Here is a 111,220-nt window from a genome sequence, read left to right as displayed (position 1 = left end):
ACGCCAGAAGGCCGGGAACGCCCAGCCGGAGAGATGGAAGGACGCCGCACGTCAGAAGGCCGGGAAGGCCCAGCCCGTCGGGTGGAAGGGCGCGCGCGGTCCTGGTCGCTGGCGCCCTGGTGCAGCGGGCGCGGCTGGCCGGCGGCGCGCCCCGCGAGCGGGCCGCGGCCCGGCAGGCCGAGCTCGCCGCGGTCGATGCGAGGCTCGGCGTGGACGGGCCGTTCGACCGGGCCTGGCAGGTCATGCTGCGCGCGCTGGTCGAGGACGACGGCCGGGACGACGTGGCGGCTGCCTGGCGGGACCTCGGGCAGCCGTACGAGCTGGCGCTGAGCCTGTTCCACGGCGCGCGGGCCGCGCTGGCGGCGGGCGACCGGCCCGGCGGAGCGGCCCGCCTCAGGGAGGCCGCGCGGCTGGCCGAAGAGCTGGGTGCGGCGCCGCTCGCCCGGCTCGGACGGCCCCGGCCGGCCCAGGACGGGCTCACGGAGCGCGAACGCGACGTGCTCGTCCTGATCGCCGAGGGGTTGAGCAACCGGCAGATCGCCGCCCGGCTGCACATCTCGCCCAGGACGGCGGGCGTGCACGTCTCCCACATCCTGGCGAAACTGGGCGCGGCCACCCGTACCGAGGCGGCGGCCATCGCCTTCCGCGAGGGACTGACGGGGTCCGCCACGGCCCGGCCGTGACGGCGACGGCGGACCGGCCGCCGGGCCCGCGAACGGCGTGGGTGACGCCGTCGCGGAACGGGGGCCGGTCAGCCTGGGGGTCAGGTGAGGGTGTCCTCGACCTTGATCTGGCCGCCTTGGACGACCCACTTCTGGTTGGGGTGGTTCAGGCACGTCCACAGGCGCACCACGGTGTTGTTGGCCCGGCTGTTGGTGGCGTCGAGACAGACCTCGCGCCCGGTGCCGATGGTGTCCTCGACCTTGATGTGACCGTTCTGGATGACCCACTTCTGGTTGGGATGGTTCAGGCACGTCCACAGGCGCACGTTGGTGTTGTTGGCGCGGCTGTTGGTGGCGTCCAGGCAGACCTCGCGCCCGGTGCCGATGGTGTCCTCGACCTTGATGTGACCGTTCTGGATGACCCACTTCTGGTTGGGATGGTTCAGGCACGTCCACAGGCGCACCTCGGTGTTGTTGGCGCGGCTGTTGGTGGCGTCCAGGCACACCGGCGGGCCGGCCTGGGCGGCGTGGGCCGTCGAGGCGGGGACGACGGCCGCGGCCACCAGGGCGACGGCGGATGCGGCCATCAGGCGGGTGAGGGGGCTGACGGGCATGGGATACCTCCACTGATGCGGCGGGCGGGCCGGCACCGGCCTTGTTCAGCGGGCGATCCCGCAGGAGACGATCGGCCGGCCCGGAGACAATGCATACAGAAAGTAATCGTCAGCTTGCAGAAAGTGACCTGCCATAAAGGTGACGCATCCCTAGCCCGTGCGTAAAGCCCCCCGGGAGGTCAGAGGCGCACCGCCGAGGCGGTCGCCTTCAGCTCCTCCGCGTCCATGTCGGCGACCCGGCTGGTGAAGAACCAGGAGTGGCCGAAGGGGTCCTCCAGTTCGACCTGCAGATCGCCGTGGAACTGCAGCTCCACCGGGCGGATGACGCGCGCTCCCGCCGCGATGGCCCGCTCGGCGAACGTCTCGACGTCCGGTACGAAGACCATGAGGTTGACCGGCGTACCGCCGATCGTCCTCGGGCTGCGGAAGTGGTATTCGGGGTGTTCGTCGCGCAACATGAAGACGGCGGCGCCGATCCGGAACTCGGCGTGCGCGATCTTGCCGCCCTGGCGCGGGATCTCGATGCTCACGTCGGCGCCGAAGGCCGTCCGGTAGAAGTCGAGGGCCGCCTTGGCGTCGTGCACGTTGAGGTAGGGGACGCCGCCTTTGTACTCGTCGGGGATGGGGTTCGTCCTGGTGTTCCGCGTCGTTTCCATGTGTTCCATCCTTCGCGGCCCGCCTGCCTGCGACAACGACGAGTTCCGAAACGATCGCTAACACCTGGGTTAGCGATCGAGCTCCGCGCGCAGGAGCGTGACGAACGACCGCACCCTGCCGGTCTGGCCACCGGCCGGCCAGACCGGACCGTACTCGATCGGCGGCAGGCCGGTGATCGGCACGTAGGCGATGTCCGGCCGGGCGTGGAACCGCGTGGCCTGGCTGCCCACTACGGCCATCCCCGCGCCGCCGCTGACCAGGGTCAGAAGTTCCTGCCGCGAGGTCAGCACCCGCTCGCGCCGGACGGCACGTCCGCTCGGCGTCCGCGCCGGGATGATCGCGTCGAGCAGGTATTCGGGCGCGTCGGCCGGTACGAGCACGGTGTCCCTGGCCAGATCCTCCACGGTGACGCCGTCGCGCCGGGCGAAGGGATGCCGGGAGGAGACGGCCAGCACGCGGGGGTCCCGCAGCAGGGCGGGCCCGCTCGACAGGTCGGCCTCGCGTACGGGCAGCTCGGTGATCTGCAGGTCGAGTTCGCCGGCGCGCAGCGCGCCGAACGCGTCCGACAGGTGCACCTCGCGGATGCGCACCTCGCAGTCGGGATGGCGGGCGCGGAACACCTCGGCGGCGGCCATGATGGCCTCTCCGGCCGGCGGGCTGGAGAAGCCCACCCGCAGGGTCCCGGTATGGCCGCGTCCGGCGGCGACGGCCTTGGCGATGCCCTCCTGAATGCGCTGGTATCCGGCCTGCACGTCCTCGCGCAGCGCGCTGCCGACCGGGGTGAGCGCCACCTGCCGGCTGGTCCGCCGGAACAGCGCGACGCCGAACCGGCGCTCCAACTGCTTGATCGTCTGACTGACCCGGGCGCCGCTGACGCCCAGCCGCTCGGCGGTACGGCCGAAGTGCAGCTCCTCGGCCAGGGTCAGGAAGATCTCGATGTCACGCCGTTCCATGACCTGCAGGTTAGCGATGCCTCCGACGACCTCTGCGGCTGCTGTCGACTCCTTATCGTGGACTCCATAAAAATTGCTGTCAAGATCTTGCGGCTTCGCATTCGTGCGGAGATGATCCCGAAAGGAGCGGTTCTGCGAGGCAGAACTTCCCCCGGAGCCTGCGATTAGTGTCAACGACCATGTGGCGGCCACCGCCTCGGCCGCCGGGGCCGCCTCCCGCGCCTCTGAGAACCCCGCCCCCTACCGCAAAGGGATTGCTTCATGCGCTTCTCAACCTCGTCCCTGGCCGTCGCCGTGGCCCTGACCGGGCTGCTCGCCGCCACGAACACGACCGCGGCGGCAGCCGACCGCGGGAACAAGCCGGGCTACCGTCTCGACTGCGACGGCAAGGGGCCCGGCAGCACCTGCACCGTGGTGGCCACCGGCAAGGCGCGGCCCAACCGGGTCGAGGAGTTCGTCACCACCGTCAGAAGCGGTGACCAGGTGTGGGCGCGGGACACCATGTACAGCCGCGACGGGTCGGCGCGCAGCCGTCCCTTCACGCTGCCCGGCAAGGAGGTCACGGTCGACGTCTCCGTCACCTCCATGCCGGCCGGGCACGTGGGCGTGCCGCTGCGGCTGATGGCGTGGAACCTGTTCGTGGGCGGCACGTTCAACCGCCAGGAGAACACCGGCGAGAACCTCGCCCAGATGATCGACTACATGAACGAGGTCGATCCCGACATCCTCTTCGTGGTCGAGGGCTACGGGTCCGGGCAGAAGATCCTCGACGGGCTGAACGCCGGACGGTCCGAGGGCGACCGGTTCACCGGCACGCAGCTCACCACGCCGGAGGACTACAGCGTCAACGGCGACAACCTGTGGCTCTACACCAAGCTCGAGGTCGAGAAGGTGTACCCGCGCTACGCCGACGCCGACATCGACTCCTTCAACCTCGGCGGCGCCCGCCTCGGTCTGCCCGACGGCCAGCACGTCAACGCCTTCAGCCTGTGGACCTGGCACGACGGCTGGGCGTACGGCGACACCCACGACGCGGCCGTGCAGAACACCCACGGCCTGCCCCGCACCAAGACCGACGAGCAGATCCTGGAGGGCGACAACCTGCGCAGGGTCGCCATGGGCAAGGCCATCCTGGACAAGGCGATCCCGTCGTTCATCGGCGACGACGACGCCCCCGTGCTCATGGGCGGCGACCTCAACGCGCAGTCGCACCTGGACTGGAGCGAGCAGTTCGCCGACGCCCCCGGCCACGGCGGCGTGGTGCTCCCCTGGCCCTACACCAAGCTGTACACCGACGCCGGCTTCATGGACACCTTCCGGTACGCCAACCCCGACGCCGGGCGTTACCCGGGCCGGACGTGGAGCCCGTATCACGGCATGGGCGCCATTCCCGGCCGTATCGACTACGTCTTCGCGCGCGGCAAGGACGTGCGCGTCCTGGGGTCACGCGCCGACACCCGGCGCCTTCCCCGGCACCGGCAGACTCCGCTCGACCGGCCGTACCCCTTCTACTCCGACCACGGGTCCGTCATCACCGACGTCCTGATCCGCGGCAAGGGCGCCGGGCCCGTCCGGGAGCCCGTCGGCGAGGAGCCGGGCAAGGGACGCGACATCTGGCCCACGGAGCCCGCCGGCCGCCGCATCCCGCCCGCCGAGCTCAAGGCCGCCGCCAGCACCTTCAAGCCCGGCGTCGGCGACCCGCGCAACGCCGTCGACGGCAAGCTGACCACCGACTTCCACTCCAACTACCCCGAGGTGCCCGCGCAGCCGCACACCATCACCGTCGACCTGGGCCGGGTCAGGCAGTTGTCGGCCGTGCGGTTCCAGCCCAAGCTGCGCACCAACATGAACGGCACCATCCTCGAAGGCATGGTGCAGGTCAGTGACGACGGCGTCGCCTTCCGGGACGTCACGGCCGTGAACTGGCCCCGCATGACCGCGCCCAACGACGTCAGCCTCCAGGGGGTCTCGGCACGCTACATCAGGCTCCGCTCCGACTACAGCATCGGCGGCGCCTCCGCCCTCGCCGAGATCATCCCCTACGAGAAGTCCTGACGCCGTACGCCGGAGACGGGAGAGGTGAGGCCGGGTGTCAGGAGAGTCGCTGCGGAGCGGCGGGGCTGGAGATGGAACCCTCCGGGGAGAAGAAACGATCGTCCACGTGGTCCAGCGCCAGACAGGCCCCGCCCAGGGCGACGCATTCCTCGCCCAGCGTCGAGGGCCGGATGTCGGGAACGCGTACACAGTGAGGTTCGAGCGCCCGGCGCAGCGCGGGCAGCAGGACGTCGGCCGAGCGGGAGAACCCGCCGCCGAGCACGACCAGCTCGGGGTCCAGCGTCAGCACCATCGCGGCGGTGCCGAGCGCGAGATGGCGGGCGTACGCGTCGACCGCGGCCTGGGCCTCCTGGTCGCCGGCCCGAGCCGCGCCGAAGACCAGCCGGGCGGCCTCCTCGGCCGAGGCCCCCTTGGCCGCCGGGCCGCTCTCCAGCCGCCCGGCCATGGTGCCCCAGCCGGTGATCTCCATGAGCCCGACCTCGCCGGTGGCCCCGCTGAACCCGTGGTACAGGCGCCCATCGATGATCAGCGCGGCGCCGGGCCGGCGGCCGACGTGCAGGTAGACGAGGTGCTGGACGCCCGCGGCCACCCCGAGCCGCTGCTCGGCGAGGGCGGCGAGCTTGCTGTCGTTCTCGATGGAGATCGGGCAGGCGAGCCGCCGCCCGAGGTGACCGACGAGGTCGACGCCGGGCCAGTCGGGCAGGTCGTTGACCAGGGTGACGAGCCCTTCGCGGTTGACGACGCCGGTGCTGCCCGCCGTGACGCCCCACATGTCGGACGCGGTCAGCCCGGCGGCGACGAGCGCCGCGTCGACGGCCCGCCACACGGCCTCCAGCCGCTCCCGCTGGGCGGTGTGCCGGTCGACGGCGACCCGCCCGCTGGCCACGATCCGCCCGGCGAGGTCGGTGATCACGGCCAGCACCTTGTGCACGCCCACGTCGATGCCGAGCACGTGACCGGCGTCGGTACGGAACCGGTAGCGCTTGGCGGGCCGCCCCATGGCGCCCGGCGCGGGCGGCACCTCGGCGATCCAGCCGCGCTGCTCCAGATCCGTGACGACGTCTCCGACGGAGGCCCGCGACAACCCGGTGCGGGCGGACAGCTCGGTGAGCGTCAGTGGCTCGCGTGCCTCACGCAGGGCTCGGATGCTGCTCAGAGAGTTCAGCTGGCGTAGCCGCTGAAGGTCGCCACCACTGACCTGCACGGTCACACTCCTCACTATCACTGGTCTCTGAACTATATCCCTTTGGCCCATCCCCGCTTCCAGCTGCGCATGCCCGATGAGAAGAGGCTTGACGGCAAGGTCATTCTCGTGACTATCTATGGAGACCTTCATAAAGGAGTTTGCGAAATGACAGTGACCATCGCCATCGTCGGCGCCGGATCGCGCGGCCAGATCTACGCCAGGGCCGCCGCCGCGGACGGCCGGGCACGAATCGTGGCAGTGGCCGACCCGGACCCGGCCCGCCGGGCCAAGGTGGCCGCCGACCACGACCTGCCGGACAGCGCCTGCTTCACCGGATGGGACGAGCTGGCCGCCGTGCCGAAGCTCGCGGACGCCGTGGTCATCGCGACCCAGGACCAGTTGCACGTCGAGCCGGCCGTGGCCTTCGCCGACCTCGGTTACGCCATCCTGCTGGAGAAGCCGATGGCGCCGACGGAGCCGGAGGCCCGCCGCATCGTCGAGGCGGTCGAGCGCAACGGCGTGGTGTTCGCGGTCTGTCACGTGCTTCGCTACACGGCCTACACCAGGGCGTTCAAGCAGCTTCTGGACAGCGGCCGGCTGGGCACGATCTCCAGCGTGCAGCACCTGGAGCCGGTGGGCTGGTGGCACATGGCCCACTCCTTCGTGCGGGGCGCGTGGCGGAACGCGGCCGAGTCGGGGCCGATGCTGCTGACCAAGTCCTGTCATGACATCGACTGGTTGCTCCACATCCTCGGCGAGCAGCCGGTCGCGGTGTCGTCCTTCGGCTCGCTGACCCACTTCCGGCCGGAGAACCGGCCCGAGGGCGCGAGCACGCGTTGCGTGAGCTGCGCCGTCGAGCCGGACTGCGCCTACTCCGCCAAGCGTCTCTACCTGAGCTGCCTCGGCGATCCGCGCCGCGAGTTCTGGCCGCTCGGCGCCGTCACGTCCGACGCCACCGTGGCGGGTGTCACGCACGCACTGGAGACCGGCCCGTACGGCCGCTGCGTCTACGACTGCGACAACGACGTGGTCGACCAGCAGGTCGTCACGCTGGAGTTCGCGAAGGGCGCGACCGTGTCGTTCACCATGACGGCGTTCACGCCGCTGGAGCACCGCAAGACCCGGATCTTCGGCACCCGCGGGTACGCCGAGGGCGACGGGCGCGACATCAGGGTCGTCGACTTCGTGACCGGCGCCGAGGAGCGGATCGACACCGAGACGTCGGCGGGCGCGTCGCTCGCCGACGGCCACGGCGGGGGCGACGGGGGCCTCACCAAGGCGTTCATCGACGCCGTCGCCGCCGGGGACCAGGCGCCGCTGGGCGCCGGCCCGGCCGAGGCCCTGGCCGGGCACCTGGTCGTCTGGGCCGCCGAGCGCGCCCGCGAGACCCGCACCGTGCAGGCCCTGTGAACGCGACGATCCCGGCGCCCGCCCGCCGCACGCCCGGCGAAGGCCGGTTCACCTTCACCGCCTCGACCCCGCTGTCTGCCGACCCGGCGCTGGCCAGGGCCGCGGAATGGCTCCGCGGGGCCCTCACCCCGGCCACCGGCCTGCCGCTCCCGGAGGGGCCCGGCGGGGTGGAGATCCGGCTCGTCGCGGGCCTCGGGCCCGAGGAGTACCGCCTCACCGCCACGACCGAGTCGGTGCTGATCGAGGCGACGGGCCCGGCCGGCGCCTTCTACGGGGCGCAGACGCTGCGCCAGCTGCTCGACCCCGCCGCCTTCCGGGCCGGACGCGCCGGGGACAGGGCGTGGAGCATCCCCGCGACGGAGATCGCCGACGCTCCTGAGTACGGCTGGCGCGGCTGCCTCATCGACGTGGCCAGGCACTTCCTGCCGAAGAACGACCTGCTGCGGTACATCGACCTGCTGGCCGCGCACAAGCTCAACGTCCTCCACCTGCACCTGACCGACGACCAGGGCTGGCGGCTGGAGATCAGGAAGTACCCCAGGCTCACGGAGGTCGGCGCCTGGCGGCGCGAGTCTCCGGTGGGCGCCGCGCGGCACCAGCGCTTCGACGGGCGCCCGCACGGCGGCTTCTACAGCCAGGACGACATCCGCGAGATCGTCTCCTACGCCGCCGACCGGTTCATCACGGTCGTGCCGGAGATCGACCTGCCCGGCCACACGCAGGCCGCCATCGCCGCCTACCCCGAGCTCGGCAACCTCGACGACCGCCTGCCGGTCCGCACCGAGTGGGGGGTCGGCGAGAACGTGCTCAACGTCGCCGACGGCACGATCGCCTTCTTCACCGACGTCCTGGACGAGGTCCTGGAGCTCTTCCCGGGCCCGTACGTCTGCGTCGGCGGCGACGAGGTGCCGAAGACCCAGTGGAACGGGAGCGTCCCGGCCAAGGAGCGCATCCGGGAGCTCGGCCTGCACGACGCCGACGAGCTGCAGACCTGGCTCATGCGCCACTTCACCGACTACCTGCTGGCCCGCGGGCGCAAACCGCTCGGCTGGGACGAGCTGCTGGAAGGCGGGCTGCCGCCCGGCGTCACCGTCGCGGCCTGGCGCGGCGACAAGTGCGCGGTGCTGGCCGTGCGGGCCGGTCACGACGTGGTCGTCTCGCCGTTCAGCGAGACGTACCTGGACTTCCGCCAGGCCGACGGCGACCAGGAGCCGGTGCCGATCGGCAGCGTGACCTCCCTGCGCGCCGTCCATGCCTTCGACCCCGTCCCGGGCGGCCTCGGCGAGGATGAGCGCGCCCGGATCCTCGGCGCGCAGGCCGCGCTGTGGACCGAGCACATCGACTCCCCCCGGCTGCTCGACTACATGGCCTTCCCGCGCCTGGCCGCCTTCGCCGAGGCGATGTGGAGCGGCCGGCGCGACTTCGAGGACTTCCTGGTGCGGCTCGCCGTGCACGAGAGACGCCTCGACGCGCTGGGCGTGGAGTACCGGCCGGCGGGCGGGCCGCATCCCTGGCAGCAACGTCCCGACGCCCCCGGCAACCCCCGGAGCAGGGCGGAGATCGACGCCGAACTCGCCCGCTGGACCTCGACCCTGCGTCTCTGAACCCCGCCTCCCCGCACCCCCCACACCCCCCAGGGAGACAACCGTGCGATCTCGAATGCCTCTCGCCTGCCTGGCCGGCCTCGCCGTGCTGGCCGCCGGCTGCGGCACGTCCGGCGAACCGGCCGCCGACGGCAAGGCCACCATCAGCTACGCCATCTGGGACAAGAACGACCAGCCCGCCGCAATGGAGATCATCGACGCGTTCCAGCGGGCCAACCCGAAGGTCACGGTCAAGCTGGAGATCACCCCCTGGGACCAGTACTGGACCAAGCTCCAGACGGCCGCCTCCGGCGGCACCGCCCCCGACGTGTTCTGGATGAACAGTCTCAACGTCCGCATGTACGCCAAGGGCGGTGTCATCGCCCCGCTGGACGACACCAAGGCCGGCGGCCTGCCCGCGGCGGTCGTGGACGGCTACCGCTACGACGGCAAGCTGTACGCCCTGCCGCACAACGTGAGCATCCCGGCCCTCTGGTACGACAAGAAGATCTTCGACGCGGCCGGGCTGGCCCACCCCACCGCCGACTGGACCTGGGACGACGTCAAGGCCGCCGCCAGGAAGCTGACCGACCCGGCCAAGAAGCAGTTCGGCATCCTCGCCCCGATGTGGGACCAGGGCGGCTTCTACAACACCATGATCCAGGCCGGCGGGCACGTCCTGTCGCCCGACGGCAGGAAGAGCGGCTTCGACGACCCCGCTTCCGTGCAGGGCCTGGAGTTCTGGACCGGGCTGATCAAGGACCAGGTCGCGCCGCCCGCGGAGACCTACACCGACACCGACCCCCTCCAGCTGTTCCAGACCGGCAAGTACGGCATGTACTACGGCGGCGTCTGGTTCGCCTCCACCTTCTGGGCGAACTCCGAGATGCGCGACCGGATCGACGTGGCGCCGCTGCCCAAGGGCCCGGCCAAGGAGGCCGTCATCCTGCTCGGCCTGGCCAACGCCGTCTCGGCCAAGAGCGAGCATCCGAAGGAGTCGGCGGCGTTCGCCGAGTTCGTCTCCTCCGAACAGGCTCAGAAGATCCTCAGTGACAGCGGCGGCGGCGCGCTGTCGCTGCGTCCCGGCACCCAGGACGGCTGGTTCAAGGCCTTCCCCTCCTTCCATCTGAAGGAGACCTATGACGCCTCGATGCCGCACGGCGTGCCGTACCCGGCGACGCTGAACACGGCGCAGTGGCAGGACGTGCAGAACACGCTGCTCGCCGACGCCTGGGCGGGCGAACGCCCGGTGGCCGAGGCCGCGCGGGAGGTCGCCGCGAAGATGAACGAGATCCTGGCCAAGGAGTAGCGGATGCTCTCCAGGCGCGAGTGGGCATGGGGTTACCTCCTCGTCGCCCCCATGGCGCTGGGCCTGGCCGTCTTCCACCTGTGGCCCATCGCCCAGACCGGATACCTCAGCTTCACCGAGTCGGGCGCCTTCGGCGGCTACACCTGGGTGGGGACGGCCAACTTCACCGACCTGCTCGGCGACGAGGAGATGCTCGGCGCGCTCGGCAACACGCTGCTCTACGCCGTGCTGGTGCTGGCGGGCGTGCCGCTGTCCATCGCCATCGCCACCCTGCTGAACGTGCCGGGCCTGCGCGGGCTGGGCGTCTACCGCACGCTGTACTTCCTCCCGGTCGTCACCATGCCCGCCGCGGTGGGCCTGACCTGGCGCTACCTGTTCAACGGCGACTTCGGCGCGATCAACCACCTGCTGGGCGCGGCGGGGATCGACAGGCCGCACTGGGTGAGCGATCCGGACTTCGCCATCTACGCGATCGCGGTCGTCGGGATCTGGAGCACGATCGGCTACAACGCCGTGTTGTTCCTGGCCGGGCTGCAGGGCATTCCCCACCACTTCTACGAGGCGGCCTCGATCGACGGCGCCGGGCGGTTGCGGCAGTTCTTCCGCATCACGCTGCCGCTGCTCGCGCCGACCACGTTCTTCGTCATGGTGATCACGATGATCAGCGCGTTGCAGGTCTTCGACCTGGTCTACCTCATGGTCGACCCGAAGAGCCCGGCGCTGGACGGCAGCCGGACGATCGTCCACCTCTTCTTCGAGACGGGCTTCGTGCAGAACCGGCGCGGGATGGCCGCGGCGATCGCGGTGCTGCTGCTCGGGCTCATCCTCATGCTGACCGCGATCCAGTTCCGCCTGCAGAAGAGGTGGGTGCACTATGAGTAGGCCCAGAACGTGGCCGGCCCACGTGGTGCTGGCCGCGGGCGCGCTGGTGATGCTCGCGCCGTTCGCCTGGCAGGTCGTCGTCTCGCTGCAGACCCTGCCGGACTCGCTGCGGGTGCCGCCGAAGTTCACGCCCTCCTGGCAGTGGTCGAACTTCGCCGACGCCTTCCGATCGGTGCCCCTGGCCAGGCAGTTCCTCAACACGGTCGTGGTCACCGCGGCCGTCACGGCCGGCCAGCTGCTGCTGTGCTCGCTGGCCGCCTTCGCCTTCGCCCGGCTGCGCTTCCCCGGCAGGGGCGCCCTGTTCATGCTCTTCCTGGCCGTGCTCATGGTCCCCGGCGAGCTGTTCATCATCCCGCGCTACGAGATCATGCAAGGGCTCGGCTGGCTCGACACGTTGCAGGCGCTGATCGCGCCCGGCGTCTTCGGAGCCTTCGGCACGTTCCTGCTCCGGCAGTTCTTCCTCTCCCTCCCCAGGGAACTGGACGAGGCCGCGCGCCTCGACGGCGCCAATCCGCTGCAGGTCTACTGGCACATCATGTTGCCGCTGGTCAAGCCAGGTCTGCTGGCGCTGGGCCTGCTGACCGCCATGTCGTCGTGGAGCAGCCTGCTGTGGCCCCTGGTGGTCAACACCGACCCGGAGATGATGACCCTCTCGGCGGGCCTGGCCTCGTTGCGCGGCCAGTTCCTGACGAACTTCCCGATCCTGTTCGCCGGATCGATCGTGGCCTCGCTGCCGATGATCGTGCTGTTCGTGGTCATGCAACGCCAGCTCGTCGCCGGCATCGCCTTCACCGGCTCCAAGGGCTGACCCCGCGGAGCCGGACGGGGCGCGTGGGACGTCTCAGAGCAGGGCCAGGAGTTGCGCGGTGTGGGCGGGCAGCTCCACGTCCGCGAGGCCGGTGATGAGGTCCCTCAGGGGCACGAGCTGATCGACCAGGACCGTGCCGTTGGACAGGAGCAGGGTGGGCACCGGCGTGTCGAGTTCGGCCTCGCTCAGCGCCGGCCCGCCCAGCGCGCAGAGCGCGTCCCCCTGGCGGCGGACGCGTTCCCGGAGGCCCGCGTTGCCGCCGGCGCGGGCGATGACGCGCTCGATGGTCCAGGTGTCCTGGGCCGTGCGGTTGTCGTAGGTGGTGTTCGCCGCCGAGGCGACCGAGGAGGCGGCGGCGATGGTGGTCGCGGTGACGATGGCGACGTGCGCCAGGATCTGGTCGGCGGTCCACTCGCCGGCCGGCGGGACGGTGCCGCCGTCGCCGGAGTCGGCCACCGTGGCGGCGGCGTCCAGCAGGGCGCGGTAGGCGTCCCGCAGCGGGATGGTGTCCAGCACGTCTTTCCTCTTTCTGTGGTCGTGTCGCCCAGGGCCGGGTGGTCAGGCGTGCGCCCGGTACATCTCCCACGGCGCCTGCGGGAGGACCTCGCCGGTCTCCAGCAGCGACTTGAGGTTCGCCAGCACGGCCGGCCATCCTTGCGCGATCCCGTCGAGCATCGCCTGGTTGGGCAGGTCCTCGTGGGTCACGGTGAGACGGACGATGTCCTGGTGCGGCTCGATGAGGAAGGTGACCACCGACGACTTCCTCGATGACGCGGCGCCGGGGGCGTCGTCGAAGGTGACGACGAGGCGGGCCGGGGGCTCGGCCTCGATCACCTCGCCGGTGACGTCGACGGCATCTGATCCGTCGGCGCGCCGGTGCTCCCAGGGCGATCCCTGCCGCCAGTCCGAGATGTTGCGGTGTCCCCAGTAGCGCGCGGTCAGGTCCGCGTCGGTCAGGGCCCGCCAGACCTGCTCGGCGCTCGCGCGGATGTAGGTGACGTAGACGTAGGTCGGCACGGACGTGGGTTCGTCGCTCATGGCGTACTCCTCTGCCTGGTGCTTGATGGCGTTGATCGCTCGCAGCCGGGGCCGGTCGAACTCCGAGATCCAGCGCTCCTGGATCTCGTGGATGGGCGCCGGGTTGAGGTAGTGGAGCCGTTCCCGTCCGCGCCGGACGACGGTGACGAGGGCGGCCTGCTCGAGGACGTTCAGATGCTGGGTCGCCGACTGGCGGGCCATGTCAAGACGTTCGCACAGCTCGCGCAGCGTCTGACCGTTGTGCTCGCGCAGTCGGTCGAGCAGGAGGCGCCGGGTGGGGTCGGCCAGCGCCTTGAAGACGAGATCCACGGCTGTCGCTTCGAGGCTCACGCCGTCCATTATGCAGGTATTTACCTGCCTATTGTCAAAGGTCTGATTTGACAGTCGTCTAATCAGGCGCGCATGATGTCGCTGGTTAGATGAACTTCTATTCAAGGGCAATCGCCCGAAGTCTGGAGAAACGGTCATGAGCGACGGTTGTCGCGGTCCTGCCGCGATCGAGCAGTTCACCTCAGAGCGGCGGGACGACCTGCCCGTGGTCGTGATCGGCGCCGGGCCTGTCGGGTTGGCCGCCGCCGCCCACCTGGCCGAACGTGGCCTCGACTTCCTGGTCCTGGAGGCCGGTGAGCGGATCGCCGCGTCGATCGCACAGTGGGGGCACGTGCGGGTGTTCAGCCCCTGGAAGTACGACATCGACGCCGCCGCCCGCCGCCTGCTGGAGGCCGACGGCTGGACCGCGCCCGACCCCGAATGGCTGCCGACCGGCGCCGAGATCATCGCCGACTACCTCGCCCCGCTGGCCGAGCTGTTCGGCGACCGGGTACGCACCGACGCACGGGTGACCGCGATCAGCCGCCTGGGCCATGACCGCGTGCGCACGGCAGGCCGCGAGCAGGCGCCCTTCCTGATCCGCCTGGCCGACGGCGGCGAGCTGCAGGCGAGCGCGATCATCGACGCCTCCGGCACCTGGACCAGCCCGAACGTGCTGGGCGCGAGCGGCCTGCCCGCACACGGCGAGGACGAGGTGTCCATCGACCACGCCCTGCCCGACGTCCTCGGCGCCGACCGCCACCGCTACGAAGGCCGGCACGTCCTGGTCGTCGGCGCCGGCCACTCGGCCGCCACCACGCTGCTCGCCCTGGCCCAGCTGGACGACACCCCCGTCACCTGGGCCATCCGCGCGGGCAACGCCGGCCGCGCCTACGGCGGCGGCGACGCCGACGCCCTCCCCGCCCGCGGCGCGCTCGGCACCCGCCTGCACGCCCTCGTCACCTCCGGCCGCGTCCAGCTCCTGACCGGCTTCTTCACCCACCGGGTACGCGCCACCGGCGACGGCGTCGAAGTGACCAGCCGCACCCCCTCCGGCGCCGAGCAGTCGATCACCGTGGACCTGATCGTCAGCGCGACCGGCTACCGCCCCGACCACTCCATCGCCGCCGAACTCCGCCTGGACCTGGACCCCGTCCTCGGCTCCACCCGCCGCCTCGCCCCGCTGATCGACCCTAACCAGCACTCCTGCGGCACCGTCCCGCCACACGGCGTGGACGAGCTGGCCCATCCCGAGCCCGGCTACTACGCCATCGGCGTCAAGAGCTACGGCCGCGCCCCGACCTTCCTGCTCGCCACCGGGTACGAGCAGGCCCGCTCGGTCGTCGCCGCGCTGGCCGGGGACTGGCAGGCGGCCCGCGACGTGCGGCTCGACCTGCCGGCGACCGGGGTGTGTTCCTCCGGCCTGGCCGAGGCCCAGGAGCGGCGGGCCGGCGGCGGGCCACTGCTCCTGGCCACCGTCCCGGCCACGGGCGGAGCGGGCGGCTCCTGCTGCGGGTGACGCGCCCGGACCCGGAGCGGGCGCGCGTGAGGGCCGGCGGCGGGCGCCTATGATTTTGATCGGGATCGAAGTAAGGAGTCTCGTCATGGCCGCCCCCGCCGGCACCTCATGCTGCGCGCCGATCGCCCGCGAGCCGCTCGGCGAGGCCGACGCCGTCGAGCTGGCCACGTTGCTCAAGGCCGTCGCCGATCCGGTGCGGCTGCGGCTGCTGTCGATGATCGGCTCGCACGCCGGCGGCGAGGCGTGCGTGTGCGACCTGACCGGCGTGTTCGACCTGACCGCGCCGACCATCTCGCACCATCTGAAGGTGCTGCGCACCGCCGGGCTCATCGACGGCGAGCGTCGCGGCACCTGGGTCTACTACCGGATCGTCCCCGAGACGGTGAAAAGGCTGGGCGCGCTGTTCGCCTCCGCGGAGCCTGCCGACCGCCCCTGCGCCGAAGGGGCGGGGCCGGACCGGGCGTGCTGACACCGAAACCCGGAATACCCGTAAAGAGGGACGGTGTCATTCGTGGTTGATCATTTGCTATGTCGATCGAGCTGTTCACAAGTGCGCATGGTTACCTTCAGTATTCGTGAAGATACGATCTGGCCCTGCGGGGCCGGGAAACAGCTCATCTGGCCCTAAACGTGCGGCCATTTCCACCATGCTCCTTCTGAGCGCGGTGTCTGTCGCGCTCCAACCCGCCCGTCCGGCAGCCGCGCAACCGGTTCCGCTGGTCGAGGAGGACTTCACCGGGGCCACCGCGATCCCGCAGTTCATCGGCGTGGGATCGGCCTGCCTGACCGGTGCGCCGGCGGCTCCGCCCGCCGGGCCTGGCGACCATCCGCTCGGGGGCTGCCCCGCCAACGCGGCGGGTCCCGTCCCGCCGACCGGAGCAGCGCCTTACGGCTATCTCCAGCTCACCAGCGCCGATCTGGACCAGACGGCGGCCGCCCTCTACAACGAGCCGATCCCGGCCGAAGAGGGCCTGGACGTGACGTTCGAGCAGTGGCAGTACGGCAACACCACGGCGGTGCCCGCGGACGGCATCTCCTTCTTCCTGATCGACGGTGAGGCCTCGCTGGACCGTCCGGGCGCGTTCGGCGGCAGCCTCGGCTACGCCCAGAAGCTGCCCGACGACGACCCGGCGAACCCGTTCGAGCCCGGGGTCAACCAGGGTTACGTCGGCATCGGCCTGGACGTCCTCGGCAACTACTTCGGGGACTGGGAGCAGCGGGGCCGCACCTGCGCCGAGCGCTCGCCGGCCGGCACGGGCTTCCGCGTCCCGGCTCCCGGGCCGAACATGGTGACGGTGCGCGGGCCCGGCAACGGCACCGCGGGCTACTGCTTCCTGACCGCCACCACCAGCAACTTCACCACGACCGGGCCGTGGCCCTCGACTCTGCCGGGCGACCTGCAGGGGCCCACGCGGACCGTGCCCAGCGACCCGCGGGCGGCGCAGGCCGTGCTTGAGGAGTCGAAGCGCACGGTCAACGTCCGGATCACGCCGGCGCCGAACCCCGAGATCACGATCTCGATCGACTTCAACGACGGCAACGGGATGCAGGAGGTGCTGTCCCTGCCCGCGCCGCAGCCGGTGCCGGAGAGCTACAAGTTCGGTTTCGGTGCTTCAACGGGTCTGTTCAGCGATGTGCACCTGATCCGGAACGTGGTCGTCCGTCCGGTGGCCGAGCGGCCTGAGCTGTCGCTCAGGAAGCGCGTCGCCCGGGACGCCGACCTGCCCGACCCGGTGCCGGTGGGCACGGAGGTGCCCTACGAGTACGTGGTCACCAACACCGGCAACATGAACATCACCGACCTGATGGTGGACGACGACGTCGTCGAAGAGGTCACCTGCCCGCAGACCACCTTGAACGTGGGCGAGCGGGTCATCTGCCGCGGCTCGTACACGGTCACGGAGGAGGACGCCGAGCGCGGCTCGGTCACCAACACCGCCACCGCGATGGGCAGGGCGGACGGGACCGAGGTCAGCTCGCCGCCGTCCGAGGTCACCGTCGGCGTCACGGACGAGCGCGGCATGCTGGAGCTCGACAAGCGCGTCGACGACTCCCGCGCGTACCGCCCCGGCGACCGGGTCACCTACCGCTACGTCGTGCGGAACACGTTCGACGAGACCGTGACCGACCTGCGGATCGACGACAACCGGGTGTCGGACATCGTCTGCGAGGCCACCACCCTGGAGCCCGGCGAGTACACGGTCTGCACGGGCACCTACACGGTCACCGAAGAGGACGCCGCCCACGGCTCGGTCACCAACACCGCCACCGCGGTGGGCATGATCGACGACACGGAGGTGAGCTCGCCGCCGTCGGAGGCCACCATCGACGTCATGGGCGAGCGCGGGACGCTGCTGCTGGAAAAGAGCGTGGACGACACCCGCACGTACCGGCCCGGTGAGAGGGTCACCTACCGCTACGAGGTCAGGAACAACTCCGGCGAGACGCTGGAGAACCTCCGGATCGAGGACAACCGGGTGACGAACATCGCCTGCCGGACCACCACCCTGGAGCCGGGCGAGTCCACCACGTGCACGGGCGTCTTCGTCGTGCCGAGCCGTCCCGGCGGCAAGAAGGACTGCCGCAAGGGCTGCAGCTTCACCGTCACCAACACCGCCGTGGCCAGGGCGGACGGTCTGACCTCCGCGCCGGCGACGGCGACGATCCGGGTCGCGCAGAAGTCGCAGCACCCGCGCCCGCCGTGCCGGCCGGGCAAGAAGAAGGACCACTGCCGGCCCGGCAAGAAGCCGCACCACCACGGCCGTCACCACGGTCACGACCACGGGTACGACCACAGGTACGACCACGGCTACGACCGCCAGTGCCCGCCGGGCAGGAGGCCGTACGACGGCAGGACCGCCGCATCGGGATGTGTCTCCGAGGTGGCGAACAGGAACGAGCGGGAGATGGGCCGCCCCATGGACGAGTCCTACGAGCCTCAGCCTGAGGACATGATGGACGACCCGTACATGGAACGTTCCTACCAGGAAATGGGCGACATGCCGATGCCCTGGGAGACCTCCGAGTAGGTCGCCTCTCTTCCCATCCGCGTCAACCTGATGGTCCCTCCCCGCGGGGAGGGACCATCGTGCTGTCCGCCCCCCGGACGGTCACCCCCAGGCGCCGACCTCCTTGACGAAGACGACGCCGTCGATCGCGCCGAGGTGGGACGGGTCCAGCGGGAAGTAGGCGAAATCCTGGGAGACGCGCCGCGCCGGATCGGCGACCGCCTCGGCCAGGCGGCGGGCGTCGACCACCGAGTGGTCCCACGGGAGCGTGGACAACACGCCCTCGACGGTGTCCGGCGACGGGGTGTCGTCGCCGGTCGTGCCGAAGGCGGAGGCCAGGTAGGCGTACCGGTCGCCCAGGTGGGCGGCGGCGATCGCCCCCGCGCTCCACCACTCCAGCCGCTGGTCGCCGAACGACATGAACGTCTTGTCGCGCTGGAGGTGCAGGTTGGCGGAGAAGACCAGGGCCGGGCCGTGCTCGGCGACGGCACGCAGGTTGGCCGCCATCATCGCGTCCCGCAGGGCCGACAGCCGGGTCCAGCGCGCCGGGGAGGCGTCGGCCATCCAGTGGTGGTAGCGCAGCAGGGCGGTGGCGGTACGCGCGTACAGCTCCGCCCGTTCCCTGTCCCGCGCGCCGAGTTGCGGCGACTGCGTGTCGAGCAGCGCCGCCAGGTCGTCGGCGATCACCCGGAGCCGCTGGGCGTCGGCGGACTGGCCGATCGACTTCGACGGGTCCATGGCCGTGGCCTCGTCGGACCATCGGTCGTCCTGGCCCAGCAGCGCGTCGAGGGTCTCCCTGGTCACCACCGCGGCGGGGAGCGGGCCGTCGAGCAGGTCGTACAGGCCGGTGAGCGCCTCGCGCGGGCTCGCCGCCCAGTACTCCAGAGGGCCGTCGACCCCGAAGAACCGCAGCTTCTCGTCGTGCTCCTCGTTGTGGGCGCGCATCCAGCGGACGAGCTCGCGGTTGGCCGGCAGGGCGCCGAAACCGTGGCTGAAGCCGCGTTCCATGACGTCGTCGAGGGTGCCGGCACCGGTCGTGACGTAGTCGTCCACCAGGAGGCCCTTGAGACAGTCGCTCTCGATGGCGAACGACCGGTAGCCCTCGTTCTCGACGAGGTGCCGGAAGATCTCGTTGCGCAGCTCGCCCAGTTCCCCCACGAAGTGCCTGGCCTCACCGAGGCCGAGCAGCAGCGGCCTGGCGGGCAGCGTCCCCAGGAACGCCGAGACACCCGCGCCATCGACCGGCCAGGCGATGTCCTTGATATCCATGCCTTCAACGCTATCGTTGAACTTTCGGTGTAACCCTTCCAGCTGAAACACCCATATACAGCCCTGAAACCTTCAACCCGCGCTCCACGTGTTGAACAGTCCGTTCAAAACAGGCTGTTGACATCAGTGAGTTTCAGCGCCATCGTTGCCTCCATGTCGATCGAGCACCCCTTCTCCCCGCCGGACCCCGAGCAGGCGCGCGCCCAGCGGGTGCACGCGTCCCTGTTCCGGATCGCCGAGCGGCACGCGGCCACCGACGAGCAGCGGCTCAGGCAGGCGCACCCGTCGGTCATCGGGCCGCACGAGGCCGTCAGGCTGGTGACGTTCCTGCTCAGCGGGGCCGCGAAGCCGGACGACGGCGAGCCGGAGGTGGACCAGGCCGACATCACCGCGGCGTTGAGCCTCGTCCCGCTGGTTCGCGGAGAGCTGGACGCGCTGGAGGCCGGGCTGCTGGCGATGGCCCGTGGGCGCGGCATGACCTGGCAGGAGATCGCCTTCGGGCTCGGTCTCGGCACCGCGCAGGCCGCCCGGCAGCGCCACGAACGCCTCGCCGAGCGGTCGGGGACGGCCCTCGACTAGGCCGCCCGCCGCGGGCGGTTCCACCAGAGGGAGAGCGACAGCGCCGCGGCCACGAGCAGGGCCCCGGCCCCGGCGAAGGCGGCGGCCGTGTCCACCCGCTCGCGCACGACCGTGAAGGTGCCGGGAAGGGCGTCCAGGGCGGTGGCGAGCTGGGCGGCGTTCTCGGCGCGGTGGTAGGAGCCGCCGGTCGTCCTGGCGATCTGCCGGAGTGCCGGCTCGTCGATGATCCGGGGGTTGCGGCCCCGGTCGAAGCCCCCGCCGAACCCGCCGCCCCAGCTGCCGAACCCGCGGCCGTCGAACTGCGAGTTGTCGCACACCATCGGAACCGGGTTCGTGGTGCCGAAGCCGATGGTGAACACGCGTACACGGCGCAGCGCCGCCTCCTGGGCGGCCCGCTGCGGGTCGACGCCCTGGGTGTTGGCGCCGTCGGTGAGCACGACGATCGCGGCGCCGGCGTACCCGGAGGCCGCGGCGGGCGGCGTCGCGGCGGTGGCGGCGACCGACGGGTCCACCTCGGCGATCGCGTCGATCGAGGTGAGCATGGCCTGGCCGATCGCGGTGCCGCGGGCGACGGTGAGCCCGTCCAGGGCCTCGATCAGGGCGTCGGTGTCGTCGGTGGGCGGGACGAGCAGGCCCGCCGTGCCGGCGAAGGTGACCAGGCCGATGCGCGGCCCGCCGCGCTGCGACTCGATGAAATCGGCGGCGGCCTTCCTGGCGGCGGTGAGGCGGTTGGGGTCGACGTCGGTGGAGCACATGGAGCCGGAGGTGTCGAGCGCCAGCAGGATCGTCGCCGACCGCATCGGCACCGGCACCGACGCCTGCGGTCGCGCCGCCCCGGCCGCGAGCAGCGCCAGCCCGGCGACGAAGAGCGCCACGGGGATGCGCCGCGTCCAGCGCGTACGCCCGGGAAGGGCGGCCCGTACGAGCGCGATCGAGGTGACGCGCACGGCGGCCCGCCGCCGCCGGCGACCCGCCCACCAGCGGATCACGAAGATCAACGGGATGACCAGCGCGCACAGCAGCGCCCACGGCCAGGACAACGACATTCAGATCACCCGCCCGGACCGGAACACGGTGACCGCCGCGCCCGCGGCGAGCAGCACGAGCGCGAGCCCGATCAGCCCGCCGGCGAGCGGCAGCGGCTTGTCTGAGACGGTGAGCCGCAGGTCGATCGTGTCGGCGATGCCGTCGAGCCGCGCGGCGTCGGCGGCCGGGTGGTAGGCGCCGCCGGTGGTCCGCGCGATCGTGGTGAGGGTGTCCGCGTCGAGCGAGGTCTGCAGGTGGTAGCCGTCGACCCGCACCGCCGCCCCGGCCGCGGTGCCGACCCCCACGGTGTGGACGCGCACGCCCGCCTTCTGGGCCACGGCGGCGGCCCGCTCGACGTCGCCGCCCTGGTTCTGGCCGTCGGAGAACATCACGATCGTGGCCGACGGCCAGTAGCCGAGGTCGGGCGGCGTCCCGTCGCGGCCGATCACCACCTGCCTGCCGGTGATGGCCGTGAGCGAGGCCGTGATGGCCGCCCCGAGCGAGGTGCCGCCGGTGATCCTCAGACGGTCGATGGCCCTGAGCGCGACGGAATGGTCCGCGTCGGGCCGCGCGGTGGTGAGCGCGCCGCGTTCGAACGCGACGACCCCGATGTCCACGCTGTCCGGCTGCGCCGCCACGAACGCGCGGGCCGCCCGCTGCGCGGCGGCCAGCCTGGTCGGCGCGACGTCACCGGCGCCCATGCTGTTGGAGACGTCGACGGCGAGGATGACGGTGCCCGCGGTCCGCGGCACCGGCACCATCGCCGCCGGCCCCGCGGTGGCGACCGCGAGCACGCCGACCGCCGCGATCGTCAGGCCGGTCCCGAGGTACGCGCCGCGCCCGCCCGGCCCGGCGACCCCGGCCGCGGCCAGCGCCGACCTCCGGCGGCGGGCCGAGACGACGGCCGCCCAGGCCAGCGCCGCCGTGACGAGCAGCCCGGCGGCCAGCAACAGCGGGGACGACAGCGTCAGCCGGTCCCCGGCGAATCCGCTCATGGCGACCACTTCCCGCCCCGGGCCGATCCCGCTCATGGCCGCCGCTCCCCCGTGCGGGCGGCGATCTCGACGAGCGTGTCGGTCAGGTCGCGGTCGGTACCGACGCGGTGGACCGGCACCCCCGCCCGGCGCATGCCCGCCGCGAGCCGGGCGTCGCGGGCGTCCACGGCCTCGCGGAAGCGGACCCGCAGCAGCGGGTCGGCGGAGTCGACGACGAGCTGCTCCCCGGTCTCGGCGTCCTCGACCACGATCAGCCCGGCCTCGGGCAGCACGTCGTCGGCCGCGTCCACGATGCGCAGGGCGACGACCTCGTGCCGCCGGGCCAGGCGCTGGAGCGAGCGTTCCCAGTCGCCGTCGCCGATGAAGTCCGACAGGACGACGATGAGGGCGCGGCGGCGCGCCAGCCGTCCGGCCGCGTCGAGCATCAGCGCCAGGTCGGTGGTGGCGCCGGCGCGCGCACCGGCGGTGCGTTCCAGCTCGGCGCCGATCCGCAGCGCGTGCCGCCGGGACGTGCCCGGCGGCACGACCCGCGTTGTCCCGGTGTCGAACAGCAGCGCGCCGACCCGGTCGCCGCCGCGCCCGAACAGCCGGGCGAGGACGAGCGTCAGCTCGGCCAGGACGTCGTGCTTGCCGCGCCCCGGCCGTCCGGCCGTCATCGAGGCCGACCGGTCGAGCACCAGCCACACCGTCAGCTCGCGGTCCTCGGTGAACACGCGCAGATGGGGTTCGTCCAGGCGGGCGGTGACGTTCCAGTCGATGTGCCGGGCGTCGTCGCCGTCGGCGTAGCGGCGCAGGCCGGTGAAGTCGATGCCGGAGCCGCGGTGCGCGGTGCGGTGGGCGCCCTGGAGGCGGCCGTCCAGCCTGCGGACGACCTTCCACTCCAGGCGGAGCAGGAGTCTCTCGGGGGCGGTGGCCATGACGGCTCAGCGGTTCCGCAGGACGACGTCGGGCGTCCGGACGGCCCCGAGCACCCTGCTGATGATCGTGTCGGCGTCGACGTCGTCCGCCAGGGCCTCGTAGGACAGCACGAGGCGGTGGCGCAGCACGTCGAGCGCGAGTTCGGACAGGTCGTCCGGCAGGACGTAGTCGCGGCCGCGCAGGAACGCCAGCGCGCGGGCGCCCGTGACGAGCGCGATGGACGCGCGCGGGCTGGCCCCGTACGTGACGTACCGCTCCAGCTCCCCCAGCCCGGCGGTGCCCGGCGAACGCGTCACGGCGACCACGCGTACGGCGTAGTCGACGATCGACGGATCGACGTACACCTGCCGGGCGCGGGCCCGCATCTCCATCAGCTCGGCGGTCGTGACCGTCGGCTGCGGCGGGTCCGGTGGGCGCAGCGCCCGTTCGACGATCGCCTGCTCCTCGTTCTGGGCGGGATAGCCGACGACCACCTTCATCATGAACCGGTCCACCTGCGCCTCGGGCAGCGGGTACGTGCCCTCCGACTCGATCGGGTTCTCCGTCGCCATCACCAGGAACGGCTCCGGCACCTGGAACGTCTCGCGGCCGATCGTCACCTGGTGCTCCTGCATCACCTCCAGCAGGGCGCTCTGCACCTTGGCGGGGGCGCGGTTGATCTCGTCGGCGAGCAGCAGGTTCGTGAACACCGGGCCGAGCTCCGTCCTGAACTCGCCGGAGTGCTGGTGGTAGACCCGCGTGCCGACGAGGTCGGCGGGGACCAGGTCGGGGGTGAACTGCACGCGCTGGAAGCCGCCGGTGATCGCCGCGGCCAGCGACCGGACGGCCAGGGTCTTGGCCAGGCCCGGCACGCCTTCCACCAGCAGGTGACCGTCGGCGATCAGCGCGACGGCCATGCGTTCGAGCAGGACGTCCTGACCGACGATGGTGCGTTTGACCTCGAAGAGGACCTGTTCGAGCGGATGAGCCTGGGCCGGGGGCATGATGTCCCTTCTGTAGGCGCTATGGGCAGTACCGTCAGATCTGGGGTCCGTCACCTGGTGGGCCGTCGCCTTCGTCGCCGCCCAGGGCCGCGCCGATCGGCACCGCGAACGCGATGCCGGCGAACGCGTCGTCGCCCCCGGGGTCGGCGATCGAGACGACGATCCCGACGACCAGCCCGCGAGCGTCCAGCAGGGGGCCGCCGGAGCTGCCCGGGTTGACGGAGGCGTCGAACTGGATCAGCCCTTTCAGGCCGCCGTCCTTGCCGGTCCGGCCGGTGGTCCGGTCGAGCCCCGACACCACCCCGGTGGAGACGCTGTAGGTCAGGCCCAGCGGGTTGCCGATCGCCACGACCGGCGCCCCCACGGCCACGGCGCCGCCGAGCGTCGCGGGCACGACGATCTCCGGCAGCTTCACCGGCTTGAGCACGGCGACGTCCCGCTTGGGATTCGCGGCGGCGACGACGGCCTTCGCCCTGGTCCCGTCCGCGAACGTGAGGTTGATGTCCTTCGCGGCCTTGACCACGTGATGCGCCGTCAGGACCGTCCCGTCCTCGGCAGCGATCACCCCCGTGCCGAGCGACTCGCCCGCCTGGATGACCACGACCGACGGCCCGACCCGCCGGAAGACGTCCGGCACCGTGAGCGTCGCGGTGGGCGTCGGCGTGGCGCCCGGCCCTCCCGCGGCCCTCCCGCCGTCGCCACCGCCGCCGCCCAGCCAGTACGCCAGCACCGCCACGACGACCAGCACCCCACCCCCGGCGGCGACCCGCCGAGCCCTCCCGGCCCTGGCTCGCCCGGCTTCCCGAGCCCCGGCCGCACCGTCCTCCTGCGGCACGCGCTCCATGCCCCTCATACTCAGCAATCGCACCGAAAACTGCCATAAAGAAGGACGCGCAACTCGCCGACAGATCCGGAGGCGACAGGGCCGGGCCGCAACCTATTCAGCAGGACCGATTCCGCACCGCCGTCCACTGACGGATCCCCGGCCGCCGCCCCCGCATTGGCCTCTTGCGGACACCCCCGGTCAGATCGGGCCCGGCGCAGCTCGGGTACAGGTGCAGGCGTCCGCACCTCCCCATGGAAGGGGCACGTCGTGAGATCCCTGCTCAAGCGCGTGGTCACCGTCGCCGCGTCCGCCGCCCTGGTGACGTCGGCGACCGTCGCGCCGGCCGCGGCCATGGACGCCTACTACGTCTGCGCCTCCGGCTCGCGCATCCTCATCTCCGACCTGGTCGGGTACGTCATCTTCGCCAGCGGCTGCACCGGATCGGGCAGCGGCACCTACGGCACGATCACCATCCCGTCCGGCAGCTACTTCTGCCAGACGGTGACGCACAGCCCGGCGATCGACTACGTCAACGGGCAGCGTTGCTGACCTCTCCGCCCTCGCCGGAGGCGGTCACGAGCGTGCGCACGACCATCGGCTCGGCCAGGACGAGGGCCAGCACCTGTGCCGCATGGCGGTGATGCGGCGTGGTCAGGTGTCGCGCCCGCGCCCCGGCGCCGGCCCACTCCTCGATCACGACCATGCTCGCCGGGTGGTTCGGGTCGCCGTAGGGGCGGTAGGCCAGGCAGCCGGGCTCGTCCAGGGACGGTTCGATCATCGCTTCGAGCGCCGTCCGCAGCCGGTCCTCCTGCCCGGCCGCGGCCACGTACTGGGCCAGCACGATGAGGGACATCTCCGGCGTCGTCCTCACGCGAGGGGCCGGGCGGGGCCGGTCCCGGCGCCGGAGGCGGTGATCGCGTCGGCGATCTCCACCAGGTCGGCCGGCGTCAGGTCCACCGCGCCGGCGCCGATCCAGCCGTCCACCTGCTCCGGCCTGCGGGCGCCGACGATGGCCCCGGTGACGCCCGGCCAGGCCAGGACCCACGCGATGGCCACTTCGGCGACGCCGACGCCGTGCCGGGCGGCGACCGGGCGCAGCGCCTCCGCCAGCCGCAGGTTGGCTGGCAGTCCCGTGGTGAAGTCGTGGTGGGCGGTGCGCCAGTCGCCGTCGGGCAGGCTCGCGACGCGTTCGGCGGAGAACGTCCCGGTGAGCAGGCCCGACTGCAGCGGCGAGTACGCGATCACGCCGGTGCCGTGGGCGTGCGCCCATGCGATCTCAGCCGCCGACGACCGGTTGATCGCCGAGAACGGCGGCTGGATGACGTCCACGTGGGCGATGCGCTCCGCGGCCGCCAGCTCCTGCGGCGAGTGGTTGGACAGGCCGATCGCGCGGACCTTGCCCTCGGCCTTCAGGTCGGCCATGACCTGCCAGTACTCCTCCAGCGGCGTGGCGTTGGGCGACACGGCGCCGAAACCGCCGCCGGCGTACTCCAGCGACTCGCCGGTGTCGGGGTAGTGCACCTGGTACAGGTCGATGTGCTCGACGTTCAAACGGCGCAGCGAGTCCTCCAGCTCGCGCCGGACGCTGGCCGGCTTCATGATCCGGCGCGGGGCCGCCTGCGGGTCCTCGGGGTCCCAGACCAGGCCCACTTTGGTGAAGACGTACGGGCGGTCGCCGTCGGGCAGGTCGGCGATGGCCTTGCCGACCAGCTCCTCGGAGTGGCCGAGCCCGTACACGGCCGCGGTGTCGATCCAGTTGACGCCGCCGGCGACGGCGTGGCGGATCGCGGCGATCGACTCGGCGTCGTCGGTCGCGCCCCAGCCGAACTTCCAGCCGGCCCCCGACACCGCCCAGGAGCCGAAGCCGAGGCGGGTGATGTCCATGCCGGTGGTGCCGAGAGGCCGGGTGGGCAGGTGGGTGGTGCTCATGTCGCGTTGCTCCCTGTGGGTGACCGGGCATCCCTTGTGGACATCCGGTGCAGCTCACTCTGGCGCGCCGCCCGCGGCCCACCCAGTGCCCGCCGCTGCCTAGGCACGGCATGACCAGGCTCGCGACGACGCCGGACGGCGATACTGGTCCCATGGCACTGGACAGACGCGCAGAACTGGGCGAATTCCTCCGATCACGCCGCGCCCGGCTGCGCCCCGAGGAGCTCGGCCTGCCCGAGTACGGCAGCCGCAGACGCGTCCCCGGCCTGCGCAGGGAGGAGCTGGCCCAGCTCGCCGGGGTGAGCGTGGACCATTACGTCCGGCTGGAGCAGGGCCGTACCCTGCACTTCTCCGAAGCGGTCCTGGACGCCGTCGCCCGCGCCCTGCGCCTGGACGACGTCGAGCGCGCACACCTCCACCGCCTGGCCCGCCCCTGGAACGAGAGCGACCGCGCGCCAGCCGCGCCGCCGCTGCAACGCGTCCGGCCCGGCCTCCAGCGCCTGCTGGACGCGTCGGCCGACGTGCCGGCCTACGTCGTCGGCCGCAACACCGACGTACTGGCCTGGAACCACCTCGCGGCGGCGCTGATCACCGACTTCGGCGCGTTGCCGCCCCGGCAGCGCAACCTGGCCCGCCTGGTGTTCCTGGACGAGGGCATGCGCGACCTGTACGCCGACTGGCCGGGCAAGGCCGCCGACGTGGCCGCCTACCTGCGCCTCGACGCCGGCCGCCACCCGGAGGACACCCGGACGTCGGAACTGGTCGAGGAGCTGTCGGCCGCCAGCCCGGAGTTCCGCGAGCTCTGGGCCGAACACCGACTCAAGGACAAGACCCACGGACGCTACGTCTACCTGCACCCGGTGGTCGGCAGGCTCGACCTCGGCTTCGAGACCCTCCGCCTGCCCGACGACCCCGACCAGGCGTTGATCGCCCACACCACCGAGGAGGGCTCCCCCTCCCAGACCGCCCTCCGCCTCCTGTCCACCTGGACCCGCCAGGCCCACGCCGCCCCGTGACCGCCTCGGCGCGGCGGGGCCGCTAGGAGTCGTCCTTCTCCAGCAGGCGGTCGAGTCTGATGGCCAGGTCGAGGGTCTCGCAGCGCAGCAGGTCGAGCCGGCGGCGGATCTTCGACCGGATCGCCTGGAAGTGTTCGTCGGCCTGCCCGCGCAGGCCGAGCAGCTCGTCGGTCAGGGCCGTGACGTCCTGGCCCGCCTCGCTCCGCGTGTCGGCGAGGTCGGCCCGCATCTCGGCGATGCCGAGCACCGCCTCGGAGCAGTCGGCCTCGGCGCACAACGTCGCCTCCAGCGCCTGGACCCGAAGCTTGATGTCCAGGATCTCCGCCTCTACATCCACTTACTCCTACCTTTGCCGGTAGTCGGTAGGGAACCGGCCCAGTGGTGGAGGGCGGCCGGGTCCCACTTGCTGTAAGCACATGGTGGCAACCCGTGTATACCCGACACGACCGCCGGCAAGCAACGGGTGCGGGTCCGCGGAGTGGCTCAGCCCGGCACCGGGGTGGCGGCCTCAGGCTGAGCCTGGCGTGGAAGGTCAGTTGTTGATCGGGTCCGGGTCGTACGCCGGCGTCCCCTGCGGGCAGCCGGGCGCCGGGTCCTTGCAGCAGCGCGGGCGGCTGGAGGTGAAGTGGTCGTTCATGTGGCGGCGCAGGGCCGCCAGCTCGTCGCCGAGCGCGGCGAAGTCCTGCCGCATCTCCGCCCGGATGTCGGCGATGTCGGCCTGCATCCGGGTGATGCCGGTCGTGGCCGCCGTGATGTCGCCGGTGGGCCTGCCTGCCTTGAGCTTCCGCAGGCGCAACAGCAACTTGAGCATCTGTGTCTCTAGGTCCACACATTCCTGCCTTTGCGCAGCTGGACAGGGGCCCGCGCCGGACGAGCGGGCGGGCGCCCCGGGGATTGAGAAAACGGTGACACATCGGCCGCCCGCGTGGGGATGATCATGATTTCGCCGGGTGGGGTTCCATTACACCGGCGCCCACGTTTCTTTTCTGCCGGCGGATATTGGCCGCCGAAAGTGACGGACCGAAACAGGGCCGGACCGGAGGAACGAGGGCGGAGACGGCGGCCCGCCGCGACGGGCGCGTACCGGCCCCTGCCGGGGCGCGCACGTGCCCGCTCAGGGGCGCGGACACCGGCCCGTCCGCCGGAAAAATCTTCTGGCGCATATCAGGCAAATCCGCAGATCAGGGACCGACAACAATGCGAATTTCCCTCCACGACCACGCCGGATCAAGCATCCTGAGCTTGTCATCACGCTCCCCCACCCCCCGTTTTAAGGAGCCTCCGTGACCCGGTTCGCCGTCGACCACTCCCGCCACGCGCTCATCGCCACCTGGGGTACGGGGATCGGCGACATCGCCACCACCGTGGCGGAACAAGTGCCTTCGAGCCCCGACGTGCTCCGCCTGGCCACCAGCCTCACGGAGCTGTCCTACGCCTGCTGGCGCTGCTACACCCACCCGTCCAGCGCCGCCGACCAGCACGGCCCCAACAGCGTCGGCTGGCAGCGGCAGGCCGAGCGCGACGCGTTCGCCTCGGTCATCCCGGCCCTGCTGGCGCCCGTCCGGCCGGCCAACGGCGCGCTCACCCTCTACTCCACGCGGGTGGAGGAGGTCGCCCACCGCGTCGGCCGTACGCTGCACACGATCAACCACGCCCCGCTGGCCGGCAGCGTGGCCACCGACGTCACCGCCGAGCTGGCCGCCATCGAGAACGCCGAGCTCGGCGACCTGTCCGCGCGCGCCCAGCAGGCCGTCATGCTCAGCCGCGAGGACGCCTCGCCCCTCCAGGTCGCCCAGGCCGACAGCCTGCTGCACCAGCATCCGTTCGGCACGGAGGCGCTGTTCACCAAGATCGATCCCACCGCGGCCGCGATCGCGGCGGCCCACTGGCTCTACGCCGCCGCCACCATCAGCGCCCGGCACACCGGCCTGCATCCGATGCAGACCATCTCCGAGGTCGACAACATCAAGGCCCCCGCCCAGGAGAGCCTCACCGAGGTGATCTCCGCGATGAGCGGCGGCGGCTCGCCCAGGGCTGCGGTCATGCCGATGATCCGCAACGCGCTGCACGTCGCCGAGGGCCACCTCTACGGCGTCACCGAGGCCAAGCATCGCATCGGCGTGGCCGAGGAGCTGATCGCCCAGGCCCGCACCGACCATCCCGAGCTCGGCCTCGGCCCCAGCACGGTCTACCTGCCCATCACCCCGCTCAACCCGGCCCGCCCGGCCCTCGACCTGCTGGAGAACCTCCTCTACGGCATCCGCAGCTGCTGGCTGACGTTCTCCCAGCACGCCGACACCCCGGCCGGCCGCGAGCCCAGCCGGCCGCGCCGCCACCACCGCCACACGGAGGTCTTCCTGTCCGAGGTGCGGAAGAGGGCGGCGATGGACCGTTCCCGGCTGCTGTAGCCGCTCCCTCCCGCGGGCTGGGGCGACGTCACATGATCGCGGTACTCTCGGGCATGTCTGAAAAGGTCGCCGAGCAGCCTCCCTTACCGGCGCTCACCCGGGCCCTGGTCGGTCCGCCCGGCAAGGTGCTGCTTCCGCTGGTCGCCGTGGTGGGGCTGCTCATGCTCGACCACACGAGCATGCCGGGCGGAGGTTCGTTCACCCTGCTGCTGGCGGGTCTCGCGCTCGCCGTCGGCACCGTGGTCGTCTGGGTCGCCCGGTTCGCGGTGGGCCTCCTGCGCTCCGACGGACGTCCCGGCCTGCGCCGCCACTGGGCCCGCTGGGCGGCCGCGCCGCTGATGGGCGTGACCGTGACCGCGCTGGTGCTCACCGGGGCGCCGTTCGAGGCCCGGTTCGCGCTGTCGGAGTCGGGGCTGGAGCAGTTCGCCCGGACGGTCGCCGCGGACACCAAGACCGTCAGGCGCGAAGACCAATGGGTGGGCCTCTTTCCGCTGACGTCGATCGAACGGGTGCCGGGCGGAGCGCGGTTCCTGGTGAGCGACACCGGCCTGTTCGACCGGTACGGCTTCGCCTGGAGCCCCGGAGGCGAGCCGCCGGAGGAGTCCCACACGGGATACACGCACCTCGAAGGCCCCTGGTACGTATGGGAGAGCCGGTTTTGAGAGTTCCTGGATCGGTGGGCGGATGGGTGTTCGCGGTCGCCGCGCTGCTGGTGCTCGCCCCCTTCGTAGGCGGGGGCATGCTCTTGTCGGTGCTGGTCGGCGCGCAGGCGGCCATGATCGTCGCGGTGACGAAGGCGTACCAGGACGCGGCCCGGTGGCGGGCGCTGGAGGCGGAACGCGCGGAAGGACCGCCTGCCGCTGAGTGAGGGCGGCCCGGTCCGTACGGAGGTGTCGGCAGCGGTCGACGGGGCAGGAACCGGCCACTCGAATGGGTAGGTCTCCGGGCAGACCTCGGGAAGGGTGTGCCGATGCGGCGGAGTGGCGGCGAGCTGATGCTGGGCGGCATGCTGTCCGCCAACCATTTGACCGCGATGGAGGACCTGCCGCACGTGGTCTCCGGGCACGCCGCGCTGGTGGGCTTCTCCGAGACCGCGATCTACGTCACCGACCTGCAGCAACAGGAGCTCATCCCGATCCCGGAGCAGCGGGACGCGTCCGGCGAGCCGCTGGCGGTCCTGCGGATCGACGGCACGCTCGCCGGAATCGCCTTCCGCAACGTGGAGGTCGTCCACGTGCCGGGCGGGCCCGACGGCACTGCCCAGCGGTTGTGGCTGCCGCTCCTGGACGGCACCGAGCGGGTCGGCGTGCTCGGGGTGACAGCGCCTCAGGACGACGAGGTCGCCGAGTGGCGAGCCAAGCAGCTCGCGTCGCTGGTCGCGCTGCTGGTGATCAGCAAGCGGCCGCACAGCGACTCCTACTCGCGGCTGATCCGCGCCCGGCCGATGACGCTGTCGGCCGAGGTGCTGGTGCCGCTGCTGCCGCCGGGTACGTTCGCCAACGACGACGTGGTGGTCAGCGCCGTGCTCGAACCGGCGTACGAGGTGGGCGGGGACGCCTTCGACTACGCCATCGACGGCGACGCGCTGCACGTGTCGATCTTCGACTCGATGGGCCACGACACCTCCGCCGGGCTGACGGCGACCATCGCCGTCGGGGCGAGCCGGAACAACCGGCGGCAGGGCGCCGATCTCGTCAGGACGGGCGAGGCGATCGACGGGGCCATCGCCGAGCAGTTCACCGGCCGCTTCGCCACCGGCATCCTGGCCTGCCTCGACCTGCACACCGGCTGGCTGACCTGGGTGAACCGGGGACACCATCCGCCGCTGGTGATCCGCGAGGGCCAGCAGGTGGCCACGCTGTCCAGCGAGCCCGACCCGCCGATGGGCTTCCTGCTGCGGCCGTACACCGGGGAGCTGCGCTACCAGCTCCAGCCCGGCGACCGGCTGCTGTTCTACACCGACGGGATCATCGAGGCGCAGAGCCCGGACGGCGAGCTGTTCGGGCTGGAGCGCTTCATCGACTTCATCCTCCGGCAGGAGGCCGACGGCTTGTCGGCGCCCGAGACGCTGCGCCGGCTGGTGCAGGCCATCCTGGAGCACCAGCACGGACGGCTCCAGGACGACGCGACCGTGCTGATGGTGGAGTGGCGCAGCAGCAGGCAGCAGCGGCTCGTCATGTGAGCCCCGTCAGGTCTCGCCGACGGCGACGAACCCGCTGTCGGGCCGGTAGTCGGGCGACTGGTGGCGGAAGTAGGTGTTGTAGACCTGGCAGTAGCGGCCGCCGCGGGCCAGCAGCGAGGCGTGGTCGCCCTCCTCCACGATCCGGCCGTGGTCGAGCACGATGATGCGGTCGACGTGCTCGATCGTGGACAGCCGGTGGGCGATGACGATCGAGGTGCGGCCGGCCAGCACCACGTCGAGCCCCTCCTGGATCTGGGCCTCGGTCAGCGGGTCGACGCTGGCGGTGGCCTCGTCGAGGACGACGATCGCCGGGTCCTGGATGAGCAGGCGGGCCAGCGCGACGAGCTGCCGCTGGCCCATGGACAGGGCCCGTCCGTGCTCGCCCACGTCGGTGGCCAGGCCGTGGGGCAGGGCCTCGATCCAGTCGCCGCCGCCGACCGCGGCCGCCGCGGCCAGCACCTCGTCGTCGCCCGCGTCGGGACGCGGGTAGCGGATGTTGTCGGCGACCGTGCCGCTGAACAGGAACGGCGCCTGCGGCACCGCGCCGATCTGCCGCCGGTACGCGCCGAGGTCGAGCGAGCGGATGTCGTGGCCGTCGATCAGCAGGCGGCCTTCCTGAAACTCGTAGAAACGGGTGATCAGCTTGCCCAGCGTGGACTTGCCGGCGCCGGTGTGGCCGACCAGCGCGACGGTCTCGCCCGCCTCGACGACCAGGTCGAAACGCCGGAGCACGGGGTGGGCCGCGTCGTAGCCGAAGGTGACGTCGTCGAACTCGATGCGCCCGGCCAGCCTGCCCGGGTCGGCCGAGCCGGTCTGCACGACCCGGGGCGGGGCGTCGATCAGGGCGAAGACCCGCTCGGAGGCCGACAGGCCCTGCTGGAACTGCGACCAGAAGGCGGCGATGGAGGTCAGCGGCATCCAGAACAGCGACACGCCCTGCAGGAACAGGTACCAGTCGCCCGCCGACAGGCCGTGGCCGAGCACCGACGTGCCGCCGAGCTGGACCAGCGCGACCGTCGCGAGCCCCGCCACGAGGAACAGCAGGGGGAAGATGGCCGAGAAGACGAAGCCCTGCCGCAGCGTCACCCGGTAGCTCTGCTCGTTGACCGGCCGGAACTCGTCGTAGACCTGCTGCTCCTGGCGGAAGTTCTTGGCCACGGCGATGCCGCCCATGGTCTCCTGGAGGTTGGCGTTGACCCGGCTCAGCGACCGCTGGGCCCGCCGGGTGCTGGACCTGGCCAGCCGCCGGAACAGTAGCGCCATGCCCATCACGACCGGCGCCACCAGCAGGGTCAGCAACGCCAGCTCGACGCTGCGCAGGAACAGCAGGACGGTGACGAACCCCACCATCAGCACCTGGCTGATCAGGTCCATCGTCAGGGTGGAGACCGTGGCGAAGTCGTCGGTGTCGGAGGTGACGCGGCTGACGATGCGGCCCGACGGGGTCTCGTCGTAGAAGGACAGGTCGCGTTGGAGCACCGCGTCGAAGGCGTCTTCGCGCAGGCGCAGCACGACGTCGCCGGTCACCCGCGCGCTGTACCACTGGCGGACGAAGTTGAAGGCCCAGCTCAGCGCTCCGGCGAGCAGGATGCCGACGGTGAGCAGCGGGCCGACGTCGGCGATCGTGCCGTCCTGGATGGCGTCGACGCCCTCGCTGGCCAGCAGCGGCAGGACCGCCTGCGCCGCCGAGACCAGCACGATCATGGCCGCCACCAGGAACATCGCGCCCAGCTTGGGGCGGAAGTAGGCGAGGATCCGGCGCGTCAGGTCACGGTCGGCGTAGGTGCGGTCGTAGTCTTCGGCGTCGAGGCCGTCCATGATGAAGCCCATCAGTGGACCCTTTCCTGCTCGTCGAGCGCGCCCTCGCCGGTCGGGACCTCGTCGTAGTGGGAGAAGATGCGGCGGTAGAGGGGGCTGCCGGCGATCAGCTCGTCGTGGGTGCCGAAGCCGGCCACCTCGCCGCGCCGCAGCAGCAGCACCTTGTCGGCCCAGCGGATCTGGGAGAGCCGGTGGGTGATCAGCAGGGTCGTGCGCCCTTCCTGGATGCGCTCGATGGCCTGCTGGATGCGGTCTTCGGTGGCGGAGTCGATGGCGCTGGTGGAGTCGTCGAGGATCAGGATCGCCGGGTCGGTCAGCAGCGCCCGCGCGATGGCCAGCCGCTGCCGCTGGCCGCCGGACAGCGTGAGGCCGCGCTCGCCGATGACGGTGTCGTAGCCGTCGTCGAGCTCGGCCACGAACTCGGCCGCCTGCGCGTCTTCGGCCGCCCTGACCACGGCCGCGCGGTCGGCCCGCTGGCCGAGGCCGAAGGCGATGTTCTCGGCCACGGACCGCGAGAACAGCACGACGTCCTGCTCGATGGTGGAGATCTGGGAGCGCAGCGAGTCGAGGTCCCAGTCGCGGACGTCGACGCCGTCGACCAGGATCCGGCCCGAGGTGACGTCGTAGATGCGGGGCACCAGCTTCGTCAGCGAGCTCTTGCCCGCCCCGGTCTCGCCGACGATCGCCACCGTCTCCCCCGGCCGCACGGTGAACGTCACCCCCCGCAGGACGGGCTCGCCCTCGCCGTAGCCGAAGGTGACGTCGTCGAAGACGATCTCGCCCCCGATGGGCGCGACGTGGCCGGCGGCCGGCTGCTCCAGCTCGGTCTCGGCGCCCACGATGTCGAGGATCCGGCGGGAGGACACGATGCCGATCTGCACCAGCGAGAACGTGAAGATCGAGATCTGGGTCGGGAAGCCGAGCATGCCCATCAGCCCCATGAAGGCCACCAGGTCGCCGATCGTGATCGCACCGGCGGCGTGGAGGTGGAGGGCGTGCCACAGCGCCCCCGCCATGGCGCACGCGAACAGCAACGTGGGCAGGTAGCGCGCCTGGACGAGGCCGTTGCGCACGAACGAGTCACGGTAGCGCCGGGCGTTGGCCCGGAAGCGCAGCCGCTCCTGCTCCTCCTGCGCGGTCACCTTGATGACCTCGATGCCGCGCACCGCCTGGCTCAGCCCGGCGTTGAGGTCGCCGAACTCGTCGCGCATGCGGGTGGCCACCGGGTTGAGCTGCCCCATGTAGTGGCGCAGCGCGAACGCGAACACCACCGCGAACACCACGGGCACCAGCAGCAGCCGCGGGTCGATCGCGGCGATGAACACCAGGGGCACCAGGCCGGTGAGCCCGGAGTCGACGATCAGGTCGACGCCTGGGCTGATCATGATGGAGAGCTGGCGGATGTCGTTGGCCGCCCGCGCCATCAGGTCGCCCACCCGCTGCCGGTTGTGGAAGGTCTGGCTCTTGCCGAGCAGGCCCGCGTAGAGCTCGTCGCGGGCGTCGCGTTCGAGCCGCTTGGCCAGCACCTCGCTGCTCATCCGGGCGACGAGGTCGAACAGGCCGCGGGCCGACACCACCGCCAGCAGCGCCAGGGCGACCAGGCCGAGCGCGGCGGCGGGCGCGCCCCGGCCGCCCAGCACCGCGTCGAAGGCCGAGCCGGTGAGCTGGGGGACCAGCGCGTTGAGCACCACCATCACCAGCGAGCCACCGAGGAAGCCCGTCAGGGGCAGCGGATGGCGGCGCAGGTGGGACCACAGCCAGCGGACCGGCCCCCGGCGGTCGTAGCGCGGGCCTTCGACGGAGAACTCCGAACTGCCGGTGGTCACGGTGAAACCCCTTGGCCGAGGGCGGGCGAGCATCGGACCCGTTTGTATCACCGGCCACCGACAGAATCCGAGGCGTTTTCCGGCCGCCCGTGCAGGCAAAGAGCAGGCATCGTCACGCAATGAGACAGTAACCTTACCCACCGTGGACCCTTTCCTCCATCAAGCGGACCTGCTGCCGCTCGTGACCCTCCAGCCGCCGGTGCGCCTCCTCCCGGCCGACGACCTCGCGGCCGTGGTCCGGGCGACGCCGGTCGTCCACGACCTGCTCCGCCTCGCCTCCACCGCCGGTGAGCCGGGGGCGGCGCGGCCGGAGCAGGGGCGGTTGTGGGGTGTGGCCGAGGACAGCCGGCTCATCGACGTACGCGACGGGGCCGCCACGACCGGCCCGGCGGTCGAGACCCTGGCGTCGGGGCCGGCCGAGGACGTGCTGGACACGTGGGGCGACATCCTCTACTCGCTGTTCTCCCCCGAGGCCGACGCCGCGGCGCTCGACGCGGGCACGAGCACCCTGCTGATGCTGCTCAGCCACCGCGACGCCCTGCCGGTGTCGGAGATCCCCGAGCTGACCGACGAGGCGGCCGACGAGCTGGCCTGGTTGCGGCTGATCCGGCGCGAGGGCTCGACGGTGTCGCTGACCCCGCTCGGCACGTGGAGCGCGCTCGACCTCTTCAAGACCCTCATCGGCCAGGACATCCCGGTCCACGGCGGCACGGCCGGCGCCGACGCCCCCACGCTGCTGCGGGCCCTGCGCACCTACGACGACGACGAACGCGCCGAGGAGGTGCGCGTCTGGCTGGGCGGGCGCGATCCGGCGCGGGCCGCCGAGGAGATCGCCGACGTCCTGCTCGACGTCAGCCCGCTGAGCCGGGCCGTCGGCCTGACCGTGTTGCTGGAGGACCTCGGCCGGCCGGGGCAGGAGATCGCCGCCGCGTTGCGCGAGGTGCCCCGGCTCGGGGCGCTCATCCGGGCCCGGGAGAAGGAGGACCACGACGTCCCGCCCGCCCCCGTCGACGTGGCCTGGGTGTACGCCGACATGACCGTGGCCGCGATGGAGATCGGCGGGCCGGCCGAGTCGATACTTCAGCTCTCCGGCAACCTCGACGTCGACGACGTGCTCAGCATGCTCGGCATGATGACGTGCAGCGACCATCCCTACACGACGCCGATGCTGCGCTTCCTCATCGAGCACCATCCGGCGCCCCGGGTGGCCTCGGCCGCGCGCGTGGCGTTGCAGCGGTGGCGCGGGGTGCACGTACGGCCGCCGGGCGAGCGCGGGCGTCTGCCCAGGAAGCCCCGCAAACCGGGCAAGACGGCGGGCGCCCAGAAGCGCCGGCGACGCTGACCGCGCCTGCCCAGGGCGGGGCCTGAAGGGCCGGAGCTTGGAAGGGCACGACTCGCGGGCACGGCTCGCGGGTCAGAGCTCGCGGGTCAGGGCCTGCGGGTCAGGGTCAGGGCTTGCGGGTCAGTTCTAGGGCTTGCGGGTCAGTTTGAGGGCGGCGCCGATGCGTTCGGCCCACTGCCAGGGGGCGTCCGTGCCGCCGGGCAGGGCGTTGTAGTACTCCCAGCCGCTCACCCCGCCCATCCCGGGATGCCGGTGCAGCAGCTCGGCGACAGTGGCGGCCAGGCGGTCGACCTCGACGTAGCCGCCGCCCCCGTTGTCGGGGCTGGTGACCGCCCCGGCCACCAGCTTGCCCGCCGGCACCACTCCCCCGGCGAGCACGGCGTCGTAGTCGCACGGGTCGGCCAGGCTCCGCGGGCCGCCGTACATCGGCAGGTTGAGCCAGGCGAGGTCGGCGCCCCGGTCGCGGAAGACCTGGTCGTGGTCCACGGCGGCGGACGGGGTGAGCGCGAGCAGGAAGGCGGGGCCGAAGTCGGCGCGCAGCCGGTCGACCAGGCGTCCGAGGCCGGGCGGCGACATGGGCTCGGTCAGGTGCAGGTCCACGCCGTCGAGGCGGCGGCGGGCGAGCAGGCGGCGCAGCGGCGGGTAGCAGGTGCCGAAGTCGTGGTCGAGGCGGTCGAGACCGTCGATCATGGCCAGGGCACGGGCTCCGTACACCTGGGTGACCTGCACGTCGTCCCACATCTGGGCCAGGTCGGGGCAGTCGGGCGGGGCGCCGTTGAGCCGGACGTCGCCGCCCTCGTCCACCTCCACGGTGGCGACGACCAGGTGGGTGAGGCCGGTACGCCGTTCGATCAGGGGCAGCGGGGAGACGTAGAGGCCGCCGTCGCAGTGGGTCCGGTAGTACATCACCAGGCGGGGTGTGTGCTGGGGCAAGGCACGTCCTCCGTGAGGAATGAGGTGATACTTCACCATGTTCCACACCAAGGGTGAGATCAAAACTACCCTCGGTTAATTTTGCCCGGCGCGGCGAGGTGCTCAGCGGCCCGCGCGTGGCGGTCTGACCGGCTCCTTCGCGGCCGAGCCCAGGGGCAGCATGACCTCGACCCGCGTCCCGGCCCCCGGCCCGCTGTTGACGACGCAGATGCCGCCGAGCTCGGCCGCCCGTTCCCGCATCGAGCCGAGTCCCACCCCCGCGCTGTACGCGGCGGGCAGCCCGCGGCCGTCGTCGGCGACCAGCACGCGCAGCACCGAGTCCCGCTGGAGCACGATGCGGGCGCGGGAGGCCCTGGCGTGCCGCCGGATGTTGGTCAGCGCCTCCTGGACGATCCGGTAGACGGCCACCTCGACAGCGGCGGGCAGGTCGGTCAGGCTGCCCTCGACCTCCACCTCGATCTCGGTGTCCGGGGAGGACTGACCGGCCAGCTCGCGGACGGCCCTGGCCAGGCCGAGATCGTCGAGCGCGGGCGGGCGCAGGCCGTACACCAGCTCGCGGATGTCGTCGGTGACCGCGCCCATGCCGGTGTGCAGCTCGCGCAGCAGCTCGTCGGCGGCGTCGGGGGACTTCTTCAGGCTCATCCTGGCCATGTTGATGGTCATGGCCATGGCCGAGAGGGTCTGGCCGAGCCCGTCGTGCAGGTCGCGGCGCAGGCGGCGGCGCTCCTCCTCCCTGGCCGTCAGGATGCGTTCCCTGGACCGCTGCAGGTCGGCGGCCATGCGCACGGCGTGCGCCACGTCGGCGGCGTACGGCGTGAGCGTGGTGAGCACGCGCTCGTTGTGGGCGGCGGGAAAGCGGCGCGGGCCGGGCGGCCCGACGAACAGGCGGCCGACGCGCTCGCCGTGCCACACCAGCGGCACCTGGCGGGGCTCCGCGCCCACCCGGCCGCTCTCGACGTAACGCGGCTCGCCGTCGGCGACCTCCACGGCCACGCCCTCGACCGCGAGCCCGTCGCGCAGCACGCTGACCACGGAGGTCAGCGCCTTGGCCGGGTCACCGCGCCGGACGGCCTGGGTCAGGCGTTCGGCCAGCACGGCGGGGTCGCCGACGCTGCCGTACAGGAAGCGGTCGACGGCGCGTTGCAGCACGTGCCGCAGCGGCTGGAAGAACGCGCCCGCGAACAGCGCGGCGGCGATGCCCGCGATCTCGTCGTAGCCGGAGACCACGAGGCTGGACAGCGCGCCCGCGCCGAAGTAGACCGCGCTCACCACGGCCACCAACCCGGCCGCGACAAAGGCCCGGCTGATCACCGTGTCGATGCCGTAGAGCCGATAGCGGGTCACCGAGAACGCGACGGCGACCGGGATGAGCGCCGCCCACACGACGCTCGGCCACAGGAGCGCCGGCACGAACGCTGCCGCGATCAGGAACACGACATAGCCCGCGAACGCGAACAGCGGCCATCCGATCTGCCGCCTGCCCACCGGGTCGGCCCGGCGCAGCCGCAGCGCCAGGGAGAGCGCCGTCAGCGCCATGGCGACGTAGATGCCGGTCCAGGCGACCATGGAGACTGCCTCGACGTACGGCCCGAGCGCGCGGATCTGCAGCGGGTTGGGGATGACGGCCGGGTAGGGATAGCTGCCGGGAGGCGGGTCGGGCCGGAACACCGAGCGGGCCAGGTCGAGCCCGAGCGAGAACGCGCCCAGCAGCAGCACCCACCGCCAGCGCGGCGAGGGCAGCCGCCCGTCGGGCGAGTAGAGCGGCAGCAGCATGGTGAGCGCCAGGCCGCACACCGCCCACCCGACCTGCGCGGGGAAGCGTACGAGCCCGGCCGCGACCAGGTCGCCGTCGGCGGCCAGCCGGAACATCAGCGCGCTGGACAGGTCGCTGACGGCGGCGGCGATGCCGCCCGCGACCATCAGCCACGCCATGTTCAGCCGCGGCCGGTGGAAGATCAGGAACGCGCCGACCGCGGGGAAGGTCAGGGCGGCGGCCGTCTGGGGCGAGGCGGTTCGCAGCGGGGTCCACGCCTCCGGCAGGCGGGCGTAGACGAGCAGCGCGGCGACCGTGAGGACCGGCGAGGCCACCGCCATGACGACGGCCGTGAGGCGCGCGAGCCGCACGCCCCGGCCCGCGGAGCCGCGCCCGGTCCCGCGACGCTCCGCCGGCCCGGCCTCTTCGGCGATCTCGGTGAACCCGGTCATCTCATCACCGCCTTCCCCAACACTTGAACAGGATTATGACCCTTTTACTGGGATAATCCGCCCGTTGTGTCCGGGCCGTTACCGTCCGACGCCTGCTCCGGCCTCTCACGGGGCCAGGACAGGCCTCAACCTACTCGACGGCGACGCGTGGTTTCCTATACGCATGCCCGAACCTGATCTCGTGATCGACGGCGGCGACAAGATGTGCGTGCAACTGCTCATCGAGCTGCGCGGGCACGTGCTGCGCGCCGGTCCCGGCGCCGTGATCCACCTGATCGCCACCGACCCCGCCGCGCCCGTCGACCTGCCCGCGTGGTGCCACCTGACCGGCCACTCCTACCTCGGGCCGGTGCCCGGTGCCGGGCGCCCGACGTACGCGGTGCGCGTCGCGGACGCCGCCAAGGAGACCGAGCCCGCCCGTCCTTGGCACGCGGCCTGACGGCGGTCGTCACCCGTCAGCGGAAGGAGCGGCGGTAGGCCGCCGGGGTGGTGCGCAGCGCGGTGTGGAAGCGGCGGCGGAGGTTGACGGCCGAGGAGAGGCCGACGCGGGTGGCGATGGTCTCGACCGGCAGGTCGGTCTCCTCCAGCAGGGCGCGCGTGGCGGCCAGCCGTCGCTCCAGCAGCCAGCGGGCGGGCGGCACGCCGAGCTGGTCGGCGAACTGCCGGGTCAGGGTACGCGTGGAGACGCCCGAGTAGGCGGCCATGTCCTCGACGGTGACGGGGTCGGGCAGGCGGCCGAGCAGCCATTCGAGCAGCGGGGCCAGGGAGTCCGGCATGGGCCCCGCGGTGGGCAGCGGCGGATACTGGCGCTGGCAGCCCTCACGGTGCGGCCCGGCGGCGAGCTGGCGGCCGATGCGCATGGCGTGGGCCGCGCCGTGGTCCTGGAGCACCTGGTGCAGGCACAGGTCGAGGGTGGCGGCCGAGGCTCCGGCGGTGGCGACGTCGCCGTGGTCCACGTAGATGACGGTGTCGTCGGGGACGACGAGCGGGTGGCGGGCGGCCAGCTCCCCGGACAGCTCCCAGTGGACGGACGCGCGGCGGCCGTCCAGCAGGCCCAGGGCGGCGGGGATGAAGATGCCCGCGCAGACGGCGACGATGCGCGCCCCGCGGGAATGGGCCCGGGACACCGCGTCGAGCACGGCCGGCGAGGGGACCAGGGTCCAGCCCGCGACGATCACGGTGTCGGCCTCGTCCATGGCTTCGAGACCGCTGTCCACCTGCATGAGGACGCCGAGGGTGGTGGGGAGCGAGCCCGGCCGCTCGGCGCACAGGGTGAACCTGTAGTGCTGGGGGATGTCGGGGCCCTGGTAGCCGAAGACGGCCGAGGCCGAGGTGACGGGGTAGAGCTCCTGGTTGGGCGCGACCAGGGCGACCACGCGGTGCGGGCTCACGGGGGCCGGAGGCGTCTCGGGGCAGTCCAGGGGCATGGCGCAAATGTACCCAATGATGTCATTTGGGACACCAGCGCTTTGATCTGGAGAAATCCAGAATTGGGGCTCATGTGGACGAGGAGTTTCGCCCTCTACTTCGGGGCCCGCACGATCTCGCTGCTCGGCGACGCGATGATGCCCGTCGCCTCGGCGCTGGCGATCGGCAAAGTCTACGGGATCGCCGGCGTCGGCTTCGTGCTCGCGCTCTGGACCGCGTCGGCCGTGCTGGTCATGTTGTTCGGTGGGGTCGTCGCCGACCGGATCGGGCCCCGGCGCCTGATGATCGGCGCGGACGTGGTCAGGGTCGCCACCCAGGCGGTCGTCGCGGTCGCCTTCCTCGACGGGGTACCGCCGTTCGCCCTGCTGCTGGCGATGGCGTTCCTGTCGGGCATGGCCGCCGGGGTGTTCGAACCGTGCGTCAACGGGATGGTGCCGCTGGTCAGCGAGGATCCGCAGCGGGCCAACGCGACCCTGAAGATCGCCGAGGCGGTCACCCAGCTCGCCGGGCCCGCGCTGGCCGGGATCCTCATCGTGGCCACCGGGCCGGTCTTCGTCTACACCGTGGACGCCGCGACGTTCCTGGTCAGCGCGGTGTGCCTGCTGCTGGTGCGGGTCGCCGTGCCGAGGCCGGAGCCGTCCGACGTGCTGAGCGACCTGCGCAGGGGCTGGGAGGAGTTCAAGGCCAGGAGCTGGATGTGGTCGGTCATCCTGGTCTGGGTGTTCTGGGGTGTTCTGGTGGTGGGGCCGTACGTGCCGCTGTCGTCCCAGGTCATCGGGGCCGACTACGGCTGGGTGATGGCGGCGCTCGGCCTCGGGACCGTGCTGGGCGGGCTGGTCGCGATCAGGCTGAAGCCGCGCAGGCCGCTGGCGGCGGGGGCGGTGGCGCTGATCGGGTACGTCGCCGTGCCCCTGTCGGTCGCGCTCGGGCCGCCGCTGCCGCTGCTGATGGCCGGGCACCTGGCCGGCGGGTGCGCGATGGCGTTCTGGTCGGTGATGTGGTCGACGACCGTGCAGACGCAGGTCGCGCCGGACGTGCTGAACCGGGTCAACGCCTACCAGGTGGCCGGGTCGGTCGCGGGCATGGCGGTCGGGCAGGCGCTGGCCGGCCCGGTCACCGCGCTGGTCGAGCCGCGCGTCTTCATGCTGGGGTCGGCCCTGGTGACGGTCGGCGTGGTGACGGCGCTGCTGGTGATCGGGCCGGTACGACGGCTCGGCCGCAGGTCGCAGGCGTCCGCGAGCGGACCGGTCAAGGTCCCGGCGACCTGACCGGCGGCCGGCGGCGGGGCGCCGGACGACTGGTGGAAGGCGCCGGGCGGGCGGTGGCGGGGTGCCGGGCGACTGGGGGCGGGCGGTGGCGGGCCCGTGGTGCCCACGGCACGTGCCGCGGCCGGGGCGCGCGGCTGGCAGACCGCCCGCCCCCGTCTGCGGCACGTGCCGTCCCCTCCTTTTCGCGGCACGCGACGTGGGAGCCGCCCCAGCGTCCCCCGCGCTCGGGACGACTCCACCAAGTAAGAGCGCAGAGGTACCCGTATGAGTACGTCCCCACCCAAAAGATTTCTTGACAATTTTATTTGTCGGTAGCTACCGTGGGCACCACGAAACGGAGGGAACACCATGAGCAGCATGATCAACTCCGCGGACGGCACCCCCATCGCGTACGAACGCGCAGGCCAGGGCCCGGCGGTCATCCTCGTGGACGGCGCACTCAGCTTCCGCGGCTCCAGCATCAACGGCGGCCTCGCCGAAGCGCTCGCCCCCGACTTCACGGTCTACACCTACGACCGGCGCGGGCGCGGCGAGAGCGGCGACACCAGGCCGTACGCCCTCGAACGGGAGGTCGAGGACCTGGAAGCGCTCGTCAAGGAGGCCGGCGGCTCGGTCCGCCTGTACGGCACCTCATCCGGCGCCGCCCTCGCCCTGGCCGCGGTCCGGAACGGCCTGCCGGTCGAGCGCCTGGCCCTGTACGAGCCGCCGTTCATCGTGGACGGCGCCCGTCCCCCGATCAAGGGCGACTACCCGCGACGGCTGGAGGCGCTGGTGGCCGCGGGCCGCCGGGCCGAGGCGGTCAGGCTGTTCATGCGCGAGGGGGTCGGCCTGCCGGGGATCGTGGTGGCGATGATGCGGTTCATGCCCGCGTGGTCCAGGCTCAAGGCCGTGGCGCACACCCTGCCGTACGACACCGCGATCGTCTCCCCGCACCAGCGGGGCGAGCCGTACCCGGAGGGCGCGTGGGCGTCGGTGACCGTTCCGACGCTCGTCGCCGACGGCGGGAAGAGCCCGCAGTGGATGCGCAACTCCGTCGGCGCGCTGGCGAAGGCGCTGCCCGCGGCCGACCACCGCACGCTCGACGGGCAGACCCACATCGTCAAGCCGGAGGCCCTGGCGCCGGTGCTGCGGGAGTTCTTCGCCTGAGAGCCCGAGAGCCCGAGGGCCGGCGGTCAGGCGGAGGCGGTGCCGAGCCAGCGGGTCCAGGCCGCCTCCAGGGCCTCGCCGTCCACCGGCACGTAGGCGTGGTGCTCCACCACCGCCATGCCGCGTCCCTGGACGAACATGTACAGGCCGTCGTCCGTACGGACCGCCACGAACGTGCCCGGGGCGGTCACCCACTCCACGACGCCCCGCTCCGGCGCCTGCCCCTCGATCGCGACCGTCACCTTCTCCCCCGCCACCGGGCGGCCGGCGACGCCGAGCGCGGCACCGAGCGCGGTCCAGAACCGCTCCTCCGACGCGCACGGGCCGGCCAGGAACAGGTTGTGGGTGGAGATCCTGCCGGGGAAGTGCCTGAGGTAGACGGCCAGCTTGTACAGGTACTGGAGGTCGCCGCGCTCGAGGTCGTCGTACTCCGACTCCCAGTCCTCGCCGAGAAAGCCGCTGTGGACGAAGCGGAGCACCGTGCTGCCCGAGTCGCGGGCTTCGAGCAGGTACTCGAAGGCCATGAACGTGCCGTCGGCGTTCTCCACGCCCCGGTGGGCCAGGCGCCTGCCCGGCTCCCAGGCGGTCACCACCGACTCGGTGGCGACGTCGGCGCCGAAGGTCTGCGTGCCCCGGCCGCCTTCGCGCGGTTCCAGTTCGGTACGGCCCATGAACCACGAGTCGATGCCGGGCCCCTCCGCGATGGCCCGCCAGACGACGTCGGGGGCGGCGTCCAGCGGGATCTCGTGGCGGATCTCGAACTCGTGCGGCATGGCGGTCTCCCTGTCACGGCCCGGCGCGGTGTGCGGCCGACGATCGCACCGACAATATCGCTTGTCAAGCCGACTCCTGTTGTCGGCATGCCTGTGGGGCACGGTCGGCAGCGTGCGGGGGCGGTCGGCGTGCATGTGGGGCGCGGGAGCGAGGGGCATCCCTCTTGAGAGCGAGGCGTGGGATCGCCCGTCCCGGCGATCACATCCGGAGCGGAAAACCGCAGGATGAGTGCATCGCCCTGCCCCTTGAGGAGACCCCTTGATGAACACCCGCGCCGCCTTCGTGGCCGCCCCGCTGCTCGTCCTGTCGTACGGCGTGATCCGGATCGTCGACGGCCTGGACGGGAGCCGAGGGCCGGGGTTGGCCTGGACAGCCGGCCATCTCGCCTTTCTTGCCGCCCTCGCCCTGTTCATCGTGATATTTCGGGAAATGTGGCAGATGCTGGGCCGCAACCGCATCGCCACCACCAGCCTCGTGGTCGGCCTGGTGGGCATCGCCTGCGCGGCCGCGCAGTTCGTGATCGACATCGTCGTCGGGTTCATGGCCGCCGACCACGACGCGATGTCCCCGCTGTTCGACCAGGTCCAGGCGGTTCCGGGGGTGTCGCTCGCGGTCTACGCCGCCGGCCCGCTCCTGTTCTACGTCGCCCAGCTGGCCCTGGTCGTCCAGCTCGCCGCGCGGCGGCAGGTCAAGCTCTGGACCCCCGTCCTGGTCATGCTCGACTTCGCCATCCCGATCCTGGAGAAGGACCTGATCCCGCTCGGCGCCGTGTGCATGCTGGTGTCGTTCTGGCCGCTGGCCCGCCGCCAGGCCACGGCCGGTGCCCGGCACGTGCTCGTCCATGCGTGAGGAACAATGGGACCCTGTGTCCGATCTGACGCTTGTCGACGTCTTCCGTCGCCGGCTTCGAGCGCTCCCCCACCTCTGGGTGGACGGGGCGCTCGCCCTGTTGATCGCCCTCGTCCAGGTCTGGCCGCTGGTCTCCAGCCATGACCCGCAGGGCGGCAGATGGGACTGGTGGGGGTACGCGATCGCGATCGGCGCCTCGCTCCCCGTCGTCTGGCGGCGCCGGTGGCCGGTGACCATGCTGATCGCCAGCCTGGTCGTGGGCGCGCTCTACGACTTCGCCGACAACGTCGCCCGCCAGCCCATCTGGTACGGCGCCCTGGTCGCCTTCTACACGGTCGCCGCGTACTCACCCCGCCTGCCCAGGGTCGTCATGCTCGTCGTGACCCTCGTCGGCGGCCTGGCCGCCGTCGGCTCGTGGGAGACCGCGATGCGCGGGGTCGCCCTGTTCACCGCCGCCTACGCCATCGGCCGCGCGGCGGCCACGTCCCGCGCCCACGCCGCCGAGCTGGCCGAGCGCGCGGCCCGGCTCGAAAGGGAGCGTCAATTGGAAGCCGAGCGTGCGGCCGAACGCGAGCGGGCCAGGATCGCCCGCGACATGCACGACATCCTGGCCCACGCGGTCAGCCTCATGGTGGTCCAGGCCGAGGCGGGGCCCGTCGTGGTGCGCAGCAACCCGGCCAGGGCCGAGGCCGCCTTCGACGCCATCGCCGCCGCGGGCCGGGACGCGATGGTGCAGCTGCGCCGCATGCTCGGCGTACTGAAGGAGGACGAGCCGCAGGCGCCGCGGGCGCCGCAGCCGACCCTCGCGGACCTGCCCGCGCTGGCCGGCCAGGTGGCGGGCACCGGCCTCGACGTGAGCTTCGCCGAGTCCGGCGAGCCCCGCCCGATCGGCCCCGACAGCGCGCTGGCCGCCTACCGGATCACGCAGGAAGCGCTCACCAACATCGTCAAGCACTCCGGCGCCGACCGCGCCGAGATCCGGCTCACCTGGGAGGACGACCACCTGATGATCGACGTCACGGACAACGGGCGCGGCGGCGGCCGCGCGCTGCCCGCGGGGGGCAACGGCCTGATCGGCATGCGCGAACGGGCCGCGGCCTGCGGCGGCAGCGCGACCGCCGGCCCGCGCGCGGACGGGCCCGGCTTCGCCGTGTCGGCGCGGCTGCCGCTGGGGGCCGGCCGATGAGCGTGCGCGTCGTGGTGGCCGACGACCAGGAGCTGGTCAGGGGCGGGTTCGCGATGATCCTCGACGCCCAGCCCGACATCTCGGTGGTGGCCGAGGCGGGCGACGGGGTCGAGGCCGTGGCCGCCGTACGGGCGCACGAGCCGGACGTGCTGCTGCTCGACATCCGCATGCCCAGGATGGACGGCATCGAGGCGGCCAGGATCGTGTGCGCCGAGACCGCCTGCCGGGTGCTGATGCTGACCACGTTCGACCTGGACGACTACGTGTTCGACGCGCTGCGCGCGGGCGCGAGCGGGTTCCTGCTGAAGGACGTGCGGCGGGACGACCTGGTGACCGCGGTGCGCGTGGTGGCCGCGGGCGAGTCGCTGCTCGCGCCCACGGTGACCAGGAGGCTGATCGCCGAGTTCACCTCCCGCCCCGCGACGACGGCCGCCCCCGCGCACACGCTGGAGTCGCTGACCGCCAGGGAGCGCGAGACGCTGCAGCTGATCGCGCGCGGGCTGTCCAACGCGGAGATCGCCGAGGCCATGGTGGTCAGCGAGCACACCGTGAAGACGCACGTCAGCAACGTGTTGAGCAAACTGGGGCTGCGGGACCGCGTGCAGGCCGTGATCGCGGCCTACGAGTCGGGGCTGACCGTTCCCGGGGCGTAACGCGAGGGTCGGGCGGGTAGGCGGCCCATATGACTGAGGGTTTCGACACGGACACGCTCTGGGACGAGTTCCACCGGGCGGTCAACATGAACTCAGAGGAGCTGCGCGGCTACCTGCTCGCCGACGCCTCGGACGAGGAGGGCTTCCCTCCCGACCCCGACATGGGCATCGACAAGCTGGGCAGGGGCGTGCTGCACGTCCTGAGCAAGCGGAAGGGCGACCTGACCAAGGCCGACCTGGACGTGATGCGTCAGGTCATCGAGCTGGTCGAGACCATGGGCGACCGGACGGACGACGACTCGCGGCGCGAGCTCATGTCCGTCGGGCACGACCCGCTCAGGGCATAACGTCCCGAATTCAACAAATGGTGGATGTGGGGCGACGCAAAGTGATGAAATGTGCGAAGCCGACTTCGTCCGAGGAGATCCGTTGAGAGACAACCTCGACCTCGCCGCGAGCGCCCAGCAGCTGGCCGACGCCGCCCCGACGGGATCGATCGACCGCGCCGCCGCCTCGTCCGTGGCCATCACGCTGGCCACGACGCGTGACATCGCCGACGCGCGGCAGGCCCTCGACGGGTTGACCCCGGAAGAGGTGCGCCAGGCGGCGCTCACCCTCTTCGACCGCCTCTCGGAGAGCTGAGCTCACTGTTCCGGGCTGCTCGAACCGGGTGAAGGCCGGCGATCCGCCGGGAACCCGGCACGCTTGTATGCCCGTACGGTGGTTGCATGCGGATCGGGGTTCTGGGGCCGCTCCAGGTGGCTGGGGCCGAGATCGGCGGCGCCCGCGTGCGCGCCCTGCTCGTCCGTCTGGCGCTCGACCCGGGCCGGGTGGTGACCGCCGACCGGCTGATCGACGACCTGTGGCCCGGCGAGCCGCCCGACCATCCGGCCGCGGCGCTCCAGTCGCTGGTGTCGCGGGCCCGCCGGCAGGCACCCGGGCTGATCTCCTCGCACCCGGCCGGCTACCTGCTGGACGTGCCGCCCGGCGAGGTGGACGCGTCGGCGTTCGAGCGGCTGGTGCGGGCCGGTGACCCGCGCGGCGCGCTCGCGTTGTGGCGCGGGCCCGCCCTGGCGGACGCGGCCGGGCTGGCGTTCGCCGCCGCGCCCGCGGCCCGGCTGGAGGAACTGCGCCTCACGGCCCTGGCCGCCGCGATCACCGCCGACCTGGCGGCCGAGCCCGAGCCCGCGCCCGAGCCCCCATCCGGGCAGCCGCGAGGCGAACGTGACAGCGGGCCGGGGGTCGTGGCCGAGTTGGAGGAGCTGGTCGCGGCGCACCGGCTGCGCGAGCCGTTCCACGCCCTGCTCATGCGGGCGCTGGTGGCGCGCGGGCGGCGCGGCGAGGCGCTGGAGGTCTTCGCGCGGATCAGGGCCGACCTGGCCGACGAGCTGGGCGTCGATCCCGGCCCCGAGCTGCGCGCGGCGCATATGGCGGCGTTGCGCGACCCGGCTCCCGTGCCGAGGGGCAACCTGCCCGCCCGGCTCACCGGCTTCGTCGGCCGGGCCGGTGACGTCGCCCGGCTCCACGCCCTGCTGGGCGGCCGGGACGAGCGGCTGGTCACGCTGGTCGGACCCGGCGGCGTGGGCAAGACCCGCTTGGCGCTGGAGGCGGCCTGCGGCCTCGACGTGCCGGACGGCGTGTGGCTGGTGGAGCTGGCCTCCGCCACCGGCGTGCGGGCCGCGGTCGAGAGCGTGCTGAGGACGACCGACGTGGTCCGGGCGCTGCGCGGCACGTCGCCGCTCATCGTGCTGGACAACTGCGAGCACGTCGTGGAGGAGGCCGCCACGGTCGCGCGGTGGTTGCTGTCGGAGGTCGCCGGGCTGCGCGTCCTGGCCACCAGCAGGGAGCCGCTCGACATCCCCGGCGAGGTGCTGCATCCCGTCCGCCCGCTGCCCGAGGCCGCCGAGCTGTTCCTGGCGCGGGCCGCGGCGGCCAGGCCCGGCCTGGAGGTGAGCGCGGCCGACGCCGAGCGCATCTGCCGGGAGCTCGACGGCATCCCGCTGGCGATCGAGCTGGCCGCCGCCCGGCTGCGCACGATGCCGGTGTCCGTGCTGGTCCGGCAGCTCGGCGACCGGCTGGCCTTTCGCGGGGGGCGTACGTCCGAGCCGCGTCATCGTACGTTGCGCGACGTCATCGACTGGAGCTGGAACCTGCTGTCGGCACGCGAGCGCGAGCTGCTGCGCGGGCTGACCGTCTTCTCCGGCGGCGCGACGTACGAGGCCGTCGCGGAGGTGTGCGGCGGCGACCCGGACGATCTCGCCTCGCTCGTGGACAAGTCGCTCGTCTCGGTCTCCGGCGACCGCTACTCGATGCTGGCCACCATCAGGCAGTACGCCGCCGCCGACCTGCCCGCCCTCCAGCAGGCCCACGCCCGCTACTACACCCGGCTGGCCGAGACCGCCGATCCCCTCCTGCGTACCGGCGAGCAGCTCGCCTGGCTGGCGGTGCTGGACGCCGAGCAGGACAACCTCGACGCCGCGCTGCGCCACTCCGACGACCCGCTCCGGCTGATCCTGCCCCGGTTCTGGCCGTGGATCATGCGCGGACGGCGGCGCGAGATGAGCGAGCGGGCGGCGGCCGTGCTGCGCCGGGTCGGGGACGTGCCACCGCCGGGGCGCGAGCTGGCGCACGGGCTGTGCCGGGTGCTCACGGGCGGCGAGCCGACCCCGGCGGTGCTCGACTCCGACCATCCCGCCGCGCTGAACTTCTGGGCCATGAGCGGCGCGCAACGCCCGCCCGCCGACGTCGTCGAGCTCACCGAGGACACCGTCGAACGCCTGCGCGACTCACCCGACCTGTGGACGCGCTCGGCCGCGCTGCTGGTCGGCGGCATCGTCCGGTTCGAGTACGGCACGGTCGCCGGCGCGCAGGACCTGCTCGGCCCGGCGCTCGACGGCTTCCGCCGCACCGGCGACCGCTGGGGCCAGTGGGCCTGCCTCTACTGGTTGTCGCTGGTCGCCGAGAACCGGGGCGACTTCGCCGCCGCGCTCGCCCGTGCCGAGGAGCCCGGACGCCTGTCCGCGGAGCTGTCGGGGATGGACGCGCCGTTCGGCCCGATGACGTTCCTGCTCCGGCTCGGGCAGCTCAAGGCGCGGGCGGGCGACCACGAGGGGGCCGCCGCCACGCTGGCGGAGGCGTGGCGGTCGGCGCTGCGGGCCGAGGACGCGGTGACCCAGGCCAGGGTCCTGCACGCCCGCGCCGAGCTGGCCCGGCGCACCGGCGACCGGTCGGGGGCGGCCCGGCTGCTCGACCGCGCGCTGGCCCTCGGCAGCGGGGACGGGCCCGCGCAGTTCAGGGCGTTCATGCAGGTCGAGCTGGCCCGCGTGGCGGAGCCGGGGCCGCCGCTGCGCACGGCGCTGGAGCTGATGGAGACCTGCGGCGACCGGACGGCCCGCGCGACCGTGCTGGAAGGCGTGGCCGAGCACCTGCCGCCCCGGCCGGCGGCCGAGCTGCTGGGCGCGGCCCGCGCGCTGCGCGGCCTCGGCGACTCCGCCGACCCCGCCCTGGTCGCCCTGGACGGACGGTGCCGCTCCGCCCTCGGCCCCGACGCCTTCCACGAGGCCCTGACCAGGGGAACCGCGCTGCCGAACCCGGAGCGGCACGCACTCTCCCTGCTCGACTGAGCCCGTCGCGTACGCGGCACGCGCCGCCGGGCCATATGGTCGGGGAAGAGGCCACGGAAACCGACGACGAACCCCTTCTCCGCCGCTCCCCGGACGACCATGGAACACCTTCCGGTTTCGCGGCGGATACGCCAGGGTTGTGGCAACTTTCCACCGCAATGTGAGGAGATCTGTGGCCAGTCCAAGTGTGGTCGACACCCGGGGCAGTGACTTCGCCCGACTAGCCCGCCGAATCTCTGACGCCGGTCTCCTCGACCGGCGTCCCGTCTATTACGCGGTGCGGCTCACCATCGTGGTCGCCGCGTACCTCGGCTGCTGGGCGTTGTTCGCCTGGGTGGGCGACTCGTGGTGGCAACTGCTCGTCGCGGTCGCGCTGGCCGTGGTCTTCGCACAGATCGGCTTCGTCTCCCACGACCTGGGCCACCGCCAGGTGTTCAGGAAGCGGCGGCCGAGCGACGTGACCGGTCTCCTGCTGGGGAACCTGGGCATCGGCCTGGGCTGGGGATGGTGGACCAGCAAGCACAACCGCCACCACGCCAACCCCAACCACGAGGACCACGACCCCGACGTCTCACCCGCGGTCATCGTCTGGTCGGACGACCAGGTGGCGCGGAGCACGGGCCTGCCGCGTGCCGTCGCGAAGTACCAGGCGCTCTTGTTCTTCCCGCTGCTCACCCTCGAGGCCTGGCACCTGCACATCGCCAGCTTCAAGGCGCTGCTGGCGCCGGCGGCCAAGCGGCCGTGGGCCGAGCTGGCGCTGCTGACCACCCACTTCGTGCTCTACTTCGGCGCGGTCTTCGCCGTGCTGCCGTTCGGCAAGGCGCTGGTGTTCCTGATCGTGCATCAGGGGCTGTTCGGCCTTTACCTGGGCTCCACGTTCGCGCCCAACCACAAGGGCATGCCCGTCCTGACCAAGGACGACAAGCTGGACTTCCTTCGCAAGCAGGTGCTGACCTCCCGCAACGTCAGGGGCGGCCTGTTCACCGACGTGGCGCTCGGCCAGCTCAACTACCAGATCGAGCACCACCTGTTCCCGAACATGCCCGCGCCCAACCTGCGCAAGGCGCAGCCCATCGTCGAGAGCTACTGCGCCGAGGTCGGCGTCAGCTACCTGCAGACCGGGCTCTTCGCCTCCTACGGCCAGGCCCTGCGCCACCTGCACGAGGTGGGCGCTCCGCTGCGCCGCTGAGCCTCAGCCCTCCTCCTCGACCCGCCTCTCCAGGTCGGCGCGGCGTCGTTCGAGGTCGGCGATCAGCTCGGCCTGCTCGTCGGCCTGGGCGATCATGGCCGCGGTCTCGATCTGGTCGGTCGCGCCCATGGTGCCCACCTGGTCGCGCACGTCCTGGTTCTCCGCCTTCAGCCGGGCCAGGTCCTCTTCGACCTGCCGGAGCTCATCCTTGGTACTCATCTCGGTCAACTACCCCATCACTCGCACGACCATACAAAATGGAGCACATGCCTAGATTGTCGGCGAGCAGCACGGTGTCCCTCGCGGTGATCACCGTCGCGCTCGCCGGCACCCTGGTCGCCGGGCTCAGGAGCGAGCAGTCCGCGAGCGTGCTCGACGTGGTGCTGCCGATCGTGTCGTGCGGCGCGCTGCTGTTGCGGCGGCGCCTTCCCGTCACCTCGCTGGTCGTGGTCGTCGTGGCGGTGTCCGCCTACTATCCGCTCGCCCGGTTCGACGGGCCGCTGGTCGTGCTGGTGTTCGTGGCCCTCTACACCGCCGCCGACCAGGGACGGCTGGTCGCCGCGATCGCCACCGGGGCCGCCGTGCTGCTGGCGATGGGGTTCGGCGAGGCCCACGGGTCCAGGCATGTGGACGACAGCATGTTCGGCGCGATCACCGGCTGGGTGGTGGCCGCGATCGCGTTCGGCGGGGTCACCAGGAACCGCCGGGCGTACCTGCTGGAGGCGCAGCGGCGCGCGCTGGACGCCGAGCACTCCAAGGAGGAGGAGGCCAGGCGGCGCGAGAGCGAGGAACGGCTGCGCATCGCCAGGGAGCTGCACGACGTGCTCGGGCACAACATCTCCATGATCAACGTGCAGGCGTCGGCGGCGCTGCACGGGCTGGCCAGGCGTCCCGAGAAGGCCGAGGCCGCGCTGCGGACCATCAAGGAGACCAGCAAGGAGACGCTGCGCGAGCTGCGCACCACGCTGGGGGTGCTGCGCCAGGTGGACGAGGACGCGCCGACCGCGCCCGCGGACAGCCTCGCCCGGCTGCCGGACCTGGTCGCGGCGTCGGGGCTGGAGGTGGCCGTCGAGCCGTCCGGGCCGCTGGACGCCGTGCCGACCCAGGTCGACCTGGCCGCCGCCCGCATCATCAGGGAGTCGCTGACCAACGTCGCCCGCCATTCCGGCACGACGAAGGCCACCCTCTCGGTCACCAACTCCTCAGGAACCATCCTGATCCGGGTCGAGGACGACGGCCCGGGCGCCACGTACACCGAAGGCAGCGGCTTCGGCCTGCAGGGCATGCGCGAGCGCGCCGCCGCGCTCGGCGGCGACCTGGAGGCCGGCCCGCGCCCCGAGGGCGGCTTCCGCGTCGTCGCCCGCCTGCCACTGAACGGAGCCCGATGATCCGCGTACTGCTCGCCGACGACCAGAACCTGGTCCGCGCCGGATTCCGGTCGATACTCTCCGACGAGGACGACATCGAGGTCGTCGGCGAGGCCGGCACCGGCGCGGCGGCCGTGGCGGGCGCCCACGAGCACCGGCCCGACGTGGTGCTCATGGACATCCGCATGCCCGAGCTCGACGGCCTGGAGGCCACCCGGCGCATCGCCGGCGACCCGCGGCTCGACGGCGTCAAGGTCATCATCCTGACCACCTTCGACCTGGACGACTACGTCTACGGCGCGCTGCGGGCGGGCGCGGGCGGGTTCCTGGTCAAGGACACCGAGCCGGCCGAGCTGATCCACGCCGTCCGGGTCGTGGCCAGGGGCGACGCGCTGATCTCGCCGTCGGTGACGCGGCGGCTGATCGCGGAGTTCGCCGGCCGGGTCAAGCGGCCCGAGCCGGGCCCCGAGCTCAACGCGCTCACCGAGCGCGAGCGGGAGGTCATGGGCCTGGTGGCGGCCGGGCTGTCCAACGACGAGATCGCCGCCCGGCTCGTGCTCAGCCCCGCCACGGCGAAGACGCACGTCAGCCGCATCATGACCAAGCTCGGCGTGCGCGACAGGGCCCAGCTCGTGGTGGTCGCCTACGAGGCCGGGATGATCACGCCGGGCTGGCTTACAACCTGAGTCGTACGACTTTAGTGATCTTCGCCCCGGGGTTGTACGCCGGATTGCAGACCGGAGCATGACGCGGCGGAGCAGGCCGTGACGTCAAGCTCTCGGCATGGACACCGTCGACCTCGCCCGGCTGCAGTTCGCGTTCACCGCGGGCGCGCACTTCCTCTTCGTCGCGCTGACGCTCGGCCTGGCGACGCTGGTGGCCGTCGTCCAGACCCGGGCCACCTTCAGCGGCGACCCCGTCCACCTGCGGATGACGAGGTTCTGGGGGCAGCTCTACATCATCAACTACGCCATGGGCATCGTCACCGGCCTGGTCATGGAGTTCCAGCTCGGCCTGTCGTGGAGCGGGCTGACCGACTACGCGGGCAACGTCTTCGGCGCCTCGCTGGCGATCGAGACGCTGGTGGCCTTCTTCGTCGAGGCCACGTTCCTGGGCCTGTGGATCTTCGGCTGGAACCGGCTGAACCGCTGGGCGCACCTGGCGCTGATCTGGGTCGTCACGCTCACCGCGTACGCGTCGGCGTTCTGGATCATGATCTCCAACGGCTTCCTGCAGAACCCGGTGGGCCACGCCGTCGAGGGCGGCAGGCTGCGGCTCACCGACTTCGGGGCGATGATCGCCAACCCGGCCGCGCAGATCGCGTTCGGGCACGTCATGGGCGGCGCGATGATCGTCGGCGGGTTCTTCATGGCCGGGGTGAGCGCCTACCACCTGCGCAGGCGCACGGCCGAGCACGACCTGTTCAGGAAGTCGCTGCGGATCGGCGTCGGCGTCGCGCTGCCGGCCTCGTTCTTCACGGTGACGTTCGGCGGGCTCGGGTTCCAGACCCTCCAGCCGGCCAAGGCGGCGGCCTGGACGGGCCAGGCCGAGCAGCTGGCCGCGGTGCAGGCGGACATGACGGCCAGGTTCGGGCCGGGCGACTACCTCCCTGCGACCGGCTGGGTGCAGGGGGCCGGCATCACGATGATGATCCTCTGGGTGGTGATGACCGCCGTGGCGGGGCTGAGCCTGCTGCTGATGTTCTTCCGGCCGGTCGTGCGCGGCTTCCGGGCCTGGCACTGGCTGCTGACGCTGATGATCCCCGTGCCGTTCGTCACCATGCTCGCCGGGTGGACCTTCCGCGAGATGGGGCGCCAGCCGTGGGTGGTCTACGGGCTGCTGCGCACGTCCGAGGCCATGTCGCCGGTTACGGAGGGCCAGATGCGGCTGTCGCTGACGGCGTTCGTGTCGGTGTTCACGGTGCTGATCGCGGTCAACTACTGGCTGCTGGCCCGGGCGGCCGGACGCGGGCCCGGCGCGGTCGCGCTCGGCGCCCTTCCGGCCGAGACGCCCGTCCCCGTCCCCGCCTTCTGAAGGAGCCGATCATGGAGATCTTCGTCCTGGCCTTCTTCGCCCTCGGCTATCTCGTGCTGGGCGGGGCCGACATCGGGGTCGGCATGGCGCTGCCGTACCTCGGGCGGTCGGCGGGCGAGCGGCGCGAGGTGATCGCCGCGATCGCGCCCTTCTTCCTCGGCAACGAGGTGTGGCTGGTGGCCACGGCCGGCGTGCTCGCGGGGCTCTTCCCCGACCTGGAGGGCCACCTCCTGAGCGGCAACTACGCGGTGGTCGTCGCGCTGCTCGTCTCGTGGGTGGTCAGGGACATGGGCCTGTGGCTGCGGGGTCGCGTGCCCGGCGCGCGCTGGCAGGCGTTCTGGGACGGCGGGATCGTGGCCGGGAGCTGGGGGCTGGCGCTGAGCTGGGGGCTGCTGCTGGCCGAGGTGCTGCTCGGCATCCAGGGGCCGCTCGTGCTGCTGGCCGCGCTGGTGGTGGCGGCGCTGTTCGCGGTGCACGGGCTGGCGTTCGCGGCGCTGCGGCTGCGCGGATCGTTGCGGGAGCGGGCCGGGGTGTTGTCCGGCGAGGCGGGCGAGGGCCGCACGTACGCGCTGACGGCCGGTGCGCTGCTGGTGGTCGGGGTGCTGACCGGGCTGCGGCTGCCGCTGGTGGCGGGGTCGTCGGGGGCGCTGCTGGTGCCGGTGGTCCTCGTCCTGATCCCGCTGCTGGTGGCCTCGCAGGGGTGGGTGTGGTGGACGTTCAGGCACCGGGTGAGCGGGCCCTCGTACCTGTGACCAGGCGGGTGACCGGTCTGGAGCACCCGCCTGGCGTCAGGTCAGAACAGCGGAGCCCCGTCGCGGGTCAGCCGCCAGTTGGCGGAGGCGAAGTCGGCGGGGTTGATCGTGCCCTTGGCGGTGGCGTACTCGATCAGCGCCTGGCGGATCTCCACCTGCGCGTTGTACAGCACGGGAGCGGTGGTGACGTGCGGGAAGCCGCCGCCGCCCGACTGGCGGTAGTTGTTGATCGCGACCACGAACTCCTTGCCGGCCGGGATCGGCGCGCCCTCGAAGCTGAGGTTGGCGATGCGCTGCCCGGCGGGCTTGGCCACGTCGATGTCGTAGGAGACGCCCGAGAGCTGGTCGTAGTTGTAGTCCGGGGTGTTGCCGGCGTTGGTCAGCTTGGTGACGTCCACCGGGTCGCCCGGGTTGAGCTGGTTGAAGTACCGGGCCGAGTACTCCAGGTAGTCCTTGATCTGGGCGCCGGTCAGCTTGATCGCCAGCAGCGTGTTGTCGTAGACGTAGAGCCCGGCCACGTCCCTGACCCGCACGTCACCGGCGGGGAAGACGGCGGTGCGGCTGAACGGCGCAGCGATCGAGAGCACCGGCAGCGTGTTGCCCGGCAGGGCGGCCTTCACGGTCTCGGTCTGCACCTGCTGGATGTAGTCAAGGATCGGCGTGTCCTTGTACGGCGACTCGGCCGCCGACAGCTCCTCGGCCGACTTGGCGACGACCTTGTTGACGTAGCCGACCGTGGTGTCGTGCTGCGGCTTGAGCAGCGAGACGATCTTCGGGTCCGCCGTCACCGTGTTGGTGTTGAGCGTGGCCGAGGTCTTGCCGGTGACGACCCACTTGCCGCGCTGCTTGGTGAGGGTGAAGTCGAGCCGCGACAGGCGCTGGCCCCACTTGCCCGGCTCGGTGAGCAGCACCTGCTGCCCGGTGGCCTTGTTCGTCACGAAGCGCTGGGCGACCTCGTTGTGCGCGTGCCCGAACAGCACCGCGTCGATGCCCGGCACCTGCTCGGCGACCAGCGCCGAGGCGTTCTCCACGGGCAGGTCGGTGCCGTAGGAGGACATGCCGCTGTCGCCCGCGTGCGCGGTCACCACGACCACGTCCGCGCCGAGGCCGCGGATGACCGGCACCCACTTCCTGGCCGACTCGACCAGGTCGGTGAAGCGCAGCTTGCCCTCGACGTTCGCCTTGTCCCAGATGGCCACACCCGGGTTGGTCAGCCCGAGCACGCCGACCTTGATCGGCTTTTCGCCCTTGACCTTCATGGTCTTGATCACGAACGGCCGGTACGCCGGCAGCCCGCTCCCGGCGTGCACGGCGTTGGCGCCCAGCACCGGCGCCCGCATCTGCCTGATCCAGGTGGCCAGCAGCGGCAGACCGTAGTTGAACTCGTGGTTCCCGAGGGTGACGGCGTCATAGCCGATGGCGTTCATGGCCTTGGCCATCGGGTGGGTCTGCCCGGTCTCGGTGATCGGCTCGACCTTGGCGTAGTAGTAGGCCAGGGGCGTGCCCTGGATCGTGTCACCCGAGTCGAACAGCAGCGTGTGGTCCGCCCCGCGCTCGGCCCTGACCTTGTTGACCAGCGACGACACCTGGGCCAGGCCGATGGTGTTGCCCTGCTTGTCGGCGTAGGCGGCGTCCTTGAAGTAGTCCCAGTTGAGGGCGTTGCTGTGGATGTCCGACGTCCCCATCACGGTGACGGTGACGCTCTTGTCCCCGCTCGCGTGGGCGGGAAGCGCCACCAGGGCCAGCGCGGTCAGCGCGGCGGCCCCTGTGGCGGCGAGCTTCTTGGTCTGCATGTGCCTGGAGGGTAACCAGGACAAATTACTCGTTGGTTACGAAATCGCGGATCAAGGCTGTCACCTCTTCGGGACGTTCGTGTAGCACCACATGCCCGCTGTCCAGCACGGCGTAACGGCTGCCGGGCAGCGCGGCGTGCAGGGCGCGGGCGTGCCCGACCGGGACGAGGTGGTCCTGCGTGCAGCCGACGACCAGCGTGGGCGCGGTGATGCTCGGGAGCAGGTCCCTGATGTCGGTCCTGAGGTCCAGCTCGATCTGGCGTACCGTCCCGGGGGGCGGGTCGCCGGCCATCATGGCCTTCAGGCCGTCCTCGCCCAGGCCGCTCACGAAGGCCGGGCTGAAGCCGACCAGCGGGCCGTACGCCGCGAAGCTCTCGGGGTCGGTGGCCGCCAGCCGGGCCCAGGTCCGCAGGCCGAGCCGGAGCCGGGGGTCGTCGGCGTGCGTCCAGCCCGCGATCAGCACCAGCCGCCTGACCCGCTCGGGATACCGGGCGGCGATCCCCGCCGCCACCACCGCGCCCAGCGAGAAGCCGACCAGGTCGGACGGGCCGCCCTCGGGGAAGGTCGCCGCGACCTGCTCGATCAGCAGGTCGAGCGTGAGGTCGCCGCCGGGGTCGGCGGTCTCGCCGCTGCCCGCGTAGTCGGGGGTGATCACCGTGCGGATGTCGGTGAAGTTCTGGACGAGGTGGCCGTAGTTGGTGGCGGCGTCGCCGCCGGTGCCGTGCACCATGACCAGGCCGGGGCCGCTGCCCGCCCGGTTGAAGTGCACGTGTCCGCCGTCGTGGATGACCGTGGGCATGAGGTGTCTCCTAGAGGTTTCCGCCGCCGGTGGCGTCGAGGGTGGTGCCGGTGATGAAGCTCGCTCCGGGCGAGGCGGCGAACGCGACCACGTCCGCGATCTCGCCGGGCTCGCCGATGCGGTTGAGCGCGTGCCTGCTCGCCGCGTACGCGCGGGCCTCGGGGTCGCTCAGCCAGCCCGCGTTGACGTCGGTGTCGATGATGCCGGGCGCGACGTTGTTGACCGTGATGCCGCGCGGCCCCAGCTCCTTGGCCAGGGCCAGCGTGAACACCTGCACCGCGCCCTTGGTCATCGCGTACGCGATGCCCTCGGGGAAGGCGATGCGGGTCGCGCCGGAGGTGATGTTCACGATGCGGCCGCCGTCGGGGATCAGCGGCAGCACCTGCCGGGTGAGGAAGAACAGGCCCTTGACGTTGACCGCGAACATCCGGTCGTAGCTCTCCTCCGTCTCCTGCGCGAGGGGCTTGGACAGGCCGATGCCGGCGTTGTTGACCAGCACGTCGAGCACGTCGGTCTCCTCGGCCACCCGGCGGGCGAGCCGCTCCACCTCCTCGGGCACGCCCAGGTCGGCCCGCACGGCCACGGCGTTCGCGCCGATCAGCCCGACGACCTCCTCGGCCGCGGCGGCGTCTCCGGCGTAGTTCACGATCACGCGGAACCCGTCCTTGGCCAGGCGCAGCGCGATGGCCCGGCCGATGCCTCTCCCGCCGCCGGTCACCAGGACAGTCCTCATCGCTCGAATCCTTTCTGTAGCGATCGATACAGAAACTATAACATAGCGATCGCTATAGAATGGGCGCATGGCAAGGCAGCGGGCATTCGACAGGGACGCGGCGCTGGAGAGCGCGCTGCGCGCGTTCTGGGAGCACGGCTACGAGGCGACCTCGATCGCGGCGCTGACCGCCGCGATGGGCATCAGGCCCCCCAGCCTGTACGCGGCCTTCGGCGACAAACGGCGGCTGTTCGAGGAGGCGGTGCGCCGCTACCAGCTCACCCACGGCGCGTTCACCACCAGGGCGCTCGCCGAGGAGCCCACCGGCCGGCGGGCCGTCGAACGCGTGCTGCGCGAGTCGGCCGCCGAGTACACGAACGCGGACCACCCGCCCGGCTGCCTGATCATCACCGCCGCGGTCAACTGCGGGCCGGAGTCCGCCGACGTGGAGGAGTTGTTGCGCGGGTTCAGGGAGGCGGCGAAGGCGGCGATCAGGAAGCGCGTGGACGACGACGTGGCGGCCGGCCGACTGGCCCCCGGCACCGACACGGAAGCCCTGGCCACCTTCTTCGCGTCGGTGATCCAGGGCATGTCCACGCAGTCACGCGACGGCGCCTCCTACGCCGGCCTGCTGAGCGTCGCCGAACTCGCCATGGCGGCCTACCCGCCCCCGCCCTGACGACCGCGCGAAAGCCGCGCGGCCGTCCGACTCGCGAAAGCCTCGGCCGCGCGGCTCATGGAGGCTTCGGCCCGCGGCTCATGGAGGCTTCGGCCGCGCGGCCGTCCGGCCTCATTGCGACATGACGCCCGCGTCCTCCGGGGGCAGTTCGGGGGGTGAGGCGCGCAGCCAGCGGCAGCCGTGCGGTCCCAGCGCGAGTTTGGCCGTGCCGTCGGCCGACACCTTGATCGTGCCGTCCACCAGCAGGTCCGTGAGGTCGCAGTTCTCCAGGCCGTCCAGCCGCAGGTCGACGTCCTTGGCCGTGTCGCACAGGTTGTGGGCGACCACGACCGTCGCGCCGTCGGCGTCGCAGCGGTGCGAGAAGATCGCGTCGTCGCCGGTGTCCAGCACCGTGTACTGCCCCCACGCCAGCTCAGGGCACTCGCGGTACCGCTCGATGAGGAGCTGGAACCAGCGCAGCAGCGAGTCGGTGTCGCGTTTCTGGTCGGCCACGTTGACCCGGTCGGGCGCGAAGGAGCCCTCGGGGATCTCGCGGACCGTCTTCTCCTGCTGGCTGAAGCCGCCGTCCTCGGACCACTGCATGGGGATGCGGACGGCCATCCGCCCTTCCTCGTCCAGGTTCTCCCCCATGCCGATCTCCTCGCCATAGAAGATCACGGGGGTCCCCGGAAGGGAGAACAGCAGGCTGTAGGCCATCTTGATGCGCCGCAGGTCGCCGCCGAACATCGTGGGCAGCCGCCGGCGCAGCCCGCGGCCGAAGATCTGCATGTCCTTCTCGGGGCCGAACGCCTCGAAGATCTCCTGGCGTTCCTCGTCGGTGAGCTTGTCGAGGGTCAGTTCGTCATGGTTGCGGAGGAACATCGCCCATTGACAGTCCTTGGGGGCCCGGGGGCGTTCCTGCAGGGCGTCCATCAGGGGGCGGGCGTTGTTACGGGCGAAGGAGAGCCAGCTGTTCTGCATGCCGATGAAGTCGAAGCACATGGTGATCTGGTCACCGAGCCCTTCACCGAAGTACCGCAGTAACTCCTTGTAGGGCAGGTTGACCTCGCCCAGCAGGATCGAGCCGCCCTTGCGCCTGGTCATGAAGGCCCGCAGGTCGGCCAGGAACTCGTGCGGGTCGGCCAGCTTGGGGTTGACGTTCTCGATGAGGAACGGCACCGCGTCCACGCGGAAGCCCGACAGCCCGAGCTCCATCCAGAAGCCGAGGATGCGGGTGATCTCGTCCCTGACCTCGGGGTTGCCGACGTTCAGATCAGGCTGGTGACGGTAGAAGCTGTGCAGGTAGTACTGGCCGCTGCCCTTGTCGTACTGCCAGATGGAGTCCTCCTTGTCGGGGAAGACCACCTGTTTCGGATCGTCGGGCTCGGGGGTGTCGGACCAGACGTACCAGTCGCGCATCGGCGAGTCCTTGCTCTTGCGCGACTCCTTGAACCAGGGGTGCTGGTCCGAGGTGTGGTTGACGACCAGGTCCGCGATCACCCGCAGGCCCCGGTCGTTGGCGGTCCGCATGAACTCCACGAAGTCGCCCAAGGTCCCCAGCCGGGGATCGATGCTGTAGAAGTCGGTGATGTCGTAACCGTCGTCCCGGTTGGGGGTGGGGAAGAACGGCATCAACCAGAGGCAGGTCACGCCGAGACCCGCAAGGTAGTCGATCTGCTGGGTCAAGCCGCGGAAGTCGCCCACACCGTCGCCGTTACCGTCCTTGAACGTCTCCACGTCCAGGCAGTACACGACGGCGTTCTTCCACCAGACGTCGGAGGTGTACGTCAGTCGCATGGCGGCCCTGCTACCCACCCGCACAGAAGAAATGTCCTTTTGGGGGTTTGCGTCCGGTTCTAATCCCGTGACCTCGGGCTACGAGGGCATCGCCGAACCCGAGCAGCCGTCCGCGGCCATTAGTTCGGTAGCCGAACTGATGTTAGGCTGATCTCATGGCCAAGCCCGAGGAGCAGCTGGGAGTCGTCTCCGCCCTGGTGCGCTCGACCTTCCTGGTCAACGCCGTCTACGCCGAGTCCGCCCGCGCGTACGGGCTGACCTCCCAGCAGGGCCAGCTCCTGTGCGTACTGATGGCCCAGCCGTACGGGATGAGCGAGCTGGGCGCGATGTTGCGCCTGGCCAAGTCCAGCCTCACCGAGCTGGTCGACCGCACCGCGCAGCGCGGCATGGTCCGCCGCGAGCCCAACCCCGCCGACCGGCGCGCCGTCCAGGTCACGCTGACCGACGAGGGCGCCAAGCTCGCCGACGAGTTCTACACCGAGGCCTGCCGGCGCATCGACGACCTTCCGTCCGGGCTCGACGAGGCCGAGCGCGCCACGCTCGCCGACCTGCTCTCCCGCCTGGTGCGGGACAACAACGCCCCGACGGTCTTCATCGAGCGCGCCGACGCCCCCTGACCGCCGCCCGCGATCACACCCCGGCCGGCGCCGGCTCGGCGGCGAGCCCGAACAGCTCCGCGAACCGTCCGGTGAACAGGTCCCTGCCCTTGTAGTCGGCCACCGACTCGGCCGGCAGCACGATCGGCCCGTCGGGCGAGGGCAGCTGGCCGACGCCTCCTCCGGCCCCCAGCGGCAGCAGCACGAACGGCAGCGGCGAGGGCCGGTACACCGACGAGGGCCGCTCGCCACGCAGTTGGGCGATGATGTTCGCCGCCACGACCTCGGCGTGCTGCATCGCGTTCCCGGCCATCTTGGCCTCCGCCAGGTCGGTGATGTCGCCGATCGCGTAGACGTGCTCGTGCCCCTCGACGTTGAGCCGTTCGGTCACCCGTACGTGGCCGCGGGGCGTGCGCGCGTCGCCGAGGTCACCGCCGAGGTAGCCGGTCTCGACGCGCACGCCGTACGCGCGGAACCAGATGTCGGCCGACAGCTCCCCGGCCGTGGACCCGACGGTGAACGGCCCGGCCCGCCCCGGCTCGGCGGGCGGCTCGGCGTCCAGAGCGGTGCCGAGCAGCAGCTCCACCCCCAGCTCGGCGAGCTGCCTGCGCAGATCGGCGCGCACCTGCGGCTCGAACCCCGGCAGCAGCTCCGTGCCGTGATCGACGATCGTGACCCGCTTGTCCGGCCACACCGCCTTGATCTCCCCGGCCAGCTCCAGCCCGACCGGCCCGGCCCCGGCGATCAGCACCCGCCCGGCCCCCGCCAGCTCCCCGTGGACGGCGTGGATGCGCTCGCGCGCCTGCCCGGCCAGGTCGTCCTCGAACTTGAACGGGAAGGGGTACCCCGACCCGGTGGCCAGCACGAGGTAGTCGGCCTCCACCCGTTCCCCGGAGGCCAGCAGCACACCCCGCGAATCCACTGAGACCGCCCGCTCCCGGACGATCCGGCCACGCTGCATCAACCTGTCATAGGGGAAGAACATCTTCCCGGCCCATTCCGGCTGGGCGAGGGCCCGCATGGACGCGGCGTTCTGGACGAAGGCGTCCTTGGGCTCGATGAGCACGACGTCCGCGTGCTCGTCCAGCGCCTTGGCGGCCGCCGCGCCGCCGTAACCACCACCGATGATCGCCACAGTACGGCTCATGGTGCACATCTCCTGTCGGGACAACAGCTTGTTCGTATTACGAACCATAATAGTTCGTAACCCGAACCACAACCGCTCGAAAGTTCTCCACCCCGGCGCGATGAGTTCCGGCGGCCCCGCCGGTACGTATCCGTGAACCTGTCACCAGCGATGAGGAGACAACAGCCATGACCGAGACCCGAGAGCACGACGTGGCCGCCATCAAGAGCGTGCTTGAGCGCCTCTACCAGGCATGGGCCGACGGCGACGCCGACGCCTTCGTCACCGACTACACCGAGGACGCCACCGCGATCATGCCCGGCAGCGTGCGCCGGTCGAAGGAGGAGGTGCGCAGGAAGATGGCCGAGGGCTTCGCGTCCTACCTGAAGGGCAGCACGACGGCCGACAAGCTGGAGAGCATCCGTTTCCTGGGCGAGAGCGCCGCGATCGCGGTGAGCGAGACCGGTGTCAGGTTCCCCGGCGAGACCGAGGTGCCCGCCGAGCGTATGGTGTACGCGACCTGGGTGCTGGAGAAGCGGGACGGCGCCTGGCTGCTCGCGGCCTACCACAACAGTCCGGCCGTCGTGGCAGGCTGACGTACCCGTAGGCCGGTGGAAGGCAGGAAAAGGGCGTGGACGCGGTGACGCCGGGAGAAGAGGGCTTCGATCGCCGGATCGAGCCGTTCCGCAAGGAGCTGCTGGCGTACTGCTACCGGATGCTCGGCTCGCCCCACGACGCCGAGGACCTGGTCCAGGACACGTACCTGCGGGCGTGGCGGGCGCGGGAGCAGTACGACGGGACACGCAGTTCCCTGCGCACCTGGCTCTACCGGATCGCGACCAACGCCTGCCTGACGGCCTTGGAGGTCCGGGGGCGCCGGCCGCTGCCGTCGGGGCTGGTGGCCGCGTCCGACCCGCTGGCGCCGCTCGTCCAGGGGGAGAACCTGGCCTGGCTCCAGCCCCTGCCGGACTCGATGCTGGACGCCGGCGACCCGGCCGGCACCGTGGTCGAGCGCAGCGGCCTGCGCCTGGCGTTCGCCGCCGCCCTGCAACACCTGTCGGCGCGCCAGCGCGGCGCGCTGATCCTGCGGGACGTGCTGAGCTTCTCCGCGTCGGAGTCGGCGGAGATCCTCGGCACCACCGTCGTGTCGGTGAACAGCTCCCTGCAGCGGGCGCGCGCCCGGGTGAAGGAGGCCGGCGTCCGGCGGGAACCGCTCGGCGAGCCGCCGCTGGCCGAACAGCGCGCCTGGGTCGACCGCTACATGCGGGCCTTCGAGCACGCCGACGTCGAGGAGCTCAAACGGCTGCTCACCGAGGACGTCGTCATGGAGATGCCGCCGATGCTCAACTGGTTCGCCGGTCGCGGCAACTACGGCCTGTTCATGGACTGGGTCTTCGAGGCGGCCGGCACCGACTGGCGGCTGGAGGCGGTCACGGCCAACGGCCAGCCGGGGTTCGGCGCCTTCCGGCGCGCCGGCGACCGGTACGAGCCCCACACGCTCCAGATCTTCACCGTCACCGCCGAGGGCATCAGCCGGAACTCGGTGTTCCAGGGGCCGGAGGTCTTCGCGTCCTTCGGCCTGGCGGCCGGATTCGACGCGACCCGGTGACCCCACCGGGCCTGCAAGTTTCTTCAAGACCGGGCAGGGGCGGACGGCCGATGCTGAGCGGGTGATTTCTCCCGTTTCTCCCCTGGTGACGGGCGTGCGCCGTGGCCCGATGCTCGCCGTGCTGCTCACCGGTCAGGTCATGGCCTCCATGGACGGCTCGATCGTGTCGGTCGCCGCGCAGACCATCCGCCAGGACCTCGACGCCGGCGGCACGGCGATCCAGCTCGTCGTGTCGGGCTACCTCCTGACCGTCGGCGTGCTCCTGGTCACCTGCGCGCGGATCGGCGACCTCGTCGGGCAGCGGCGCGCGTTCCTGCTCGGGCTGGGCTGGTTCACCGGCGCCTCGCTGCTGTGCGGGCTGGCCCCCGACGTCGGCGTGCTGGTGCTCGCGCGGATCGCGCAGGCCGTCGGGGCGGCGCTGCTCACCCCGCAGATCTTCGCCCTCATCCAGACGCACTGGGCGGGCGACGCCCGCCGCCGGGCGATCGGCCTGTACAGCATGGTGCTCGCCCTGGGCGTCGCGCTGGGGCAGGTCGTCGGCGGGCTGGTCGTCAGCGCCGACCTCCTGGGCCTGTCCTGGCGGCCGGTGTTCCTGATCAACATCCCGATCGGCGTGATCTCGCTGGCCCTGGGGCCGCGCCTGCTGCCGCCCTCGCCCGTGACCGCGCGGACGCGCCTGGACCCGGGCGGCGTGGCGATCCTGACCGCGGCCATGGCCGCGATCACCGTCCCGCTGATCTTCGGCCGCGACCTCGGCCGGCCGCTCTGGGTGTGGATCTCGCTGGCCTGCGGCGCCGCGCTGTCGGTGGTGTTCGTCCGGCACGAGACCAGGGCCCGGCACCCGCTGCTGGACCTGGCGTCGGTACGGCCGCGCGGGGTGAAACCGGGGCTGGCGGCGTGCTGGATCGTCATGGGCTGCTACACCGTCTTCCTGCTCACCCTCACGCTGCACCTCCAGACCGCGCTGGGGTACTCGCCGCTGTGGGCGGGGCTGGCCTTCGTCCCGTACGCGCTGGGATTCGGCGCGCTCAGCCTGAGCTGGACCCGGTATCCGCCGGGACTGCAGCGGGTTCTGCCGGTCGCGGGGCCGGTCGCCTTCGCGGCCGGCGCCGGCCTGCTGGTGCTGCTGTGCCGGGACGAGTGGCGGCCGGACGTGGCCGTCCCGCTGCTGCTCCTGGCCGGGGCCGGGCACGCCGCCGGGTACAGCCCGCTGATCGCGCGCGTCACCACGCTGGTCGAGCCGCGGCTGGCGTCGGCGATCTCGGCGCTGAACGCCACCGGGCCGGTGCTGGCCGGGGTGACCGCCGTCGCCGGGCTCGGCAGCGTCTACTTCGCCGCGCCGTCCTCGGCCGACGGGCTCCTGCGGGTCGTCGCCGCGGTCGCCGTCCTGCTCGTGGGCGCGGCCCTGTGCGCCACCCGGGCGACGCTGTTGGGCGGCGGCCCGGCGCTCACAGGAGGGTCCCGCCGGACACGTCGAACCTGACCAGCGCCTCGTCGATCCTGTGCAGGGTGTCCGGGTGCAGGGTGAGGTCGGCGGCGGCCAGGTTCTCCTCGATGTGGGCGGGGGTGCGGCTGCCCGGGATCGCCACCACGTGCTCGTCCTGGTGCAGCAGCCAGGACAGGGCCAGCTGGGCGGGGGTGATGCCGAGGTTGGTGGCCAGGGTTCGGATGGGGGCGTACCTGTCGTTGTTGCCGGCCAGGTTCTCCGCCGAGAACCGGGGCGCGTTGTGGCGGAAGTCGCCTTCCTCCAGCCGCTGGACCGTGCCGGTCAGGAAGCCGTTGCCCAGCGGGCTCCAGGCCACCAGGCCGACGCCGAGCTCGCGGGCCGTGGCCAGCAGGTCCGGCTCCACCGGCCGCCACATCGACCACTCGTTCTGCACGGCCGTCACCGGATGGACGGCGTGCGCGGCCCTGAGCTGGGCCGCCGTCACGTTCGACAGGCCGATGTGCCTGATCAGGCCGTCGCGCACCAGGTCCGCCATCGCGCCGACCGTCTCCTCCACCGGGACGCCGGGGTCCGGGTAGTGCAGGTAGTACAGGTCGATCGTGTCGGTGTCCAGGTTGCGCAGGCTGCGCTCGGCGTAGCGGCGGACCAGGCGCGGGTCGGCGTTCACGCGCAGTTCGTTGAACGCGTACCCGACCGGGTACGGGCGGCTGGGCTCGCCGTCCGGGATCGCCAGGCCGAACTTGGTGGCCACCACGACCTCGTCACGGGGGCGTCCCTTGAGCGCGCGGCCGACCAGGCGCTCGTTGTGGCCGTCCACCCCGTAGGCGTCGCTGGTGTCGATGTGGCCGGCGCCGCCGTCCAGGGCCGCCCGCAACGCCTTCTCGGCACGGGCGTCGTCGATGTCGCCGTACACACCGGGCGAGAGCACCATCGCGCCGAAACCGAGCGCGGGGACCTGCAGTGTTCCGAGTTCGCGTGTCTTCATGACGATGATCGTGCCGCCGGGGGGCGCCCGGCGTCCAAGACCCTTTGCTATAACCATCGGTTATGGACGTGCACCTGCGGGAGCTCCGCTACTTCGTCGCGGTGGCCGAGGAGCTGAACGTGACGCGCGCCGCCGAGCGGCTCTTCGTCTCGCAGCCGGCCCTGTCCAAGCAGCTCAGGGTGCTGGAGCGGCAGCTCGGGTTCGCGCTGCTGGAACGGGTGCACGGCGGCGTGACGCTGACCCGGCAGGGCGCGGCGCTGCTGCCGGTGGCCCGCGAACTGCTCGGACGCTGGGCCGCCGGGGTGGAGACGGCACGCGCCGCCGCCCCCGCCGGGACGCTGGTCATCGGGATGCAGACGGCCGTCGGCCGCGGGTTGCAGCAGGAGGCGCTGCGGCTGTTCCGGCAGGCCCGGCCGGGGTGGGAGGTGTCGCTCCGGCTCGTGGGCTGGGACGACCCGAGCGGCGGCCTCGCCGACGGCTCCTCCGACGTGGCGTTCATCTGGCTGCCGGTGCCGCCGGGGCTGGAGAGGTACGTGCTGGTCACCGAGGAGCGGGGGGTGGCGATGCCGGCCGGTCACCGGCTGGCCGGCATGGCCGAGGTCCCGTTCGCCGAGCTGCGGGACGAGCCGTTCATCGCGCTGCCCGCCGCGGCCGGCCCGCTGCGCGACTTCTGGCTCGCCCGCGACGCCCGGGACGACGACCCGGTCGTCGGCGTCACGGCGAACACGCCGGAGGAGGTGTTCGAGGCCGTGATCAGCGGTCTGGGCGTCGTCCTGGTGGCCGAGGGGAACGCGGCGCTCTACAAGCGTCCTGGCATGGTCTACCGCCCGGTGACGGGTCTCCAGCCGGGCCGGCTCGCCATCGCCTGGCGCCGCGCGGACGCCCGCCCCCACGTCACCGCCTTCGTCGAGGCCCTGAAACAGGCCGCCGCCACGGTCTGACACGGCGGCGGAGGCGGTCAATCCGGGAAAGGCCGCATTTCCGGCGAGCCGCCCGAATTCATCGGCACGTTTCGGGAAGTCGCCACTAAGGTCTGACCCGACGCACCGGTAACACAGGAAAGGCACCCCCTATGAGCGACCACGCCATCACCTTCGACCTCATCGACGTCGACAAGGACGGCCGCATCTCCGCCGTCGAACTCGTCCGCCTGATGGAGATCCTCGGCCAGCCCATCACGCTGGACGCCGCCCAGGAAGGCGTGCGGAAGCTGGACAAGGACGGCGACGGCCTGATTGACGTGGACGAGTTCGGCGCATTCCTGCAGAAATGATAGAAACAAGCTCTTGCTAGGCAAACTCTTGTCGCCTGAGCCACAATGGCGACAGGAGGGACGATGGCCATCAAGAGTGACATCAGCGAAACCCGGCTCCCCGCGGACATCGTGAGAACGCTCAAGGCGGGCATCGGAAGGGTCTCCGCCGAGGTGATCGAGGAGATCCAGACCCGGATCCCCGAGTACGCCAGACCGGCCGACGAGATCTACATCAAAGTCGTGAAGATGGCGGTCGAGGAGGCCATCGACGGCTTCCTCGACCGCATCGAGAACCCGGGCGCCCCCTTCGACCCCGAGCCGTTCCGCATGATCGGCAAGGGCGAGGCGGCCGAGGGCCGCAACCTGGAGCCGCTGCAGACGGCCATGCGGCTCGGCGCCCGCGTCTGCTGGCGGCGGCTGACGGAGATCGCCGACCCGCTCGGCCTGACCTCGCAGACCCTGTACGACCTGGGCGAGGCCATCTTCGTCTGCCTCGACCAGCTCGCCGACGCCGCCGCCGCGGGCTACGACGAGGCCAGGGCACACGCCGCCGGCGAGCTAGAACGCCGCCGCAACCGCCTGCTCGACCTGCTGCTCAGCCGGCCGCCCGCCGCCCCCGAGGCCCTCGCCGACCTGGCCAGGGCCGCCGGGTGGCGGCTGCCGAGGACCGTAGCGGGCGTGGCGCTCGACGACCGGCACGGGACGTACCGGGCGCCCGCGCTGCCGCCCGACGTGCTCGGCGGGCTGGAGCGGCCCGCGCCGTGCCTGCTGGTGCCCGATCCGGACGGGCCGGGGCAGGCGCAGCTGCTCGACCACGCGCTGCGCGGCCACCGTGCCGCGATCGGCCCGGCGGTGCCGCTGGCCGCGGCGGCGACGTCCCTGAGGTGGGCGCGCGAGGCGCTGGAGCTGTCCCGGCGCGGCGTGCTGCCGCGCGGCCTCCTGCGCTGCGCCGACCACATGGCCACGCTCGTGGTCTTCAAGGACGAGGAGCTGGTCGGCGCCATGGCGCAGGCCCGCCTCGCGCCGCTGGCCCACCTGCGGCCCGCCCAGCAGGACCGGCTGGCCGAGACGCTGCTCGCCTGGTTGCGGCACGGCCGGGGCGCCGGCGAGGTGGCCGCCCGGCTGCACGTGCATCCGCAGACCGTGCGCTACCGGTTGCGGCAGCTCGAAGAGCTCTACGGCGACCAGCTCGCCGACCCCGACATCCGGTTCGAGCTGGAGATCGCGCTCAGGGCCCGCCAGGCCCTCATCGCCGCCCGGTCGTGACCGGCCCGCCGCACCCGGCGGGGACCGGCCGGGACCGGGCGGCTCCCGTCAGGCGGTGTGCAGGTAGACCTGGCCGAAGACCTCGGACAGGTTCTTGATGTCCGTGGCGACGTCGGCCTCGGGGCTGCTGTAGTCGTAGACGGTGGCCAGCCTCGGGCGCACGGTGCCGAGCTTCTTGAGCTGGTCCCAGGTGGCGTTGGCCGCCCACTTCTCGCCGTACACCCGGTTGACCTGGCCCTGCGCGTCCTGCCAGCGGCTCCACAGGACGACGGTCTCGGCGGCGTCGGCCTGGAGCGGGGCGGCGATGCGGTCGGTGATGGCCTGGGTGGCCTGCTCGGCGGTGAGCTTGGAGGTGCCGGCGGCGGTGAACCCGGCGTCCTCGGCGGCGATCTGGGCGTAGGCGTCCCAGGCGCGGGCGCGGACCTGGATCCACTGGTTGCGCTGGGCCTCGGCGGCGTCGATCTTCCAGGTGGCGTACTCGGTGGCCAGGTGGCCGGTGTCCAGGGTCAGCTGGTCGATCTGGCCGCCGGAGAGCCAGGCGCCGATGCGGGCGGGGTCGAGCAGCGGGTACTTCTTGGTCATCTCGGCCTTGCAGGCGTCGTTGGCGCCGCAGCCGAACAGCGGGACCACTGTGTGCGCCGCCAGCTTCTTGCCCGGCACGAGGTTGCGCAGCGCGGTCGTGGCCTCGGTGACGAACTTGTCCAGCTCCTCGGCCGTGGCGAAGGTCTGGTTGTAGCCGAGCTGCGAGGTGAACCTGATCCCGGCGACCCCCGGCTGCGCGGCCAGGGCGGCGACCTTCTTGGCGGCCTCGGCCAGCTTGCCCGCCTTGTAGTCGTCGGCCAGCTCGGTCTCGATCCAGGTCCGCAGGCCGGCCTCGACCGCGCTCTTCACGGCCTGGCCCGCCGGGCTCTCGGCGGCGGCCGTCTTGGCGGCGGCGGAGATCTCGTCGGGGTCGACGTGGCACTTCTGGCCGTCCGGGCACTGGTCGGGGGTGCCGCCGTCCTCGGCGCCGTCGACGTCCGGGGAGTCGACGTCGTGCATCTCGCCGTCGCCCTCGGAGTCGGTCGCGCACTCGTTGCCCGGCTCGGAGCAGTCGACCACGATCTCGCGCATCGGGCCGGAGTCGATCATGTTCTTGCCGTCGTTGTCCAGCCAGAACCGGGCGATGTCGGCGGCCTCCTCGGGAGTGGCCAGCCAGCGGCAGACGACGTACGCCGGGGTGTCGGCGGACATCAGGTCGTTGCAGCCCCGTGGATCGTCCTGCGACCAGGCGGGAACTCCGACGCCGAGCAACGACAGGGTCAGTCCGATGACGAAGATCTTCCGCAGTCGCATGACGCCTTTACTCCCATGGGGGGCGATCGTGGGCAAATAGCACAATATCTGGACGATCAACAACCTTCAATGAGATCCACGGCGGTCCTCACGCGGTTCTCGACGGGCAGTAGGCATCACAGTCGAGCCCTGGCGAGGCAGCGGCGGGGTGATCATCCGTCTTCTTCCGCCCAGTGCCACCCCGAGCCGTCCGGGTTCTCCCGCACCACCCTCGTACGTCCCCGCACCACCCTGACCCACCCGGTGCGCGCCGCTTCCTCCCGCGCCCCCTCGGGCCCGCCCTCGGCCCGCCGGGGCGTGCGATCGACCTGCGCGTCAGGCATGCCTGGAAACTACGCGAGAACCGGGCGCGGTTCTTGCCTGACGCCCGCACTTTTCGCGACCGGCCCTGTCACCTCCGTGACAAATATTGGGACGACAACGCGCCGGCAGAAACGGCAGACTGGGACGGATTTGACCGTTTTCGAGGGGACCGGCCCAGTGCACAGCTACCTCCGCGACCTCGGGCTGCTCCGCGACCGCAAGTTCGCCCTGTTGTTGTCCGCGCGAACCATCTCCATGCTCGGCAGCGCCTTCGCGCCCGTGGCGCTCGCCTTCGGCATCCTCGACCTGCCGGGCGCCGACGCCACGACGTTGTCGGTGGTGCTCACCGCCGAGTCGCTGCCCATGATCGTGTTCATGCTGATCGGCGGGGTGATCGCGGACCGGTTGCCGCGGCAGCGGGTGATGATGGCCGGCGAGCTGCTCATGGCGCTGGGCTACTTCGCGCTGGCGGCGATGATGCTGACCGGCTGGGCGCCGCTGCCCGTGATGAGCGTCGCGGCGGCGGCCTGCGGCGTGGGCATGGCGATCATGTTCCCGGCGCTGACCGGCATCATCCCCGAGGTCGTGCCCGCCGACCGGCTGCAGGCCGGCAACGCGCTGCTCGGCCTCGGCGCGAACGCCTCGCGCGTGGCCGGGGTGGTGCTGAGCGGCGGCACGGTGCTGTTGTTCGGCGGCGGCTGGGCCCTGCTGGTCAGCGGCGCGATGTTCGCGCTGGCCGGCGTGCTGATCGCGCTGCTGCGCCCGACCCTCGCCGAGCGCGCGGCGGCCGAGCGGCACTCGGTGCTGGCCGACCTGCGCCACGGGTGGCGCGAGTTCAGCTCGCGGCAGTGGATCTGGGTGGTGGTCGCCCAGTTCTCGGTGCTGGTGATGGCGATCCAGGCCGGGCACGGCGTGCTCGGGCCGCTGCTGGCCAAGGAGACGCTGGGCGGGCCGGCGGCCTGGTCGGCGTTCCTGGCGGGCGAGGCCGTCGGGACGATCGCCGGGGTGCTGGTGTCGTTGCGGCTGCGCCCGCGCCGGCCGATCCTGCTCGGCACGCTGCTGTGCCTGCCGACCGCGCTGCCGTACGTGCTGCTCGGGCTGGACGCGCCGCTGTGGGCGATCGTGGCGGGGGCGTTCGTGCTGGGCGTGTGCTTCGACGTCTTCGGCGTGTTGTGGCAGACGACGATGCAGCGCGAGATCCCGGCGGAGTCGTTGTCGCGGGTCAGCTCGTACGACGCGCTCGGGTCACTGATGTTCGGGCCGATCGGGCTGATGCTGGCCGCGCCGGCGGCGGTGGCCTTCGGCACCGAGGGGGCGCTGCTCGGCTGCGCCGCCCTCGTCGTGCTGTCCACGCTGGCCGCGCTGGCCGCGCCGGGGGTGCGCAACCTGCGCGCCCCCGAGCCGGAGCCCGAGCCGGTCTCACTCTGAGCGGAACCAGGCGTTGGCCCGCGGCTGGAACATCAGCGTGACGGCCCCGAGCACGGCCGTCACGTGCAGCACCCGGCTGATCGTGAAGAGCCAGGTCACCATGTCGGCCCCGGCGGCCGCCTCGGCGATCGAGCCGCCCTGCAGCAGCCACTGGATCGGCCCCACGACCAGCGACAACGTGCCGAACACGCCGAGCCCGACGGCCAGCGTGAGCCTGGCCCAGTTCTGCCCCGCGCGCATCCGCAGCGCCAGGAAGACCGCCGCGGCGAAGACGGCCACCCGCAGACCGGCGCCGGGCAGCAGGTCCAGGACGCCCGAGGTGCCCTCGTAGAGCTCCCTGCCGACGGCGAGCACGGTCTCGAACGCCCCCGCCGCGACGGCGGACATCCACAGCAGCGCGGCGGCGTGCACGACGGGCGGCGGCTGGGGGGTACGGGGCTCGGCGGTCTGCGAGGCGAGGGCGGTGGTCATGGCGGGCTCCCTGTCGTGTCGGTTACAGGGAAAGTCTGATCCGCACGCCCGCGCCGATCATGCCCGTCGTCCCCCGAGTTCCGGTGAGGCGGGCCCTACCCCGAGGTCTCCGCTCGTGCGCAGGCCGCGGGCGACCGCGCGCTCGTGGCCGAGCCCGAAGCGCGGCTCGGGGACGCGCTCGCCGTCCAGGATCGCGGCCACGTACGCGGCCAGGGCCGGTGCGTGCTTGAACCCGTGGCCCGAGTCGCCGCCGAGCAGCCACACGCCGGGCGCGTCCTCGGCGATGATCCACTCGGCGTCGGGGGTGAGCGCGTACTGGCAGACCTGGCTGAACAGCACCGGCGCGGCGGCCAGCGAGGGGAACCTGCGCCGCAGGTAGTCGCGGGCCTGCCCGACCGCGGACGGATCCACCACCCGGCTGCCCTCCTCCGGCTCGTACGGCTCCCCTTCGGCATCGGAGGTGGCCTTCATGCCGACCCCGTCCACGTCGCCGTGCCCGTAGGCCGAGGAGCCGTAGTCCACCCAGGCGGGCGTCTCGGGGGACGACCACGCGGCGGGCGCGGCGAAGTGCACCGTGTCCTGCCTGGTCACCGTGACCGGCACGGCGAACAGGCCGGGCAGCCAGGCGCCGCACGCCCACACGACGCGGTCGGCCCGCCGCACCTCGCCGTCCACCTCGACCGCGCTCAGCCCCGGCACGGGCGCCGCCCGTCCCCTGACCAGCCGGACGCCGGCCGCCAGGGCCAGCCCGGCGGTCACCTGCGTCGCCCGCCGTGCCCTGAGCACGCCCGCGTGCGGCTCCCGGAGCAGGAAGCTCAGGTCGTCGCCGCGGTAGTCGGGGAAGAACCGCCGCCCGTCCGCCGGGTCGAGCACCTCAACCGGGATATCCAGATTTTTCAGTACTTGGGCGCTGGCGTGCTCCCACCCGTCCGGCCGGGCCGCGAACCACACCATGCCCGACTCCAGGAACAGTTCCTCGCCGGCCCGCTCACCCAGCCGCCGCCAGCCCTCCCGCGCCTCCCAGGCCAGCCGCGCGTACCAGTCGTCGGCGCCGTGCGCGCAGCGCAGGAGCCGCGTCTCCCCCGCGCTGGCCTGCCGGACGTGTCCGGGCTTGTGCTGTTCGACCAGGGTCACCAGCCAGCCGGTTTCGGCCAGCCGCAACGCCAGTGACGACCCCCATATACCGGCTCCGACCACAATGACCGATTTCATGGAACCACCGTGACCGCAGGACCCGCACCCGCGCAAGGGCTCAGACGATGATCAACCGGACCACGACGCCCGCGCAGTTGCCCGCCACGCAGACGCGCACCGGGACCTCGGAGATGCCGGCCGCCTGGGGCACCCCGCCCACGTGCCCGTCGGGGCCGATCGTCACGCCCGCGGGCAGCTTGGCGTGGTCGGTCACGCTGAAGGTGGGGATGACGCCCTGGGGGCCGCCGTTGATGCCGATCTCGCCGGCGAGCGGGACGCCGGCCCGGCCGGGGAAGGTCAGCTCGCGCGGCTCCCATGGAACGTTCCCGAGCACGACGAGGGTGATGAGCTGCTCCTCGCACGAGTCCCCCGTGCAGAGCCGGACCGGGGCGATGAACGTGCCCACGCGCGAGGGCGTGCCGGACAACCGCCCGCCCGCGTCGACGTTGACCCCCACGGCGACGTAGCCGGCGCGGAAGGTCACGCCCTTGGCGACCGGCAGCAGCCACTGGCTCACCGTGATGCCCTGGGTGAGGTAGAAGGTGTTCTCGACCAGCCGGTCGCCCCCCGGGCGCGGCGGCGGGTCGATCAGGGTCTCCCTCGCCATGTACGCGATCGGCGTCGTGAGCGACGGCACGGCCGGCGGCAGGGCGCAGAGAGCCAGCCCGGCGACCAGGAACAGCCACCTCTGCCGCATCTCCACCCCCCGACGCCTTCTCGTCCCTACGTACCCCTTCACCGTGCTCTTTCACTGGTCGGCCGCCACTCCATAATCGAAGTCATGGCCGCCGAATCCGCCCAGACGCTCGAACGCGGGCTGCGCCTGCTGCGACTTCTCGCCGACGGGAAGGGCGGGCGCACACCGACCGAGCTGAGCACCGAGCTGTCGCTGAGCCGGCCGGTGGTCTACCGGCTGCTCACGACGCTGCTGAACGAGGGGTTCGTCCGCCGCGACGCCGAAGGGCGGGTGCATCTCGGGTTCGGGGTGCTGGTGCTGGCCCAGGCCGTGCAGCCGCTGCTGCGGGCGGCGGCGGTGCCGACGCTGCGGCGGCTGGCCGAGCAGGTGGGCGCGACCGCCCACCTGACCGTGGCCGAGGGCGACGACGGGCTGGCGGTGGCGGTGGTGGAGCCGTCCTGGACCGACCTGCACGTGGCCTACCGGGAGGGGTCGCGCCATCCGCTGGCGAAAGGCGCGGCGGGCCGGGCGATCCTGGCCCTGCGCGAGGGGCGCGACGAATACCTCGTGACGGAGGGGCAGTTGCAGGTGGGGGCGCGGGGCATCGCCGCGCCCGTGACCGGACTGCCGTGGCTGGAGGCTTCGGTGGGGGTGGTGACGTTCGGCCCGCTGGAGGAGGGGACGGGGCCGCGCGTGGTGGCGGCGGCCGCCGAGCTGGCCGCCGCGCTGGGTTGACATCTCCACACCGATGGCGGACGGTAGTCACACATAGAGGACACATGCGTCCGGTAAGCGGACAACATGGAGGGCGGATGCCGTACTACCGCGTCGTTGGGGAAGTGCCGCGCAAGCGGCACACGCAGTTCAGGCGGCCGGACGGCGGCCTCTACGCCGAGGAGCTGATGGGCGAGGAGGGCTTCTCGTCCGACTCCTCGCTGCTCTACCACCGCCACCTGCCCACCGCGATCATCAAGGCCGAGGCGGTCACGCCCACGTCCGCGACGACGCGGCTGGAGCCCAACCTGCCGCTCTCCCCGCGCCATTTCCGCACCCAGGAGCTGTCGAGCGCGGGTGACCTGGTCAACGGCCGCATCCTGCTCGCCGGCAACGCCGACGTCCGGTTGTCGTACGCCACCAGCGACCGCCCCAGCGAGCTGTACCGCAACTCCATGGGCGACGAGTGCGTCTACGTGCAGCGCGGCTCGGTCCGCTTCGAGTCCACGTACGGCGTCATCGAGGCCGGCGAGGGCGACTACGTCGTCATCCCGACCGGCACGATCCACCGCTGGGTGCCTGACGGGCAGGTCAACGTGCTGGCCATCGAGGCGTCCGGGCACATCAGGCCGCCCAAGCGCTACCTGTCGCAGTACGGGCAGTTCCTGGAGCACGCGCCGTACTGCGAGCGCGACCTGCGCGCCCCTTCGCAGACCCTGCTCGTCGAGGGCGAGGAGGTGCCCGTCCTGGTCCGCACGCGAGGCGGCCTGACCAGGCTCGTCTACCGCAACCACCCCTTCGACGTGGTCGGCTGGGACGGCTACCTCTATCCGTACGCCTTCAACATCGACGACTTCGAGCCGATCGTGAAGAAGACGCACGCGCCGCCGCCGGTGCACCAGACGTTCGAGGGGCCCGGGTTCGTGGTCTGCTCGTTCTGCCCGCGGCCGCTCGACTACCACCCCGAGGCCATCCCGATCCCGTACAACCACCACAACGTGGACTCCGACGAGTTCATGTTCTACGTGGGCGGCGACTACACCGCGCGCAAGGGCTCGGGCATCGACGTCGGCTCGGTCTCGCTGCACCCGGCCGGGTTCACGCACGGCCCGCAGCCCGGCGCGGTCGAGGCGGTGATCGACGCGGTCGCCCGCGGCGTCACCACCACGAGCGAGATGGCCGTGATGGTCGACACCTTCCGCCCGCTCGACCTCGGGCCGGGCGCGCTGTCCTGTGAGGATCCCGGCTACGCATGGACCTGGGCACGATGACTCTCTTCGCCGAACTGGTCGACGACGCGGGCCTGTTCCCGCCGACGTCGCTGCACATGGACGAGGCGCTGGCCCGCAACCAGCGCGACCTGGAGCACGGCAACGGCGTGCTCACCCACCGCTTCCTCTGCCCGGCCAGCCGGCTCGACCGGCTGCGCGGGCACGCCTACCGGCCGCGGCGCATCGGGCTGATCGTGGACACGCCCGAGCTGCCCGAGTTCGGCGACCTGCCGGTGGACTTCGTCGAGATCCGGCTCGGCGCCGACGAGTCCGTCGCCGAGCTGGCCCGGCGCCTCGGCCTGCCCGCGCACGTGCGGCTGTTCGTCGAGGTCCCGCCGGACAGGAAGGTCGCCGGCGTGCCCGACGGGGTGGGCCTGAAGGTGCGCTGCGGCGGGCTCAAGGCCGAGGCGTTCCCCTCGGTGGAGCACCTCGCGGCGTTCGTCCGGGCCTGCGTCGAGGCCGACGTCCCGTTCAAGGCCACGGCCGGGCTGCACCACGCGGTCCGGCACTTCGACCCGAGCCTCGGCGTCGACCGGCACGGCTTCCTCAACCTGCTGCTGTCGGTCTGCGAGGCCGTGGAAGGCCGCGACCCCGCGCCCGTGCTGCGCACCACCGACGTCGGACATCTCGTACGGCTGGCCGGAGCCGTGACGGAGGAGACCGCGAAGCGGGCGCGGCGGCTGCTGGTCAGCTACGGCTCCTGCAGCACCGGCACGCCCATCGAGGACCTGCAGACGCTAGGAGTGATTCAGTGAGCTGGGGAGTGGACAACCTGCCCTACGGCGTGTTCTCCCGTCAGGGCGAATCGCCCAGAGTGGGCGTCAGGTACGGCGACAAGGTGCTCGACCTGGCCGCCGCGCTGCACGACGAGGTGTTCGCCGCCCCCTCGCTCAACCCGTTCATGGCGAGGGGCCGATCGGCCTGGCACGACACCAGGACCCTCATCCAGAACAAGCTGACCGGCGACTCCTCGGTCACCGAGAGCCACCTGATCCCGCTCGACCAGGTGCGGCTGCACATGCCGTTCGAGGTGGCCGACTACGTCGACTTCTACTGCTCGCTCGACCACGCGAGCAACATCGGCCGCATCTTCCGTCCCGACGCCGAGCCGCTGCTGCCCAACTGGCGTCACCTGCCCGTCGGCTACCACGGCAGGTCGGGCACGGTCGTCGTGTCCGGCACGCCGGTCCGGCGCCCGCACGGCCAGCTCAGGGCCGGGGTCTACGGGCCGTGCGCCAAGCTCGACATCGAGGCCGAGCTGGGGTTCGTGGTCGGCGTGCCGTCGGAACTGGGCTCGCCGGCCGGGGCGTTCGAGGACCACGTGTTCGGGGTGACGCTGGTCAACGACTGGAGCGCGCGCGACATCCAGGCGTGGGAGTACGTGCCGCTCGGGCCGTTCCTGGGCAAGTCGTTCGCGACCTCGGTCTCGCCGTGGGTCACGCCGCTGGAGGCGCTGCCCAGGGTCCCGGGCCGCCCGCAGGACCCCGAGCCGCTCGACTACCTGCGCAGGCAGGGCGACTGGGGCCTGGACATCGCCGTCGAGGTCGTGCTCAACGGCGACGTGATCTCGCGCCCGCCGTACCCGAGCATGTACTGGACGCCCGACCAGATGCTCGCCCACATGACCGTGAACGGCGCCTCCCTGCGCACCGGAGACCTGTTCGCCAGCGGCACGATCTCCGGCCCCGAACGCGACGAGCGCGGCTCGCTCATCGAGCTGACCTGGAACGGCGCCGAACCGATCAAGCTGTCCGGCGGCGACACCCGCACCTTCCTCCAGGACGGCGACACGGTGACGATCCGGGCCACCGCGGGTGGCCTGACATTGGGCGAGGTGTCCGGAACCATCGGATAAGTAACTCAAGGTGCTTCGACCGTCACTCACCGCTAATCTGGGAACTCCCCTTCCCTCGGAAAGCCCTCGGAGAGTGACGTGCGGCGTGCCGCGATCCTGTGTGTCGCCTTCCTCCTGGCCTGCTGCGGCTGCGGTCCCGTCGGCGACTCCCCGGCCGCGCCCGCGGTCGTGCACGTCTTCCCCGCCTTCGACGCCAAGCGGGCCCGTCCCGACAAGGGGCTGGTCATCACGGCTCAGGGCGGCCGGCTGACCCAGGTCCTGGTCTACGAGGGAGGCGAGCACGTCCCGGGCCGGCTCGACGCCTCGCACACCAGGTGGCGCTCCGACTGGACGCTCAAACCCGCGACCGAGTACACGGTGACCGCCACGGCCGCGGGCGAGAACGGCCCGTCCACGGTCTCCATGGGCCGCTTCCGCACCCGCGCCGCCGAGCACACGTTCGGGGTGGCCGCCACCGCGCCGCTGCCCGGCGAGACCGTCGGCGTGGGCATGCCGGTCGTCATCGACTTCGACACCCCGATCCAGGACAAGGCGGCCGTCGAGCGGTCGCTGGAGGTCACCACGAAGACCCCGGCCGAGGGCGCCTGGCGCTGGACCAGCGACACGCAGGTGGTCTACCGCACCCACCGGTTCTGGGCCTCGGGGCAGCAGGTGATGGTCAGCGCCCACCTGGCCGGGGTGCGCCCCGCCCCGGGCGTCTATGGCACCCTCGACTCCACCTTCGCCTTCACCGTGGGCCGCAGGCAGACCAGCACGGTCGACGCCCGCACCCACCAGATGGTCGTGCGCCGCGACGGCAGGGTGGCGCAGCAGATGGCCATCAGCGCCGGCATGGCCACCACGCGCGAATACACCACCACCAGCGGCATGCACCTGACCATGGACAAGGGAAACCCGGTCCGCATGATCTCCCCAGGCCGCGCCAAGGGCGACCCCGGCTACTACGACCTGCTGATCGAGCACGCCGTGCGCATCTCCAACAGCGGCGAGTACGTGCACGCGAAGGACAACGTCTGGGCCCAGGGAAGGGAAAACGTCAGCCACGGCTGCATCAACGCCCGCCCCGACCAGGCGGCCTGGTTCTACGCCGGATCGCTGCGCGGCGACCCCGTGCTGATCACCGGCACCGCCCGCCAGCTGGAATGGGACAACGGGTGGGGCTTCTGGCAACTTCCGTGGGAGAAGTGGGTCCTGGGAAGCGCCCTGGCCGCCCCGCCGGCCGGCCGGTGACGGGTGCCCTGCGGACGAATGGGGGATTACGGTGGTAAGGGGGAACCAGTCACACACACAGGCCCGTTATAGGTTCAGGAGGGCCGGAGCATGGATGAATGGGTCATCTGGATAATCCTCGCAGTCGTCCTCGGTGTGGCCGAACTGTTCACTCTCACGGCGGCCCTCGGCCTCCTGGGCGTGGCCGCTCTCCTGACCGCCGTGACGGCCGCCGTAGGGCTGCCCGTCCCCTTGCAGATCCTCGTGTTCGCCCTGTCGTCCGCGGCGGGGATGGTGGTCATCCGGCCGCTCGCCGTCCGCCATCTGCAGCAGCCGCCGTTGCAGCGTTTCGGCGTGGAGGCGCTGGTCGGCAAGCCCGCGTACGTGGTCTCCGAGGTCACGGGCCGCGACGGGCGGGTCCGCATCGGGGGTGAGGAGTGGTCCGCACGCGCTTATGACGAGACCCTGGTGATCCCCACCGGGGCAACCGTCGACATCATCGAGATCGAGGGCGCCACGGCCCTCGTGTATCCACGGGAGTGACCACATGGACCCGTTGCTGATAGCCGGACTGCTGATCATCCTTTTCGCCGCGTTCACCGTGCTCAAGGCCGTGCGGATCGTGCCCCAGGCGCGGGCCCGCAACGTGGAGCGGCTCGGCCGCTACCACCGCACGCTCAAGCCGGGTCTCAACTTCGTCATCCCCTACGTCGACCGCGTCTATCCGATGATCGACCTGCGCGAGCAGGTGGTGACCTTCCGCCCCCAGCCGGTCATCACCGAGGACAACCTGGTCGTCGAGATCGACAACGTTTTGTACTTCCAGGTCACCGACCCCCGGGCGGCGGCGTACGAGATCGCCAACTACATCCAGGCGATAGAGCAGCTCACCGTCACGACCATGCGTAACGTGATCGGCTCGATGGACCTGGAGAAGACGCTCACCTCGCGCGACACCATCAACAGCCAGCTGCGCGGCGTGCTCGACGAGGCCACCGGCAAGTGGGGCATCCGGGTCAACCGCGTCGAGGTCAAGGCCATCGACCCGCCCAAGACCATCAAGGACGCGATGGAGAAGCAGATGCGGGCCGAGCGCGACAAGCGGGCCGCGATCCTCAACGCCGAGGGCCAGCGCCAGTCGCAGATCCTCACGGCCGAGGGTGACAAGCAGAGCCGCATCCTGCGGGCCGAGGGCCAGCGCTCGGCCGCCATCCTGGAGGCCGAGGGCCAGTCGCGCGCCATCGACCAGGTCTTCCAGGCCGTCCACCGCAACGACCCCGACCCCAAGCTGCTGGCCTACCAGTACCTTCAGGTGCTGCCGCAGCTCGCCCAGGGCAGCGGCAACACGTTCTGGGTCATCCCGAGCGAGGTCACCTCGGCGTTGCAGGGCGTCTCGAAGGCGTTCACCGAGGCGCTGCCGAAGTCGGCCGCCACCCGCGAGGAGGAGCCCCGGCCGTCGGAGGAGCTGGACAGGGAGATCGCGGCGGCCTCGGAGGCGGCGGCCGAGGCGGTCGCCGACGCGCAGGAGGCCGAGAGCCCCAAGGGCCCCCGCCAGATCACCCAGGCCGTCAACGAGCCGTCCCCGTTCCCCGACCTGGAGCGCGAGCGCGACCCCAAGGACGCCGGCCGCTGACGTCCGCCGGGGCCGCGCGGGTCCCCCCGCCCGGCCCCGGCGCCGCTCAGCGCTGGCCGTTGTCGAAGTACGCGGCCAGCTCCGGGTCCAGCGACGGCACGTCGTACGGCATGCCGCCGTCGCGCAGCGACATCGTGGCCATGTACCCGGCGGCGACGCTCATCCTGGCCGCCACGGGTGAGGTGTCGGTCGCCCCGCCCTCCCTGACGAACCGGCAGAACTCGGCCATGATCTGCGTGTCGGCCCCGCCGTGCGAGCCCTGCGCGGCCGGCACCTGGTAGGCGATGTCGCAGTCGTCCCGGTAGGAGGTGGGGCCGGTGTTCCACACCTTGACCGTGTCCCCCGGGCCGTCGCCGAAGTTCTCCAGCCGGCCCTCGGTCCCGATGACCGTGTAGTTGCGCACGTAGTCGGGGCTGAAGTGGCACTGCTGGTAGGCGGCGATGACGCCGTTGTCCAGGCGCATGTTCATGACCGAGACGTCCTCGACGTCGATCACGTGGTGCAGGTCGCGTCGCTGCGTGGGCGGCCACTCGAACTCCCGCAGCCAGCCCTCCGGCCGGGGCGTCCCGGGCTCGCGGCGCGGCAGGTCGCCGTAGACCATCAGGTCGCCGAGGGCGTTCACGCGGGTGGTGTAGCCGCCGGCCAGCCAGTGGATCACGTCGAGGTCGTGCGCCGCCTTCTGCAGCAGCAGGCCCGTCGTACGGGTGCGGTCGGCGTGCCAGTCCTTGAAGTAGTAGTCGCCGCCGTAGGACACGAAGTGGCGTACCCACACGGTCTTGGGCTCACCGATCACACCCTTGCGGATGATGTCGCGCATCAGGCGGACCACGCCCATGTGGCGCATGTTGTGCCCCACGTACAGGCGGCTGCCCGTCTCGCGGGCGGCCCGCAGGATGTTGTCGCAGCCCTCGACGGTGATGGCCATCGGCTTCTCCAGGTAGACGGCCTTGCCGGCCTGGAGAGCGTCGATGGCGATGCGCTCGTGCGTGTCGTCGGGGGTGTTGACGACGATCGCGTCGAGATCCGGCCGGTCGAGCAGCTCGCGGTACTCCCCGGTCAGGAACTCCGCCTCGAACCGCTCCGACTGCTTCTTGAGCGCTGCCGGGTCGGAGTCGCACAGCGCGGCCACGACCGAGCCCTCGCCCGGCCGGTGGGCGGCCAGGGCGAGACTCGTCCGCAGGCCGAGCCCGATGACTCCGATGCGCAGGTCTTCCACAAGTGTCCTTTCAAACGGTAGAACGATCAGCCCTTGGCGATGGAGGCCTCGTACTCGGCACGCATCGCCTCGCCGCCCCTGCCCAGCCACTTCTTGACGAAGGCCGGCCAGTCCGACATCGACTTACGCCCGGTCACGATGTCCACGACCATGTCCGAGGCCATGGTGCTCAGCTCACCGTTCTTCTGGGTGTAGGTGTCGGAGAAGTGGCCGGTGGTGACGCGCTCCTGAAGCATAGAAGCGATCTTGGTCTCGAAGTCGTGGATGAGCTTGGTGCGTTCGGGCTGGCCGGGCAGGAACAGCGCGGACGGCGACCCGATCACGAACGAGAGCGGCTGCTGCGTGGTGGGCACCTCGGCCGTGCCCTTGTCGGTGAAGGCGAGGTCGCCGTCCTTCTTGGTGAAGTGGGTGCCCTCGACGCCGAAGTTGACGCGCTCGTACTCCTCCGTGCCGAACGGGGCGGCCAGGTAGTTGAGCACCCCGAGCAGGGTCTCGATGCGCTTGGCGTCCACCTTCTTGCTGATCGAGGTGAAGCCCACCGAGCCGAGCCCGGCGTTGTAGACCGGCTTGGACGACGGCGTGGCCGCGAACGGCACGATCGCGCCCAGGTTGTACTTCTGGGTCTTGGCGTCGTTGAGGAAGCCGGGGAACGACTCGACGTACGCGCCGATCTGGCCGTTGGCGACCTTGTCCTTGATGGTGGCCAGGGCGGGGTCGGGCCAGAACAGGTTGGCCTTGAAGCACTTGACCGCGAGCTCCAGCGCCGCCTGGTACTCGGGCGTCTCGAACTGGTGGGTCAGCTTGCCGCCGGTCAGCTTCCAGGTGTTGGGGGCGCCGTACCAGTGGCTGAACATGTGCACGTGGTTGTAGTAGCTCGGCTCGAGCGGGTACTTGTTCTTCTTCACGTCGAGCAGCTGCTTGGCCTTGGCCAGGAAGTCGTCGGCGCTGGTGAACTCGGTGCCGCCGACCGGCTGCCAGTAGTCCTGGTTGACCAGGAACACCTGGCCGAAGCGGCTGTAGGCCACCGCGACGCCGTACAGCTTCCCGTCGGTGACCGCGGACTTCCAGGTCACGTCGCCCAGGTTGGCCAGGTTCGGGTACTTCTTGATCGCGTCGCCGCTCAGGTACGACGTCAGGTCGTGGAACTTGGCCGCCAGCAGCTCGGGCACCCGCTGCAGGCCCTGGTTCGGCGGGAACCAGACCAGGTCGGGCAGGTCGTCGCTGGCGATGATGGCGTTGAACTTGTCGGGGTAGCCGTCGCCCACGACGATGTTCATGCTCCACTCGGAGCCCAGGGCCTTGCTCAGCTCCTGCAGGTAGGTGTTCTGGCCGGGGGCGGGCGGCGCGACGTCCCACGTCTGGGTGAGCGAGGTGATCTTCTTGCCGTCGCCCGGCGCGGTGGCGACCGACTTGACCAGCTCGCTCGGGTACTTCAGGTACGCGGGGTCCTGGCCGGCGTCGATCGGCAGGTCGGGTGTGGGGATCTTGGCGGCGGTGTACGTCGGCAGCGTCAGCTTCTTGGACAGATCCGCGCCGCCCTTCTTCACGCCTGCGGGGCCGCTCTCGCCGCCGCAGGCCGCGAGCCCGGCGACCGTGGCGCCGGCGAGCGCGAGTCCGAGGAATCCACGACGGGACATGATGGATGACATGGTTGCTCCCGGGTTCTCAGCCCTTGATGGCGCCGGTGAGGACGCCCTTGGTGAAGTACTTCTGGAGGAAGGGGTAGGCGAGCAGGATCGGCACGAGCGCGATGATGAGCACCGCCATCTGCACCGACGAGGCGGGCAGGTCACGCACGATCGCGACGTCGGAGCCCGTGGCCGAGGTGCCGCGGAAGATGAACTGCCGCAGCACGACCTGGATGGGGTGCTTGGTCTGGTCGTTGATGTAGAGGATGGCGTTGAAGAACGTGTTCCAGTACGAGACCGCGTAGAACAGGCCGACGACGGCGATCACCGCCTTGGACAGCGGGATCGCGATCCGCCACATCATCCGGAACTCGCCGCACCCGTCCATGCGGGCCGCCTCGAACAGCTCCTCGGGCAGGTTCTGGAAGAACGACCTGACCACGACCACGTTGAACGCGTTGACCAGCACCGGCACGATGAGTGACTGGTAGGTGTCGATCATGCCGAGTTCCTTGACCATGAGGTAGCTCGGGATCATGCCGGGCGTGAACAGGAACGTGGCCAGCACCATGAGCAGGATCGGCTTGCCGCCGAGCATGCCGCGCCGCGACAGCGCGTAGCCGAGGAAGACCGTGCAGATCAGGCTGAGCGCGGTGCCGGTGAGCGTGATGCCGATGCTGATCAGTACCGACCGGGTGACCGCGCCGCCGGACAGGATCAGCGAGTACGCCTCGAAGGTCGGGTGCGAGGGCCAGAGCACGTAGCTGCCGCCGTTGGCGATGCTCTCGGCGCGGCCCATCAGGCTCGTGCCGACGGCCAGCCCGAACGGGTACAGCACGGCCACGGTGATCGCGGTCAGCACGACGAACTTGAGCGTGCGCCCGGCGATGGTCGGGCGTTCCATCCACGGCGGCCTCATCGATAGATCCCCTGCTCTCCGAAGCGGTGCGCCAGCTTGTTGGCCGCGTAGATGAGCGCCGCGCCGATGAGGCCCTTCATGAGGCCGGCGGCGGTGCTCATGCCCCAGTCGCCGTCACGGATGCCGTGGTAGTAGACGTAGGTGTCGATGACCTCGGCCGCTCCGGCGCCCACGGCCTCCCGTTGCAGGACCATCTGCTCGAAGCCGACGGACAGGATGTCGCCCAGGCGCAGGATGAGCATCATGAGGATGACCGAGCGGATGCCGGGCAGCGTGACGTGCCACAGGCGGCGCTTCCAGTCGGCGCCGTCGATGGCGGCGGCCTCGTACTGGCTCATGTCGATCGCGGTGATCGCGGCCAGGAAGATGATCGTGCCCCAGCCGCAGTCCTTCCAGATGACCTGGGCCGTCACGAGCAGCTTGAACGTGTCCGCGTTCGACATCAGGTTGCCGATGGTGATGCCGTGCGAGTTCAGGAACGAGCTCACCGTGCCGGCGCCACCGATGACCTGCTGGAACATCGCCACCACGACCACCCACGACAGGAAGTGCGGCAGGTAGACGACGGTCTGGATGAACCGCTTGACGCGGTGGCCGATCAGGGAGTTCAGCAGGAGCGCGAGCGCGATCGGGGCCGGGAAGTAGAGGACGAGCTGGAGCGCCGTGATCTGCAGGGTGTTGCCGACCGCGCTCCAGAACTCCGGCTCCTCCAGCAGCATCACGAAGTTGTCCAGGCCCACCCAGGGGCTGCCCGCGATGCCCAGGAACGGCGCGTAGTCCTTGAAGGCGATGACGTTGCCGAGCAGCGGCACGTAGAAGAAGGCCACGAAGTACAGGACGCCGGGCAGGCACAGGGCCAGCAGCGTCCAGTCGCGCTTCAGCCGCTCAAGCAGGGTGACAGCGGCCACACGCTCACCTCCAGTCGGGTCGGGATGGCTGGAGGCTAGTACCGATTTATGCAAATAACTAGGTTAAAGCGATCAGATCTGAGCATGCTTGCTGGATCGATGTCGCTCAGCGACATGTCCGTGACAGAACGGTTATCTAATTAACCAAGATGGCTACGTAAAGAGCAGGCGATCCGCCTGATCGAGGGCGAACCGGACGGCGCCCACCGTGATGCACTCGCTGCCCAGCCCTGAGGCCACCACCTCCGGCGGGTAGAGGCAGTACTCCTCGAACAGCTCGCGTACCGGCTCGACCAGCAGGTCTCCGGCCGAGGACAGGCTGCCGCCGATGACCACCATGTCCGGGTCGAGCGGGTTGACCACCGTGACGAGCCCGGCGGCCAGGCCGCGCGCGAACTCCCTGACCGCCTGGCCCGCCCGCTCGTCGCCGGCGCGGGCCCTGGCGATCGCGAACTCGGCGCACTGCCGGCTGGAGCGCAGCTCGCCCGGCTCGACGGCCATCGCGTAGTCGAGGACGTACCGGAAGGCGGTCCAGTTGTTGTTCGGCTGGGCCCCGATCTCGCCCCCCGCCGCGTGCGCCCCCCGGTACGGCCGGCCGCCGATGAGCAGGCCCATGCCGATGCGGTCGCCGGTGAACAGGTAGACGACGTCGTCGCGCCCCTGGGCGGCGCCCCGCCAGTGCTCGGCCAGGACGGCCAGGCGCATGTCGTTCTCGACGAGCACCGGCGCGGGGATCCGGGCCGACAGCTCGCCCTGCAGGTCGAGGCCGGTCCAGTCGGACAGGGCGACGCTCTTCACGACACGCCCGGAGCCGTCGACCGTGCCGGTGGTGCCCACGCCGACGACGGTGACGTCCGCCAGCGCCAGCCCGGCCTGGGCGGCGGTCTCCGTGGCGAGCCCGACGATCTGGTCGAGCCGCTCGGCCGCGGGCATGTCGCGGTGGTTGGGCGCGCGGCGGGTGACGGTGATCGTGCCGTTCAGGTCGGCCAGCATGGCGCGCAGGCTGGAGCCGCCGATGCCGACGCCCAGCACGTGCCCCGCCGAGGCGCGGAACCTGAAGCGTTTGGCCGGTCGCCCACGCTGGCGGTCGCCGGCCTCCTCCTCGCACTCCTCCGCCCAGCCCTCGGTGACCAGGTCGTCGACGATGACCTCGGCCGTCGGCCTGGACACCCGGGCGGACCTGGCCAGCTCCGACAGCGTGGCCACGTCGGCCTCGCGCAACCCGCGCAGGATGGCCGCCGAGTTGAGCTTGCGCAGAAGCGAGGCGTCGCCGCTCTGCTGTCGCACCGATACCTCCGAGTCGCCGGGCAGGTCATCTTCAAGCTTATTTCGTAATTGTGCCTGGTCCCACGGCCGCGTGAAGCTGAGCTGTGGGGGCACTTAAGAATCCCTCGATGGACATGTTCCGAGGGGAGCGGGCACAGTGCGTTAGGTTCGGAACAGGGGGAAGTGAAGCGATGAAAGCGCTGGTCAAGCAGAAGGCCGAGCCCGGCCTTTGGCTGGTGGACGTGCCGGAGCCCGAGGTCAGGCCGGGCGAGGTGAAGATCCGGGTGCTGCGTACCGGCATCTGTGGCACCGACCTGCACATCCGCAAATATGACGACTGGGCGCGGCACACGCTGAAGCTCCCGCTCGTCGTCGGGCACGAGTTCTCCGGCCACGTGGTCGAGGTCGCGCCCGGTGTGGAGGACATCGCCGTCGGCGACCTGGTGAGCGGCGAGGGCCACATCGTCTGCGGCAAGTGCCGCAACTGCATGGCCGGACGCCGTCACCTGTGCCGCAACACGGTCGGCCTCGGCGTCAACAGGGACGGCGCGTTCGCCGAATTCGTCACGCTGCCCGCCTCGAACGTATGGGTGCACCGGGTTCCCGTTCATCCCGACGTGGCGGCCATCTTCGACCCGTTCGGCAACGCCGTGCACACCGCGCTGTCCTTCCCCCTGGTCGGCGAGGACGTGCTGATCACCGGCGCCGGCCCGATCGGGCTGATGGCGGCGGCCGTGGCCACGCACGTCGGCGCGCGCAACGTGATGATCACCGACGTCAGCGACGAGCGCCTCGACCTGGCCGGCAAGCTCGGCGTCACGCTCGCGCTCAACGTCTCCAGGGCCACGATCGACGAAGGCATGCGCCAGCTCCACATGCGGGAGGGCTTCGACGTCGGGCTTGAGATGTCCGGTAACCCTGGGGCCATGCGTGACATGATCGCGAACATGACGCACGGAGGGAAGATCGCGATGCTCGGTCTTCCCGCCGAGGAGTTCGCCGTCGACTGGGCCACCGTGGTGACCTCGATGCTCACCATCAAGGGCGTTTACGGCCGGGAGATGTTCGAGACCTGGTACAACATGTCAGTCCTGCTGGAAAAGGGTCTCGACCTCTCCCCCGTGATCACCGATCGGTTCCCGTACCACGACTTCGACGCCGCCTTCGACACGGCCGCGAGCGGCCGTACGGGCAAGGTCATCCTCGATTGGAGCGCTTGATGTTCACGAACGTGCGCGAGCAGCTGCGTGCGACGCTCGACGAGATCACCGAGGCCGGGCTGCTCAAGCCCGAGCGGGTGATCACCACCCCGCAGAGCTCCCAGGTCGGTGTGGCCGGGCGCGAGGTGCTGAACTTCTGCGCCAACAACTACCTGGGCCTGGCCGACCACCCCGAGGTGGTCGAGGCGGCCAAGCAGGCGCTCGACCGCTGGGGCTTCGGCATGGCCTCCGTACGGTTCATCTGCGGCACCCAGGAGGTGCACAAGGAGCTCGAATCGCGCCTGTCGGACTTCCTGGGCATGGAGGACACCGTCCTCTACAGCTCGTGCTTCGACGCCAACGGCGGCGTGTTCGAGACCCTGCTCGACGCCCAGGACGCGGTCATCTCCGACGCCCTCAACCACGCGAGCATCATCGACGGCATCCGCCTGTCCAAGGCCCAGCGCTTCCGCTACGCCAACCGCGACATGGCCGAGCTGGAGGCCAGGCTCAAGGAGGCGTCCGACGCCCGGCGGCGGCTGATCGTCACCGACGGCGTCTTCTCCATGGACGGCTACCTCGCCCCGCTGCGCGAGATCTGCGACCTGGCCGACCGGTACGACGCCATGGTCATGGTGGACGACTCCCACGCCGTCGGCTTCGTCGGCCCCACCGGCCGCGGCACGCCCGAGCTGCACGGCGTCACCGACCGGGTCGACATCATCACCGGCACCCTGGGCAAGGCGCTCGGCGGGGCCAGCGGCGGCTACGTCTCGGCCCGCAAGGAGGTCTGCGAGCTGCTGCGCCAGCGGTCGCGGCCGTACCTGTTCTCCAACTCCCTGGCCCCCGTCATCGCCTCGGCCTCGCTGCGCATCCTCGACCTGCTGGAGACCTCCGGCGAGGCCCGCGAGCAGCTGCGTTCGAACACCGCGCGCTTCCGCAGCGAGATGACCAGGGCCGGGTTCGACATCCTGCCGGGCGAGCACCCCATCGTGCCCGTGATGATCGGCGACGCCGCCGAGGCAGGCGCCATGGCCGAACGCCTCCTCGACCTGGGCGTCTACGTCATCGGCTTCTCCTACCCGGTCGTGCCGCACGGCCAGGCCAGGATCCGGGTGCAGCTCTCGGCCGCCCACTCCACCGAGGACGTCGACCGGGCCGTGGCGGCTTTCGTCCAAGCACGCCAGGGTTGAGTATCCTCGCTGCGTGATTGACACGCGGCGGCTGCGCACACTGCGGGCGGTGGCCGACCACGGCACGGTCACCGCCGCCGCGGCGGCGCTCCACCTGACCCCGTCGGCGGTCTCCCAGCAGCTCGTGGCGCTGGAGCACGAGGTGGGCCACCGGCTGTTCACGCGTGACGGCCGGGGCGTGCACCTCACCGCCGTGGGCAAGATCATGCTGGGGCACGCCAACGAGGTCCTGGCCCAGCTCGAACGCGCCGAGGCCGAGGTGGCCGCGTACACCACGGGCGAGGCCGGCGAGGTGACCGTGGCCTGCTTCGCCACCGCGATCAGCGCCGTGCTCTCCCCCGCCATCGCCGCCCTGCGCACCACCGCGCCCGGCCTGCAGGTCCGGGTGCTCGACGCCGAGGGCGACCACAGCCTGGCCATGCTGCTCGACGGCGGGGCCGACCTGGCGGTGACGGTCGAGTACCGGGGCGGCCCCGACGCCGCCGACCGCCGGCTGTCGCGCATCCCCCTGTACGCCGAGCCGTTCGACCTGGTCCTGCCCGAGGGGCATCCGGAGGCGGGGTCGGCCACGCTGGTGTCGCTCGCCGCCGACACGTGGATCGGTCCTTATCCGGGCAATCCCGTGCACGACGTCATCACGTTCGCGTGCCAGCAGGTGGGGTTCACGCCCAACGTCGTCCACTGCTCCGACGACTTCCGGGCCGTGGTGGCGCTGGTGGGGGCGGGCGCGGGGGTGGCGCTCGTGCCGCGGCTCGCGCTGCGGGACATGGCGCTGTCCGGGGTCGTGGTGCGCCAGACGCCGGGGCCCGATCGCCGCGTCTTCGCCGCGATCCGCCGCGGGGCCGACGCGCACCCCCTGCTCCGGCCACTGTTGTCGACCCTGCGCACGGTCGCCGCCTCCCTCACCTCCGACTGACCGCCCCTTCCGGACCCGGCGGAGGGCCGCGGCTTTCCGACCCACCCCATGGCGATGGGGGGCACCGCTGTCACCTCGCCGGCGGGCGGGATTCGGCGATCTTGCGGGTTAGCGTGGGCGTATGGGAAGGGGTATGCCGTATCGGGACCTGCTGGGGCTGCCCGGGGTGGGGGCGCAGGCCGTGTGCGGTTTCCTCTCCCAGCTCACCCAGCAGGTCGCGCCCGTGGGGATGGTGCTGGTCGTCCAGGACGCGACCGGGTCGCTGGCGCTCGCGGGCACGTGCGCGGCGGCGTTCTCGGTGGGCGCGGGCATGGGCAGGCCCGTCCAGGGGCGGCTCATGGACCGGCGCGGGCCTCGGGTGGTGCTCGCGGCGACGGCGTTCCTGCACGTCGTCGCGCTGATCGTGCTCGTCGCGGCGGCGGCGGACGGGTGGCCGGTGTGGACGTCCGTGGTGCTGGCCTGGGTCGCCGGGGCCGGGCTGCCGCCGATCTCGGTGAGCATGCGCGTCGAGTGGGGGCGGCGGGTGTCCGACGGCGCTCGCACGGCCGTCTACAGCCTGGTCTACCTGGTGCAGGAGCTGGCCATGCTGATCGGGCCGCTGCTGTTCGGGCTGGTGATCGCGGGGGCCTCGTCCTCGCTGGCGCTGGGGGTGGTGGCGGTGGCGGCGGGGGCGGGCACGCTGGCGTTCTTGCGGGCGTTGCGGGCGGGTGGGGCGGCGTCCGTACGGGAGGGCGGGCGGGTCTTCGAGGACCGCCGGATGCTGGTGCTGCTGGCCGTGGTGCTGCTGCTCGGCGGCACCATGGGGGCGTTGCAGGTGGGGGTGCCCGCGCTGTCGGCCGCCCGTGGCGTGCCCGCCGCCACCGGGGTGCTGGTGGCGGCGCTCTCGCTGGGCGGCATCGCGGGGGCGGCCGGGTACGGGGCCCGTACGTGGGCGTCCTCGCCGGCGGCGCGGCTGGTGGGGGCGATGCTGGCGCTCGGGGTCGTACTGGCGCCGCTGGCGGTGGTGGGGGCGTTGCCGGTGTTCTGGGTGGTGCTGTTCGCCGGGGGGATGGTGCTGAATCCGGCGTTGACGACGTCGTCGCTGCTGGTGGACCGGTTCGCGCCGGGGGCCCAGGGGGAGGCGTTCGGGTGGTTGTCCACGGCCTTGGGGATGGGGGCCGCGGCCGGGTCGGGGGTGGCGGGGGTGGCCGGGCAGTGGTTCGGGCCGCCGGCGCCGTTCCTGGTGGGCGCGGCGTCCACCCTGCTGGGCGCACTCCTCGCGGTCCCTCTGCTCGGACGGAGGCGCGGGTGACGGCGGTCCTGCTCACGGGGACCCGGGTGACGGCGGTCAGGAGCGGGCCACGGTGACGGCCTCGGTGAAGCGGGTGTAGCGGTCGAGCTCGGCCGTCACGGGCTCCAGCACGTAGTCCTCGGCGACCTCGCCGATGGCGGCGCGCAGGGCGCGTGCCGTACGTCTGGCCCGGCGCCGCCCGCCCGCCCACGCGGCCAGCCTGGACAACACCGCGATCACCACCCCGGCCAGCGCGCCGCCCGCCAGCAGCACGGTCGGCCACGGCACCGCGCCCACGGTCGGGAGCGGCGGCTGCGGCAGGCGCAGGTAGTCCATCCCGAACAGCACCCCCAGCCACAGCGCGCCCGCCACCATGACGGCGAAGACCAGCCACTGCAGCACGTTCACCATCCGCCACCACCGCGGCCTGCGGGTCGTGCCGGCGGTGGTGCGGCCCACGGCCCGGTCCACCGCGTCGGCCAGCTCCGGGGAGCGCGAGCGCGCGGCCTGCCGCACCGCCGCCGCCCACGGGCCGGGCAGGTCCGCGACGGCCCCCTCGCCGACGTCCCTGATCGCCGTCTCGACCTGCGCCCGCTGTACGGCCGACGCCGCCGGCACCGACGTACGCCCGACGATCTCCTTGCCGGGCTTCCCCACCCCGATCCTGAGCCTGCGCAACGGGTCGGGCCGGAACCTGCGCAACCAGCGGGTGACCGGCCAGCCGGTGGCGACCACGGCCCGGTGCCGGTGCCCCTTGGCCACGGCCTCCAGGACCAGCGGCACCCCGGCGGCCTGGGAGAGCGCGCCCGTGAGCCGCTGGTCCAGCCCGGCCGCCCGCCGGCCGCCGGGGTCCGGCCGCGCGCCGTCCGCGGCCAGGTGACCGGCGGCGGCGGTGACGTCGGCGGCCAGGCGGGCGGCCCACGACTCGCGCTCGGCGACCCGGTCGGCGAGGATCGAGCGCAGTTCCGGCAGGCCCGTCCCGGTCCTGGCGGAGACCGGCAGCACCGGCACGCCCGCCAGCCCGTCCTCCTCCAGGAGGCGGCTCAGGTCGGCCACGCAGCGGTCCACAGCCTGTGGAGGCAGGCGGTCCACCTGGTTGAGCACCACCAGCATCACGTCGCGGTGGCCGGCCAGGGGGCGCAGGTAACGTTCGTGCAGCGCGGCGTCGGCGTACTTCTGCGGGTCCACGACCCAGACGAGCAGGTCCACCAGCGCCACCAGGCGGTCCACCTCAAGGCGGTGGGAGAGCCGGATGGAGTCGTGGTCCGGAAGGTCGAGGAGCACGAGACCCGACATCCCGGGCGCCTCGGCGGCGGAGTGGCGGCGCGGGACGTCCAGCCAGTCCAGCAGCGGGCCGGCCCCCTCGCCGTCCCACAGGGCGGCCTGGGCGGTGGACGTCGTCGGCCTGGTGACGCCCACGGCGGCCAGGTCCTCGCCGGTCAGGGCGTTGTAGAGCGAGGACTTGCCGCTGCCGGTCGCGCCGGCGAGCGCGGCCACCGTGTGGTCCACGGAGAGGCTGCGGCGGGCGCCGGCCCGTTCGGCGACGGACCGCGCGGCCGACACGTCCTGCTCGGGGAGGCGCCCCTCGGCGAGCTCGGCGGCCTCCAGCAGGGCGGCCAGCCGGGAGTCGAGCGAGGGCCCCTCCTTGCGGCGCAGCAGCTTCACGGCCCCTCCGTGCGGTCACCAGCGGGCGGCCGGGGCGCGCCGGGAGCGGGAAGCTCGGCCGTGGGAGCGGCGGCGGCGGGGAGTTCGGCGCGGTGGTCGTGGACCGCGCGGGCCGCCGCGCGCAGGGTGTCGGCCGTGCCCCTGGGCGGTTCGACGGTCTCCAGCCGGGCGGTGAAGCGGGCGGCCTCCTCCGCCAGCAGCACCCGCACCCGTTCCCGCAGGTCCTCGCGGGCCCGCGTGGTCAGCGAGCGCACGGCCTGGTCGCCGAAGACGGCCTCCAGCAGCTTCTGCGACAACACGCTCGTGCCGCCCGCGATGCCGACCTCGATCCCGGTGAGCCCGCCGGTCGAGGCGAACACGGCCAGCATGAGCAGCAGCCCCGCCCCGTTGACCCCGAACGAGGCCAGCCGGGCGGTGGTGCGTTTCTCCGCCCCCTCCTCGCGTACGAGGTCGAGGACGAACTCCTGCCAGCCGCGCACCGCCGCCTCGGCGCGTGCGGCCAGGTCGGGAGAGGCCCGGCCGAGCCGCGCGGACTCCATGGCGCCGAGCCGGTCGAGCAGCCCGCCCCCGCCCGGCGCGGCCGACCACCCTTCGAGCGCGCGTTCTGCGGCGCCGTCGGCCGCGCCTCTGATCAGCGACTCGACGCCGCTCTCCAGGGCGTCCTTGAGCTCGACGGCGGGGGCGCGGCCGGTGAAGAAGCCGACGATCCGGTCACGCAGCCACCCCACCCGGCTCTCCAGGGAACGCATGAGGTCGCCGGTGCCGATGAAGTCCTGCCAGCGGGCCAGCACCTCGCCGCGCAGCAGGGAGCCGTCGCGCATGCCCTCGTCGAAGTCGGCCATGCCGCCCGCGTACGCGCCGGTCACGATCGTCCGCAGCCCGTCGAAGGCGGCCTGCTGGCGTTCGACGGCCGTGGCCAGCGCGGGGACCCGGGTGTCCAGGCTGTCCAGGGCGCCCGACAACGTCTGGCGGACGACCCGGGACCGCTCGGCGGCGTCGGCGGCCAGCCCCGTGAGCCAGGAGACGATGGGCCGCACCGACTCCTCCGGCAGCCGCGCCTTCTCGTCGGGCAGCGCGGCCTCGGGCACGGTGAACAGCCGGGTGCCCGACAGGCCGTTCTCCGCCAGGAGCCGGTCGAGGTCGCGCGAGACGGGCTCGACGGCCTCGGGCGCGATCCGGTCGAGGACGACGGCGAGGGCCGTGCTGCGTTCGCGGGCCGAGCGCAGGAAGCTCCAGGGCACCTCGTCGGCGTACCGGGCGGCGGTGGTGACGAACAGCCACAGGTCGGCGGCGGCGAGGAGCTGCGCGGCCAGCTCCCGGTTGGAGGTGACCACGGAGTCGATGTCGGGGGCGTCGAGCAGCGCCAGCCCGGCGCCGAGCGCGTCGGAGGCGACCACGCGCAGCGCGCCCGCGCCGCCGCCGCCGGAGTCACCGGTGGCTCGGGACAGGCCGGGCAGCACGTTCTGGCCCGTGAACCAGTCGCGGTCGGCCGGGTTGACGACGAGCGTGGGCACCAGCGTGGTGGGCCGCAGCACGCCGGGCTCGGCCACGTCGGCCCCCACCAGCGAGTTGACCAGCGTGGACTTGCCCGCCCCGGTGGACCCGCCGACGACGGCGAGCAGCGGCGCGTCGATCGCCCGCAGCCGCGGCAGCAGGTAGTCGTCGAGCTGCCCGGCCAGCTCGCGCAGGGCACGCCGGTCCGCCGCGGCCTCGCCGATCGCCAGCGGGAACAGCTCGCGATCGAGCGGGCGGCGCAACGACTCCAACGCCCCCAGCAGATCCATAGGTGCCAACCCCGCTTCCCGCGGTACGCCGCTCGACACCTCACGCCCGCAGGTCCACGCTACGGTGAGCGCCCGGGACGGTCCACCGGGCGGGGCCGCGCGGTGGGATCAACCGGCGGGCGGCGGCTCCCTGAGCACGTACCCGACGCTGCGCAGCGTGTGGATCAGGCGGGGCTCGACGTCGTCCACCTTGCGCCGCAGGTAGGAGACGTACGACTCGACGACGCCGGCGTCGCCGCCGAAGTCGTAGTTCCACACGTGGTCGAGGATCTGCGCCTTCGACAACACGCGGCCGGCGTTGACCATGAAGTAGTGCAGCAGCTTGAACTCCGTCGGGGACAGCCGTACCTGGCGGCCGGCCCGCCAGACCTCGCGGGCGTCCTCGTCCAGCTCCAGGTCGGCCACCTTCAGCCGGCTGGCCGGCGCCCCCTCCGTCCTGGTACGGCGCAGCACCGCCCGGATCCTGGCCTGCACCTCCTCCAGGCTGAACGGCTTGGTGACGTAGTCGTCGCCCACCCGGAGGCCGGCGATCTTGTCCTCGGTGGCGTCCCGGGCGGTGAGGAACAACACGGGCGCGTCGATCCGCCTGGCCACCTCGAACCCGTCCAGGTCGGGCAGCATGACGTCGAGCACCACCAGGTCGGGTGAGGCGCGTTCGGCGACCTCGACGGCCTCCTGCCCGTCGGCGGCGGTCAGCACCTCGAACCCGGAGAAGCGCAGGCTGGCGGAGAGCAGGTCCCTGATGCTGGGCTCGTCGTCCACCACCATGATCAACGCCTCGCGGACCTCGCGGAGCTCGGGTTTTGTCACGATTCCAGGGTGACCCAGGCACCTGAGGGTTAGCTGAAGGCTCACTCCAAGGCGAGTGGGAGTTCGACCCGGAAGGTGGAGCCCTCCGCGGGCGAGCTGGTCAGCGTCACGGTCCCGCCATGGGCCTGGACGAGCGCCTGCACGATGGCCAGGCCGAGCCCGCTGCCGCGGTCCTCGGAGGAACGGCGGCGGCTGCGCGCGGAGTCGGCGCGGTAGAAGCGTTCGAAGACCCGCTCGACCTGCTCGGGCGGCAGGCCGGGGCCGCTGTCGGCGACCTCGGTGAAGACCGTGTCGTCGGTCGCCCCGGCCCGGACGACGATGGGGGTGCCCGGCTCGGTGTGCACGATGGCGTTGGTCATGAGGTTGCTGATGACCTGCCGCAGGCGCACCTCGTCGCCGGAGACGATGAGCGCCGCGCCGCCGACCACGTCCAGCTTCACCGTACGGTCGGGGGCGAGGATCCTGGCGTCGTGCACGGCGTCGGCGACCAGGGCCAGCATGTCCACCGGGCGCATCTGGAGCGGGCGCTGCTGGTCCACCCTGGCCAGCAGCAGCAGGTCGTCCACCAGCAGGCTCATGCGCCCGGCGGCCTTCTCCACGCGCTGCATCAGCTCGGCGGGGTCGGCGCCGGGGTTCTGGCGGGCGTACTCGGCGAAGCCGCGGATGGAGGTGAGCGGGGTGCGCAGCTCGTGGGAGGCGTCGCCGACGAACTGGCGCATGCGGTCCTCGGAGCGGCGGGCCGCCGCCTCGGACGCCGAGCGCGCGGCGAAGGCGGTCTCGATCTGCGCGAGCATGCCGTTGAGCGACCTGGCCAGGCGGCCCACCTCGGTACGGGGGTCGGCGTCCGGCACCCGGCGGCCGAGCTCGCCGCCCGCGATGGCCTCGGCCGTGCGCTCGATCTGGCCGAGCGGACGCATGCTGCGGCGCACGATCGTGACGCCCGCGACCGCCAGGATGAGCAGGATGCCGCCGCCGCCGAGCAGCTCGATCAGCACGAGCCGCCGGGTGATGGCGTCCACCTCCTCCAGGTCCACCGCGACGACCAGCGTGCGCCGCTGGATCACGCTCTGCAGCACCCGCCACTCGCCGTCGCCGCCGGCGGCGGGCGCGGTGTAGGCGTCGTCGCCGGGCGACTCGCGCAGGACGGGCTTGGGCTTGGCGTCCACGTCGCGGTCGCGCAGCATCGGGACGAACGCCTCGCCCGGCTCCTTGACCAGCGCGATCGCGTCGGACTCGATGAGGATCGGGCGGTCGGGGGTCTCCCTGTCCCGGCGCCAGTCGCTGACGACCTTCTTGTGCATGCGCACGCTGAGCAGGTTGAGCTGGCTGTCCACCCGGTCCATGAGGTAACCGTGCAGGACCGAGACGCTGACCAGGCCGACGAAGGTCATGCCGCAGCCGAGCAGGGCCAGCATCGCAGCGATCAGCTTGACCCTCAGCGGCAGGGCTCTCATCAGGGGCTCGGCGGCAGGCGCAGCACGTATCCGACGCCCCGCAGGGTGTGGATGAGCCGGGGGCTACGGTTGTCGATCTTCCTGCGCAGGACGGACACGTACGACTCCACGATGCCCACCTCGCCCCTGAAGTCGTAGTCCCAGACGTGGTCGAGGATCTGGGGCTTGGACAGCACGCGGCCGGCGTTGGTCATGAAGTAGCGCAGCAGCTTGAACTCGGTCGGCGAGAGCGAGACGGCGTTGCCGCCGCGCCAGACCTCGTGGCTCTCCTCGTCCAACTCGATGTCGGCGAAGGTCAGCCTGGGCGGCGCGGCCTGCGCGTCCCCGCTCGTACGCCGGAGCACCGCGTGGATCCTGGCCACGACCTCCTCCAGGCTGAACGGCTTGGTGACGTAGTCGTCGCCGCCGATCGTGAGCCCGCGGATCTTGTCCTCGGTCTCGTCGCGGGCGGTCAGGAACACCACGGGCGTGTGCAGCCCGCCGCTCCGCATCCGCCGGACGATCTCGAACCCGTCCAGGTCGGGCAGCATGACGTCGAGCACGACGAGGTCGGGCCGGTGCCGTTGCACGGCGTTGACGGCGTCGAGGCCGCTCTTGGCCGTGGTCACGTCGAAGCCCGCGAACCTCAGGCTCGCGGCGAGGAGTTCGAGGATGTTGGGGTCGTCCTCGACTATCAGCAGGCGTGATTCCATCACATCCAAGGATGCCCTCATCGGGAGAGTGCTGGAACAATTCCGGCGATATGCCGGGCAATTGCCAGGCTTGACGTCGCCGCGGGCGAGGGCGCGTTGCGGACCAGGACCACGCTCCCGTGGACGTCGACCACGAAGTCGTCCACCAGCCGGCCGTCCCTGGCGACGGCCTGGGCGCGTACGCCGCCGCCGGTCCTGACGAGGTCGGCGGCGGTGAGCTCGGGCACGTACCGCCGGGCGGCCCGGACGAAGGCGCTCTTGACGAGCGAGCCGTAGACCTCCTTGATCCCGGTACGCCAGTGGGTGCGAGCCATGCGAAGCGTCCCCGGCCAACGCATAATTTGACCGAAATTTCGTACATCTCGCCATCTGTAGCCTTCGTAGGCCAGGGCCAGCACCGCGTTCGGCCCCACCAGGACCTCGTCGTCGATGTGCCTGGTCAGATGCACGCCCAGGAACGGGTACCGCGGGTCGGGCACCGGGTAGATCAGCCCGCGCACCAGCTCCCTGGCCGTCCCGGCCAGCGCGTAGTACTCGCCCCGGAACGGCACGATCCGCACGTCCCCCGGCGCCCCGGCCATCCTGGCGACCGCGTCCGTGCCGAGGCCGCCGCAGACCACCAGCCGGTCGAAGGTGAACCGCCGCCCCCCGGCCAGCACCTCGACGCCCCTCGACGTCTCGCGGATCGCCCGGACGGGGTGGGACAGGCGTACCGAGCCGCCCGTCCTTGCCACGTCGAGGGCGAGCGCGCGGGCGACGGCGGGGAAGTCGGCGATGGCGGTGTGCGGCGAGTGGATCGCGGCGACCCCGACCGCGTGCGGCTCGATCTCGCGCAGGCCGAGGCCGTCCAGCTCGGCGACGCCCGGCACGCCGTTGGCCCGCGCCCGCTCGGCCAGCGCGCGCAGCGGCGCGCGCTCGGCCCGCGTGCTCGCCACGACCAGCTTGCCGACCTCCCGGTAGGGCAGCCCGTGCTCGGCGCAGTACGCCTTGAGCAGCGCCACGCCCTCCCGGCACAGCCTGGCCTTGAGCGAACCCGGCGGGTAGTAGATCCCGGCGTGCACGACGCCGCTGTTGTGCCCGGTCTGGTGGGCGCCGACGCGCGGCTCCTTGTCCAGCACGGTCACCTCGGCGCCGCGGGTAGCGGCCAGCTCGCGCGCCACGGCCAGTCCGACGATCCCGGCGCCGACGACACCGATCTTTTCCGTCACACACCTGATTTTCCTGGTAAAGGCCGCCCTGCCGCCATACCTGGGCGAATCGAACATGAGTACGATGGCCTTCATGTACGTCCCGCCAGAGTGGCCCGCCGAGGTCCGCCCGCCCAGCGTCCCCGACTGGGAGACCTCGGCGGTGGCCTGGCTGCTCGACGCGGTGCCGCCCGACTACCGGGCCTACGAAGTGCTGAGGCGGCACCCGGTGGCCCTGGCCAGCATGGCCAGGCATCACGTCCGGTCGGCGGTCGAGGCCGCCCGCGCGGGCTATCGCGGCGCGGCCGTCGATCTCAAGGGCCACCTGCCGCCGCACGCCATCGAGGCCGTGCTCGACACCTACCGCGAGGAGGGGCCGCGGCTGGTGCGCCTGTCGCGCTCGATCGAGGTGGTCGAGCGCGCGCTGCGCGGCGACATGTTCACCGCGACCATGCGCAACCCCTGACTGCTCACCGGGTGCGGCGCGCGATGAAGGTGATCACCCCGGTCGCGCCCGCGGCCGCGGCCAGCCAGATCAGCACGTCTTTGGCGGTCAGGCCGCTCGGCTCGGTGGTGTCGGACGGCCGCGCGCTCTCCTGGGCGGCGACGGGCTTCGGTGTGGGGGTGCGCGTGGCCTGGGCACGCTCGGGCAGCGGCACCCGGTAGACCGGGCTGTTCGGGCCCTCCGAGCCGACCAGCAGGGCCTTGCCGTCGGCGGTGTAGGCGATCGACTCGGCCTGCCGCAGCTCCGGCATGGTGACCCTGGCCAGGGTCTCGCCGGATGGGCGGTAGAGGGTCGCCGAGAAGTACGTGCGGATGACGTAGGAGGAGCCGTCGGGGGCGTAGGCGGCGTCCGTGGCCATGATCGGGGCCGCGGCTACCCTGCGCAGCACGTTGACCTTGTCGGAGCGCAGCCGCTTCGGCGCGGCGTAGACGGACCCGGAGAACTCCTTGGACACGACGTAGAGGCGGCCGGTGCGCGGGTTGATCATGATGCCTTCGGCGTTGCGGCCGCCGCCGGCGTAGCGGAAGCGGTAGCGGGTGGCCGGCAGCGTGGCGTCCCGGAGCGTGCGCGGCTCGGCGACCTTGTAGATCGACACGTCGGGCCAGGCGCCGTCGAGGTTGTCGCCGATGTCGGCGAACCAGAGCGTGCCCTGCCCGGTGGCCGGGTCTCTGGTCGCGGCCATGGCCTCCCAGTCCCTGGCCTGGGCGCCGCGCAGGTGGAAGGTGGCCTTCGTCCGCCCGTCGGCGCCGACCGCGTAGAAGACGGGGGCGGCGGAGCTGTCGTTGTGGGTGTAGAAGACGTTGTCGTGCGTGGGCGACACGGCCAGGCCGCTCGACTCGGTGATGGTGCGGTCCTTGAACGTGAACAGCTTCTCCGGCCCGTCGTCGTCGGCCCACGCCGGAGCGGCCGACAGCGCGAACGTCGCCGCCACGGCGGCCAGGACCCGGAACACGACATCCCCCACCTCGCCATCATGCCCCACGGCTGCGCCCGGGACGCTCAGGCCACCGCCTCGGCCGCGCCCACGCGGGCGCTGTGCCGGCGGAACCCGGCCCCCTGGAGCACCAGGAGCAGGACGTTGGCCGCCGCCATGGCCGCCCAGAGCCCGGTGATGCCCCACGTCCGCGCCACCGGCACCGCGGCCGCCAGGAGCGCGCCGTAGCCGATAACGAAGTAGGCCAGGCTGGCGCCGGACCTCTTGAGCGCGGTCAGCCCCATGCCGTGCACTGCCTGCGCGGCGTCGGCCAGCGACGACACCAACATCAGCGGCAGCAGCGCGAGGGCCCGCTCGCGTACGGCCGCGTCACCGGTGAACAGCCCGAGCACCCGCTCGCCGAGCAGGAGCAGCGCCAGGGCCGCGGCCAGCGTCCCGGCGACGGCGAGCAGCGCGGCGGCGCGGTTGGCCCGCCGCGCCGCGGCCGGGTCGCCGGCGCGGGCCACCTCGGGCACCGACGCCTGGGCGACGGAGAGCGAGGCCAGCATGAGGAGGCCGGTGAGCGTGGTCAGCACCGCGTGCGCCGCGGTGTCGCGGGCGCCGGTCGTGCCCGCGGCGAACGTGACCACGCCGAGCACCCCGAACTTGATCAGCACGGTCGCCGCCAGCGGCACGCTGACCCTGGCCAGCCGGACGATCTCGGTCATCCTGGGCCGCCCCTGCCCGATCGGCCGCCCGAGCGCCCGGCGCAGCAGGAGGCTCGCCACGACCGCGGCCACCACCCCGGCGACCAGCCAGGCCACGCCCACGCCGTCGAGACCGATCCGCGGCGCCAGCACCACGGTCAGCACGCTCAGCACCAGACCGAAGGTCAGGCTGGGCCACAACACGTCGCGGCTGCGCCCGAGCGCCACCAGGATCGTGCTCGCGCCGCCGGTCGAGGCGAAGACCAGCAGGTAGCCGGCCAGACACCAGGGCAGCAGACCCAACTCGCCGACCACCTCGGCGGGCACCCCGCTCACCCGCGCGAGCACGGGCACGCAGATCACGGCGAGCGCCCCCAGCGTGCCCGTGGCCAGGCTGAGCCAGCGCGCGTCCCGTACGACGGGCACCGCCGCGCCCGGATCGTCCCGGTACGGCGCCACGAACGGCCCGAGCCCCCGCAGCGCGCCCTGCACGGCGGCGGTGGCGGGCGTGAGCACCGCGGTCATCACCGCGAAGGCGGCCAGCGCGACCGTCTCGTGGTTGCCGAGCACGGACGTGATCACCAGCGTGCCCACCATGCCAGTGACCATCGCCAGGAAGATCGGCAACGCGGCGCGGAGCAGGACGATCACGACGACCCCGCGCAGATCATGAACTCAGCCTATGGCCTGGAGCGCACTCCAGGTATTTAGTGTGGACCCCATGGACTATGTCAACCTCGGACGCAGCGGCCTCCAGGTGAGCCCGCTCTGCCTCGGCACGATGAACTTCGGCCCGCTGACCTCGGAGGAAGACTCCTTCGCGATCATGGACAAGGCCCACGACCTGGGCATCAACTTCTTCGACACCGCGAACGTCTACGGCTGGAAGAAGGGCGAGGGCATCACGGAGAACATCCTGGGCCGCTGGTTCGCCCAGGGCGGCGGCCGTCGCGAGCGCACGGTCATCGCGACCAAGCTCTACGGCGACATGGGCGACTGGCCCAACGAGCGCCGCCTGTCGGCACTGAACATCCGCCGGGCCTGCGACGCCTCGCTGAAGCGCATGCAGACCGACTACATCGACATCTACCAGGCCCACCACGTCGACCGGAACACGCCTTTCGAGGAGTTCTGGGAGGCCATGGAGGTCCTGCGGCAGCAGGGCAAGGTCATCTACGTGGGCTCGTCCAACTTCGCGGGCTGGCACATCGCCAAGGCCCAGGAGACGGCGGCGCGGCGCGGCACGTTCGGGCTGACCAGCGAGCAGAGCCACTACAACCTGCTCACCCGGACGGTGGAGCTGGAGGTGCTGCCCGCCTGCGAGGACTACGGCATCGGCGTGATCCCGTGGAGCCCGCTGGCCGGCGGGCTGCTCGGCGGCGTCCTACGCAAGATCGACAAGGGCCGGTCCGCCTCCGACACCATGGTCCGGGAGCTGGACAAGCACCGGGACAAGATCGAGGCGTACGAGAAGCTCTGCGACGAGCTGGGCGAGGACCCGGCGTACGTGGCGCTGGCCTGGCTGCTGCGGCAGCGCGCGGTCACCGCCCCGATCATCGGCCCGCGCACGCTGGAGCAGCTCGAAGGCAGCATGCGCACGCTGGAGATCGAGCTGGACGAGGCCACCCTGGCCCGCCTCGACGAGATCTTCCCCGGTCACCGCACCGCCCCGGAGGACTACGCCTGGTGACGGCGTGACCGGCCGGGCCCGGCACGACCACGGGCCCGGCCGCCCGGGGCGGCTCAGGTCAGCAGGGCGCCGAGCAGAACGATCAGGAACAGCAGGCCGAGCACGAGGGGCAGCAGCCAGGGGCGAGGACGGTCCACGCCCTGGAGCCTAGCCCCGCTTCACCGGTGCGAGCGCCCAATCGCCGAGTGACTCGTACCTCACCGCAGGCCCGGTGTGGCTGTGGAACAGGTGCAGCCGCTCGGCCCGCCACGGCGTCCCGGCGAACCCGGCCAGCGACTCCACCAGCTCTCTGAGGTCGGTGTCCGTCCGGGCCCTGGCCAGGGTGAGGTGCGCGTGGAACCGTTTCTCGTCGGTCTGCACGGCCCCCGCGCGGCGGCCGGCCGCGCGGGCCGAGTCGGCCAGCCGGGTCATGGAGTCGCCCGCGACCCCGGCCCAGAGCACCCTGGCCCGCCGCGCCGAGGAGAACGCCCCGGCCCCGGCGAGGGCCAGGTCGAGCACCGTGTGCCGGTGGGCGGCCCGCTCCAGGCGCACCCGCAGGTCGGGCAGCGCCCGTTCGGGCACCTCGCCGTAGAAGGCCAGCGTGACGTGCCAGGTAGGGCGGCCGGCCCAGCGCAGCCCCGGCACCTGCCCGACGTACGGCGCCACGGCCCGCTCGACCTCGTCGAGCGCCTCCTCAGGCGGAACCACGGCCGCGAAGAGCCTCATGTCATGCGATTGTCCCCCGGACGGGAACGGATCACGCCATCGCCAGCGCGGGCCTGGCCATCCGGTTGCCGATCAGCTTGGTCACCAGCACCGCGAGCCCGGTGCCCACCAGGACGAGCACGCCCGACAGCAGCACGCCCGTACGCGGCCCGCCCAGCTCCGACAGCCACCCGATCAGCGGCGCCCCGACAGGCGCTCCCCCGGTGAAGACCAGCATGTAGATGCCCATGACCCGGCCCCGCATCTCGGGGGACGTGGCGATCTGCACACTCGCGTTCGCGGCCGTGTTGATGGTGATCAACGCGATGCCGGTCGGGACGAGTAGCAGCAGATAGACGGGGTAGAAGGGGGCCAGCCCGGTCAGCACCTGGAACAGCCCGAACCCGATCGCCCCGGAGAAGAGCACCTTGCGCGAGAGTCTGGCCCGCCGCGCCGCCAGCAGCGCGCCGCCCAGCGCGCCCACCGCGAACATGCTGGAGGCCAGCCCGAACGACGACGCCCCGGCGCCGAACACCTCGCGGGCCATCAGCGCGATCGACATCGAGAACGACTGCGAGAACATCGACACGAAGGCGATCAGCAGTATCGGCATGAGGAGCTCCTCGCGCCGCAGCACGTACCGCAGGCCCTCCCTGAGCTGGCCCTTGGCCCTGGGCACCGGCTCGGACAGGTTGAGCTCGGACTTCCGCATGAAGACCAGGCTGGAGATCACCGCGCCGAAGGTGAGCGCGTTGATCAGGAAGATCGGTCCGGTGCCGCCCAGCACGGAGATCAGGATGCCGGCCAGCGCGGGGCCCACCACGCGGGCGAGGTTGAAGATGGAGCTGTTCAGGGCGATGGCGTTGGGCAGGTCCTGCCGTCCGACCATCTCGACCACGAACGCCTGCCTGGTCGGCACCTCGACGCAGGAGATCAGGCCGAGCAGGAACGCCATCACGAACACGTGCCAGACCTGCGCGGTGCCGGTCATGGTCAGCACGCCGATGGTGAGCGCGAGCACCGCCATCATCGACTGGGCGGCGATGAGGATGGGCCGCTTGGGGTATCGGTCGGCGAGCACGCCGCCGAAGAGCCCGAACAGCAACATCGGCAGGAACTGCAGGGCGGTCGCCAGGCCGAGGGCCGCCGCGCTGCCTCCCACGCCGTGCGGGCCCTTGGTCAGGTCGAGCACCAGCCAGTCCTGGGCGGTGCGCTGCAGCCAGGTGCCGACGTTGGAGACGGCGCCACCTGCCGCGAACATGCGATAGTTGCGAACCTTGAGCGACCGGAACATCCCGGTCTTGGGTTGCTCAGGCTCTATATCTTGCTGAGCTTCTCCAGGATCGGCGCCGCCTGCCGCAGGATCGACCGCTCCTCCGGCGAGAGCTCCTTCAGCCGCTGTGTCAGCCACGCCTCCTTGCGGCGGCGTTCCTCCTTCAGCAGCGTCTGGGCGGCCTCGGTCACGGTCACGGTCACCTGACGCCGGTCGGTCGGGTGCGGGGTGCGTGCGACCAGGCCGCGTTCCTCTAGCGCGGCGATCACGCGCGTCATCGAGGGCGGTTGCACCTTCTCTAGCTCGGCCAATTCGCCGGGGGTTATCCCGGAATGCCGTTCCACGGCGGCGAGCGTCGCGAACTGGGTGGGCGTCAGCGAGTGCGCCGCCGCCTGACGCCGGAGTCGCCTGGTCAGCCTTGCCATCGACACGCGCAGGGCTGAGGCCAGGCCCGCGTCGCTGCGCAGGTCCATCTTGGGCTGGTTGTTCATTAGCACGTCTCATTACCTTTGCTAACTATATGCGAAGGCAAGATATTTCCCTAGGTCAGGTTCGTCTCACTCCTTGATACCCCGAAGCCGCCCCACATGCGCGGGGCGGCTCCTGGACATCGAGGTCAGAGACCGATCGCGGCCCGGATCGGGCCGATCGCGAAGTAGAGGACGAACAGCGCGGTGACGCCCCACATCAGCGGGTGGATCTCGCGCGCCTTGCCCCGTACGACCTTGACCAGCACGTAGCTGATGAAGCCGGCGCCGATGCCGTTCGAGATGGAGTAGGTGAACGGCATGACGACGATGGTGAGGAAGGCCGGGATGGCGATCTCGTAGTCGTCCCAGTCGATGTCGCGGATGGCGGTCATCATGAGGAAGCCGACGACGACCAGCGCGGGCGTGGCGGCCTCGTAGGGCACGACGGCGACCAACGGCGCGAAGAAGATGGCGACCAGGAACAGCACACCGGTGACCACGCTGGCCAGACCGGTCCGCGCGCCCTCCCCGACGCCGGCGGCCGACTCGATGTAGGTGGTGTTCGACGAGACCGAGCCGGCGCCGCCCGCCGCCGCGGCGATCGAGTCGACGAGCAGGATCTCCTTGGTCCGCGGCAGCGTGCCGTCGGCCTGGACCAGGCCCGCCTGACGACCGACGCCGACGATCGTGCCCATCGTGTCGAAGAAGTCGGTGATGAGCAGGGTGAACACGAACAGCACGGCCAGCAGCACGGAGATCCGGCTGAAGGCGCCGATCGGGTCGAACTCCGTGAACAGCGTCAGCGGGTTGTGGAAGCCGAAGATCTTGTCGGCGGCGGGGATGGCGGGGACGTTGAGCTGCCAGCCGCCGGCGTTCTTGGGCGAGGCCGCGCCCACCTTGGTGACCGCCTGGACGACCATCGCCAGGACGGTCGAGCCGACGATGCCGATCAGGATCGCGCCCTTGACCTTCCGCGCCACCATGGCGGCGGTGGCCAGCAGGCCCACGATGAACACGAACACCGGCCAGGAGGTGAGCTGGCCGCCGATGCCCAGCTCCAGCGGCGTGCCCGCGGCCTTGCGCACGAAACCGGCGTCCACGAAGCCGATCAGCGCGATGAACAGGCCGATGCCGACGCTGATGGCGGTCTTGAGCTGGGCCGGGATGGCGTGGAACACCGCCGTCCGCAGGCCGGTCAGCACCAGGATCGCGATGATGACGCCTTCGAGGAAGACCAGGCCCATGGCCTCCTCCCAGGTCATCACCGTGGCGATGTTGAAGGTCACGAAGGCGTTGAGCCCGAGCCCGGCGGCCATCGCGAACGGCACCCGGCCGACCACGCCCATGATGATCGTCAGGATGCCCGCCACGAACGCCGTGCCCGCGGCGACCAGCGCCACCTGCGGGGTCGTGCCATCGCCGATGACCTGGCCGTCGATGTCCTTGCCATAGGCGAGGATGATCGGGTTCAGCACCACGATGTAGGCCATCGTGAAGAACGTGGCCAGGCCGCCACGTACCTCACGGGAGATCGTGGAGTCTCGTGCAGAGATTGCGAAGAAACGGTCTATTGCATTACGCATGTCACTCACGGGGCGAAGAGTGACAGTACTGGTGAGCTGGGAAAAGTGTCCGCAATCGGATCGAGACCCGATTGGAAGCTAGGGTGGACACGTGAAGCAGCAGTGGCACCCTGATCCCGAGCCGATCAAGACCAACGACACGGCCGCCGTCGGTGCCGGCACCGCCCTGTGGGCCGTCGCCCTGATCGTCCTGCTGATCTTCCGCCCGGCCCCCGAGAACACGTGGTGGATCTGGACCTGCGTCACCGGGGTCGGCTTCGGCCTCTTCGGCATGTGGTTCGTCCGCCGTCCGCGCCGGGGTTGACATTCATCATCTTCCGGACATCTCCGAAGTCATCAGGAAGCCATGTCTCCCTCCACTACCTGGGCGGACACCGTCCCGGCAGGCTGGTCAGCATGAAGAAGGCGATGTTGACGATCCTGCTGGGCGCCGCCGTCCTCGCCGGGTGCGGCACCACAGGTGAGCCCGCGAAGCAGGCCGGCCCCGGCAAGGGCACCGTCGCCTGGAGCCCGTGCACCGGGCTGACCGGGCCCGACGGCAAGCCGCTGCCCAAGGACGAGGCCGTCCAGTGCGGGGCCGTCCAGGTGCCGCTCGACTACGGCGACCCCGGCGGCCAGAAGATCGACCTGGCGCTGATCCGGATCAAGGCCACCGGCGACCCGCTCGGCTCGCTGGTCCTCAACTTCGGCGGGCCCGGCGGGTCCGGCGTCGACACGCTGGCCCAGGCCGCGAAGGCGTTCGGCAGCCTGGGCACCCGCTACGACCTCGTCAGCTTCGACCCCCGCGGCGTCGACCGCAGCGCGGGCGTCAAATGCGGCGGCAAGCTCGACGCCCTCCTCGCCGCGCCCGCCGGGGCCGACGGCGAGGCGATGTCGAAGAAGTTCGCCGCCGCCTGCGAGAAGGACTCGGGCAAGATCCTGCCCCACGTGGGCACCGTGAACGCCGCCCAGGACCTCGACCGCATCAGGGCCGCGCTCGGCGACCGGCGGCTCAACTACTTCGGCTTCTCCTACGGCACCCACCTCGGCGCCGTCTACGCCACCCGCTTCCCCGCGAACGTCGGCCGCTTCGTCCTCGACGGCGCCTTCGACCCCACGGTCACCTTCGAGCAGCGCGCCGTCACCCAGGCCACCGGCTTCGCCCACGCCTTCGAGGCGTTCGCCGAAGACTGCGTGGCCCAGACCTGCGACCTCGGCCAGGACCCGGCCGCCGTGCGGAGCGCCGTCGAGAAGCTGCTCGACGGGCTCAGGAGCAAGCCGCTCAAGGTCGGCGACCGGCAGCTCACCTACGGCCTGGCCCAGCTCGCCGTCATCACCCCGCTGTACGCCAAGTCCGCCTGGCCGGTGCTGGAGCAGGCCGCCGCGGCCGGCATCAAGGGCGACGGCGCCACCCTGCTCGCCCTGGCCGACGCCTACACCGGACGGCGGCCCGACGGCACCTACTCCACCATGATGACCAGCCTGCAGGCCATCACCTGCGCCGACACCACCGAACGCCCGACCGCCGCCGACATGGCCCGGGTGGACGACAGGATCAAGAAGATCTTCCCCATCCTGTCGGCGGACGGCACCGCCACCGCCTGCGGCCACTGGCCCACCCCCGGCGACGACGCGGCCAAGCGCATCGACGCCACCGGCTCGGCGCCCATCGTGGTCATCGGCGGCAAGGGCGACCCGGCCACGCCGTACGAGTGGGCCACCGCGCTCAACGCCAAGCTGAGGACCGGCGTGCTCATGACGTACGAGGGCGAGGGCCACGGCGCCTACCTGAGCGGCGACGGGTGCGTGACGCGCGCGGTGGACGCGTACCTGCTGAACGGGAAGGTGCCGGCGGCGGGCACCACCTGCGCGGCCTGACCGCGGCGGGCCGCCCCCCGAACGGGGAGGCGGCCCGCCGGTCTCAGGACAGGTCGGCCTCGGCCAGCAGCAGCGGCACCGCCTCCGGGTCGCGCAGCAGCGCGGCCACGGCCAGCCGGTCGTTCCACTGGCCCGTGGCCCAGGCCAGCCCGCGGGCCAGCCCGTCGACGCCGGTGCAGTGGACCGCGCCCTCGAAGAAGCGCCACGTGCAGGCGACGCCGTCGACCAGCAGCTTCTCGTGCTCGACGTACGTCTCGGGCGCCGTCGGCAGCAGCGAGCGCACCTGCGGCGGCACCGCGCGCACCTCGCCCTGCGAGGTCACCTCGCCGGTGGCCAGCTCGCCGGCCAGCGGCAGGTCGAGCAGCTCCGACAGCGCCTCGGCCAGGTCGTAGGAGGCCAGCACCAGCGGCCGGTCGGTGACGAGCTGCAGCAGGTCGGGGGCCTCGACCACCACGGCGTCCTCGGCGGCGGCCACCACGATGTCGCCGCCGAGCACCGCGCGCACCCGCGAGGGCGGCTCGACCCGGGACGGATCGACGGCGGCCAGCGCGATCCACAACGCCCGCAGCTGCGCCCGATCGACCTCGATCGCCGGGTCGGCCATCAGCTCCAGCAGCTCCTCGGGGCCGCCGTGGGCGGCCAGCAGCTCGGCGAGCGTGGTGCGCACGCCGAGCATCGACAGCGCCGCCTCGTCGAGCCCGGCCGGCGCGTCGGCGTAGAGGCCCTGCAGGAGCGGGTCGGCGCCGGGCAGCCGCAGCTCAAGCGGCTTGCGACCGCCGAGC

The 111,220-nt window shown here is 71.8% G+C and carries 108 protein-coding genes (1 of these 108 cut by a window edge); 56 read left to right on the top strand and 52 right to left on the bottom strand.

The features are described 5' to 3' along the window. Positions 1–119 precede the first annotated feature (119 nt). The gene (locus ABZ459_RS28685; RefSeq protein WP_357976480.1) at positions 120–683 is read left to right on the top strand and encodes a response regulator transcription factor; all 564 of its coding nucleotides are present in this window, start codon (positions 120–122) and stop codon (positions 681–683) included. Positions 684–763: 80 nt separating this feature from the next. On the opposite strand, the gene ABZ459_RS28680 is transcribed toward ABZ459_RS28685, so the two are convergent. The 3 genes from ABZ459_RS28680 to ABZ459_RS28670 form a co-directional block, all read right to left on the bottom strand. Then, entirely contained in the window at positions 764–1,276 is a 513-nt protein-coding gene (locus ABZ459_RS28680) for an RICIN domain-containing protein (protein ID WP_357976477.1), read from the bottom strand. 179 nt (positions 1,277–1,455) lie between these two features. After that, positions 1,456–1,932, bottom strand: a complete 477-nt coding sequence (locus ABZ459_RS28675; RefSeq protein ID WP_357976474.1) for a VOC family protein — start codon at positions 1,930–1,932, stop codon at positions 1,456–1,458. Positions 1,933–2,001: 69 nt separating this feature from the next. Beyond that, positions 2,002–2,886 (bottom strand): LysR family transcriptional regulator, encoded by an 885-nt coding sequence (locus ABZ459_RS28670; protein WP_357976471.1) that lies wholly within the window; start codon positions 2,884–2,886, stop codon positions 2,002–2,004. A 261-nt stretch (positions 2,887–3,147) separates the two neighbouring features. Between ABZ459_RS28670 and ABZ459_RS28665 the strand changes: the two genes are divergently transcribed. After that, entirely contained in the window at positions 3,148–4,941 is a 1,794-nt protein-coding gene (locus tag ABZ459_RS28665) for a discoidin domain-containing protein (protein WP_357976467.1), read from the top strand. Between the two features lie 37 nt (positions 4,942–4,978). Here the strand turns inward: ABZ459_RS28665 and ABZ459_RS28660 are convergent, their stop codons facing one another. Next, positions 4,979–6,151 (bottom strand): ROK family transcriptional regulator, encoded by a 1,173-nt coding sequence (locus tag ABZ459_RS28660; RefSeq protein WP_357976464.1) that lies wholly within the window; start codon positions 6,149–6,151, stop codon positions 4,979–4,981. A 141-nt stretch (positions 6,152–6,292) separates the two neighbouring features. Here ABZ459_RS28660 and ABZ459_RS28655 point away from each other — a divergent pair, with 141 nt between their 5' ends. The 5 genes from ABZ459_RS28655 to ABZ459_RS28635 are packed head-to-tail and all read left to right on the top strand — an operon-like array spanning position 6,293 to position 12,119. After that, positions 6,293–7,537: a Gfo/Idh/MocA family oxidoreductase gene (locus tag ABZ459_RS28655; RefSeq protein ID WP_357976461.1), complete on the top strand. Its 1,245-nt coding sequence runs from the start codon at positions 6,293–6,295 to the stop codon at positions 7,535–7,537. Further along, entirely contained in the window at positions 7,534–9,141 is a 1,608-nt protein-coding gene (locus tag ABZ459_RS28650) for a beta-N-acetylhexosaminidase (RefSeq protein ID WP_357976458.1), read from the top strand. Before ABZ459_RS28655 ends, ABZ459_RS28650 begins: the two co-directional genes overlap by 4 nt. Before the next feature lie 43 nt (positions 9,142–9,184). Continuing rightward, complete coding sequence (locus tag ABZ459_RS28645) at positions 9,185–10,429, top strand: sugar ABC transporter substrate-binding protein (RefSeq protein WP_357976455.1); 1,245 nt, start codon at positions 9,185–9,187, stop codon at positions 10,427–10,429. A gap of 3 nt (positions 10,430–10,432) precedes the next feature. Beyond that, positions 10,433–11,311, top strand: a complete 879-nt coding sequence (locus tag ABZ459_RS28640; RefSeq protein WP_357976452.1) for a sugar ABC transporter permease — start codon at positions 10,433–10,435, stop codon at positions 11,309–11,311. Further along, positions 11,304–12,119: a carbohydrate ABC transporter permease gene (locus ABZ459_RS28635; RefSeq protein WP_357976448.1), complete on the top strand. Its 816-nt coding sequence runs from the start codon at positions 11,304–11,306 to the stop codon at positions 12,117–12,119. Before ABZ459_RS28640 ends, ABZ459_RS28635 begins: the two co-directional genes overlap by 8 nt. Positions 12,120–12,152: 33 nt before the next feature. Here ABZ459_RS28635 and ABZ459_RS28630 read toward each other — a convergent pair whose 3' ends face one another. Together ABZ459_RS28630 and ABZ459_RS28625 are read right to left on the bottom strand one after the other, a co-directional pair. Next, on the bottom strand, positions 12,153–12,635 hold the full coding sequence (locus ABZ459_RS28630; RefSeq protein ID WP_357976444.1) for a hypothetical protein: 483 nt from the start codon (positions 12,633–12,635) through the stop codon (positions 12,153–12,155). 42 nt (positions 12,636–12,677) lie between these two features. Then, entirely contained in the window at positions 12,678–13,487 is an 810-nt protein-coding gene (locus ABZ459_RS28625) for a metalloregulator ArsR/SmtB family transcription factor (protein ID WP_357976441.1), read from the bottom strand. 136 nt (positions 13,488–13,623) lie between these two features. Between ABZ459_RS28625 and ABZ459_RS28620 the strand changes: the two genes are divergently transcribed. The 3 genes from ABZ459_RS28620 (at position 13,624) to ABZ459_RS28610 (ending at position 18,014) form a co-directional block, all read left to right on the top strand. Continuing rightward, positions 13,624–14,985: an FAD-dependent oxidoreductase gene (locus ABZ459_RS28620; protein WP_357976438.1), complete on the top strand. Its 1,362-nt coding sequence runs from the start codon at positions 13,624–13,626 to the stop codon at positions 14,983–14,985. Between the two features lie 85 nt (positions 14,986–15,070). After that, positions 15,071–15,454: a metalloregulator ArsR/SmtB family transcription factor gene (locus ABZ459_RS28615; RefSeq protein ID WP_357976435.1), complete on the top strand. Its 384-nt coding sequence runs from the start codon at positions 15,071–15,073 to the stop codon at positions 15,452–15,454. Positions 15,455–15,632: 178 nt separating this feature from the next. After that, a complete protein-coding gene (locus ABZ459_RS28610; RefSeq protein WP_357976432.1) occupies positions 15,633–18,014 on the top strand; it encodes a hypothetical protein in 2,382 nt (793 codons plus the stop codon). An 81-nt stretch (positions 18,015–18,095) separates the two neighbouring features. On the opposite strand, the gene ABZ459_RS28605 is transcribed toward ABZ459_RS28610, so the two are convergent. Beyond that, a complete protein-coding gene (locus ABZ459_RS28605) occupies positions 18,096–19,262 on the bottom strand; it encodes an erythromycin esterase family protein (protein ID WP_357976430.1) in 1,167 nt (388 codons plus the stop codon). A 153-nt stretch (positions 19,263–19,415) separates the two neighbouring features. Here ABZ459_RS28605 and ABZ459_RS28600 point away from each other — a divergent pair, with 153 nt between their 5' ends. Beyond that, the gene (locus ABZ459_RS28600) at positions 19,416–19,841 is read left to right on the top strand and encodes a DNA-binding protein (RefSeq protein WP_357976427.1); all 426 of its coding nucleotides are present in this window, start codon (positions 19,416–19,418) and stop codon (positions 19,839–19,841) included. On the opposite strand, the gene ABZ459_RS28595 is transcribed toward ABZ459_RS28600, so the two are convergent. The 5 genes from ABZ459_RS28595 to ABZ459_RS28575 are packed head-to-tail and all read right to left on the bottom strand — an operon-like array spanning position 19,838 to position 24,607. After that, complete coding sequence (locus ABZ459_RS28595; RefSeq protein ID WP_357976424.1) at positions 19,838–20,887, bottom strand: VWA domain-containing protein; 1,050 nt, start codon at positions 20,885–20,887, stop codon at positions 19,838–19,840. The two genes, ABZ459_RS28600 and ABZ459_RS28595, sit on opposite strands and share 4 nt — an antisense overlap. Then, positions 20,888–21,898, bottom strand: a complete 1,011-nt coding sequence (locus ABZ459_RS28590) for a VWA domain-containing protein (protein WP_357976421.1) — start codon at positions 21,896–21,898, stop codon at positions 20,888–20,890. It lies immediately after the preceding gene. Next, entirely contained in the window at positions 21,895–22,779 is an 885-nt protein-coding gene (locus ABZ459_RS28585) for a DUF58 domain-containing protein (protein WP_357976418.1), read from the bottom strand. The genes ABZ459_RS28590 and ABZ459_RS28585 overlap by 4 nt, the downstream gene beginning before the upstream one ends. 6 nt (positions 22,780–22,785) lie before the next feature. Next, positions 22,786–23,763, bottom strand: coding sequence for a MoxR family ATPase (locus ABZ459_RS28580; RefSeq protein WP_357976415.1), 978 nt, complete (start codon positions 23,761–23,763; stop codon positions 22,786–22,788). A 34-nt stretch (positions 23,764–23,797) separates the two neighbouring features. Continuing rightward, positions 23,798–24,607, bottom strand: a complete 810-nt coding sequence (locus ABZ459_RS28575) for a trypsin-like peptidase domain-containing protein (protein WP_357976412.1) — start codon at positions 24,605–24,607, stop codon at positions 23,798–23,800. Between the two features lie 249 nt (positions 24,608–24,856). Between ABZ459_RS28575 and ABZ459_RS28570 the strand changes: the two genes are divergently transcribed. Beyond that, on the top strand, positions 24,857–25,138 hold the full coding sequence (locus ABZ459_RS28570) for a hypothetical protein (RefSeq protein ID WP_357976409.1): 282 nt from the start codon (positions 24,857–24,859) through the stop codon (positions 25,136–25,138). On the opposite strand, the gene ABZ459_RS28565 is transcribed toward ABZ459_RS28570, so the two are convergent. Both ABZ459_RS28565 and ABZ459_RS28560 read right to left on the bottom strand, forming a co-directional pair. Then, positions 25,119–25,442, bottom strand: coding sequence for a putative quinol monooxygenase (locus tag ABZ459_RS28565; protein ID WP_357976406.1), 324 nt, complete (start codon positions 25,440–25,442; stop codon positions 25,119–25,121). The genes ABZ459_RS28570 and ABZ459_RS28565 overlap by 20 nt on opposite strands. A gap of 14 nt (positions 25,443–25,456) precedes the next feature. Then, entirely contained in the window at positions 25,457–26,518 is a 1,062-nt protein-coding gene (locus ABZ459_RS28560) for an aldo/keto reductase (RefSeq protein WP_357976404.1), read from the bottom strand. A gap of 152 nt (positions 26,519–26,670) precedes the next feature. On the opposite strand from ABZ459_RS28560, the gene ABZ459_RS28555 reads away from it, so the two are divergent. Beyond that, positions 26,671–27,534, top strand: coding sequence for a helix-turn-helix transcriptional regulator (locus ABZ459_RS28555; RefSeq protein WP_357976401.1), 864 nt, complete (start codon positions 26,671–26,673; stop codon positions 27,532–27,534). Between the two features lie 22 nt (positions 27,535–27,556). Here ABZ459_RS28555 and ABZ459_RS28550 read toward each other — a convergent pair whose 3' ends face one another. Both ABZ459_RS28550 and ABZ459_RS28545 read right to left on the bottom strand, forming a co-directional pair. Continuing rightward, the gene (locus ABZ459_RS28550; RefSeq protein WP_357976399.1) at positions 27,557–27,871 is read right to left on the bottom strand and encodes a hypothetical protein; all 315 of its coding nucleotides are present in this window, start codon (positions 27,869–27,871) and stop codon (positions 27,557–27,559) included. A 195-nt stretch (positions 27,872–28,066) separates the two neighbouring features. Further along, a complete protein-coding gene (locus tag ABZ459_RS28545) occupies positions 28,067–28,345 on the bottom strand; it encodes a hypothetical protein (protein WP_357976396.1) in 279 nt (92 codons plus the stop codon). Positions 28,346–28,817: 472 nt separating this feature from the next. Between ABZ459_RS28545 and ABZ459_RS28540 the strand changes: the two genes are divergently transcribed. The 4 genes from ABZ459_RS28540 (at position 28,818) to ABZ459_RS28525 (ending at position 32,124) form a co-directional block, all read left to right on the top strand. Then, the gene (locus ABZ459_RS28540) at positions 28,818–29,942 is read left to right on the top strand and encodes a hypothetical protein (RefSeq protein WP_357976393.1); all 1,125 of its coding nucleotides are present in this window, start codon (positions 28,818–28,820) and stop codon (positions 29,940–29,942) included. Positions 29,943–29,995: 53 nt separating this feature from the next. Continuing rightward, the gene (locus ABZ459_RS28535) at positions 29,996–30,604 is read left to right on the top strand and encodes a hypothetical protein (protein WP_357976391.1); all 609 of its coding nucleotides are present in this window, start codon (positions 29,996–29,998) and stop codon (positions 30,602–30,604) included. Then, positions 30,601–30,810: a hypothetical protein gene (locus tag ABZ459_RS28530; protein ID WP_357976388.1), complete on the top strand. Its 210-nt coding sequence runs from the start codon at positions 30,601–30,603 to the stop codon at positions 30,808–30,810. The genes ABZ459_RS28535 and ABZ459_RS28530 overlap by 4 nt, the downstream gene beginning before the upstream one ends. Before the next feature lie 102 nt (positions 30,811–30,912). Beyond that, on the top strand, positions 30,913–32,124 hold the full coding sequence (locus tag ABZ459_RS28525) for a PP2C family protein-serine/threonine phosphatase (RefSeq protein WP_357976385.1): 1,212 nt from the start codon (positions 30,913–30,915) through the stop codon (positions 32,122–32,124). Positions 32,125–32,130: 6 nt separating this feature from the next. Here the strand turns inward: ABZ459_RS28525 and ABZ459_RS28520 are convergent, their stop codons facing one another. Together ABZ459_RS28520 and ABZ459_RS28515 are read right to left on the bottom strand one after the other, a co-directional pair. Next, a complete protein-coding gene (locus ABZ459_RS28520) occupies positions 32,131–33,954 on the bottom strand; it encodes an ABC transporter ATP-binding protein (protein WP_357976382.1) in 1,824 nt (607 codons plus the stop codon). Next, the gene (locus ABZ459_RS28515) at positions 33,954–35,768 is read right to left on the bottom strand and encodes an ABC transporter ATP-binding protein (protein ID WP_357976379.1); all 1,815 of its coding nucleotides are present in this window, start codon (positions 35,766–35,768) and stop codon (positions 33,954–33,956) included. Before ABZ459_RS28515 ends, ABZ459_RS28520 begins: the two co-directional genes overlap by 1 nt. Positions 35,769–35,910: 142 nt before the next feature. Here ABZ459_RS28515 and ABZ459_RS28510 point away from each other — a divergent pair, with 142 nt between their 5' ends. Beyond that, complete coding sequence (locus ABZ459_RS28510) at positions 35,911–37,110, top strand: hypothetical protein (RefSeq protein WP_357976377.1); 1,200 nt, start codon at positions 35,911–35,913, stop codon at positions 37,108–37,110. A 126-nt stretch (positions 37,111–37,236) separates the two neighbouring features. On the opposite strand, the gene ABZ459_RS28505 is transcribed toward ABZ459_RS28510, so the two are convergent. Further along, a complete protein-coding gene (locus ABZ459_RS28505) occupies positions 37,237–38,043 on the bottom strand; it encodes a hypothetical protein (protein ID WP_357976375.1) in 807 nt (268 codons plus the stop codon). 102 nt (positions 38,044–38,145) lie between these two features. Further along, positions 38,146–40,248 carry a histidine kinase gene (locus ABZ459_RS28500; RefSeq protein ID WP_357976372.1) on the bottom strand — a complete coding sequence of 701 codons (2,103 nt, stop codon included), beginning with the start codon at positions 40,246–40,248 and terminating at the stop codon, positions 38,146–38,148. A gap of 163 nt (positions 40,249–40,411) precedes the next feature. Between ABZ459_RS28500 and ABZ459_RS28495 the strand changes: the two genes are divergently transcribed. Next, positions 40,412–40,687, top strand: coding sequence for a sulfurtransferase TusA family protein (locus tag ABZ459_RS28495; RefSeq protein ID WP_357976369.1), 276 nt, complete (start codon positions 40,412–40,414; stop codon positions 40,685–40,687). Positions 40,688–40,703: 16 nt separating this feature from the next. On the opposite strand, the gene ABZ459_RS28490 is transcribed toward ABZ459_RS28495, so the two are convergent. Then, positions 40,704–41,675 (bottom strand): helix-turn-helix domain-containing protein, encoded by a 972-nt coding sequence (locus tag ABZ459_RS28490; RefSeq protein WP_357976366.1) that lies wholly within the window; start codon positions 41,673–41,675, stop codon positions 40,704–40,706. 72 nt (positions 41,676–41,747) lie between these two features. Between ABZ459_RS28490 and ABZ459_RS28485 the strand changes: the two genes are divergently transcribed. Both ABZ459_RS28485 and ABZ459_RS28480 read left to right on the top strand, forming a co-directional pair. Continuing rightward, entirely contained in the window at positions 41,748–42,944 is a 1,197-nt protein-coding gene (locus tag ABZ459_RS28485; protein ID WP_357976363.1) for an MFS transporter, read from the top strand. Between the two features lie 348 nt (positions 42,945–43,292). After that, a complete protein-coding gene (locus tag ABZ459_RS28480) occupies positions 43,293–44,090 on the top strand; it encodes an alpha/beta fold hydrolase (RefSeq protein WP_357976360.1) in 798 nt (265 codons plus the stop codon). Between the two features lie 26 nt (positions 44,091–44,116). On the opposite strand, the gene ABZ459_RS28475 is transcribed toward ABZ459_RS28480, so the two are convergent. Then, positions 44,117–44,863, bottom strand: a complete 747-nt coding sequence (locus tag ABZ459_RS28475) for an SRPBCC domain-containing protein (protein ID WP_357976357.1) — start codon at positions 44,861–44,863, stop codon at positions 44,117–44,119. 262 nt (positions 44,864–45,125) lie between these two features. Between ABZ459_RS28475 and ABZ459_RS28470 the strand changes: the two genes are divergently transcribed. From ABZ459_RS28470 to ABZ459_RS28440, 7 genes are all read left to right on the top strand, one after another. Beyond that, on the top strand, positions 45,126–45,713 hold the full coding sequence (locus tag ABZ459_RS28470) for a hypothetical protein (protein WP_357976354.1): 588 nt from the start codon (positions 45,126–45,128) through the stop codon (positions 45,711–45,713). A gap of 16 nt (positions 45,714–45,729) precedes the next feature. Beyond that, complete coding sequence (locus ABZ459_RS28465) at positions 45,730–46,899, top strand: histidine kinase (protein ID WP_357976351.1); 1,170 nt, start codon at positions 45,730–45,732, stop codon at positions 46,897–46,899. Beyond that, positions 46,896–47,552: a response regulator transcription factor gene (locus tag ABZ459_RS28460; RefSeq protein ID WP_357976348.1), complete on the top strand. Its 657-nt coding sequence runs from the start codon at positions 46,896–46,898 to the stop codon at positions 47,550–47,552. The genes ABZ459_RS28465 and ABZ459_RS28460 overlap by 4 nt, the downstream gene beginning before the upstream one ends. 29 nt (positions 47,553–47,581) lie before the next feature. Further along, positions 47,582–47,899, top strand: coding sequence for a DUF3140 domain-containing protein (locus ABZ459_RS28455; RefSeq protein WP_357976345.1), 318 nt, complete (start codon positions 47,582–47,584; stop codon positions 47,897–47,899). 82 nt (positions 47,900–47,981) lie between these two features. Continuing rightward, positions 47,982–48,194: a hypothetical protein gene (locus ABZ459_RS28450; protein WP_352323140.1), complete on the top strand. Its 213-nt coding sequence runs from the start codon at positions 47,982–47,984 to the stop codon at positions 48,192–48,194. A gap of 86 nt (positions 48,195–48,280) precedes the next feature. Beyond that, positions 48,281–51,175, top strand: a complete 2,895-nt coding sequence (locus ABZ459_RS28445) for a BTAD domain-containing putative transcriptional regulator (RefSeq protein ID WP_357976342.1) — start codon at positions 48,281–48,283, stop codon at positions 51,173–51,175. A 172-nt stretch (positions 51,176–51,347) separates the two neighbouring features. Continuing rightward, positions 51,348–52,364, top strand: a complete 1,017-nt coding sequence (locus ABZ459_RS28440; protein WP_357976339.1) for an acyl-CoA desaturase — start codon at positions 51,348–51,350, stop codon at positions 52,362–52,364. 3 nt (positions 52,365–52,367) lie between these two features. On the opposite strand, the gene ABZ459_RS28435 is transcribed toward ABZ459_RS28440, so the two are convergent. Then, entirely contained in the window at positions 52,368–52,583 is a 216-nt protein-coding gene (locus tag ABZ459_RS28435; protein ID WP_357976336.1) for a hypothetical protein, read from the bottom strand. A gap of 47 nt (positions 52,584–52,630) precedes the next feature. On the opposite strand from ABZ459_RS28435, the gene ABZ459_RS28430 reads away from it, so the two are divergent. The 4 genes from ABZ459_RS28430 (at position 52,631) to ABZ459_RS28415 (ending at position 56,517) form a co-directional block, all read left to right on the top strand. Next, positions 52,631–53,752, top strand: a complete 1,122-nt coding sequence (locus ABZ459_RS28430) for a sensor histidine kinase (protein ID WP_357976334.1) — start codon at positions 52,631–52,633, stop codon at positions 53,750–53,752. Next, positions 53,749–54,417 (top strand): response regulator transcription factor, encoded by a 669-nt coding sequence (locus ABZ459_RS28425; RefSeq protein ID WP_357976331.1) that lies wholly within the window; start codon positions 53,749–53,751, stop codon positions 54,415–54,417. Before ABZ459_RS28430 ends, ABZ459_RS28425 begins: the two co-directional genes overlap by 4 nt. Before the next feature lie 97 nt (positions 54,418–54,514). Further along, positions 54,515–55,765 (top strand): cytochrome ubiquinol oxidase subunit I, encoded by a 1,251-nt coding sequence (locus ABZ459_RS28420; protein ID WP_357976328.1) that lies wholly within the window; start codon positions 54,515–54,517, stop codon positions 55,763–55,765. An 11-nt stretch (positions 55,766–55,776) separates the two neighbouring features. Then, the gene (locus ABZ459_RS28415) at positions 55,777–56,517 is read left to right on the top strand and encodes a cytochrome d ubiquinol oxidase subunit II (RefSeq protein ID WP_357976325.1); all 741 of its coding nucleotides are present in this window, start codon (positions 55,777–55,779) and stop codon (positions 56,515–56,517) included. 41 nt (positions 56,518–56,558) lie between these two features. On the opposite strand, the gene ABZ459_RS28410 is transcribed toward ABZ459_RS28415, so the two are convergent. Genes ABZ459_RS28410 through ABZ459_RS28400 form a run of 3 tightly spaced genes read right to left on the bottom strand, consistent with a single transcriptional unit; the run spans position 56,559 to position 59,842 of the window. Then, positions 56,559–58,310, bottom strand: a complete 1,752-nt coding sequence (locus tag ABZ459_RS28410) for a 5'-nucleotidase C-terminal domain-containing protein (RefSeq protein WP_357976322.1) — start codon at positions 58,308–58,310, stop codon at positions 56,559–56,561. Positions 58,311–58,335: 25 nt separating this feature from the next. Then, positions 58,336–59,109: an alpha/beta hydrolase gene (locus tag ABZ459_RS28405; RefSeq protein ID WP_357976319.1), complete on the bottom strand. Its 774-nt coding sequence runs from the start codon at positions 59,107–59,109 to the stop codon at positions 58,336–58,338. A 10-nt stretch (positions 59,110–59,119) separates the two neighbouring features. After that, positions 59,120–59,842: an SDR family oxidoreductase gene (locus tag ABZ459_RS28400; RefSeq protein WP_357976316.1), complete on the bottom strand. Its 723-nt coding sequence runs from the start codon at positions 59,840–59,842 to the stop codon at positions 59,120–59,122. A 67-nt stretch (positions 59,843–59,909) separates the two neighbouring features. On the opposite strand from ABZ459_RS28400, the gene ABZ459_RS28395 reads away from it, so the two are divergent. Next, the gene (locus tag ABZ459_RS28395; RefSeq protein WP_357976313.1) at positions 59,910–60,500 is read left to right on the top strand and encodes a TetR/AcrR family transcriptional regulator; all 591 of its coding nucleotides are present in this window, start codon (positions 59,910–59,912) and stop codon (positions 60,498–60,500) included. Between the two features lie 111 nt (positions 60,501–60,611). On the opposite strand, the gene ABZ459_RS28390 is transcribed toward ABZ459_RS28395, so the two are convergent. Beyond that, positions 60,612–62,276 (bottom strand): alpha-amylase family protein, encoded by a 1,665-nt coding sequence (locus ABZ459_RS28390; protein ID WP_357976310.1) that lies wholly within the window; start codon positions 62,274–62,276, stop codon positions 60,612–60,614. Between the two features lie 155 nt (positions 62,277–62,431). On the opposite strand from ABZ459_RS28390, the gene ABZ459_RS28385 reads away from it, so the two are divergent. Then, positions 62,432–62,893: a MarR family transcriptional regulator gene (locus ABZ459_RS28385; RefSeq protein ID WP_357976307.1), complete on the top strand. Its 462-nt coding sequence runs from the start codon at positions 62,432–62,434 to the stop codon at positions 62,891–62,893. 13 nt (positions 62,894–62,906) lie between these two features. Here ABZ459_RS28385 and ABZ459_RS28380 read toward each other — a convergent pair whose 3' ends face one another. Beyond that, entirely contained in the window at positions 62,907–64,019 is a 1,113-nt protein-coding gene (locus tag ABZ459_RS28380; protein ID WP_357976304.1) for an FAD-dependent oxidoreductase, read from the bottom strand. Between the two features lie 167 nt (positions 64,020–64,186). Here ABZ459_RS28380 and ABZ459_RS28375 point away from each other — a divergent pair, with 167 nt between their 5' ends. The 3 genes from ABZ459_RS28375 to ABZ459_RS28365 all read left to right on the top strand — a co-directional run bounded on the left by ABZ459_RS28375 (position 64,187) and on the right by ABZ459_RS28365 (position 67,090). Continuing rightward, a complete protein-coding gene (locus ABZ459_RS28375; protein ID WP_357976301.1) occupies positions 64,187–64,594 on the top strand; it encodes an SgcJ/EcaC family oxidoreductase in 408 nt (135 codons plus the stop codon). 35 nt (positions 64,595–64,629) lie between these two features. Continuing rightward, positions 64,630–65,607, top strand: coding sequence for a sigma-70 family RNA polymerase sigma factor (locus ABZ459_RS28370; RefSeq protein ID WP_357976298.1), 978 nt, complete (start codon positions 64,630–64,632; stop codon positions 65,605–65,607). A gap of 61 nt (positions 65,608–65,668) precedes the next feature. After that, positions 65,669–67,090: an MFS transporter gene (locus tag ABZ459_RS28365; RefSeq protein WP_357976295.1), complete on the top strand. Its 1,422-nt coding sequence runs from the start codon at positions 65,669–65,671 to the stop codon at positions 67,088–67,090. Here the strand turns inward: ABZ459_RS28365 and ABZ459_RS28360 are convergent. Beyond that, on the bottom strand, positions 67,056–68,039 hold the full coding sequence (locus ABZ459_RS28360; protein ID WP_357976292.1) for an aldo/keto reductase: 984 nt from the start codon (positions 68,037–68,039) through the stop codon (positions 67,056–67,058). The genes ABZ459_RS28365 and ABZ459_RS28360 overlap by 35 nt on opposite strands. Before the next feature lie 62 nt (positions 68,040–68,101). Here ABZ459_RS28360 and ABZ459_RS28355 point away from each other — a divergent pair, with 62 nt between their 5' ends. The 3 genes from ABZ459_RS28355 (at position 68,102) to ABZ459_RS28345 (ending at position 70,560) form a co-directional block, all read left to right on the top strand. Further along, positions 68,102–68,980, top strand: a complete 879-nt coding sequence (locus tag ABZ459_RS28355; RefSeq protein ID WP_357976289.1) for a LysR family transcriptional regulator — start codon at positions 68,102–68,104, stop codon at positions 68,978–68,980. A 131-nt stretch (positions 68,981–69,111) separates the two neighbouring features. Then, positions 69,112–69,312 (top strand): EF-hand domain-containing protein, encoded by a 201-nt coding sequence (locus tag ABZ459_RS28350; RefSeq protein WP_352324961.1) that lies wholly within the window; start codon positions 69,112–69,114, stop codon positions 69,310–69,312. 63 nt (positions 69,313–69,375) lie between these two features. Next, positions 69,376–70,560 carry a helix-turn-helix domain-containing protein gene (locus ABZ459_RS28345; RefSeq protein WP_357976286.1) on the top strand — a complete coding sequence of 395 codons (1,185 nt, stop codon included), beginning with the start codon at positions 69,376–69,378 and terminating at the stop codon, positions 70,558–70,560. Positions 70,561–70,608: 48 nt separating this feature from the next. On the opposite strand, the gene ABZ459_RS28340 is transcribed toward ABZ459_RS28345, so the two are convergent. Then, positions 70,609–71,895: a hypothetical protein gene (locus ABZ459_RS28340; protein ID WP_357976283.1), complete on the bottom strand. Its 1,287-nt coding sequence runs from the start codon at positions 71,893–71,895 to the stop codon at positions 70,609–70,611. A gap of 152 nt (positions 71,896–72,047) precedes the next feature. Next, positions 72,048–72,218, bottom strand: coding sequence for a hypothetical protein (locus ABZ459_RS28335; protein WP_357976280.1), 171 nt, complete (start codon positions 72,216–72,218; stop codon positions 72,048–72,050). Between the two features lie 157 nt (positions 72,219–72,375). Here ABZ459_RS28335 and ABZ459_RS28330 point away from each other — a divergent pair, with 157 nt between their 5' ends. After that, the gene (locus ABZ459_RS28330; protein WP_357976277.1) at positions 72,376–73,626 is read left to right on the top strand and encodes an MFS transporter; all 1,251 of its coding nucleotides are present in this window, start codon (positions 72,376–72,378) and stop codon (positions 73,624–73,626) included. Here the strand turns inward: ABZ459_RS28330 and ABZ459_RS28325 are convergent. The 3 genes from ABZ459_RS28325 to ABZ459_RS28315 are packed head-to-tail and all read right to left on the bottom strand — an operon-like array spanning position 73,618 to position 75,988. Next, positions 73,618–74,097 carry a hypothetical protein gene (locus ABZ459_RS28325; RefSeq protein WP_357976274.1) on the bottom strand — a complete coding sequence of 160 codons (480 nt, stop codon included), beginning with the start codon at positions 74,095–74,097 and terminating at the stop codon, positions 73,618–73,620. The two genes, ABZ459_RS28330 and ABZ459_RS28325, sit on opposite strands and share 9 nt — an antisense overlap. A 57-nt stretch (positions 74,098–74,154) precedes the next feature. After that, entirely contained in the window at positions 74,155–75,309 is a 1,155-nt protein-coding gene (locus ABZ459_RS28320; RefSeq protein ID WP_357976271.1) for an FAD-dependent oxidoreductase, read from the bottom strand. A gap of 40 nt (positions 75,310–75,349) precedes the next feature. Continuing rightward, complete coding sequence (locus ABZ459_RS28315; RefSeq protein WP_357976268.1) at positions 75,350–75,988, bottom strand: hypothetical protein; 639 nt, start codon at positions 75,986–75,988, stop codon at positions 75,350–75,352. 84 nt (positions 75,989–76,072) lie between these two features. Between ABZ459_RS28315 and ABZ459_RS28310 the strand changes: the two genes are divergently transcribed. The 7 genes from ABZ459_RS28310 (at position 76,073) to ABZ459_RS28280 (ending at position 82,649) form a co-directional block, all read left to right on the top strand. Continuing rightward, on the top strand, positions 76,073–76,702 hold the full coding sequence (locus ABZ459_RS28310; protein ID WP_352324970.1) for a helix-turn-helix domain-containing protein: 630 nt from the start codon (positions 76,073–76,075) through the stop codon (positions 76,700–76,702). Between the two features lie 77 nt (positions 76,703–76,779). Beyond that, complete coding sequence (locus ABZ459_RS28305; RefSeq protein WP_357976265.1) at positions 76,780–77,952, top strand: homogentisate 1,2-dioxygenase domain-containing protein; 1,173 nt, start codon at positions 76,780–76,782, stop codon at positions 77,950–77,952. After that, positions 77,934–78,707, top strand: a complete 774-nt coding sequence (locus tag ABZ459_RS28300; RefSeq protein ID WP_357976262.1) for a hypothetical protein — start codon at positions 77,934–77,936, stop codon at positions 78,705–78,707. Before ABZ459_RS28305 ends, ABZ459_RS28300 begins: the two co-directional genes overlap by 19 nt. Further along, positions 78,704–79,807, top strand: coding sequence for a fumarylacetoacetase (fahA, locus tag ABZ459_RS28295; protein ID WP_357976260.1), 1,104 nt, complete (start codon positions 78,704–78,706; stop codon positions 79,805–79,807). Before ABZ459_RS28300 ends, fahA begins: the two co-directional genes overlap by 4 nt. A gap of 78 nt (positions 79,808–79,885) precedes the next feature. Continuing rightward, positions 79,886–81,037, top strand: coding sequence for an Ig-like domain-containing protein (locus ABZ459_RS28290; RefSeq protein WP_357976257.1), 1,152 nt, complete (start codon positions 79,886–79,888; stop codon positions 81,035–81,037). Positions 81,038–81,127: 90 nt separating this feature from the next. Further along, positions 81,128–81,559 (top strand): NfeD family protein, encoded by a 432-nt coding sequence (locus ABZ459_RS28285; protein ID WP_352324976.1) that lies wholly within the window; start codon positions 81,128–81,130, stop codon positions 81,557–81,559. A gap of 4 nt (positions 81,560–81,563) precedes the next feature. Beyond that, entirely contained in the window at positions 81,564–82,649 is a 1,086-nt protein-coding gene (locus ABZ459_RS28280) for an SPFH domain-containing protein (RefSeq protein ID WP_357976253.1), read from the top strand. Positions 82,650–82,695: 46 nt separating this feature from the next. Here ABZ459_RS28280 and ABZ459_RS28275 read toward each other — a convergent pair whose 3' ends face one another. From ABZ459_RS28275 to ABZ459_RS28255, 5 genes are all read right to left on the bottom strand, one after another. Beyond that, positions 82,696–83,865: a Gfo/Idh/MocA family oxidoreductase gene (locus ABZ459_RS28275; RefSeq protein ID WP_357976250.1), complete on the bottom strand. Its 1,170-nt coding sequence runs from the start codon at positions 83,863–83,865 to the stop codon at positions 82,696–82,698. A gap of 26 nt (positions 83,866–83,891) precedes the next feature. Further along, entirely contained in the window at positions 83,892–85,514 is a 1,623-nt protein-coding gene (locus ABZ459_RS28270; protein ID WP_357976248.1) for a hypothetical protein, read from the bottom strand. 16 nt (positions 85,515–85,530) lie between these two features. Continuing rightward, positions 85,531–86,397, bottom strand: coding sequence for a carbohydrate ABC transporter permease (locus ABZ459_RS28265; RefSeq protein WP_357976246.1), 867 nt, complete (start codon positions 86,395–86,397; stop codon positions 85,531–85,533). A gap of 11 nt (positions 86,398–86,408) precedes the next feature. Then, positions 86,409–87,320, bottom strand: a complete 912-nt coding sequence (locus ABZ459_RS28260) for an ABC transporter permease subunit (RefSeq protein ID WP_357976243.1) — start codon at positions 87,318–87,320, stop codon at positions 86,409–86,411. Between the two features lie 153 nt (positions 87,321–87,473). Then, a complete protein-coding gene (locus ABZ459_RS28255; RefSeq protein WP_357976240.1) occupies positions 87,474–88,607 on the bottom strand; it encodes an ROK family protein in 1,134 nt (377 codons plus the stop codon). 170 nt (positions 88,608–88,777) lie between these two features. Here ABZ459_RS28255 and tdh point away from each other — a divergent pair, with 170 nt between their 5' ends. The 4 genes from tdh to ABZ459_RS28235 all read left to right on the top strand — a co-directional run bounded on the left by tdh (position 88,778) and on the right by ABZ459_RS28235 (position 93,185). Further along, positions 88,778–89,806 carry an L-threonine 3-dehydrogenase gene (tdh, locus tag ABZ459_RS28250; protein WP_357976237.1) on the top strand — a complete coding sequence of 343 codons (1,029 nt, stop codon included), beginning with the start codon at positions 88,778–88,780 and terminating at the stop codon, positions 89,804–89,806. Next, positions 89,806–90,978, top strand: a complete 1,173-nt coding sequence (locus ABZ459_RS28245) for a glycine C-acetyltransferase (protein WP_357976235.1) — start codon at positions 89,806–89,808, stop codon at positions 90,976–90,978. Before tdh ends, ABZ459_RS28245 begins: the two co-directional genes overlap by 1 nt. A 13-nt stretch (positions 90,979–90,991) precedes the next feature. Then, on the top strand, positions 90,992–91,894 hold the full coding sequence (locus tag ABZ459_RS28240) for a LysR family transcriptional regulator (protein WP_357976232.1): 903 nt from the start codon (positions 90,992–90,994) through the stop codon (positions 91,892–91,894). Between the two features lie 133 nt (positions 91,895–92,027). After that, complete coding sequence (locus ABZ459_RS28235) at positions 92,028–93,185, top strand: MFS transporter (RefSeq protein ID WP_357976229.1); 1,158 nt, start codon at positions 92,028–92,030, stop codon at positions 93,183–93,185. A gap of 36 nt (positions 93,186–93,221) precedes the next feature. Here ABZ459_RS28235 and ABZ459_RS28230 read toward each other — a convergent pair whose 3' ends face one another. The 6 genes from ABZ459_RS28230 to lhgO form a co-directional block, all read right to left on the bottom strand. Next, complete coding sequence (locus ABZ459_RS28230; RefSeq protein ID WP_357976226.1) at positions 93,222–94,829, bottom strand: YfjP family GTPase; 1,608 nt, start codon at positions 94,827–94,829, stop codon at positions 93,222–93,224. After that, positions 94,826–96,613: an ABC transporter gene (locus ABZ459_RS28225; protein WP_357976223.1), complete on the bottom strand. Its 1,788-nt coding sequence runs from the start codon at positions 96,611–96,613 to the stop codon at positions 94,826–94,828. Before ABZ459_RS28225 ends, ABZ459_RS28230 begins: the two co-directional genes overlap by 4 nt. Before the next feature lie 108 nt (positions 96,614–96,721). After that, entirely contained in the window at positions 96,722–97,381 is a 660-nt protein-coding gene (locus tag ABZ459_RS28220; protein WP_357976592.1) for a response regulator transcription factor, read from the bottom strand. An 83-nt stretch (positions 97,382–97,464) separates the two neighbouring features. Then, positions 97,465–98,877 carry a HAMP domain-containing sensor histidine kinase gene (locus tag ABZ459_RS28215; RefSeq protein ID WP_357976220.1) on the bottom strand — a complete coding sequence of 471 codons (1,413 nt, stop codon included), beginning with the start codon at positions 98,875–98,877 and terminating at the stop codon, positions 97,465–97,467. Further along, a complete protein-coding gene (locus ABZ459_RS28210; RefSeq protein ID WP_352361663.1) occupies positions 98,877–99,569 on the bottom strand; it encodes a response regulator transcription factor in 693 nt (230 codons plus the stop codon). The genes ABZ459_RS28215 and ABZ459_RS28210 overlap by 1 nt, the downstream gene beginning before the upstream one ends. A gap of 17 nt (positions 99,570–99,586) precedes the next feature. Continuing rightward, positions 99,587–100,777 (bottom strand): L-2-hydroxyglutarate oxidase, encoded by a 1,191-nt coding sequence (gene lhgO, locus ABZ459_RS28205; protein WP_357976217.1) that lies wholly within the window; start codon positions 100,775–100,777, stop codon positions 99,587–99,589. A 73-nt stretch (positions 100,778–100,850) separates the two neighbouring features. Between lhgO and ABZ459_RS28200 the strand changes: the two genes are divergently transcribed. Next, a complete protein-coding gene (locus tag ABZ459_RS28200) occupies positions 100,851–101,222 on the top strand; it encodes a hypothetical protein (RefSeq protein WP_352361667.1) in 372 nt (123 codons plus the stop codon). 4 nt (positions 101,223–101,226) lie between these two features. Here ABZ459_RS28200 and ABZ459_RS28195 read toward each other — a convergent pair whose 3' ends face one another. Then, positions 101,227–102,225 (bottom strand): hypothetical protein, encoded by a 999-nt coding sequence (locus ABZ459_RS28195; RefSeq protein WP_357976215.1) that lies wholly within the window; start codon positions 102,223–102,225, stop codon positions 101,227–101,229. A gap of 35 nt (positions 102,226–102,260) precedes the next feature. Beyond that, positions 102,261–103,532, bottom strand: coding sequence for an MATE family efflux transporter (locus ABZ459_RS28190; RefSeq protein ID WP_357976212.1), 1,272 nt, complete (start codon positions 103,530–103,532; stop codon positions 102,261–102,263). A gap of 70 nt (positions 103,533–103,602) precedes the next feature. On the opposite strand from ABZ459_RS28190, the gene ABZ459_RS28185 reads away from it, so the two are divergent. Continuing rightward, positions 103,603–104,571 carry an aldo/keto reductase gene (locus tag ABZ459_RS28185; protein WP_357976209.1) on the top strand — a complete coding sequence of 323 codons (969 nt, stop codon included), beginning with the start codon at positions 103,603–103,605 and terminating at the stop codon, positions 104,569–104,571. A 147-nt stretch (positions 104,572–104,718) separates the two neighbouring features. On the opposite strand, the gene thpR is transcribed toward ABZ459_RS28185, so the two are convergent. From thpR to ABZ459_RS28165, 4 genes are all read right to left on the bottom strand, one after another. Then, the gene (gene thpR / locus ABZ459_RS28180) at positions 104,719–105,276 is read right to left on the bottom strand and encodes an RNA 2',3'-cyclic phosphodiesterase (protein WP_357976206.1); all 558 of its coding nucleotides are present in this window, start codon (positions 105,274–105,276) and stop codon (positions 104,719–104,721) included. Between the two features lie 31 nt (positions 105,277–105,307). Beyond that, on the bottom strand, positions 105,308–106,549 hold the full coding sequence (locus tag ABZ459_RS28175) for an MFS transporter (protein ID WP_357976203.1): 1,242 nt from the start codon (positions 106,547–106,549) through the stop codon (positions 105,308–105,310). A gap of 23 nt (positions 106,550–106,572) precedes the next feature. Continuing rightward, entirely contained in the window at positions 106,573–107,019 is a 447-nt protein-coding gene (locus ABZ459_RS28170; protein WP_357696577.1) for a MarR family transcriptional regulator, read from the bottom strand. A gap of 125 nt (positions 107,020–107,144) precedes the next feature. After that, positions 107,145–108,581, bottom strand: coding sequence for an NCS2 family permease (locus ABZ459_RS28165; protein ID WP_357976200.1), 1,437 nt, complete (start codon positions 108,579–108,581; stop codon positions 107,145–107,147). A gap of 91 nt (positions 108,582–108,672) precedes the next feature. Here ABZ459_RS28165 and ABZ459_RS28160 point away from each other — a divergent pair, with 91 nt between their 5' ends. Beyond that, positions 108,673–108,885 carry a DUF2530 domain-containing protein gene (locus ABZ459_RS28160; RefSeq protein WP_357976197.1) on the top strand — a complete coding sequence of 71 codons (213 nt, stop codon included), beginning with the start codon at positions 108,673–108,675 and terminating at the stop codon, positions 108,883–108,885. A 92-nt stretch (positions 108,886–108,977) separates the two neighbouring features. Continuing rightward, positions 108,978–110,438, top strand: coding sequence for an alpha/beta hydrolase (locus tag ABZ459_RS28155; RefSeq protein ID WP_357976195.1), 1,461 nt, complete (start codon positions 108,978–108,980; stop codon positions 110,436–110,438). A 43-nt stretch (positions 110,439–110,481) separates the two neighbouring features. Here the strand turns inward: ABZ459_RS28155 and ABZ459_RS28150 are convergent, their stop codons facing one another. After that, positions 110,482–111,220 carry the 3' end of a hypothetical protein gene (locus tag ABZ459_RS28150; protein WP_357976192.1) on the bottom strand. The gene runs 2,294 nt beyond the window's last position, so the window shows 739 of its 3,033 coding nt (coding positions 2,295–3,033); its start codon lies off the right edge, out of view; its stop codon occupies positions 110,482–110,484.

Source organism: Nonomuraea sp. NPDC005692 (assembly GCF_040631115.1).
Lineage (GTDB): Bacteria > Actinomycetota > Actinomycetes > Streptosporangiales > Streptosporangiaceae > Nonomuraea.
The sequence above is the reverse complement of the archived record's forward strand: the minus strand, read 5'-3'. Positions and strand labels throughout refer to the sequence as shown.

What these genes read in the sequence shown, in the direction of transcription:
- ABZ459_RS28680 (WP_357976477.1), bottom strand. Translation starts at nt 1,276, where the DNA reads ATGCCCGTCAGCCCCCTCACCCGCCTGATGGCCGCATCCGCCGTCGCC.
- ABZ459_RS28675 (WP_357976474.1), bottom strand. Translation starts at nt 1,932, where the DNA reads ATGGAAACGACGCGGAACACCAGGACGAACCCCATCCCCGACGAGTAC.
- ABZ459_RS28670 (WP_357976471.1), bottom strand. Translation starts at nt 2,886, where the DNA reads ATGGAACGGCGTGACATCGAGATCTTCCTGACCCTGGCCGAGGAGCTG.
- ABZ459_RS28665 (WP_357976467.1), top strand. Translation starts at nt 3,148, where the DNA reads ATGCGCTTCTCAACCTCGTCCCTGGCCGTCGCCGTGGCCCTGACCGGG.
- ABZ459_RS28655 (WP_357976461.1), top strand. Translation starts at nt 6,293, where the DNA reads ATGACAGTGACCATCGCCATCGTCGGCGCCGGATCGCGCGGCCAGATC.
- ABZ459_RS28640 (WP_357976452.1), top strand. Translation starts at nt 10,433, where the DNA reads ATGCTCTCCAGGCGCGAGTGGGCATGGGGTTACCTCCTCGTCGCCCCC.
- ABZ459_RS28635 (WP_357976448.1), top strand. Translation starts at nt 11,304, where the DNA reads ATGAGTAGGCCCAGAACGTGGCCGGCCCACGTGGTGCTGGCCGCGGGC.
- ABZ459_RS28620 (WP_357976438.1), top strand. Translation starts at nt 13,624, where the DNA reads ATGAGCGACGGTTGTCGCGGTCCTGCCGCGATCGAGCAGTTCACCTCA.
- ABZ459_RS28615 (WP_357976435.1), top strand. Translation starts at nt 15,071, where the DNA reads ATGGCCGCCCCCGCCGGCACCTCATGCTGCGCGCCGATCGCCCGCGAG.
- ABZ459_RS28610 (WP_357976432.1), top strand. Translation starts at nt 15,633, where the DNA reads ATGCTCCTTCTGAGCGCGGTGTCTGTCGCGCTCCAACCCGCCCGTCCG.
- ABZ459_RS28605 (WP_357976430.1), bottom strand. Translation starts at nt 19,262, where the DNA reads ATGGATATCAAGGACATCGCCTGGCCGGTCGATGGCGCGGGTGTCTCG.
- ABZ459_RS28600 (WP_357976427.1), top strand. Translation starts at nt 19,416, where the DNA reads ATGTCGATCGAGCACCCCTTCTCCCCGCCGGACCCCGAGCAGGCGCGC.
- ABZ459_RS28595 (WP_357976424.1), bottom strand. Translation starts at nt 20,887, where the DNA reads ATGTCGTTGTCCTGGCCGTGGGCGCTGCTGTGCGCGCTGGTCATCCCG.
- ABZ459_RS28590 (WP_357976421.1), bottom strand. Translation starts at nt 21,898, where the DNA reads ATGAGCGGGATCGGCCCGGGGCGGGAAGTGGTCGCCATGAGCGGATTC.
- ABZ459_RS28585 (WP_357976418.1), bottom strand. Translation starts at nt 22,779, where the DNA reads ATGGCCACCGCCCCCGAGAGACTCCTGCTCCGCCTGGAGTGGAAGGTC.
- ABZ459_RS28580 (WP_357976415.1), bottom strand. Translation starts at nt 23,763, where the DNA reads ATGCCCCCGGCCCAGGCTCATCCGCTCGAACAGGTCCTCTTCGAGGTC.
- ABZ459_RS28575 (WP_357976412.1), bottom strand. Translation starts at nt 24,607, where the DNA reads ATGGAGCGCGTGCCGCAGGAGGACGGTGCGGCCGGGGCTCGGGAAGCC.
- ABZ459_RS28565 (WP_357976406.1), bottom strand. Translation starts at nt 25,442, where the DNA reads ATGTCCCTCATCGTGCTGGCCCAGTACGTGGCCGCGGCCGGGCAGGAG.
- ABZ459_RS28560 (WP_357976404.1), bottom strand. Translation starts at nt 26,518, where the DNA reads ATGAGCACCACCCACCTGCCCACCCGGCCTCTCGGCACCACCGGCATG.
- ABZ459_RS28555 (WP_357976401.1), top strand. Translation starts at nt 26,671, where the DNA reads ATGGCACTGGACAGACGCGCAGAACTGGGCGAATTCCTCCGATCACGC.
- ABZ459_RS28545 (WP_357976396.1), bottom strand. Translation starts at nt 28,345, where the DNA reads ATGCTCAAGTTGCTGTTGCGCCTGCGGAAGCTCAAGGCAGGCAGGCCC.
- ABZ459_RS28535 (WP_357976391.1), top strand. Translation starts at nt 29,996, where the DNA reads ATGTCTGAAAAGGTCGCCGAGCAGCCTCCCTTACCGGCGCTCACCCGG.
- ABZ459_RS28525 (WP_357976385.1), top strand. Translation starts at nt 30,913, where the DNA reads ATGCGGCGGAGTGGCGGCGAGCTGATGCTGGGCGGCATGCTGTCCGCC.
- ABZ459_RS28520 (WP_357976382.1), bottom strand. Translation starts at nt 33,954, where the DNA reads ATGGGCTTCATCATGGACGGCCTCGACGCCGAAGACTACGACCGCACC.
- ABZ459_RS28500 (WP_357976372.1), bottom strand. Translation starts at nt 40,248, where the DNA reads ATGACCGGGTTCACCGAGATCGCCGAAGAGGCCGGGCCGGCGGAGCGT.
- ABZ459_RS28495 (WP_357976369.1), top strand. Translation starts at nt 40,412, where the DNA reads ATGCCCGAACCTGATCTCGTGATCGACGGCGGCGACAAGATGTGCGTG.
- ABZ459_RS28490 (WP_357976366.1), bottom strand. Translation starts at nt 41,675, where the DNA reads ATGCCCCTGGACTGCCCCGAGACGCCTCCGGCCCCCGTGAGCCCGCAC.
- ABZ459_RS28485 (WP_357976363.1), top strand. Translation starts at nt 41,748, where the DNA reads ATGTGGACGAGGAGTTTCGCCCTCTACTTCGGGGCCCGCACGATCTCG.
- ABZ459_RS28480 (WP_357976360.1), top strand. Translation starts at nt 43,293, where the DNA reads ATGAGCAGCATGATCAACTCCGCGGACGGCACCCCCATCGCGTACGAA.
- ABZ459_RS28475 (WP_357976357.1), bottom strand. Translation starts at nt 44,863, where the DNA reads ATGCCGCACGAGTTCGAGATCCGCCACGAGATCCCGCTGGACGCCGCC.
- ABZ459_RS28470 (WP_357976354.1), top strand. Translation starts at nt 45,126, where the DNA reads ATGAACACCCGCGCCGCCTTCGTGGCCGCCCCGCTGCTCGTCCTGTCG.
- ABZ459_RS28460 (WP_357976348.1), top strand. Translation starts at nt 46,896, where the DNA reads ATGAGCGTGCGCGTCGTGGTGGCCGACGACCAGGAGCTGGTCAGGGGC.
- ABZ459_RS28455 (WP_357976345.1), top strand. Translation starts at nt 47,582, where the DNA reads ATGACTGAGGGTTTCGACACGGACACGCTCTGGGACGAGTTCCACCGG.
- ABZ459_RS28445 (WP_357976342.1), top strand. Translation starts at nt 48,281, where the DNA reads ATGCGGATCGGGGTTCTGGGGCCGCTCCAGGTGGCTGGGGCCGAGATC.
- ABZ459_RS28435 (WP_357976336.1), bottom strand. Translation starts at nt 52,583, where the DNA reads ATGAGTACCAAGGATGAGCTCCGGCAGGTCGAAGAGGACCTGGCCCGG.
- ABZ459_RS28430 (WP_357976334.1), top strand. Translation starts at nt 52,631, where the DNA reads ATGCCTAGATTGTCGGCGAGCAGCACGGTGTCCCTCGCGGTGATCACC.
- ABZ459_RS28425 (WP_357976331.1), top strand. Translation starts at nt 53,749, where the DNA reads ATGATCCGCGTACTGCTCGCCGACGACCAGAACCTGGTCCGCGCCGGA.
- ABZ459_RS28420 (WP_357976328.1), top strand. Translation starts at nt 54,515, where the DNA reads ATGGACACCGTCGACCTCGCCCGGCTGCAGTTCGCGTTCACCGCGGGC.
- ABZ459_RS28415 (WP_357976325.1), top strand. Translation starts at nt 55,777, where the DNA reads ATGGAGATCTTCGTCCTGGCCTTCTTCGCCCTCGGCTATCTCGTGCTG.
- ABZ459_RS28410 (WP_357976322.1), bottom strand. Translation starts at nt 58,310, where the DNA reads ATGCAGACCAAGAAGCTCGCCGCCACAGGGGCCGCCGCGCTGACCGCG.
- ABZ459_RS28405 (WP_357976319.1), bottom strand. Translation starts at nt 59,109, where the DNA reads ATGCCCACGGTCATCCACGACGGCGGACACGTGCACTTCAACCGGGCG.
- ABZ459_RS28400 (WP_357976316.1), bottom strand. Translation starts at nt 59,842, where the DNA reads ATGAGGACTGTCCTGGTGACCGGCGGCGGGAGAGGCATCGGCCGGGCC.
- ABZ459_RS28395 (WP_357976313.1), top strand. Translation starts at nt 59,910, where the DNA reads ATGGCAAGGCAGCGGGCATTCGACAGGGACGCGGCGCTGGAGAGCGCG.
- ABZ459_RS28390 (WP_357976310.1), bottom strand. Translation starts at nt 62,276, where the DNA reads ATGCGACTGACGTACACCTCCGACGTCTGGTGGAAGAACGCCGTCGTG.
- ABZ459_RS28385 (WP_357976307.1), top strand. Translation starts at nt 62,432, where the DNA reads ATGGCCAAGCCCGAGGAGCAGCTGGGAGTCGTCTCCGCCCTGGTGCGC.
- ABZ459_RS28380 (WP_357976304.1), bottom strand. Translation starts at nt 64,019, where the DNA reads ATGAGCCGTACTGTGGCGATCATCGGTGGTGGTTACGGCGGCGCGGCG.
- ABZ459_RS28375 (WP_357976301.1), top strand. Translation starts at nt 64,187, where the DNA reads ATGACCGAGACCCGAGAGCACGACGTGGCCGCCATCAAGAGCGTGCTT.
- ABZ459_RS28360 (WP_357976292.1), bottom strand. Translation starts at nt 68,039, where the DNA reads ATGAAGACACGCGAACTCGGAACACTGCAGGTCCCCGCGCTCGGTTTC.
- ABZ459_RS28355 (WP_357976289.1), top strand. Translation starts at nt 68,102, where the DNA reads ATGGACGTGCACCTGCGGGAGCTCCGCTACTTCGTCGCGGTGGCCGAG.
- ABZ459_RS28350 (WP_352324961.1), top strand. Translation starts at nt 69,112, where the DNA reads ATGAGCGACCACGCCATCACCTTCGACCTCATCGACGTCGACAAGGAC.
- ABZ459_RS28345 (WP_357976286.1), top strand. Translation starts at nt 69,376, where the DNA reads ATGGCCATCAAGAGTGACATCAGCGAAACCCGGCTCCCCGCGGACATC.
- ABZ459_RS28340 (WP_357976283.1), bottom strand. Translation starts at nt 71,895, where the DNA reads ATGCGACTGCGGAAGATCTTCGTCATCGGACTGACCCTGTCGTTGCTC.
- ABZ459_RS28335 (WP_357976280.1), bottom strand. Translation starts at nt 72,218, where the DNA reads ATGCCTGACGCGCAGGTCGATCGCACGCCCCGGCGGGCCGAGGGCGGG.
- ABZ459_RS28325 (WP_357976274.1), bottom strand. Translation starts at nt 74,097, where the DNA reads ATGACCACCGCCCTCGCCTCGCAGACCGCCGAGCCCCGTACCCCCCAG.
- ABZ459_RS28320 (WP_357976271.1), bottom strand. Translation starts at nt 75,309, where the DNA reads ATGAAATCGGTCATTGTGGTCGGAGCCGGTATATGGGGGTCGTCACTG.
- ABZ459_RS28315 (WP_357976268.1), bottom strand. Translation starts at nt 75,988, where the DNA reads ATGCGGCAGAGGTGGCTGTTCCTGGTCGCCGGGCTGGCTCTCTGCGCC.
- ABZ459_RS28310 (WP_352324970.1), top strand. Translation starts at nt 76,073, where the DNA reads ATGGCCGCCGAATCCGCCCAGACGCTCGAACGCGGGCTGCGCCTGCTG.
- ABZ459_RS28305 (WP_357976265.1), top strand. Translation starts at nt 76,780, where the DNA reads ATGCCGTACTACCGCGTCGTTGGGGAAGTGCCGCGCAAGCGGCACACG.
- ABZ459_RS28300 (WP_357976262.1), top strand. Translation starts at nt 77,934, where the DNA reads ATGGACCTGGGCACGATGACTCTCTTCGCCGAACTGGTCGACGACGCG.
- ABZ459_RS28285 (WP_352324976.1), top strand. Translation starts at nt 81,128, where the DNA reads ATGGATGAATGGGTCATCTGGATAATCCTCGCAGTCGTCCTCGGTGTG.
- ABZ459_RS28280 (WP_357976253.1), top strand. Translation starts at nt 81,564, where the DNA reads ATGGACCCGTTGCTGATAGCCGGACTGCTGATCATCCTTTTCGCCGCG.
- ABZ459_RS28270 (WP_357976248.1), bottom strand. Translation starts at nt 85,514, where the DNA reads ATGTCATCCATCATGTCCCGTCGTGGATTCCTCGGACTCGCGCTCGCC.
- ABZ459_RS28265 (WP_357976246.1), bottom strand. Translation starts at nt 86,397, where the DNA reads ATGGAACGCCCGACCATCGCCGGGCGCACGCTCAAGTTCGTCGTGCTG.
- tdh (WP_357976237.1), top strand. Translation starts at nt 88,778, where the DNA reads ATGAAAGCGCTGGTCAAGCAGAAGGCCGAGCCCGGCCTTTGGCTGGTG.
- ABZ459_RS28245 (WP_357976235.1), top strand. Translation starts at nt 89,806, where the DNA reads ATGTTCACGAACGTGCGCGAGCAGCTGCGTGCGACGCTCGACGAGATC.
- ABZ459_RS28235 (WP_357976229.1), top strand. Translation starts at nt 92,028, where the DNA reads ATGCCGTATCGGGACCTGCTGGGGCTGCCCGGGGTGGGGGCGCAGGCC.
- ABZ459_RS28225 (WP_357976223.1), bottom strand. Translation starts at nt 96,613, where the DNA reads ATGGATCTGCTGGGGGCGTTGGAGTCGTTGCGCCGCCCGCTCGATCGC.
- ABZ459_RS28220 (WP_357976592.1), bottom strand. Translation starts at nt 97,381, where the DNA reads ATGGTGGTGGACGACGAGCCCAGCATCAGGGACCTGCTCTCCGCCAGC.
- ABZ459_RS28215 (WP_357976220.1), bottom strand. Translation starts at nt 98,877, where the DNA reads ATGAGAGCCCTGCCGCTGAGGGTCAAGCTGATCGCTGCGATGCTGGCC.
- ABZ459_RS28210 (WP_352361663.1), bottom strand. Translation starts at nt 99,569, where the DNA reads ATGGAATCACGCCTGCTGATAGTCGAGGACGACCCCAACATCCTCGAA.
- ABZ459_RS28200 (WP_352361667.1), top strand. Translation starts at nt 100,851, where the DNA reads ATGTACGTCCCGCCAGAGTGGCCCGCCGAGGTCCGCCCGCCCAGCGTC.
- ABZ459_RS28185 (WP_357976209.1), top strand. Translation starts at nt 103,603, where the DNA reads ATGGACTATGTCAACCTCGGACGCAGCGGCCTCCAGGTGAGCCCGCTC.
- thpR (WP_357976206.1), bottom strand. Translation starts at nt 105,276, where the DNA reads ATGAGGCTCTTCGCGGCCGTGGTTCCGCCTGAGGAGGCGCTCGACGAG.
- ABZ459_RS28175 (WP_357976203.1), bottom strand. Translation starts at nt 106,549, where the DNA reads ATGTTCCGGTCGCTCAAGGTTCGCAACTATCGCATGTTCGCGGCAGGT.
- ABZ459_RS28170 (WP_357696577.1), bottom strand. Translation starts at nt 107,019, where the DNA reads ATGAACAACCAGCCCAAGATGGACCTGCGCAGCGACGCGGGCCTGGCC.
- ABZ459_RS28165 (WP_357976200.1), bottom strand. Translation starts at nt 108,581, where the DNA reads ATGCGTAATGCAATAGACCGTTTCTTCGCAATCTCTGCACGAGACTCC.
- ABZ459_RS28155 (WP_357976195.1), top strand. Translation starts at nt 108,978, where the DNA reads ATGAAGAAGGCGATGTTGACGATCCTGCTGGGCGCCGCCGTCCTCGCC.